At 68.9% G+C, this 113,697-nt stretch carries 104 protein-coding genes and 11 pseudogenes (2 of these 115 only partly in view); 43 read left to right on the top strand and 72 right to left on the bottom strand.

All coding sequences use genetic code 11. The features are described 5' to 3' along the window. From BN971_RS12325 to BN971_RS12300, 5 genes and pseudogenes are all read right to left on the bottom strand, one after another. A pseudogene (locus tag BN971_RS12325) lies at positions 1-134 on the bottom strand (PPE family protein); its annotated part reaches 1,015 nt to the left of the window's first position; the annotation flags it as partial. 814 nt (positions 135-948) lie between these two features. Continuing rightward, positions 949-1,459 (bottom strand): annotated as a pseudogene (locus tag BN971_RS12315) (PPE family protein); the annotation flags it as partial. Positions 1,460-1,574: 115 nt separating this feature from the next. Next, positions 1,575-2,630, bottom strand: coding sequence for a 4-hydroxy-2-oxovalerate aldolase (gene dmpG / locus BN971_RS12310; protein ID WP_085182735.1), 1,056 nt, complete (start codon positions 2,628-2,630; stop codon positions 1,575-1,577). Continuing rightward, positions 2,627-3,547 (bottom strand): acetaldehyde dehydrogenase (acetylating), encoded by a 921-nt coding sequence (locus tag BN971_RS12305; protein ID WP_085182736.1) that lies wholly within the window; start codon positions 3,545-3,547, stop codon positions 2,627-2,629. The genes dmpG and BN971_RS12305 overlap by 4 nt, the downstream gene beginning before the upstream one ends. 41 nt (positions 3,548-3,588) lie before the next feature. Next, complete coding sequence (locus tag BN971_RS12300) at positions 3,589-4,374, bottom strand: 2-keto-4-pentenoate hydratase (RefSeq protein ID WP_085182737.1); 786 nt, start codon at positions 4,372-4,374, stop codon at positions 3,589-3,591. A 72-nt stretch (positions 4,375-4,446) separates the two neighbouring features. Between BN971_RS12300 and kstD the strand changes: the two genes are divergently transcribed. Continuing rightward, positions 4,447-6,129: a 3-oxosteroid 1-dehydrogenase gene (kstD, locus tag BN971_RS12295; RefSeq protein ID WP_085182858.1), complete on the top strand. Its 1,683-nt coding sequence runs from the start codon at positions 4,447-4,449 to the stop codon at positions 6,127-6,129. Position 6,130: 1 nt separating this feature from the next. Continuing rightward, a complete protein-coding gene (locus BN971_RS12290) occupies positions 6,131-6,991 on the top strand; it encodes a MaoC/PaaZ C-terminal domain-containing protein (RefSeq protein ID WP_085182738.1) in 861 nt (286 codons plus the stop codon). An 83-nt stretch (positions 6,992-7,074) separates the two neighbouring features. Here the strand turns inward: BN971_RS12290 and BN971_RS12285 are convergent, their stop codons facing one another. From BN971_RS12285 to BN971_RS12255, 7 genes are all read right to left on the bottom strand, one after another. Then, on the bottom strand, positions 7,075-7,914 hold the full coding sequence (locus tag BN971_RS12285; protein WP_085182859.1) for a type IV toxin-antitoxin system AbiEi family antitoxin: 840 nt from the start codon (positions 7,912-7,914) through the stop codon (positions 7,075-7,077). A 119-nt stretch (positions 7,915-8,033) separates the two neighbouring features. Beyond that, the gene (locus BN971_RS12280; protein ID WP_085182739.1) at positions 8,034-9,203 is read right to left on the bottom strand and encodes a lipid-transfer protein; all 1,170 of its coding nucleotides are present in this window, start codon (positions 9,201-9,203) and stop codon (positions 8,034-8,036) included. Beyond that, entirely contained in the window at positions 9,204-9,605 is a 402-nt protein-coding gene (locus BN971_RS12275; RefSeq protein ID WP_085182740.1) for a MaoC family dehydratase, read from the bottom strand. After that, a complete protein-coding gene (locus BN971_RS12270) occupies positions 9,602-10,546 on the bottom strand; it encodes a bifunctional MaoC family dehydratase N-terminal/OB-fold nucleic acid binding domain-containing protein (protein WP_085182741.1) in 945 nt (314 codons plus the stop codon). Before BN971_RS12270 ends, BN971_RS12275 begins: the two co-directional genes overlap by 4 nt. Beyond that, positions 10,543-11,706 (bottom strand): acyl-CoA dehydrogenase FadE29, encoded by a 1,164-nt coding sequence (gene fadE29, locus BN971_RS12265; RefSeq protein ID WP_085182742.1) that lies wholly within the window; start codon positions 11,704-11,706, stop codon positions 10,543-10,545. The genes BN971_RS12270 and fadE29 overlap by 4 nt, the downstream gene beginning before the upstream one ends. Continuing rightward, a complete protein-coding gene (locus BN971_RS12260) occupies positions 11,691-12,719 on the bottom strand; it encodes an acyl-CoA dehydrogenase family protein (RefSeq protein ID WP_085182743.1) in 1,029 nt (342 codons plus the stop codon). The genes fadE29 and BN971_RS12260 overlap by 16 nt, the downstream gene beginning before the upstream one ends. Continuing rightward, complete coding sequence (locus BN971_RS12255; RefSeq protein ID WP_085182744.1) at positions 12,719-13,972, bottom strand: cytochrome P450; 1,254 nt, start codon at positions 13,970-13,972, stop codon at positions 12,719-12,721. Before BN971_RS12255 ends, BN971_RS12260 begins: the two co-directional genes overlap by 1 nt. Before the next feature lie 182 nt (positions 13,973-14,154). On the opposite strand from BN971_RS12255, the gene BN971_RS12250 reads away from it, so the two are divergent. From BN971_RS12250 to BN971_RS12240, 3 genes are read left to right on the top strand one after another with little or no spacing between them, the layout of a single operon-like run. Continuing rightward, on the top strand, positions 14,155-15,315 hold the full coding sequence (locus tag BN971_RS12250) for a steroid 3-ketoacyl-CoA thiolase (protein ID WP_085182745.1): 1,161 nt from the start codon (positions 14,155-14,157) through the stop codon (positions 15,313-15,315). 8 nt (positions 15,316-15,323) lie between these two features. Continuing rightward, the gene (locus tag BN971_RS12245; protein WP_085182860.1) at positions 15,324-15,719 is read left to right on the top strand and encodes a DUF8021 domain-containing protein; all 396 of its coding nucleotides are present in this window, start codon (positions 15,324-15,326) and stop codon (positions 15,717-15,719) included. A 9-nt stretch (positions 15,720-15,728) separates the two neighbouring features. Next, the gene (locus BN971_RS12240) at positions 15,729-16,181 is read left to right on the top strand and encodes a nitroreductase family deazaflavin-dependent oxidoreductase (RefSeq protein WP_085182746.1); all 453 of its coding nucleotides are present in this window, start codon (positions 15,729-15,731) and stop codon (positions 16,179-16,181) included. Between the two features lie 12 nt (positions 16,182-16,193). Here BN971_RS12240 and BN971_RS12235 read toward each other — a convergent pair whose 3' ends face one another. Both BN971_RS12235 and BN971_RS12230 read right to left on the bottom strand, forming a co-directional pair. Further along, positions 16,194-17,099 (bottom strand): SDR family oxidoreductase, encoded by a 906-nt coding sequence (locus BN971_RS12235; protein WP_085182747.1) that lies wholly within the window; start codon positions 17,097-17,099, stop codon positions 16,194-16,196. 14 nt (positions 17,100-17,113) lie between these two features. Beyond that, positions 17,114-17,911: an SDR family oxidoreductase gene (locus tag BN971_RS12230; RefSeq protein ID WP_170322148.1), complete on the bottom strand. Its 798-nt coding sequence runs from the start codon at positions 17,909-17,911 to the stop codon at positions 17,114-17,116. Positions 17,912-17,976: 65 nt separating this feature from the next. Here BN971_RS12230 and echA20 point away from each other — a divergent pair, with 65 nt between their 5' ends. The 6 genes and pseudogenes from echA20 to BN971_RS12200 form a co-directional block, all read left to right on the top strand. Beyond that, the gene (echA20, locus tag BN971_RS12225; protein ID WP_085182748.1) at positions 17,977-18,735 is read left to right on the top strand and encodes a (7aS)-7a-methyl-1,5-dioxo-2,3,5,6,7,7a-hexahydro-1H-indene-carboxyl-CoA hydrolase; all 759 of its coding nucleotides are present in this window, start codon (positions 17,977-17,979) and stop codon (positions 18,733-18,735) included. Beyond that, positions 18,732-19,616 (top strand): cholesterol ring-cleaving hydrolase subunit IpdA, encoded by an 885-nt coding sequence (ipdA, locus tag BN971_RS12220; RefSeq protein WP_085182749.1) that lies wholly within the window; start codon positions 18,732-18,734, stop codon positions 19,614-19,616. The genes echA20 and ipdA overlap by 4 nt, the downstream gene beginning before the upstream one ends. After that, a complete protein-coding gene (ipdB, locus tag BN971_RS12215; protein WP_085182750.1) occupies positions 19,613-20,356 on the top strand; it encodes a cholesterol ring-cleaving hydrolase subunit IpdB in 744 nt (247 codons plus the stop codon). The genes ipdA and ipdB overlap by 4 nt, the downstream gene beginning before the upstream one ends. Next, the gene (gene ipdC, locus BN971_RS12210) at positions 20,353-21,426 is read left to right on the top strand and encodes a (3aS,4S,5R,7aS)-5-hydroxy-7a-methyl-1-oxo-octahydro-1H-indene-4-carboxyl-CoA dehydrogenase (RefSeq protein ID WP_085182751.1); all 1,074 of its coding nucleotides are present in this window, start codon (positions 20,353-20,355) and stop codon (positions 21,424-21,426) included. Before ipdB ends, ipdC begins: the two co-directional genes overlap by 4 nt. Before the next feature lie 54 nt (positions 21,427-21,480). Then, entirely contained in the window at positions 21,481-21,903 is a 423-nt protein-coding gene (locus BN971_RS12205; protein WP_085182752.1) for a PNPOx family protein, read from the top strand. Between the two features lie 58 nt (positions 21,904-21,961). Further along, positions 21,962-22,081: pseudogene (locus BN971_RS12200) on the top strand (SatD family protein); the annotation flags it as partial. A 112-nt stretch (positions 22,082-22,193) separates the two neighbouring features. On the opposite strand, the gene fadA6 reads toward BN971_RS12200, so the two are convergent. The 4 genes from fadA6 to ipdE1 form a co-directional block, all read right to left on the bottom strand. Then, positions 22,194-23,354, bottom strand: a complete 1,161-nt coding sequence (gene fadA6 / locus BN971_RS12195; RefSeq protein WP_085182753.1) for a steroid 3-ketoacyl-CoA thiolase FadA6 — start codon at positions 23,352-23,354, stop codon at positions 22,194-22,196. Beyond that, positions 23,351-23,962, bottom strand: a complete 612-nt coding sequence (gene kstR2 / locus BN971_RS12190; protein ID WP_090350132.1) for a TetR family transcriptional regulator KstR2 — start codon at positions 23,960-23,962, stop codon at positions 23,351-23,353. The genes fadA6 and kstR2 overlap by 4 nt, the downstream gene beginning before the upstream one ends. 215 nt (positions 23,963-24,177) lie before the next feature. Continuing rightward, entirely contained in the window at positions 24,178-24,966 is a 789-nt protein-coding gene (gene ipdF, locus BN971_RS12185) for a (5R,7aS)-5-hydroxy-7a-methyl-1-oxo-2,3,5,6,7,7a-hexahydro-1H-indene-carboxyl-CoA reductase (RefSeq protein WP_085182755.1), read from the bottom strand. Continuing rightward, positions 24,963-26,111 (bottom strand): acyl-CoA dehydrogenase IpdE1, encoded by a 1,149-nt coding sequence (gene ipdE1 / locus BN971_RS12180; protein WP_085182756.1) that lies wholly within the window; start codon positions 26,109-26,111, stop codon positions 24,963-24,965. The genes ipdF and ipdE1 overlap by 4 nt, the downstream gene beginning before the upstream one ends. Before the next feature lie 75 nt (positions 26,112-26,186). Between ipdE1 and fadD3 the strand changes: the two genes are divergently transcribed. From fadD3 to BN971_RS12160, 4 genes and pseudogenes are all read left to right on the top strand, one after another. Next, positions 26,187-27,731, top strand: a complete 1,545-nt coding sequence (gene fadD3, locus BN971_RS12175) for a 3-((3aS,4S,7aS)-7a-methyl-1,5-dioxo-octahydro-1H-inden-4-yl)propanoate--CoA ligase FadD3 (RefSeq protein WP_085182862.1) — start codon at positions 26,187-26,189, stop codon at positions 27,729-27,731. Further along, positions 27,731-28,864, top strand: a complete 1,134-nt coding sequence (locus BN971_RS12170; protein WP_085182757.1) for an acyl-CoA dehydrogenase family protein — start codon at positions 27,731-27,733, stop codon at positions 28,862-28,864. The genes fadD3 and BN971_RS12170 overlap by 1 nt, the downstream gene beginning before the upstream one ends. A gap of 2 nt (positions 28,865-28,866) precedes the next feature. Beyond that, positions 28,867-29,811 carry an acyl-CoA dehydrogenase family protein gene (locus BN971_RS12165; protein WP_085182758.1) on the top strand — a complete coding sequence of 315 codons (945 nt, stop codon included), beginning with the start codon at positions 28,867-28,869 and terminating at the stop codon, positions 29,809-29,811. After that, positions 29,808-30,329: pseudogene (locus BN971_RS12160) on the top strand (acyl-CoA dehydrogenase family protein); the annotation flags it as partial. The gene BN971_RS12165 and the pseudogene BN971_RS12160, both read left to right, overlap by 4 nt. A 155-nt stretch (positions 30,330-30,484) precedes the next feature. On the opposite strand, the gene BN971_RS12155 reads toward BN971_RS12160, so the two are convergent. Genes BN971_RS12155 through BN971_RS12145 form a run of 3 tightly spaced genes read right to left on the bottom strand, consistent with a single transcriptional unit; the run spans position 30,485 to position 32,491 of the window. After that, the gene (locus BN971_RS12155; RefSeq protein WP_085182246.1) at positions 30,485-31,300 is read right to left on the bottom strand and encodes an SURF1 family cytochrome oxidase biogenesis protein; all 816 of its coding nucleotides are present in this window, start codon (positions 31,298-31,300) and stop codon (positions 30,485-30,487) included. Further along, positions 31,300-31,797, bottom strand: a complete 498-nt coding sequence (locus BN971_RS12150; protein WP_085182292.1) for a low molecular weight protein-tyrosine-phosphatase — start codon at positions 31,795-31,797, stop codon at positions 31,300-31,302. Before BN971_RS12150 ends, BN971_RS12155 begins: the two co-directional genes overlap by 1 nt. Continuing rightward, positions 31,790-32,491 (bottom strand): HAD-IA family hydrolase, encoded by a 702-nt coding sequence (locus tag BN971_RS12145; RefSeq protein WP_211279832.1) that lies wholly within the window; start codon positions 32,489-32,491, stop codon positions 31,790-31,792. The genes BN971_RS12150 and BN971_RS12145 overlap by 8 nt, the downstream gene beginning before the upstream one ends. A gap of 296 nt (positions 32,492-32,787) precedes the next feature. Between BN971_RS12145 and BN971_RS12140 the strand changes: the two are divergent. Beyond that, positions 32,788-33,003, top strand: a pseudogene (locus BN971_RS12140) (acyl-CoA dehydrogenase family protein); the annotation flags it as partial. Continuing rightward, entirely contained in the window at positions 33,000-34,178 is a 1,179-nt protein-coding gene (locus tag BN971_RS12135) for a pyridoxal phosphate-dependent aminotransferase (protein WP_085182759.1), read from the top strand. The pseudogene BN971_RS12140 and the gene BN971_RS12135, both read left to right, overlap by 4 nt. Here BN971_RS12135 and BN971_RS12130 read toward each other — a convergent pair. Beyond that, the gene (locus tag BN971_RS12130; protein ID WP_085182760.1) at positions 34,168-36,009 is read right to left on the bottom strand and encodes a fatty acyl-AMP ligase; all 1,842 of its coding nucleotides are present in this window, start codon (positions 36,007-36,009) and stop codon (positions 34,168-34,170) included. The two genes, BN971_RS12135 and BN971_RS12130, sit on opposite strands and share 11 nt — an antisense overlap. Before the next feature lie 212 nt (positions 36,010-36,221). Continuing rightward, positions 36,222-37,052, bottom strand: coding sequence for an arylamine N-acetyltransferase family protein (locus BN971_RS12125; RefSeq protein ID WP_085182761.1), 831 nt, complete (start codon positions 37,050-37,052; stop codon positions 36,222-36,224). 106 nt (positions 37,053-37,158) lie between these two features. Here BN971_RS12125 and BN971_RS12120 point away from each other — a divergent pair, with 106 nt between their 5' ends. From BN971_RS12120 to BN971_RS12115, 3 genes are all read left to right on the top strand, one after another. After that, positions 37,159-37,770: a mycothiol-dependent nitroreductase Rv2466c family protein gene (locus tag BN971_RS12120; RefSeq protein WP_085182762.1), complete on the top strand. Its 612-nt coding sequence runs from the start codon at positions 37,159-37,161 to the stop codon at positions 37,768-37,770. Next, the gene (locus BN971_RS26850) at positions 37,770-37,931 is read left to right on the top strand and encodes a hypothetical protein (protein WP_487348993.1); all 162 of its coding nucleotides are present in this window, start codon (positions 37,770-37,772) and stop codon (positions 37,929-37,931) included. The genes BN971_RS12120 and BN971_RS26850 overlap by 1 nt, the downstream gene beginning before the upstream one ends. An 81-nt stretch (positions 37,932-38,012) precedes the next feature. Beyond that, on the top strand, positions 38,013-38,459 hold the full coding sequence (locus BN971_RS12115; RefSeq protein ID WP_085182763.1) for a hypothetical protein: 447 nt from the start codon (positions 38,013-38,015) through the stop codon (positions 38,457-38,459). Positions 38,460-38,722: 263 nt separating this feature from the next. Here BN971_RS12115 and hsaB read toward each other — a convergent pair whose 3' ends face one another. The 4 genes from hsaB to hsaA are packed head-to-tail and all read right to left on the bottom strand — an operon-like array spanning position 38,723 to position 42,276. Then, the gene (gene hsaB, locus BN971_RS12110) at positions 38,723-39,286 is read right to left on the bottom strand and encodes a 3-hydroxy-9,10-secoandrosta-1,3,5(10)-triene-9,17-dione monooxygenase reductase subunit (protein ID WP_085182764.1); all 564 of its coding nucleotides are present in this window, start codon (positions 39,284-39,286) and stop codon (positions 38,723-38,725) included. Between the two features lie 10 nt (positions 39,287-39,296). Further along, the gene (hsaC, locus tag BN971_RS12105; protein ID WP_085182765.1) at positions 39,297-40,199 is read right to left on the bottom strand and encodes an iron-dependent extradiol dioxygenase HsaC; all 903 of its coding nucleotides are present in this window, start codon (positions 40,197-40,199) and stop codon (positions 39,297-39,299) included. Continuing rightward, positions 40,196-41,092 (bottom strand): 4,5:9,10-diseco-3-hydroxy-5,9,17-trioxoandrosta-1(10),2-diene-4-oate hydrolase, encoded by an 897-nt coding sequence (gene hsaD, locus BN971_RS12100; RefSeq protein WP_085182766.1) that lies wholly within the window; start codon positions 41,090-41,092, stop codon positions 40,196-40,198. Before hsaD ends, hsaC begins: the two co-directional genes overlap by 4 nt. After that, positions 41,092-42,276 carry a 3-hydroxy-9,10-secoandrosta-1,3,5(10)-triene-9,17-dione monooxygenase oxygenase subunit gene (gene hsaA, locus BN971_RS12095; RefSeq protein WP_085182767.1) on the bottom strand — a complete coding sequence of 395 codons (1,185 nt, stop codon included), beginning with the start codon at positions 42,274-42,276 and terminating at the stop codon, positions 41,092-41,094. The genes hsaD and hsaA overlap by 1 nt, the downstream gene beginning before the upstream one ends. A 146-nt stretch (positions 42,277-42,422) precedes the next feature. On the opposite strand from hsaA, the gene BN971_RS12090 reads away from it, so the two are divergent. Beyond that, the gene (locus BN971_RS12090; RefSeq protein WP_085182768.1) at positions 42,423-43,505 is read left to right on the top strand and encodes a ferredoxin--NADP reductase; all 1,083 of its coding nucleotides are present in this window, start codon (positions 42,423-42,425) and stop codon (positions 43,503-43,505) included. A 31-nt stretch (positions 43,506-43,536) separates the two neighbouring features. Further along, positions 43,537-44,070: a hypothetical protein gene (locus BN971_RS12085; protein WP_085182769.1), complete on the top strand. Its 534-nt coding sequence runs from the start codon at positions 43,537-43,539 to the stop codon at positions 44,068-44,070. 122 nt (positions 44,071-44,192) lie between these two features. On the opposite strand, the gene BN971_RS12080 is transcribed toward BN971_RS12085, so the two are convergent. From BN971_RS12080 to BN971_RS12050, 7 genes are all read right to left on the bottom strand, one after another. Then, on the bottom strand, positions 44,193-45,005 hold the full coding sequence (locus BN971_RS12080) for a slipin family protein (protein WP_085182770.1): 813 nt from the start codon (positions 45,003-45,005) through the stop codon (positions 44,193-44,195). 99 nt (positions 45,006-45,104) lie between these two features. Further along, a complete protein-coding gene (locus tag BN971_RS12075; protein ID WP_085182771.1) occupies positions 45,105-45,980 on the bottom strand; it encodes an ABC transporter permease in 876 nt (291 codons plus the stop codon). After that, complete coding sequence (locus BN971_RS12070) at positions 45,980-46,834, bottom strand: ABC transporter ATP-binding protein (RefSeq protein ID WP_428978056.1); 855 nt, start codon at positions 46,832-46,834, stop codon at positions 45,980-45,982. Before BN971_RS12070 ends, BN971_RS12075 begins: the two co-directional genes overlap by 1 nt. Positions 46,835-46,865: 31 nt before the next feature. Next, the gene (locus tag BN971_RS12065; RefSeq protein ID WP_085182865.1) at positions 46,866-52,388 is read right to left on the bottom strand and encodes a type I polyketide synthase; all 5,523 of its coding nucleotides are present in this window, start codon (positions 52,386-52,388) and stop codon (positions 46,866-46,868) included. Positions 52,389-52,497: 109 nt separating this feature from the next. Next, positions 52,498-54,264, bottom strand: a complete 1,767-nt coding sequence (locus BN971_RS12060; protein ID WP_085182772.1) for an NAD(P)/FAD-dependent oxidoreductase — start codon at positions 54,262-54,264, stop codon at positions 52,498-52,500. A gap of 289 nt (positions 54,265-54,553) precedes the next feature. Then, positions 54,554-55,843, bottom strand: coding sequence for a cation:proton antiporter domain-containing protein (locus BN971_RS12055; protein ID WP_085182773.1), 1,290 nt, complete (start codon positions 55,841-55,843; stop codon positions 54,554-54,556). A gap of 299 nt (positions 55,844-56,142) precedes the next feature. After that, positions 56,143-58,140: an acyl-CoA dehydrogenase family protein gene (locus BN971_RS12050; protein WP_090350130.1), complete on the bottom strand. Its 1,998-nt coding sequence runs from the start codon at positions 58,138-58,140 to the stop codon at positions 56,143-56,145. Positions 58,141-58,413: 273 nt separating this feature from the next. Between BN971_RS12050 and kstR the strand changes: the two genes are divergently transcribed. Beyond that, positions 58,414-59,022 (top strand): cholesterol catabolism transcriptional regulator KstR, encoded by a 609-nt coding sequence (gene kstR / locus BN971_RS12045; protein ID WP_169718655.1) that lies wholly within the window; start codon positions 58,414-58,416, stop codon positions 59,020-59,022. A gap of 8 nt (positions 59,023-59,030) precedes the next feature. On the opposite strand, the gene BN971_RS12040 is transcribed toward kstR, so the two are convergent. After that, positions 59,031-60,110 carry an Rv3575c family transcriptional regulator gene (locus BN971_RS12040; protein ID WP_085182776.1) on the bottom strand — a complete coding sequence of 360 codons (1,080 nt, stop codon included), beginning with the start codon at positions 60,108-60,110 and terminating at the stop codon, positions 59,031-59,033. Between the two features lie 85 nt (positions 60,111-60,195). Between BN971_RS12040 and BN971_RS12035 the strand changes: the two genes are divergently transcribed. The 7 genes and pseudogenes from BN971_RS12035 (at position 60,196) to BN971_RS12005 (ending at position 66,224) form a co-directional block, all read left to right on the top strand. After that, positions 60,196-61,146: a metal ABC transporter solute-binding protein, Zn/Mn family gene (locus BN971_RS12035; RefSeq protein WP_085182866.1), complete on the top strand. Its 951-nt coding sequence runs from the start codon at positions 60,196-60,198 to the stop codon at positions 61,144-61,146. Then, positions 61,143-61,961 (top strand): metal ABC transporter ATP-binding protein, encoded by an 819-nt coding sequence (locus BN971_RS12030; protein WP_085182777.1) that lies wholly within the window; start codon positions 61,143-61,145, stop codon positions 61,959-61,961. The genes BN971_RS12035 and BN971_RS12030 overlap by 4 nt, the downstream gene beginning before the upstream one ends. Further along, a complete protein-coding gene (locus tag BN971_RS12025; RefSeq protein ID WP_085182778.1) occupies positions 61,958-62,827 on the top strand; it encodes a metal ABC transporter permease in 870 nt (289 codons plus the stop codon). The genes BN971_RS12030 and BN971_RS12025 overlap by 4 nt, the downstream gene beginning before the upstream one ends. Positions 62,828-62,846: 19 nt before the next feature. Continuing rightward, a pseudogene (locus BN971_RS12020) lies at positions 62,847-63,595 on the top strand (LamB/YcsF family protein). Further along, on the top strand, positions 63,595-64,515 hold the full coding sequence (locus BN971_RS12015; protein ID WP_085182780.1) for an MBL fold metallo-hydrolase: 921 nt from the start codon (positions 63,595-63,597) through the stop codon (positions 64,513-64,515). The pseudogene BN971_RS12020 and the gene BN971_RS12015 overlap by 1 nt, the downstream one beginning before the upstream one ends. Before the next feature lie 12 nt (positions 64,516-64,527). Continuing rightward, a pseudogene (locus BN971_RS12010) lies at positions 64,528-65,763 on the top strand (SLC13 family permease); the annotation flags it as partial. Between the two features lie 119 nt (positions 65,764-65,882). Then, a complete protein-coding gene (locus BN971_RS12005; RefSeq protein WP_090350127.1) occupies positions 65,883-66,224 on the top strand; it encodes a tRNA-binding protein in 342 nt (113 codons plus the stop codon). Positions 66,225-66,263: 39 nt separating this feature from the next. On the opposite strand, the gene BN971_RS12000 is transcribed toward BN971_RS12005, so the two are convergent. The 7 genes from BN971_RS12000 to carD form a co-directional block, all read right to left on the bottom strand. Next, a complete protein-coding gene (locus BN971_RS12000) occupies positions 66,264-66,605 on the bottom strand; it encodes a nuclear transport factor 2 family protein (RefSeq protein ID WP_085182782.1) in 342 nt (113 codons plus the stop codon). 156 nt (positions 66,606-66,761) lie between these two features. Next, on the bottom strand, positions 66,762-67,709 hold the full coding sequence (locus BN971_RS11995; protein WP_090350126.1) for a glycerophosphodiester phosphodiesterase: 948 nt from the start codon (positions 67,707-67,709) through the stop codon (positions 66,762-66,764). A gap of 87 nt (positions 67,710-67,796) precedes the next feature. After that, positions 67,797-68,726 (bottom strand): 23S rRNA (guanosine(2251)-2'-O)-methyltransferase RlmB, encoded by a 930-nt coding sequence (gene rlmB / locus BN971_RS11990; protein ID WP_085182783.1) that lies wholly within the window; start codon positions 68,724-68,726, stop codon positions 67,797-67,799. Next, positions 68,726-70,132: a cysteine--tRNA ligase gene (gene cysS, locus BN971_RS11985; protein ID WP_085182784.1), complete on the bottom strand. Its 1,407-nt coding sequence runs from the start codon at positions 70,130-70,132 to the stop codon at positions 68,726-68,728. The genes rlmB and cysS overlap by 1 nt, the downstream gene beginning before the upstream one ends. Positions 70,133-70,222: 90 nt before the next feature. Next, the gene (gene ispF, locus BN971_RS11980; RefSeq protein WP_085182785.1) at positions 70,223-70,711 is read right to left on the bottom strand and encodes a 2-C-methyl-D-erythritol 2,4-cyclodiphosphate synthase; all 489 of its coding nucleotides are present in this window, start codon (positions 70,709-70,711) and stop codon (positions 70,223-70,225) included. Then, a complete protein-coding gene (gene ispD / locus BN971_RS11975) occupies positions 70,708-71,412 on the bottom strand; it encodes a 2-C-methyl-D-erythritol 4-phosphate cytidylyltransferase (RefSeq protein ID WP_372512052.1) in 705 nt (234 codons plus the stop codon). Before ispD ends, ispF begins: the two co-directional genes overlap by 4 nt. A 16-nt stretch (positions 71,413-71,428) precedes the next feature. Further along, positions 71,429-71,917 carry an RNA polymerase-binding transcription factor CarD gene (gene carD / locus BN971_RS11970; protein ID WP_007166539.1) on the bottom strand — a complete coding sequence of 163 codons (489 nt, stop codon included), beginning with the start codon at positions 71,915-71,917 and terminating at the stop codon, positions 71,429-71,431. 304 nt (positions 71,918-72,221) lie between these two features. On the opposite strand from carD, the gene BN971_RS11965 reads away from it, so the two are divergent. Genes BN971_RS11965 through disA form a run of 3 tightly spaced genes read left to right on the top strand, consistent with a single transcriptional unit; the run spans position 72,222 to position 75,319 of the window. Then, positions 72,222-72,740: a copper chaperone PCu(A)C domain-containing protein gene (locus tag BN971_RS11965; protein WP_085182787.1), complete on the top strand. Its 519-nt coding sequence runs from the start codon at positions 72,222-72,224 to the stop codon at positions 72,738-72,740. Positions 72,741-72,796: 56 nt separating this feature from the next. Next, the gene (radA, locus tag BN971_RS11960) at positions 72,797-74,218 is read left to right on the top strand and encodes a DNA repair protein RadA (RefSeq protein ID WP_085182788.1); all 1,422 of its coding nucleotides are present in this window, start codon (positions 72,797-72,799) and stop codon (positions 74,216-74,218) included. 27 nt (positions 74,219-74,245) lie between these two features. Then, complete coding sequence (gene disA, locus BN971_RS11955; RefSeq protein ID WP_085182789.1) at positions 74,246-75,319, top strand: DNA integrity scanning diadenylate cyclase DisA; 1,074 nt, start codon at positions 74,246-74,248, stop codon at positions 75,317-75,319. A gap of 15 nt (positions 75,320-75,334) precedes the next feature. On the opposite strand, the gene BN971_RS11950 is transcribed toward disA, so the two are convergent. Both BN971_RS11950 and BN971_RS11945 read right to left on the bottom strand, forming a co-directional pair. After that, positions 75,335-76,138: a hypothetical protein gene (locus BN971_RS11950; RefSeq protein ID WP_090350208.1), complete on the bottom strand. Its 804-nt coding sequence runs from the start codon at positions 76,136-76,138 to the stop codon at positions 75,335-75,337. Between the two features lie 147 nt (positions 76,139-76,285). Further along, positions 76,286-76,924: a carbonic anhydrase gene (locus BN971_RS11945; RefSeq protein ID WP_085182791.1), complete on the bottom strand. Its 639-nt coding sequence runs from the start codon at positions 76,922-76,924 to the stop codon at positions 76,286-76,288. Between the two features lie 30 nt (positions 76,925-76,954). Between BN971_RS11945 and BN971_RS11940 the strand changes: the two genes are divergently transcribed. Next, a complete protein-coding gene (locus tag BN971_RS11940; RefSeq protein WP_085182792.1) occupies positions 76,955-77,851 on the top strand; it encodes an HhH-GPD family protein in 897 nt (298 codons plus the stop codon). A gap of 4 nt (positions 77,852-77,855) precedes the next feature. Here BN971_RS11940 and BN971_RS11935 read toward each other — a convergent pair whose 3' ends face one another. From BN971_RS11935 to BN971_RS11905, 7 genes and pseudogenes are all read right to left on the bottom strand, one after another. After that, a complete protein-coding gene (locus tag BN971_RS11935) occupies positions 77,856-79,331 on the bottom strand; it encodes a hydrogenase large subunit (protein ID WP_085182793.1) in 1,476 nt (491 codons plus the stop codon). Next, the gene (locus BN971_RS11930; protein WP_085182794.1) at positions 79,328-80,794 is read right to left on the bottom strand and encodes a proton-conducting transporter transmembrane domain-containing protein; all 1,467 of its coding nucleotides are present in this window, start codon (positions 80,792-80,794) and stop codon (positions 79,328-79,330) included. The genes BN971_RS11935 and BN971_RS11930 overlap by 4 nt, the downstream gene beginning before the upstream one ends. Further along, entirely contained in the window at positions 80,794-81,456 is a 663-nt protein-coding gene (locus tag BN971_RS11925) for a hypothetical protein (RefSeq protein WP_085182795.1), read from the bottom strand. The genes BN971_RS11930 and BN971_RS11925 overlap by 1 nt, the downstream gene beginning before the upstream one ends. Beyond that, positions 81,453-82,412 carry a respiratory chain complex I subunit 1 family protein gene (locus tag BN971_RS11920; protein ID WP_085182796.1) on the bottom strand — a complete coding sequence of 320 codons (960 nt, stop codon included), beginning with the start codon at positions 82,410-82,412 and terminating at the stop codon, positions 81,453-81,455. Before BN971_RS11920 ends, BN971_RS11925 begins: the two co-directional genes overlap by 4 nt. Next, positions 82,409-84,222: pseudogene (locus BN971_RS11915) on the bottom strand (proton-conducting transporter transmembrane domain-containing protein). Before BN971_RS11915 ends, BN971_RS11920 begins: the two are co-directional and overlap by 4 nt. Positions 84,223-84,290: 68 nt before the next feature. Next, positions 84,291-84,770: an NADH-quinone oxidoreductase subunit B family protein gene (locus tag BN971_RS11910; RefSeq protein ID WP_085182797.1), complete on the bottom strand. Its 480-nt coding sequence runs from the start codon at positions 84,768-84,770 to the stop codon at positions 84,291-84,293. 4 nt (positions 84,771-84,774) lie between these two features. Next, a complete protein-coding gene (locus tag BN971_RS11905) occupies positions 84,775-85,110 on the bottom strand; it encodes a lsr2/espR transcriptional regulator (RefSeq protein WP_085182798.1) in 336 nt (111 codons plus the stop codon). 331 nt (positions 85,111-85,441) lie between these two features. On the opposite strand from BN971_RS11905, the gene BN971_RS11900 reads away from it, so the two are divergent. From BN971_RS11900 to BN971_RS11885, 4 genes are read left to right on the top strand one after another with little or no spacing between them, the layout of a single operon-like run. After that, positions 85,442-87,025, top strand: coding sequence for a proton-conducting transporter transmembrane domain-containing protein (locus BN971_RS11900; protein ID WP_085182799.1), 1,584 nt, complete (start codon positions 85,442-85,444; stop codon positions 87,023-87,025). After that, a complete protein-coding gene (locus tag BN971_RS11895; protein WP_085182869.1) occupies positions 87,025-89,625 on the top strand; it encodes a DUF2309 domain-containing protein in 2,601 nt (866 codons plus the stop codon). Before BN971_RS11900 ends, BN971_RS11895 begins: the two co-directional genes overlap by 1 nt. Next, on the top strand, positions 89,616-89,939 hold the full coding sequence (locus tag BN971_RS11890; protein WP_085182800.1) for a DUF190 domain-containing protein: 324 nt from the start codon (positions 89,616-89,618) through the stop codon (positions 89,937-89,939). The genes BN971_RS11895 and BN971_RS11890 overlap by 10 nt, the downstream gene beginning before the upstream one ends. Before the next feature lie 20 nt (positions 89,940-89,959). After that, positions 89,960-90,571, top strand: a complete 612-nt coding sequence (locus BN971_RS11885; protein WP_085182801.1) for a carbonic anhydrase — start codon at positions 89,960-89,962, stop codon at positions 90,569-90,571. 29 nt (positions 90,572-90,600) lie between these two features. Here the strand turns inward: BN971_RS11885 and BN971_RS11880 are convergent, their stop codons facing one another. Both BN971_RS11880 and BN971_RS11875 read right to left on the bottom strand, forming a co-directional pair. Then, positions 90,601-90,924, bottom strand: a complete 324-nt coding sequence (locus BN971_RS11880; protein ID WP_085182802.1) for a helix-turn-helix transcriptional regulator — start codon at positions 90,922-90,924, stop codon at positions 90,601-90,603. A 150-nt stretch (positions 90,925-91,074) separates the two neighbouring features. Then, entirely contained in the window at positions 91,075-91,848 is a 774-nt protein-coding gene (locus BN971_RS11875; protein WP_085182803.1) for an alpha/beta fold hydrolase, read from the bottom strand. Positions 91,849-91,911: 63 nt separating this feature from the next. Here BN971_RS11875 and mhuD point away from each other — a divergent pair, with 63 nt between their 5' ends. Together mhuD and BN971_RS11865 are read left to right on the top strand one after the other, a co-directional pair. After that, entirely contained in the window at positions 91,912-92,232 is a 321-nt protein-coding gene (mhuD, locus tag BN971_RS11870) for a mycobilin-forming heme oxygenase MhuD (RefSeq protein WP_085182870.1), read from the top strand. Beyond that, on the top strand, positions 92,207-93,568 hold the full coding sequence (locus BN971_RS11865; protein WP_085182804.1) for a serine hydrolase: 1,362 nt from the start codon (positions 92,207-92,209) through the stop codon (positions 93,566-93,568). Before mhuD ends, BN971_RS11865 begins: the two co-directional genes overlap by 26 nt. 1 nt (position 93,569) lies before the next feature. On the opposite strand, the pseudogene BN971_RS11860 reads toward BN971_RS11865, so the two are convergent. From BN971_RS11860 to BN971_RS11770, 19 genes and pseudogenes are all read right to left on the bottom strand, one after another. Further along, a pseudogene (locus BN971_RS11860) lies at positions 93,570-94,102 on the bottom strand (histidine phosphatase family protein). After that, positions 94,099-94,875: a CbtA family protein gene (locus BN971_RS11855; RefSeq protein WP_085182805.1), complete on the bottom strand. Its 777-nt coding sequence runs from the start codon at positions 94,873-94,875 to the stop codon at positions 94,099-94,101. Before BN971_RS11855 ends, BN971_RS11860 begins: the two are co-directional and overlap by 4 nt. Positions 94,876-94,878: 3 nt before the next feature. Then, positions 94,879-95,094 (bottom strand): CbtB domain-containing protein, encoded by a 216-nt coding sequence (locus BN971_RS11850; protein ID WP_085182871.1) that lies wholly within the window; start codon positions 95,092-95,094, stop codon positions 94,879-94,881. A gap of 187 nt (positions 95,095-95,281) precedes the next feature. Further along, positions 95,282-95,368 (bottom strand): annotated as a pseudogene (locus BN971_RS26655) (YbjQ family protein); the annotation flags it as partial. A gap of 77 nt (positions 95,369-95,445) precedes the next feature. Further along, positions 95,446-97,977 carry an ATP-dependent protease ATP-binding subunit ClpC gene (gene clpC1, locus BN971_RS11840; protein ID WP_085182807.1) on the bottom strand — a complete coding sequence of 844 codons (2,532 nt, stop codon included), beginning with the start codon at positions 97,975-97,977 and terminating at the stop codon, positions 95,446-95,448. Between the two features lie 295 nt (positions 97,978-98,272). Further along, complete coding sequence (gene lsr2 / locus BN971_RS11835; RefSeq protein ID WP_085182808.1) at positions 98,273-98,611, bottom strand: histone-like nucleoid-structuring protein Lsr2; 339 nt, start codon at positions 98,609-98,611, stop codon at positions 98,273-98,275. A gap of 128 nt (positions 98,612-98,739) precedes the next feature. Beyond that, positions 98,740-100,239: a lysine--tRNA ligase gene (lysS, locus tag BN971_RS11830; protein ID WP_090350123.1), complete on the bottom strand. Its 1,500-nt coding sequence runs from the start codon at positions 100,237-100,239 to the stop codon at positions 98,740-98,742. 124 nt (positions 100,240-100,363) lie between these two features. Next, entirely contained in the window at positions 100,364-101,179 is an 816-nt protein-coding gene (locus tag BN971_RS11825; protein ID WP_085182810.1) for a type III pantothenate kinase, read from the bottom strand. Positions 101,180-101,181: 2 nt separating this feature from the next. Beyond that, complete coding sequence (gene panD / locus BN971_RS11820) at positions 101,182-101,613, bottom strand: aspartate 1-decarboxylase (RefSeq protein ID WP_085182811.1); 432 nt, start codon at positions 101,611-101,613, stop codon at positions 101,182-101,184. Beyond that, positions 101,613-102,557 (bottom strand): pantoate--beta-alanine ligase, encoded by a 945-nt coding sequence (panC, locus tag BN971_RS11815; RefSeq protein ID WP_085182812.1) that lies wholly within the window; start codon positions 102,555-102,557, stop codon positions 101,613-101,615. Before panC ends, panD begins: the two co-directional genes overlap by 1 nt. Beyond that, positions 102,554-103,486 carry a Rossmann-like and DUF2520 domain-containing protein gene (locus BN971_RS11810; RefSeq protein WP_085182813.1) on the bottom strand — a complete coding sequence of 311 codons (933 nt, stop codon included), beginning with the start codon at positions 103,484-103,486 and terminating at the stop codon, positions 102,554-102,556. The genes panC and BN971_RS11810 overlap by 4 nt, the downstream gene beginning before the upstream one ends. Positions 103,487-103,593: 107 nt before the next feature. Continuing rightward, a pseudogene (locus BN971_RS11805) lies at positions 103,594-104,621 on the bottom strand (DUF6779 domain-containing protein). Positions 104,622-104,766: 145 nt separating this feature from the next. Continuing rightward, on the bottom strand, positions 104,767-105,243 hold the full coding sequence (locus BN971_RS11800) for a DUF3180 domain-containing protein (RefSeq protein ID WP_085182815.1): 477 nt from the start codon (positions 105,241-105,243) through the stop codon (positions 104,767-104,769). Further along, complete coding sequence (folK, locus tag BN971_RS11795; protein ID WP_085182816.1) at positions 105,243-105,782, bottom strand: 2-amino-4-hydroxy-6-hydroxymethyldihydropteridine diphosphokinase; 540 nt, start codon at positions 105,780-105,782, stop codon at positions 105,243-105,245. The genes BN971_RS11800 and folK overlap by 1 nt, the downstream gene beginning before the upstream one ends. Beyond that, positions 105,779-106,180 (bottom strand): dihydroneopterin aldolase, encoded by a 402-nt coding sequence (gene folB / locus BN971_RS11790; protein WP_085182817.1) that lies wholly within the window; start codon positions 106,178-106,180, stop codon positions 105,779-105,781. The genes folK and folB overlap by 4 nt, the downstream gene beginning before the upstream one ends. Next, the gene (gene folP, locus BN971_RS11785) at positions 106,173-107,027 is read right to left on the bottom strand and encodes a dihydropteroate synthase (RefSeq protein ID WP_090350122.1); all 855 of its coding nucleotides are present in this window, start codon (positions 107,025-107,027) and stop codon (positions 106,173-106,175) included. Before folP ends, folB begins: the two co-directional genes overlap by 8 nt. Beyond that, on the bottom strand, positions 107,024-107,638 hold the full coding sequence (folE, locus tag BN971_RS11780; RefSeq protein WP_085182819.1) for a GTP cyclohydrolase I FolE: 615 nt from the start codon (positions 107,636-107,638) through the stop codon (positions 107,024-107,026). Before folE ends, folP begins: the two co-directional genes overlap by 4 nt. A gap of 17 nt (positions 107,639-107,655) precedes the next feature. After that, on the bottom strand, positions 107,656-110,070 hold the full coding sequence (gene ftsH, locus BN971_RS11775; protein WP_085182820.1) for an ATP-dependent zinc metalloprotease FtsH: 2,415 nt from the start codon (positions 110,068-110,070) through the stop codon (positions 107,656-107,658). Positions 110,071-110,218: 148 nt separating this feature from the next. Next, a complete protein-coding gene (locus tag BN971_RS11770) occupies positions 110,219-110,632 on the bottom strand; it encodes a VOC family protein (RefSeq protein ID WP_085182821.1) in 414 nt (137 codons plus the stop codon). A gap of 129 nt (positions 110,633-110,761) precedes the next feature. Here BN971_RS11770 and BN971_RS11765 point away from each other — a divergent pair, with 129 nt between their 5' ends. The 3 genes in view from BN971_RS11765 to BN971_RS11755 are tightly spaced (each overlapping or abutting the next) and all read left to right on the top strand, a layout consistent with a single transcriptional unit that may run on beyond the window. Then, a complete protein-coding gene (locus tag BN971_RS11765) occupies positions 110,762-111,730 on the top strand; it encodes an alpha/beta fold hydrolase (protein WP_090350205.1) in 969 nt (322 codons plus the stop codon). Beyond that, positions 111,727-112,917 (top strand): LLM class flavin-dependent oxidoreductase, encoded by a 1,191-nt coding sequence (locus BN971_RS11760; RefSeq protein ID WP_085182823.1) that lies wholly within the window; start codon positions 111,727-111,729, stop codon positions 112,915-112,917. Before BN971_RS11765 ends, BN971_RS11760 begins: the two co-directional genes overlap by 4 nt. After that, on the top strand, positions 112,917-113,697 hold the 5' portion of the coding sequence (locus BN971_RS11755) for a zinc-binding dehydrogenase (RefSeq protein ID WP_085182824.1). Its footprint extends 233 nt past the window's final position; only the first 781 of its 1,014 coding nucleotides appear in the window; its start codon is at positions 112,917-112,919; the stop codon falls past the right edge of the window. The genes BN971_RS11760 and BN971_RS11755 overlap by 1 nt, the downstream gene beginning before the upstream one ends.

The following is a 113,697-nucleotide window of genomic DNA, read 5'->3' as shown; positions in this document are numbered from 1 at the left end:
AACGACGACGCGGCCGACCCCAGCTCCGAGGCCAGACCCTCCCAGGCGTTCGCCGCCTCCAGCAGCGGGGCAGACCCCGCCCCGGAAAACATCAGCAGAGAATTGATCTCCGGCGGCAACGTCATGAAGCTCATCGGAACGTCCTCTCGTGGTCGGAATCAGCGACAGAGAGAACGCTATGTCAAACGAAAACAGATATTTGCATTTCAGCTAACTCGCGGCGGTTGAGCCGCGATAGCCGCCGCGCATCCAAAAAATTACTGGGCTCGTCGTTGCGGCTCGGGCGATTCGGGCTTCGCATGCCTCGGCATTGGTGCCTCCATCGCGACACGCTCGCCCGGCTCCCGGCTTTCGGTCGCGGCCGCCGTCGGCTCCTCCGCCGAGGTCGCCGCCGCAGGTGCTGCCGAAGCGGACGTCGCGCCCAACGGGGTCGCGGCAGCGGGTGCCTCCTCGGTCACGGTTTCCTCGACCCCGGCAGGTTCTGCCACCGGTTCGGCAACCGGTGTCTCGGCTTCGGCGGCTATCGGGGCATCGAAAGCCGTCGGGGTGCCTCCGGACGCCGTCGAGCGCATGGCCGCCGAGGACGCCATCATCGCGCCCATCCCGACCGAGCCCACCAGCCCCGCACCGCCGATTCCGGGGTTGACCGCACCCACGCTCCCGCCACCGAGGCTGCCGGCCGTACTGGCGGCGCTGACGTCGCCGGTGCTCGCGCCGGCAACCGCGTTGCTGTCCACGTACCCGCCGGCGCCGTAGCCGCCGCCCCCGCCGCAACGCCCGCACCGCCGCCGTAGTCGCCGGCCGGGACGGCGCCCTGGTCAGCGCCGGCGGCGACGCCGCCCGCGCTCCCACCCGACATGGGTCCGGCTACCGCCGCGTTCGAGGAACCCGCCGAGGCCCCGGTGGGGATCGCCGGCATCCCCGGCATGCTCGGCAGCGACGGCAGTCCGGCCTGTCCCGACAGAAGCTGGCCGGCCGCCGCGGACGCCCCGCCGTGATAGCCGACCATCGCCGAGACGTCCTGGGCCCACATCTCCATGTAGTTGAACTCGGTCTCCGCGATCGCCGGCCAGTTCTGGCCGAACAGGTTGGTCATGACCAACTGCACCAGGCCGTTGCGGTTCAGGTCCACCTGTAGGGGGTGCACCGTGGCCGCCAGGGCGGCCTCGAAGGCACTGGCCACCGCAGCGGCCTGCGACGCCGCGGCGGACGCTTGCGACGCCGCCGCACTCAACCAGCTCGCATACGGAGCGGCCGCCGCGGCCATCGCGGAAGCCGCGGCACCCTGCCACGCCTGGCCGGTCAACCCCGAGGTCACCGACATGAACGATTCGGCCGCCGACGACAACTCAGAGGCGAGGCCATTCCACGCCGCAGACGCCTGCAGCATCGGCGCTGAACCCGCACCGGAGTACATCAACAGCGAATTGATTTCCGGCGGTAACGTAAAGAAGCTCATAGATCACCCTCGCGTCCCATCCCCGACTACGAACGTAAGCCAACCGGGCTGGAGATTCACCGCTTTCAGCCAAACTCAAATGATATGACTTCGCAACCCCGAGTGCCGCCGGGACCTAGCCACCGACGGCCGCGCCGCTTTCCTGCTCACGCTTGATTTCCAGTGCGATGTCGATGAGTTGGTCTTCCTGGCCGCCGATCAGCTTGCGCTGTCCGGCCCGGTGCAGCAGCTGGTGGGCCGGGACGCCGTAGCGCTCGGACTGGCGGACGGCGTGCTTGAGGAAGCTCGAGTAGACGCCGGAGTAGCCCATGATGAGGGCGTTGCGATCGAGGACGCATTCGGCCGGCATGGCCGGGCGCACGACGTCCTCGGCGGCGTCGGCGATGTCGAAGAAGTCGATGCCGGTCTTGACGCCGATCTTGTCGAAAACTCCGATGAGCGCCTCGACGGGCGCGTTGCCCGCGCCGGCGCCGAACCGGCGGCAGGAGCCGTCGATCTGTTTGGCGCCCGCGCGCACGGCCTCGACCGAGTTCGCCACCCCGAGGCCGAGGTTTTCGTGGCCGTGAAAGCCGACCTGGGCGTCGTCGCCGAGTTCGGCGACCAGCGCCGCCACCCGGTCGCGCACCCCCTCGAGCACCAGGGCCCCGGCCGAATCGACCACGTAGACGCACTGGCATCCCGCGTCGGCCATGATCCGGGCCTGCTGGGCCAGCTTTTCGGGGGCGATCGTGTGGGCCATCATCAGGAACCCGACGGTCTCCAGCCCCAGTTCGCGGGCCAGCCCGAAATGCTGGATCGACACGTCGGCCTCGGTGCAGTGCGTGGCGATGCGGCAGATGGACCCGCCGTTGTTCTGGGCCTCCTTGATGTCCTCCTTGGTGCCCACCCCGGGCAGCATCAGGAAGGCGATCTTGGCTTCTTTTGCGGTTTCGGCGGCGAGCTTGATCAGTTCCTGCTCGGGCGTTTTGGAGAACCCGTAGTTGAAACTCGAACCGCCCAGCCCGTCTCCGTGGGTCACCTCGATGACCGGCACCCCGGCGGTGTCCAGGGCGGCGACGATCGCCCCGACCTCCTCCTTGGTGAACTGGTGGCGCTTGTGGTGCGAGCCGTCACGCAGAGACGTGTCGGTCATCCGCACGTCCCAGATCGGGTTGAAGAAGATGTCACTCATGCCTGCGCTCCCGGCGCCGATGCGGATAGGGACTCCTTGGCGATCTCCTCGCCGACCTTGGTGGCCGCCGCGGTCATGATGTCGAGGTTGCCCGCGTACGGCGGCAGGTAGTCGCCGGCGCCTTCGACCTCGACGAAGGTGGTGACCAGGGCCTGGCCGCCGGAATTGATCGACGGCTCGTCGAACTGCGGCTCGTTGAGCAACCGGTAGCCGGGCACGTACGTCTGCACCTCGGCCACCACGTCGTGAATGGACTTGGCGATCGCGTCCCGGTCGGCGTCCTCGGGGATGGCGCAGAAGATGGTGTCGCGCATGATCATTGGCGGGTCGGCCGGGTTCAGAATGATGATCGCCTTGCCGCGCGTGGCCCCGCCGATCGTCGCGACGCCCCTGCTGGTGGTCTTGGTGAACTCGTCGATGTTCGCCCGGGTGCCCGGCCCCGCCGACACCGACGCCACCGAGGCGACGATCTCGGCGTACGGCACCTCCACCACCCGGCTCACCGCGTACACGATCGGGATCGTCGCCTGCCCGCCGCAGGTGATCATGTTGACGTTCGGCGCGTCCAGGTGCTCGCGCAGGTTGGCGGGCGGGATCACCGCCGGGCCGACCGCGGCCGGCGTCAGGTCGATGGCGCGGATCCCCGCGGCCTCATACTTCGGCGCCGCATCCCGGTGCACATAGGCGCTCGTCGCCTCGAAAACCAGGTCCGGTTTCTCGGCCTGGGCGAGCAGCCAGTCGACGCCCTCGTGCGTCGTCTCGAGGCCCAGCTTGCGCGCGCGGGCCAAACCCTCGCTCTCCGGGTCGATGCCGACCATCCAGCGCGGTTCCAGCCATTCCGATCGCAGCAGTTTGTAGAGCAGGTCGGTGCTGATATTGCCCGACCCGACAATGGCCACACTCGCCTTGGACGGCATGATGCTCCTTGTATTTGGACTAATTCAAAACTAATCCGACACTATTCAAAGGACAACCGCACGGAACCGAGTCCTTTGAAGTCGGCGACGAATTCGTCGCCGGGGTGTGCATCTATCGCTCGTGTGCACGACCCGGGTAACACGATGTCGCCCTTCTTCAGCCGAACCCCGAAGCTTTCCACCTTGCGCGCCAGCCACGCGACGGCGGTGACCGGATTGCCCAGCACCGCGTCGCTACGGCCCTCCGCGACGATCTCGCCGTTGCGGGTCAGCACCGCGTCGACGGCCTTGACGTCGACGTCGCGCGGCGACACCCGGGCCTTGCCCAGCACGAAACCCGCCGACGAGGCGTTGTCCGCGATCGTGTCGCACAGCGCGATCTTCCAGTCGGTGATCCTGGTGTCGATCAGCTCGATGGAGGGCACCAGCGCTTCGGTGGCCGCGAGCACGTCGTCCTCGGTGCAGCTCGCTCCGGGCAGGTCCTCGGAGAGGATGAACCCGACCTCCACCTCGACCCGCGGATACAGGAAGCGGCCGGCCCTGACCGGGGTGTCCTCGAACACCTCCATCTCGTCGAGCAGATGTCCGTAGTCCGGCTCGTCGACCCCCATCATCTGCTGCATCGCCAGCGAGGACAGGCCCACCTTGTGCCCGACGACGCGGGCCCCCTCGGCGACGCGCTGACGGATGTTGATCAGCTGGATCTCGTAGGCGTCGATGACGTCGATGTCCGGGTGGCCGGCGGTCAGCGGGGCGATCGGCTCACGGCTGCGTTCGGCTTGCGCCAGGTCGGCTGCGAGCTCGTCGCGGGTCGCAACACTGAGCATTTACCGAAGTCCCCTCGTTCTCGTGACCGGGCCGGTAGCGCCCAACCCGGGCAATTCTATAACGTGTTCTACATGACACCGCAGGAGTACGACGTCGTCGTGGTCGGCAGCGGCGGGGCCGGCATGGTAGCTGCCCTCACCGCCGCCCACCGGGGTCTGTCGACAATAGTCATCGAGAAGGCCGCCCACTATGGCGGCTCCACCGCGCGGTCCGGGGGCGGCGTCTGGATCCCGAACAACGAGGTGCTCAAACGCGACGGGGTGAAGGACAACCCGGAGGCCGCGCGCACGTATCTGCACGGCATCGTCGGTGACATCGTCGAACCCGAGCGCATCGACACCTACCTGGACCGCGGCCCCGAGATGCTGTCGTTCGTCCTCAAGCACACGCCGCTGAAGATGTGCTGGGTGCCGCGCTACTCCGACTACTACCCCGAGGCGCCGGGCGGGCGCGCCGACGGCCGGTCGATCGAGCCCAAGCCGTTCAATGCCCGCAAGCTCGGTGCCGACGAGGCCGGGCTGGAGCCCGCCTACGGCAAGGTTCCGCTCAATGTGGTTGTCATGCAGCAGGATTACGTGCGGCTGAACCAGCTCAAGCGACACCCGCGCGGCGTGCTGCGCAGCCTGAAGGTCGGCGCGCGCACCATGTGGGCCAAATCCACCGGCAAAAACCTGGTCGGCATGGGGCGGGCGCTCATCGGGCCGCTACGGATCGGCCTGCAGCGGGCCGGCGTCCCGGTGGTGCTCAACACCGCCCTGACCGACCTCTTCGTCGAGGACGGCAAGGTCAGCGGGGTATATGTGCGCGACACCACCGGATCGGAATCGGCTGAGCCGCAATTGATCCGGGCCCGACGGGGCGTGATCCTCGCCTCGGGCGGATTCGAGCACAACGAACAGATGCGGGTGAAGTACCAGCGGGCGCCCATCACCACGGAGTGGACCGTCGGCGCCAAGGCCAACACCGGGGACGGCATCCTCGCGGGTGAGAAGCTGGGGGCGGCGCTGGAGTTGATGGAGGACGCCTGGTGGGGCCCGACGGTGCCCCTGGTGGGCGCGCCGTGGTTCGCGCTGTCGGAGCGCAATTCGCCCGGATCGATCATCGTCAACATGTCCGGCAAGCGGTTCATGAACGAGTCGATGCCCTACGTCGAGGCCTGTCACCACATGTACGGCGGCGAGTTCGGCCAGGGGCCGGGACCGGGCGAGAACATCCCCGCCTGGCTGGTGTTCGACCAGCAGTACCGCGATCGCTACATCTTCGCCGGACTGCAACCGGGACAACGGATCCCGCGCAAGTGGCTGGACTCCGGCGTCATCGTGCAGGCGGACACCCTCGAGGAGCTGGCCGGGAAGGCCGGCCTCCCCCCGAGCGAACTCGTCGCCACGGTCAAGCGGTTCAACGGGTTCGCGCGCTCGGGCGTCGACGAGGACTACCACCGCGGCGAAAGCGCCTACGATCGCTACTACGGCGACCCGACCAACAAGCCGAATCCCAATCTCGGCGAGCTCACCCACCCGCCGTACTACGCCGCCAAGATGGTGCCCGGCGATCTCGGCACCAAGGGCGGCATCCGCACGGACGTGCACGGCCGGGCGTTGCGCGACGACGGGAGCATCATCGAAGGGCTCTACGCCGCGGGCAATGTCAGCGCGCCGGTGATGGGGCACACCTACCCCGGACCGGGCGGCACGATCGGTCCGGCGATGACGTTCGGGTACCTGGCCGCCCTGCACATCGCGGGAGGCAACTGACATGCCGATCGATGTCGATGTCGCGTTGGCCGCCGAGCTCGATCCGATTGAATTCTCCTGGACCAGTAGCGATATCCAGCTGTATCACCTGGGGCTGGGCGCCGGCGCCGACCCGTTGGACCCGCGCGAGCTGCGGTACCTGGTCGATGACACCCCGCAGGTGCTGCCGACCTTCGGCAACGTCGCCGCCACCTTCCACGCCACCAAGCCGCCGACCGTGCGGTTTCCGGGCATCGACATCGAGCTGGCCAAGGTCCTGCACGCCAGCGAGCGGGTCGAGGTGCCCGCACCACTGCCCCCGTCGGGCTCGGCGAAGGCCGTCACCCGGTTCACCGACATCTGGGACAAGGGCAAGGCCGCGGTGATCTGGAGCGAGACGACGGTGACGGCGCCCGACGGTGCGCTGCTGTGGACGCAGCGCCGGTCGATCTTCGCCCGCGGCGAGGGCGGCTTCGGCGGCGATCGGGGGCCGTCGAGTTCCGACGCCGCGCCCGAGCGCGCACCCGATCTCGAGGTGTCGATGCCGATCCTGCCGCAGCAGGCGCTGCTCTACCGGCTGTGTGGCGATCGCAACCCGCTGCATTCCGATCCCGAATTCGCCCGGGCCGCAGGCTTTCCCGCTCCCATCCTGCATGGCCTGTGCACGTATGGCATGACCTGCAAGGCCATCACCGACGCGTTGCTGGACGGCGACGCCGCGGCGGTCGCCGCCTACGGTGCGCGGTTCGCCGGCGTCGCGTACCCCGGCGAGACGCTGCAGGTCAACATCTGGAAAGAGGACGGCCGCTTCCTGGCCGGCGTCGTCGCGCCTTCGCGCGACGACGCGGTGGTGCTGAGCGGCGTGGAGCTGATCCCCGCCTAGTTGCGTGCCGGGTGCCATCGCCCCTCCCCACCTGGCCGAGCGTGAAGCTAGCTTCACGTTGGGCGACGAACGTGAAACCAGCTTCACACTCGTCGGGCCAGGGCCGCCCTCACACGCCTCACAATCTCGGCCGGCCGGTCTCCTGCCACCACCCGGACGACGATCCAGCCGAGTTGCTCGAGCATCTCCAGTCGCCGGACGTCCCTGGTGTACTGCCAACGGTCATTGCGGTGCTGCTCGCCGTCGTACTCCACGGCGACTTTGACGTCTTGCCAACCCATGTCGAGATAGGCGATCACGTCGCCATACCGGTTTGCGACCGGAATCTGAGTCTGCGGCCGCGGCAAACCCGCCTGAATCAGCACAACCCGCAGCCACGACTCCTTCGGAGACTGGGAGCCGGCGTCCAACAGGGTCACGGCCTGGCGAGCTTGGGCGATCCCCCGCCGTCCGGGATACCTCTGAGCCACCAGTTCGATGTCGGGCCCCTTGACGTCGGTCGCCCGCGCCAGCGCATCTATCGCGGCCACCGCCGTCATCGTCGGGTACCAGCAGCAGAGGTCAAGCGCCGTCCTCGCCGGCGCGGTGACTGGAACCCCCTCGACCACATCGATCTCGTCCGGTTCAAGGCGGTCTCCCCGGGTCCTGATCCCCGGCAGGCGGTGCCGATTGTCGTGGATCAGGTCGACGGCACGCATGTCGTCCACCCATTTGCTGCCGTGCAGTGCCGCCGCGGAGAACCCGGCAACGACGCCTTGCCGCCTCGCCCAGAGCCATCCGGCTTTCGCGCGCAGCGCCGGAGTTATCTCAACATGCGGATCCACGTAGACGTCCCTGAACAATCGCGTATAGCGAGTGCACAGCTGACCCTTCGTCAGCTTCCCTTCGGCCACTACCTCGCTGCCAATAAACGGCTCACGCATGGACGGCAGCGTCGCATGCAGGCGTGCGAGCGTCACTTCAGCTGTCGAACGTGAAGCTAGCTTCACGTTCGACGTCAAGCGTGAAGCTAGCTTCACGCTCGCGACCAAAGCAACAGACGCTAGCCCAGGATCAGGCCCGACGTCGGGACGCCCGTTCCGGCGGTGACCAGCACGTGCTCGACGTCGGGCACGGGGTTCACGGAGGTGCCCCGCAGCTGCCGCACACCTTCGGCGATGCCGTTCATGCCGTGGATGTAGGCCTCACCGAGCTGACCGCCGTGCGTGTTGATCGGAAGCCGCCCGCCCACCTCGATCGCGCCGTCGGCGATGAAATCCTTCGCCTCGCCGCGGCCGCAAAAACCCAACTCCTCCAACTGAATCAGGGTGAACGGCGTGAAGTGGTCGTACAGGATGGCCGTCTGAATGTCGGACGGCTGCAGGCCGGACTGCTGCCACAGCTGCCGGCCCACCACGCCCATCTCGGGCAAACCGAGTTCGGGCCGGTAGTAGCTGACCATGGTGTATTGGTCGGGGCTCGAGCCCTGCGCCGCCGCCTCGATGACCGCCGGCCGGTGCTTGAGGTCCCGCGCGCGCTCGGCCGACGTCACGACGATCGCGACCGCCCCGTCGGTCTCCTGACAGCAGTCCAGCAGCCGCAGCGGCTCGGCGATCCACCGCGAATTCTGATGATCCTCAATGGTTATCGGCTTCTCGTAGAAGTACGCCTTGGGGTTCTTCGCGGCGTGCTTGCGGTCGGCCACCGAAATCACGCCGAAGTCGCGACTCGTCGCTCCCGAGAGGTGCATGTAGCGCTGCGCGATCATCGCGACCTGCGCCGCCGGCGTCGACAGCCCGTGCGGATAGGAGAACGAATTGTCCGCCGCCGTCGAATCCGCCTCCACGGCAGCGTCTCCCACCAACCGGGTCTGTACCTGGCCGAACCGCATGCCGGAGCGCTCGTTGAACGCCCGGTACGCCACCACCACGTCGGCCACGCCGGTCGCCACCGCCACGGCCGCCTGCTGGACCGTCGCGCAGGCGGCGCCGCCGCCGTAGTGGATCTTGGAGAAGAACTTCAGGTCCCCGATGCCGACCGCCCGCGCGACCGCAGTCTCGGTGTTGCTGTCCATGGTGAAGGTGGTCAGCCCGTCCACGTCGGCAGGGCTCAAGCCGGCGTCGTCCAGCGCGTCCAACACCGCCTCGGCCGCCAACCGCAGCTCGCTGCGCCCGGAGTTCTTCGAGAAGTCGGTCGCGCCGATGCCGACGATCGCCGCCTTACCGGACAACATCTACGAGTCTCCCATTGTCAGAGTCACCGTGGCGATGACGTGGTCGCCAAGGCTGTTGCGCCCAAACACCTTGACGGTGATCAGGCCGTCGTCGACGGCGGTCACCTCGCCGGTGAACGTCACGGTGTCGTAGGCGTACCAGGGCACACCCAACCGCAGCCCGATCGACTTGACTAGGGCCGACGGCCCCGCCCAGTCGGTGACGTAGCGCTCAACCAGGCCGGTGTCGGTCAGGATGTTGACGAAGATGTCCTTGGAGCCCTTGGCCTGCGCCTTGTCGCGGTCATGGTGCACGTCCTGGAAATCCCGCGTGGCGATGGCCGTGGAGATGATGAACGTGGGATCACCGTAAAGCGTGAGCTCGGGCAGCGTCGTGCCCACTTCGACGGCCGGCGCGCTCATGCCACCGGCACCCAGGCGTAGAGCGTCCACTCCGGCCCGGAGGCGCCGGCCGGGAAGTCGATATACGTTGCGCGCACGGGCATTCCGATCTCCACCTCCGCCGGGTCGGCGTCGCGCAGCTCGCCCAGCATCCGCACGCCCTCGTCGAGTTCGACCAGGGCGATCACGAAGGGCAGTGTGCGGCCGGGAACTTTGGGCGCGTGGTGCACCACGTAACTGAACACCGTCCCTTTGCCGCTGGACACCACGTAGTCGATCGGTGCGCCCTTGTCCTGCCACACCGCCGGCACCGGCGGGTGCTGCAGGCTGCCGTCGGGCCGGCGCTGGATCCGCAGCTCGTGCGCCTTGACGCCCTCCCAGAAGAACGCGGTATCCCGTGACGACGAGGGCCGCATCATGGCGTCGGGGTCCAAGTCCTCGGGCACCGCCGGAGCCGACGTGCCGGGCTTGAACTTCAAGATGCGCCAGTTCATTTCGGCGACGTCCTCGTCGCCGACGCGCCAGATGATGTGCTGGTTGACGAAGAAGCCCTCGCCGAGCGCGGTCCGCTTGGGCCCGATCACGTCCCCCATCTCGGAGGTGACGCTGACGTGCTCGCCGGGCTGCAGGTAGCGGTGGTAGGTCTGCTCGCAGTTGGTGGCGACGACGCCGACGTAGCCGGCGTCGTCGAACAGCTGCATGATGGGGCCCAGGGGGTCGTCCTTGGGACGTTCCCCGCCCAGCCCGAACATCGTCCACACCTGAATCATGGCCGGCGGGGCCACGATTCCGGGATGGCCGGCCGCGCGGGCGGCGGCCTCGTCGACGTAGATGGGGTTGCGGTCGCCGAGTGCCTCGACCCAGTTGTTGATCGTCGGCTGGTTCACCGGATCCCGCGCCGCCCGCGGCTTGGCTCCACCGGCGGCCTTGATCTCCGCGATGGCGTCGGCGATTTCGGTCATCGAGGCACCCTCGGCACTTTCAGCCCCGCCGCCGCGATCATCTCCCGCATGACTTCGTTCACACCCCCGCCGAAGGTGATCACCAGGTTGCGCTTGGTCTGCGAGTCCAGCCAGTTGATCAGCTCGGCGGTCTCGGGGTCGGCGGCGTTGCCGTACTTGAAGACGATCTCCTCCGCGAGCCGGCCGATGTACTGGATGCGTTCTGTGCCAAAGACTTTGGTGGAGGCGGCATCGGCCACGTTGATGTCCTCGCCGGAGGCCGCGACCTGCCAGTTCAGCAGCTCGTTGATGCGCCACATCGCGTAAATCTCACCCAGCGCCCGCTTGACGTCGGCGTGGTCGATCGGGGTGACGCCGTCGGCGCCCGGCTTGGACGCCCAGGCGTGCACGCGGTCGTAGATGCCGGCGACCCGCCCCGCCGGGCCGAGCATGACGCGCTCGTTGTTGAGCTGGGTGGTGATCAGGCGCCATCCGCCATTCTCCTCACCCACCAGCATGTCGGCGGGCACCCGCACGTCGTTGTAGTAGGTGGCGTTCGTGTGGTGGGCCCCGTCGGACAGGATGACCGGCGTCCACGAGTAGCCGGGGTCCTTCGTGTCGACGATGAGGATCGAAATGCCCTTGTGCTTGACGGCGTCCGGGTCGGTGCGGCAGGCCAGCCAGACATAGTCGGCGTCGTGCCCGCCGGTGGTCCACATCTTCTGGCCGTTGACGATGTACTCGTCGCCCTGGCGCACCGCGCTGGTGCGCAGCGATGCCAGGTCGGTGCCCGCCTCGGGTTCGCTGTAGCCGATCGCGAAGTGGACCTCCCCGGCCAGGATCGCCGGCAGGAACTTCTTCTTCTGCATCTCGGTGCCGAAGACCTGCAGGGTGGGGCCCACCGTTTGCAGGGTCACGGCGGGCAGTGGCACGTCGGCCCGATGCGCCTCGTTGACGAAGATCTGCTGCTCGATCGGGCCGAAGCCGCGCCCACCGAACTCCTTGGGCCAGCCGACCCCGAGCATGCCGTCCTTGCCCATCCGCCGGATCACCGCGCGGTAGGCGCCGCCGTGCCGGTCCTTCTCCATCTCCTTCATCTCGTCGGAGGAGACGAGGTTCGAAAAGTATTGCCGTATCTCGGCCTGCAGCTGGCGCTGCTCGGGCGTCAGGTCGATGAACATTGTGCTCCCACCAGTTCGAGGCGATGAGATGGCCCGCCCACCAGCCGGGTCAGGTCTTTGATTGTGGAGTAATACCGGTGCATCGGGTAGGTGATGTCCATTCCCATGCCGCCATGTAGATGGTGGCACGTCTGCATCGCGGGCGGCGCCTCGGATGCGATCCAGTAGGCCAGGATGTCGAGATCGGCGTCCGCATCCCGGCCTTCGGACAGCCGCCACACCGCCGCCTTGGCCGCCAGGTCGATCGTGCGGGAGGCGATATAGACCTCGGACAGCTGCGCCGCGACGGTCTGGAAGGTCGACAAGGGCTTGCCGAACTGCTTCCGGTTGGCCACGTAGTCGGCGGTGAGCCGGAGCGCCCCGGCGACCAGCCCGTCGGCGTACGCACCGATGACCGCCAGCGCCAGCTGGTTGATGCGGTGCGCCCCGATATCCCCAGCACCCGCCAGCACGTCGGCGTCGTCGACCGCCACGTCGGCGAAGGTGACGGTGTACTCGTCCGAGCCGTTCGACGTCGGCGTGTGGGCCAACCGCACCCCGTCCGCCTTGGGGGACACCACGACGACGGCGCTGTCGGCGGTCACCAGCATCCAATCCGCTTGTCCCGCATACGCGACGCCGACCTTGGTGCCCGAGAGGCGTCCGCCCGTCAGGGTGGTCGCCGGCCGGTCCGGCAGGGCGGTGCCGGGCTCGTTGAGCGCCGCGGTCAGCACGCCGCCCTTGGCGACACCCGCAAGGTAGCGGTCCTGCTGCGCCTCGGACGCCACGTCGAGCAACGGCACCACGCCCAGCCCCAGCGTGGCCAGCGCCGGCGTGATCGCGCCGTGCCGGCCGATCTCGGTCAGCACGGTCGCGACCTCCGGCAGGCCCAGGCCGTCGCCGCCGAGACGTTCGGGCACCGGCAGCGCCGTCACTCCGCCGTCGACCAGGGCCGGCCACGACGGATCGCGGTCGAGAACCGAGGTGGCCACGTCGGCCACGGCCTGCTGGGTGGCGGTGAGCTCGAAATCCATCAGTGCTTCACCGGGCACTTTCCGGTGTAGTCGACCTCCCAGCGCTTGATGCCATTGAGCCAGCCCGACCGCAGCCGCTCGGGCGCCGACAGCGGCTTGAGGTCCGGCATGTGGTCGGCAACGGCGTTGAAGATCAGGTTGATCGTCATCCGCGCGAGGTTCGCACCGATGCAGTAGTGCTCCCCGGTCCCGCCAAATCCGACGTGCGGGTTGGGGTCACGCATGATGTTGAAGGTGAACGGGTCCTCGAAGACCTCTTCGTCGAAGTTGGCCGAGCGGTAGAACATCAACACCCGCTGGCCCTTCTTGATCTGCACTCCGGACAACTCGTAGTCCTGCAGCGCGGTGCGCTGGAAGGAGGTGACCGGGGTCGCCCACCGGACGATCTCGTCGGCGGCGGACTCGGGGCGCTCCTTCTTGTAGAGCTCCCACTGGTCCGGGAAGTCGGCGAACGCCATCATGCCCTGGGTGATGGAATTGCGGGTGGTCTCGTTTCCGGCCACGGCGAGCATCATCACGAAGAAGCCGAACTCGTCGTCGGAGAGCTTCTCGCCGTCGATGTCGGCGTTGATCAGGGTCGTGACGATGTCGTCGCCCGGATGCTCGGACTTCAGCGCGGCCATCTGCATCGCGTACGTCAGCACCTCCACCGACGACGACTTGGCATCGATGTCGGCGTACTCGGGATCGTCGCTGCCGGTCATCTCGTTGGACCAGCGGAAGAGCTTGTCGCGGTCCTCCTGCGGCACGCCGAGCAGGCCGGCGATCGCCTGCAGGGGCAGCTCGCAGGCCACCTGCTCGACGAAGTCACCGGAACCGTTGGCCGCGGCGGCCTTCGCGATGTTCTGGGCGCGTTCGTTGAGTTCGTCGCGCAGTCGTCCGATCGCGCGCGGGGTGAACCCGCGGGAGATGATCCTGCGCAACCGGGTGTGGTGGGGCGGGTCCATGTTCAGCATCACGTACCGCTGAAGGTCGATGTCCTCGCGCGCGATGTCGTCGTTGAAGCGCGGGATGACGCAGTTCTCGTAGCTGGAGAACACGTCGTTGCGGCGCGAGATTTCCTTGACGTCCTTGTGCTTGGTGATGGCCCAGTAGCCGCCGTCGTGGAAGCCGCCGCCCTTGCCCGGCGCCTGGGCGTTCCACCAGATCGGCGCTTTCGCCCGCAACTCGGCGAACTCTTCGATCGGAAGCCGCTCCGCGTAGATGTCGGGGTCCGTGAAATCGAAACCGGGCGGGAGATTGGGGGTGGGCACGGTGCTTCTCCTCACTGCTCGTGCATATGCTCGTCTTGCGACTGGCCGTGTCACTGGCGGTCCCAGAACACTAGCTCTCCTAGTGGAGCCTTGTTGCCAGTAAAACATGCCTCCACCGTAGAAAAAAGGCGGCCGGGCATCCTCGCTTGTCATAGTAATGAAACGTGTTCTAGCCTGACCCCATGGGTAACCCGGTAATCGTTGAAGCCACCCGCAGCCCGATCGGCAAGCGCAACGGATGGCTGTCAGGACTGCACGCCACCGAACTGCTGGGCAACGTGCAGAAGGCACTGGTGGAGAAGGCCGGTATCGACGCCGGTGACGTCGAACAGGTCATCGGCGGCTGCGTGACGCAGTACGCGGAGCAGTCCAACAACGTCACCCGGACCTCGTGGCTCACCGCGGGCCTGCCCGAGCACGTCGGCGCCACCACCGTCGACTGCCAGTGCGGCAGCAGCCAGCAGGCCAATCACCTGATCGCCGGCCTCATCGCGACCGGCGCGATCGACATCGGCATCGCGTGCGGGATCGAGGCGATGAGCCGCGTGGGCCTCGGCGCCAACGCGGGGCCGGACCGCAACTGGCGCGCGGAGTCGTGGGACATCGACATGCCCGACCAGTTCACCGCCGCCGAGCGGATCGCCCAGCGGCGCGGCATCACCCGCGAGGACATCGACGAGTGGGGCCTGGCATCCCAGCAGAAGGCCAAGCAGGCGTGGGACGAAGGCCGGTTCGACCGCGAGATCACCCCGCTGGTGGCGCCCGCCCTCGACGAGAACAAGCAGCCGACGTCGGAGCGGGTGACCATCAGCCGCGACCAGGGGCTGCGCGACACCACGCTCGCGGGGCTGAGCGCGTTGAAACCGGTCATGGAGGGCGGGATCCACACGGCGGGAACGTCATCGCAGATCTCCGACGGCGCCGCCGCCGTGCTGTGGATGGACGAGGACAAGGCCAAGGCGCTCGGGCTGCGGCCGCGCGCCCGGATCGTCAGCCAGGCCCTCGTGGGCGCCGAGACCTACTACCACCTCGACGGTCCCGTGCAGGCGACGGCGAAGGTGCTCGAGAAGGCCGGCATGAAGATCGGCGACATCGACATCGTCGAGATCAACGAGGCGTTCGCGTCGGTGGTGCTGTCATGGGCGCGCGTCCACGGCCCCGACATGGCACGGGTCAACGTCAACGGCGGAGCGATCGCGCTGGGACACCCGGTGGGCTCCACCGGCAGCCGGCTGATCACCACGGCACTGCACGAACTCGAACGCTCCGATCGGAGCACCGCGCTGATCACCATGTGCGCCGGCGGCGCCCTGTCCACCGGCACCATCATCGAGCGCATCTAGGCCCGGTGCTGGTCACGAAGCCGGTATCGGAGGGCGGCCGCATCGCCGCGGCGCAGGCCTACATCGACGCGCTGGTCAGCCACGACGGCGAAGCCGTGCCGTTCGCTGATCGGTGCACCCGCGTCGAGCAGGGCGTCAAGAACGGGTTCTCCGGGAAACACTTGCGGCGCAGCCTCACTCGCGGGCCGCAATACCGGATCATCGCCGACGCGACGCCGCCGGACTACCGCATCGAGGGCGACCGGGTCCACGCGAGCTACGACGTGCTGACCAAGGCGGCGTTCGGCGGCCGGCGACTGGGCGCGCGGGTCGACGAGACCTTCCTCATCCCCGCCGAAACACCCAGCGGCCGAGCCGAAATCCAGCACATCACGGTTCGCTTCCATCCGTTCGTCCAGCGCTAGGATCACTGCATGCCGAAAGAGAAGCCACGCTCACTGAATTCACCCTGGGTCGGCTTGATCATCAAATACATGGCCAAGGGCAACGCGTGGATCTACCGGCGCAGCAACGGAAGACTCGGCGGTACCTTCGGTAAAGCCCCGGTCGCGCTGCTCACCACGATGGGCCGCAAGACCGGTGAACCGCGGGTGAGCCCGCTGCTCTACCTGCGCGAGGGGGATCGCGTGGTGTTCGTCGCATCGAAGGGCGGCAGCGATAAGCATCCGCTGTGGTACCTGAATCTCAAGGCCAATCCCAAGGTCTCCGTGCAGATCAAGGACGAGGTCCTGCAGCTGCAGGCACGCGATGCCACCGAGGCGGAGCGCGCAGAGTACTGGCCGAAGTTGGACGCCATGTACCCGTCGTTCGGCGACTACCGATCGTGGACGGATCGGGTCATCCCCGTCGTCATCTGCGATCCCTGACCGCTTGGCCGGTCAGGCCCCGTAGACCGGGACCGGCGGGCGCGCCTTGGCCAGCAGGTCGGCGACGACGGGCCCCAGCTCGGCGGGGTCCCACTTGGCGCCCTTGTCGATCTGCGGGCCGTGCGCCCACCCCTCGGCGACGCGAATCTTGCCGCCCTCGACCTCGAACACCTTGCCGGTGACGTCGCGGGACTCCGCGCTGCCCAGCCAGACCACCAGCGGCGAGACGTTCTCCGGCGCCATGGCGTCGAAATCCTGGTCCTGCGTTGCCATCATCTCGGCGAAGACGGTCTCGGTCATGCGGGTGCGCGCCGACGGAGCGATGGCATTGACGGTGACGCCGTATCGGCCCATCTCGGCCGCGGCGACCAGCGTCAGCGCCGCGATGCCCGCCTTGGCCGCGCTGTAGTTCCCCTGCCCGACGCTGCCCTGCAGGCCCGCGCCGGAACTCGTGTTGATGATGCGCGCGTCCACCGCCTGGCCCGCCTTGGACAACCCGCGCCAGTACGACGCGGCGTGGCGCATCGTGGCGAAGTGCCCCTTGAGGTGGACGGCGATGACGGCGTCGAACTCGTCCTCACTCGTGTTGGCGATCATCCGGTCGCGCACGATGCCGGCGTTGTTCACCAAAACGTCCAGCCCACCGAAGGTTTCGACAGCTTTGTTCACCAGCGCCGCGGCCTGGTCCCAGTCCGCGATGTTGGACCCGTCGGCGACGGCCTCGCCGCCGGCGGCGGTGATCTCGTCGACCACGCCCTGGGCGGCGCTGCCGCCGCTCGCCGTGGAACCGTCCAGTCCGACCCCGATGTCGTTGACCACCACGCGCGCGCCCTCGGCCGCGAAGGCCAGCGCGTGCTCGCGGCCGATACCGCCGCCCGCTCCGGTGACGATGACGACGCGACCGTCAACCACTCCCATGTGTCTTCTCTCCTCTACTTGATGGCGCTCGCGTTCGTGGTGGCCAGATAGTGCGGAGGCTCGCCCCCGCCGTGCACCTCCAACGAGGCACCGCTGATGTAGGACGCCGCATCCGACGCCAAAAACGCCGCGGCCCAACCGATGTCCTCCGGCTTGGCCAGCCGGCCCAGCGGGACGTTCTTCGAGATCGCGGCGATCGACTCGGCGTCACCGTAGAACAGCTCGGACTGCTCGGTCTCCACCATGCCGACCACGCACGCGTTCACCCGGACCTTCGGCCCCCACTCCACCGCCAGCGTCTGCGTGAGGCTTTCCAGCCCCGCCTTGGCGGCCCCGTACGCGGCGGTGCCGGGCGAGGGCCGCCGGCCGCTGAGGCTGCAGATGTTGACGATCGACCCGCCGCGCGGCTGGTTCTGCATCACCTCGTTGGCAAACTGTGAAACCCACAGGCCGCCAATCAGATTGAGCTCGATGATCTTGCGGTTGAACTTCGCGCTGGACTCCGCGGTCAGCACGTAGGGCGAACCGCCTGCGTTGTTCACGACGACGTCGAGCCCGCCGTGCTTGTCGACGACGGAGTCGATCATCGCCTTGACGGCGTCGTCGTCGCGGATGTCGCAGGAGTGGAACTCATACGGCAAGCCGGCGACGGCCCGTCGCGCGCAGGTGATCACGGTCGCGCCCTGCCCGGCGAAGACGCTGCTGATGCCGGCGCCCACGCCGCGCACGCCGCCGGTGACGAGGACGACCCGCCCGTCCAGCCCCAGATTGATGGCTTCTCCAAATGGGGGGCCTGATTCGGCGCGAGTCACTGTGCTAGCGTACCAAGCAAGTGCTTGCTTAGGTAGCCGCCCCCTTTTTCAGAGGAAGTGCCACTTTGCCCATCACCACCACCACCATCGAGCCGGGCATCGTCGCGGTGACCGTCGACTACCCGCCCGTCAATGCCATCCCGTCGCGGGGTTGGTTCGAACTGGCCGACGCGGTGACGGCCGCCGGCGCCGCTATCGAGACCCACGCGGTGATCCTGCGCGCGGAGGGCCGCGGCTTCAACGCCGGCGTCGACATCAAGGAGATGCAGCGCACCGAGGGCTTCACCGCGCTCATCGACGCCAATCGCGGCTGCTTCGCCGCCTTCCGCGCGGTCTACGAATGCGCGGTGCCGGTGATCGCGGCGGTGAACGGATTCTGCGTCGGCGGAGGCATCGGTCTGGTCGGCAACTCCGACGTCATCGTGGCCTCCGAGGACGCCACCTTCGGGCTGCCGGAGGTGGAGCGCGGCGCGCTGGGCGCGGCCACCCACCTGTCGCGGCTGGTGCCCCAACACCTGATGCGGCGGCTGTTCTTCACCGCCGCGACCGTCGACGCCGCCACCCTGCATCACTTCGGTTCGGTGCACGAGGTGGTGCCGCGGGATCAGCTGGACGAGGCCGCGTTGCGGGTGGCCCGCGACATCGCCGCCAAGGACACCCGTGTCATCCGCGCCGCCAAGGAGGCGCTCAACCTCATCGACGTGCAGCGGGTCAACGCGAGTTACCGTATGGAACAAGGCTTTACGTTCGAGCTCAACCTGGCGGGGGTTGCCGACGAGCACCGCGACGCGTTCGCCGGCACGGCGAAGGGCAAGAAGGAATGAGCGACAAGCGGACCACCCTTGACGAAGCCGTGGCGGGATTGCGCAGCGGCATGACCATCGGCCTGGGTGGCTGGGGCTCCCGGCGCAAGCCCATGGCGTTCGTGCGGGCCATGCTGCGCACCGACGTCACCGACCTCACCGTGGTCACCTACGGCGGACCCGACCTGGGGCTGCTGTGCTCGGCCGGCAAGGTCAAGCGGGTGTACTACGGATTCGTCTCGCTGGACTCGCCGCCGTTCTACGACCCGTGGTTCGCCAAGGCCCGCACCAGCGGGGCGATCGAGGCCCGGGAAATGGACGAGGGCATGCTGCGCTGCGGGCTGCAGGCGGCCGCCGGGCGCTTGCCGTTCCTGCCCATTCGGGCCGGGCTGGGCAGCTCGGTGCCCGACTTCTGGCAAGGTGAGCTGCGCACCGTCACCAGCCCGTACCCGGCGCCCGGCGGCGGACACGAGACGCTGATCGCCATGCCCGCGCTGCGCCTGGACGCCGCCTTCGTGCACCTCAATCTCGGGGATAGCCGGGGGAACGCCGCCTACACCGGCATCGACCCGTACTTCGACGACCTGTTCTTGATGGCCGCCGAGAGGCGATACCTGTCGGTGGAACGCGTCGTCTCGACCGACGAGTTGGTCAAAGCCGTTCCGCCGCAGGCGCTGCTGGTGAACCGCATGATGGTCGACGCGGTCGTCGAGGCACCGGGCGGGGCCCACTTCACCACCGCCGCACCGGATTACGGCCGCGACGAGAAGTTCCAGCGCCACTACGCCGAGGCGGCCTCCACGGACGACGGCTGGCGCAAGTTCGTCCAGACCTATCTGTCGGGCGGCGAGGACGACTATCAGGCCGCCGTGCGCGCTTTTGCCGAGGAGGCGTCCAAATGAGCACCCGAGCCGAGATCTGCGCGGTCGCCTGCGCCGAGTTGTTCAGGGATGCGGGCGAAATCATGATCAGCCCGATGACGAACATGGCGGCCGTCGGCGCGCGCCTGGCGCGCCTCACGTTCTCGCCGGACATCCTACTGACGGACGGCGAGGCGCAACTGCTGGCCGACACCCCCCCACTCGGCAAGATGGGGACGGTCGAGGGCTGGATGCCGTTCGGCCGGGTGTTCGAGACGCTGGCCTGGGGGCGCCGGCACGTCGTGATGGGCGCCAACCAGGTTGACCGCTTCGGCAATCAGAACATCTCGGCGTTCGGCCCGCTGCAGCACCCGACCCGGCAGATGTTCGGCCTCCGGGGCGCGCCCGGCAACGCGATCAACCACGCCACCAGCTACTGGGTGGGCAATCACTCCAAGCGGGTCTTCTGCGAGGCGGTCGATGTCATCTGCGGAATCGGCTGGGACAAAATCGATCCCGACAATCCGGCGTTCAGGTTCGCCAACACCTATCGGGTGGTGTCGAATCTCGGCGTCTTCGACTTCGGCGGCCCCGAGCACACCATGCGGGCGGTGTCGCTGCATCCCGGCGTATCGCCCGACGACGTCCGCGAGAACACCTCGTTCGACGTGCACGGATTGGACGAGGCCGATGAGACGAGGCCGCCGACCGACGACGAGTTGCGGCTGATCCGCGAGGTGATCGATCCGAAGTCGCTGCGGGACAGGGAAATCCGATCATGAGGTTGCGCACGCCGCTGACCGAGCTGGTCGGCGTCGAGCACCCGGTGGTGCAGACCGGGATGGGCTGGGTGGCCGGCGCCCGGCTGGTGGCCGCCACGGCCAACGCCGGCGGCCTGGGCATCCTGGCTTCGGCCACCATGACGCTGGACGAACTCGCCACGGCCATCGGAAAAGTCAAGGCCGCCACCGACAAGCCGTTCGGGGTGAACATCCGCGCGGACGCCGCCGACGCCGGCGACCGGGTCGAGCTGATGATCCGCGAGGGCGTCAAGGTGGCGTCCTTCGCCCTGGCCCCCAAGCAGGAGCTGATCGCCCGCCTCAAGGAGGCCGGGGCCGTGGTGATCCCGTCGATCGGCGCGGCCAAGCACGCGCGCAAGGTGGCGGCGTGGGGCGCCGACGCCATGATCGTGCAGGGCGGAGAGGGTGGCGGTCACACCGGACCCGTCGCCACCACGCTGCTGCTGCCCTCGGTGCTCGACGCCGTGCGGGGCAGCGGAATCCCGGTGATCGCGGCGGGCGGATTCTTCGACGGACGCGGGCTCGCGGCCGCGTTGAGCTACGGGGCGGCGGGCGTGGCCATGGGCACGCGTTTCCTGCTCACCTCGGATTCAACCGTGCCCGACGCCGTCAAACGGCGTTATCTCGAGGCGGCGCTGGACGGCACGGTCGTCACCACCCGCGTCGACGGCATGCCGCACCGGGTGCTGCGCACCGGCCTCGTCGAGAAACTGGAAAGCGGCTCGCCGGTCAGGGGTTTCGCGGCCGCGGTGCGCAACGCCGCGAAGTTCAAGCAGATGTCGCAGATGACGTGGCGCTCGATGATCACCGATGGCCTGGCGATGCGCCACGGCAAAGACCTCACCTGGGCACAGGTGGTGATGGCGGCCAACACCCCGATGCTCCTGAAGGCCGGCCTGGTCGACGGCAACACCGACGCGGGCGTGCTGGCCTCCGGCCAGGTGGCCGGCATCCTCGAGGACCTGCCGTCGTGCGCGGACCTGATCGATTCGATCGTGCGCGACGCGATCGAACACTTGGAGGCCGCGTCGGCACTGGTCGAGTCACCCTGACGCGGGGACCAACGACCCTGGCCCGGGCTCGTGGTGCAGCGCCATTCTGGATGGATGATGTCACTGGCCCCCGCCTCCTGGCCCCCTCCCCTGTTGAACGCCGTTCGCGCCTCCAACCGGCACCTGCTCAATCCGGTGATGTTGCGGCTCGCCGGCCACAGGCACTGGTACGCGGCGGCCATCCGCCACACCGGACGGCGCTCGGGCACGCAGTACTCCACGCCGGTCGTGGCCGAGCGCGTCCCCGACGGGTTCGTCATACCGCTGGCCTACGGCACCCGGGTTGACTGGCTGAAAAACGTCCTCGCCGCGGGGCGGGCGACCATCGCCGTCGACGGCGAGAGCTATGACGTGGCGCAGCCGGAGATCGTCGACGCGCCGGCGGCCTTGCCCCTGCTGTCGGACCGGCGCCGCCGCACCTTCCAGCGGGTCGGTGTCCGGCAATTCCTGAAGGTCACGGATCGACACGCCGGTTAAGACGTGTTCTAAATCTTCGTGGTAGACGTTCGATTCGGATAGGGCTGGGGCACGGTCACCGTTGGGTTTGATGGTCGGCCGGACCAAGAAGGAGCTCGCCGCCGCCGAGGGGATCAGCGCCTCGGCGGTGTCGCAACGCGCCGGCCGCGACGGCTTGGACCTGATCGTGACGAGCTAACTCCCCGCGGCGCGGCCCCGCGTCGAGACTGAAACTACGCACACCCGAATCGGCGTGTCGTGTGCGTAGATTCAGTGTCGCGACGAAGCCCGCGACGAGGCCGCGCCGAAACCTACAGGCGCTCGATGATCGTGACGTTGGCCGTGCCGCCGCCCTCGCACATCGTCTGCAGCCCGTATCGGCCGCCGATGCGCTCGAGCTCGTTGAGCATCGTGGTGAACAGCTTTGCCCCGGTCGCGCCCAGCGGGTGACCGAGGGCGATCGCGCCGCCGTTGGGGTTGACCTTCTCCGGGTCGGCCTTGATCTCCTTGAGCCAGGCCATCACCACGGGCGCGAACGCCTCGTTGATTTCGACGGTGTCGATGTCGTCGATCGACAGCCCCGTCTTGTCGAACGCGTAGCGCGTCGCGGGGATGGGCCCGGTCAGCATGAACACCGGGTCCGCGGCGCGGGCACTGATGTGGTGGATGCGAGCGCGCGGCGTCAGCTTGTGGTCCTTGACGGCCTGCTCGGAAGCCAGCAGCACCGCGCTCGCGCCGTCGGAGATCTGGCTGGCCATGGCCGCCGTCAACCGGCCACCCTCGACCAGAGTCTTCAAGCCGGCCAGCTTCTCCAGCGACGACTCGCGCGGTCCCTCGTCGACGCGGAACGGCCCGGATTCCGTTTCCACGGTGAGGATCTCGTTGTCGAAGTGCCCGCCCCGGATGGCCGCGAACGCCCGCTCGTGACTGGCCAGCGCGTAGCGCTCCATCTCTTCGCGGGACAGGTTCCACTTCTCGGCGATCATCTCCGACCCGCGGAACTGCGAGATCTCCTGGTCCCCATAGCGGTGCAGCCACTGCTTGGACTCGCTGGTCGGGGAGGTGAACCCGAACTGCTCGCCGACGGTCATCGCCGAGGAGATCGGGATCTGGCTCATGTTCTGCACTCCGCCGGCGACGATGAGGTCGGCCGTGCCGGACATGATCGCCTGCGCGCCAAAGGAAATCGCCTGCTGGCTCGACCCGCACTGCCGGTCCACGGTCACCCCGGGAACCTCTTCCGGGTAGCCGGCTGCCAGCCACGAGAGCCGGGCGATGTTGCCCGCCTGTCCCCCGATGGCGTCCACGCAGCCGGCGATGACGTCGTCGACGGCGGCGGGGTCGACGTCGACCCGGTCGAGCAGGCCGCGCCAGGCGAACGCACCCAGGTCGACGGGGTGTATGCCGGCAAGGGCGCCGTTGCGCTTGCCCACCGCGGTACGTACAGCGTCGATGACGTACGCCTCAGTCATTTGCGTCGGACTCCTTCTTTGGTGATGCCGCCTAAAACGATGGCGAGGTATTGCTGACCCACCTGCTGGGCGGTGAGCGGTCCGCCGGGGGAATACCAGCGCACCGACACCCACGTGGTGTCACGAATGAAACGGTAGATGAGGTCGACATTGAGGTCCGGCCGGAAGTAGCCGCCGTCGATGCCCTGGTTGATCACCTCGACCCACATCTTGCGTTGCCGGCGGTTCATGTCCTCGATGTAGGAGAACCTCGGCTGGGACGACAGGCGTTGGGCCTCGTCCTGGTAGATGACGACCTGGGCGTGCCGATTTTCGATCGCCTCGAACGACGCCATGAACAGTCCCTTGAGCCGCTCCAGCGGATTGGCCTCGGCGTCCATGATTTCCCGGTAGCGGGTGAACAGCCAGTCCAGGAAGCCGCGCAGCAGCTCGTCGACCATCTCCTCCTTGGAGGCGAAGTGGTGATAGAGGCTGCCCGACAGGATTCCGGCACCGTCGGCGATGTCACGCACGGTGGTGGCGCGCAATCCGCGGTCGGCGAACATGGTCGCGGCGAGCTCCAGTAACTCGTCTCGCCGGCTGTTCGCCTGGCCGGCCACTCGGTCCACCCCGACAGGGTATCAACCAAGCGCTTGCTCGGCCAAAGGTGGCGTCGAAGGCGCTGCACGCGGGTGTGCTCGACGGCCGCAACTCGGGCTTGTTCCACGCGGCCACCGGAGGCAACACCGGCGGACGGGTTCAGCTCGGGCCTGTTCAACACCGGCATCAGCGCCGCCTTCGCCACCCTCCCGAACGCGGCCTCACCATCGGCACGGCGCGCCGGTCACGGATGCTGGCTGGAGACCGAAATCACTTCTCCGGTAAGATAACTCGAGTAGTCGCTGGCCAAAAACGCGATCGTCGACGCTATCTCCCACGGCTCGGCGGCGCGGCCGAACGCCTCGTCGGCCGACAGCCGGTCGAGCAGGTCGGCCGACGTGGTCTTGTCCAGGAACTTGTGCCGCGCGATGCTCGGGGACACCGCGTTGATCCGCACGCCGTACTCGACAGCTTCTATTGCGCTGCAGCGGGTTAGCGCCATCACGCCGGCCTTGGCGGCGGCATAGTGCGACTGCGAATGCTGGGCCCGCCAACCCAGCACGCTGGCGTTGTTGACGATCACCCCACCATGACGCGCGCCGCGAAAATACCGCAGGGCCGCCCGGGTGGCCCGGAACACCGACGTCAGCGTCACGTTCAGGACCCGGTCCCATTCGTCGTCGGTCATGTCGACCACCGGCGTCTGCCCGCCCAGTCCGGCGTTGTTGACCAGCACGTCCAACCGGCCCATGCGCGCGGTGGTCGAATCGATCAGGGCGTCGACCTGGACGCTGGACGTCACGTCGCACACCGCCTTCTCCACCCGGCCCAGGCCCAGCGCGGACAGTTCGTCGGCGGTCTCCCCCAGCCGTCGTTCGTGGTGATCGGAGATCATCACGTCGGCGCCCTCGGCCAACGCACGACGGGCGGTCGCCGAGCCGATGCCGGTGCCCGCGGCCGCGGTCACCACGACGACCTTCCCCTCTAAAAGCCCGTGCCCGGCAATCTCTTTCGGAGCTTCCGACAGCGTCATCCCTTTACCTCCCGGGGCAGGCCGAGCACCCGCTCGGCGATGATGTTGCGCTGGATCTCGTTCGACCCGCCGTAGATCGTGTCCGCGCGGGTGAACAGGAACAGCCGCTGCCAATCGTCGAACTCGCCGTCGGTCAACGCCATCGACGGCCTGCCGATCACGTCCATGGCCAGCTCGCCCAGAGCGCGATGCCAGTTGGCCCACAACAACTTCGACACGCTGTCCTGGCCGGGCTGCTCGACGTCCATGGTGGCCAGGGCGTACGAACGCATGGCCCGCAGCCCGGCCCAAGCCCGGGTCAGCCGCTCGCGGATGAACGGGTCGTCGGCGGCGCCGTTGCGCTGGGCGAGCTCGGCGAGGTTGGAAAGCTCTCGCGCGTAGACGATCTGCTGACCCAGCGTCGAGACGCCGCGTTCGAACGTCAGGGTGCCCATCGCGACGCGCCAGCCGTCCCCGGGCTCACCCACGACCATGCCGGCGTCGGTGCGGGCGTCGTCGAAGAACACCTCGTTGAACTCCGAGGTCCCGGTGATCTGGACGATCGGGCGGACCTGCACCCCCGGCTGGTCCAGCGGCACCAGCAGATACGACAGGCCGGCATGCCGCTTGGAACCCTTTTCGGTGCGGGCAACCACGAAGCACCACTGCGACAGGTGCGCCAGCGAGGTCCACACCTTCTGGCCGTTGATCACCCACTCGTCGCCGACGAGCTCGGCGGTGGTCGACACGTTCGCCAGGTCGCTGCCGGCCCCGGGCTCCGAATAACCTTGGCACCACAGCTCGGTCACGTCGAGGATGCGCGGCAGGAAACGCTTCTGCTGCTCGGGCGTCCCGAAAGCGATCAGCGTCGGACCCACCAGTTCCTCGCCGAAATGATTGATCTTCACCGGCGCATCGGCGCGGGCGTACTCCTCATAGAACGCCACCCGGTGCGCCGTCGGCAGCCCGCGCCCGCCGTGCTCCACCGGCCACCCCAAACACGTCAGCCCGGCGGCGGCGAGGTGCTGGTTCCACGCCCGGCGTTCCTCGAAGGCCTCGTGCTCGCGCCCGGGACCGCCGAGACCCTTCAGCGCCGCGAATTCGCCGACCAGATTGTCGGCAAGCCACTGGCGTACCTCGGCCCGGAACTCCTCGACGTCCTGCATGACCTGTAGGCTAACCTACCAAGCACTTGCTTTGTTAGGCCGCCGGTGGTGGACGGCCGCTTGGAGGAGCATTCGATGACGGACGATCCACGCACCGTGCCCGCGGCGCTGGATCGCTTCGCACGCCAACTCCCCGACCACCCGGCGCTGATCACCGACGAGCGCACGTTCACCGCCGCCGCGCTGCGGGAGGAGGTGCATCGGGCGGCCGCCGCGCTGATCGGGCTCGGCGTCGAAGCCGGGGACAGGGTGGCGATCTGGTCGCCGAACACCTGGCACTGGGTGGTGGCATGCCTGGCGATCCACCACGCGGGCGCGGCCATGGTGCCGCTCAACACCCGCTACACCGCCGAGGAGGCCGCCGACATCCTCGACCGCACCGGCGCGCCGGTGCTGTTCGCGATGGGCGAGTTCCTCGGCGCCGACCGGGTCGCCGGGCTGGACCGCGCCGCGCTCCCGGCGCTGCGCCAGGTCATCCGCATCCCGATCGAGACCCCGGAGACCGGCGCCGGAACCTGGGACGACTTCATCGCCCACGGCACGGACCTCGGGGCGGTCGCCGCGCGTGCGGCCGCCGTCGCGCCCGACGACGTCAGCGACATCCTGTTCACCTCGGGCACGACCGGCCGGAGCAAGGGCGTGCTGTGCGCCCACCGACAGTCGCTGTCGGCGTCGGCGTCGTGGGCCGCCAACGGCAAGATCACCAGCGACGACCGGTACCTGTGCATCAACCCGTTCTTCCACAACTTCGGCTACAAGGCCGGGATCCTGGCTTGTCTGCAGACCGGCGCAACGTTGATCCCGCACCTGACCTTCGACCCGCTGCGGACGCTGCAGGCGATCGAGCGCGAGCGCATCACCGTGCTGCCCGGCCCGCCCACGATCTACCAGACGCTGCTGGACCACCCGGCCCGCGGCGACTACGACCTGAGCTCCCTGCGGTTCGCGGTGACGGGGGCGGCGACGGTCCCGGTGGTGTTGGTCGAACGCATGCAATCCGAACTCGACATCGACATCGTGCTCACCGCCTACGGCTTGACCGAAGCCAACGGCATGGGCACGATGTGCCGCGCCGACGACGACGCCGTCACCGTGGCCACCACCTGCGGTCGCCCCTTCGCCGGTTTCGAACTGCGCATCGCCGGCGCCGACGGGTCGGAAACGGGCGAGGTGCTGTTGCGCGGCCCGAACGTGATGCTGGGCTACCTCGACGACCCCGAAGCAACCGCCGCCGCAATCGATTCCGACGGCTGGCTGCACACCGGCGATATCGGCGCGGTGGACGAGGCGGGCAACCTGCGCATCACCGACCGGCTGAAGGACATGTACATCTGCGGTGGGTTCAACGTCTACCCCGCGGAGGTCGAGCAGGTGCTGGCGCGGATGGACGGGGTGGCCGACGCCGCGGTGATCGGGGTGCCCGACGAGCGGCTCGGCGAGGTCGGCCGCGCCTTCCTCGTCGCCCGCCCCGGCGCCGCCCTCGACGAGCAGGCGGTGATCGCGTACAGCCGAGAGCATTTGGCGAACTTCAAGGCGCCACGGTCGGTCCGGTTCGTCGAGTCGCTGCCGCGCAATGCCGGCGGCAAAGTGGTCAAGACACAACTGCGGGGGCTGGTCTGATGGATCTGCAACTGGACGACGAGACGCTGGCGTTTGCGGCCGAGGTGCGGGAGTTCTTGTCCGCCAACGCCGAATCGATCCCGACGAAGTCCTACGACAACGCCGAAGGCTTTGCCCAGCACCGGCGCTGGGACCGGGTACTGTTCGACGCCGGCCTTTCGGTGATCACGTGGCCCGAGAAGTACGGCGGCCGCGACGCGCCGCTGCTGCACTGGGTGGTGTTCGAGGAGGAGTATTTCCGCGCCGGCGCGCCCGGTCGGGCCAGCGCCAACGGCACCTCCATGCTGGCCCCGACCCTGTTCACGCACGGCACCTCCGAGCAGCTCGATAGGATCCTGCCGAAAATGGCCAGCGGGGAACAGATCTGGGCGCAGGCGTGGTCCGAGCCCGAATCCGGGAGCGACCTGGCGTCACTGCGGTCGACCGCCACCAGGACCGAGGGCGGCTGGCTGCTCAACGGCCAGAAGATCTGGAGCTCACGGGCGCCGTTCGCCGAGATGGCGTTCGGGCTGTTCCGGTCCGACCCCGCCGCCGAACGGCACAACGGCCTGACCTACCTGATGTTCGACCTGAAAGCCCAGGGCGTCACCGTGCGGCCCATCGTCCAGCTCGGCGGGGACACCGGCTTCGGCGAGATCTTCCTCGACGACGTCTTCGTCCCCGACGAGGACGTGATCGGCACCCCGAACGACGGCTGGCGCGCGGCGATGAGCACGTCGAGCAACGAGCGCGGCATGTCGCTGCGCAGCCCGGCCCGCTTCCTGGCGGCCGCGGAGCGATTGGTCGAGCTGTGGAAAGAGCGCGGCTCCCCCGCCGAATTCGCCGACCGCGTCGCCGACGGGTGGATCAAGGCGCAGGCCTACCGCCTGCAGACCTTCGGCACCGTGACCCGGCTCGCCGCGGGGGGTGAGCTGGGCGCCGAATCGTCGGTGACCAAGGTGTTCTGGTCGGACCTGGACGTCGAGTTGCACCAGACGGCGCTGGACGTCCTCGGTGCCGACGGCGAACTGGCCGGACCCTGGACCGACGGGCTGCTCTTCGCGCTGGGAGGCCCGATCTACGCCGGCACCAACGAGATTCAGCGCAACATCATCTCGGAACGGTTGCTGGGCCTGCCGAGGGAGAAGAAGTAACCGTGGACTTCGCACCAGACGAACAGCAGCGCGACTTCGCGGCCAGCATCGACGCGGCGCTCGGGGCGGCGGATGTGCCCGGGGCCGTACGCGCCTGGTCCGCCGGCGACACCGCACCCGGTCGCAAGGTCTGGGAGCAACTGGCCAACCTGGGCGTCACCGCGCTGGCCGTGCCGGAGAAATTCGACGGCGTCGGCGCCGATCCGGTCGACCTCGTGGTCGCCATTGAACGACTCGGCCGCTGGTGTGTGCCCGGCCCGGTCGCCGAATCCATTGCGGTGGCACCGATTCTGCTGGCGGACGACGACCGCTGCGCTCACCTGGCCTCCGGCGAGCTCATCGCCACCGTCGCGCACCCCCCGCGGAACCCGCGGGCCGTCGACGCCGATTCCGCCGGGCTGGCGCTGCTGGTCACCGACGACGGCGTCACCGAAGCCATGGTGGGCCAGGAGCACCACTGCGTCGATCCGAGCCGGCGTGTCTTCGACGTGACGCCGACCGGCCAGCCCTGGCGGGCCGACGTCGAGCGCGCCCACGAGTTCGGGGCGCTGGCCACGGCGGCGCAGCTGATCGGCTCGGCCGAGGCGATGCTGGGCGCCGCCGTCGACTACGCCAAGCAGCGCAGCCAGTTCGGCCGGATCATCGGTTCCTACCAGGCGATCAAGCACAAGCTGGCCGACGTGCACATCGCGGTGGAGTTGGCCCGCCCACTCGTCTACGGGGCAGCCTTGTCGATGGAGCCGCGCGACGTCAGCGCCGCGAAGGCGGCCGCTTCGGAGGCGAGCCTGCTGGCGGCGCGCGCGGCGCTGCAGACCCACGGGGCGATCGGGTTCACGCAGGAACACGACCTGTCGTTGTGGCTGCTGCGGGTGCAAGCGCTGCGGTCGGCGTGGGGCACGCCGCAGTGGCATCGGCGCCGAGTCCTGGAGGTACTGGAGATACTGTGACCATCAACGAAGAACGGCAGATGCTGCGCGACACCGTCGCGGCGCTGGTCGCCAAGCACGCGAGCCCGGCGGCGGTCCGCGAGGCGATGGAGTCCGACCTCGGCTACGACGAGTCGCTGTGGCGGCTGCTGTGCGAGCAGGTCGGGGCGGCCGCGCTGGTGATACCCGAGGAGCTCGGTGGCGCCGGCGGCGAATTGGCCGATGCCGCAACGGTTCTGCAAGAGCTGGGCCGCGCGCTGGTGCCCTCTCCCCTGCTGGGCACCACGCTGGCGGAGCTGGCCCTGTTGGCCGCGCCCGAGCCGGACGCCGAGAATCTGGAGGCGCTCGCCGAGGGCGGGGTGATCGGCGCGCTGGTGCTCGATCCCGACTACGTGGTCAACGGCGACATCGCCGACGTCGTCGTCGCGGTGGCCGACGGCCGGCTCAGCAGGTGGACCCGATTCACCGCGGAGCCCGTCGCCACGATGGATCCCACGCGTCGCCTGGCAAAGGTGCGGGCGCAGGAGGCGGCCGACCTGGGCCGCGCGGTGACGCTGTCGCGGCTCGTACAGGCCGGGGCCGCGCTGCTGGCCGCGCGGCTCGGTTGTCGCAGAGATCGACGGTGATCTGACGGCTTCGGGTGTGAACTGGTGGTGTTCGCCCGCGGCGCCACACGGCCGGCCGCCGGCCGAATTCATCGCCGGCGGCCGTAGCGGTCGGCGAGCTTGTCCTCGACCGTGGCCGGGGCCTCCGGCGCCGAAGCCGCCTGCCTCTCCCGGCGGCGGGCGCGAATCTCCGAGTAGGCGAAGTAGCCGAGCCCGATCGGCGCCAGAATGCCGAACGAAATCCACTGAATCCCGTAGGACAGGAACGGTCCGGCGTCCAGGTGCGGCACGCCGAGCACGCCGAGCCCGCCGGGCTGGTGATCCACCAGCTGCAGGTAGGACCCGGCCAGCGGAACCTTGGTCAGCGCCGCGACCTGCGCGGTGTTGATCGAATACACCTGCTGCACGCCGTCGGCGATGAACGGCTCCTTGCCGGGCGGGCTCGGCTCGGGGTCACGCAGCCGCGCGGTGATGGTCACCGGCTCCTGCGGCGGGCGCGGGATAGGCGGCACCCGGGAGCCCTGCTCGGGTCGCACGAAGCCGCGGTCGACCAGCACGGTGGGTCCGTTGTCGACCACGAACGGCGCCAGCACCTCGAACGCGGGATCGCCGTCGACCACCCGCAGCCGGGCCAGCACCTGGACGTCGGCGAGATAGTGCCCGGTCGCCGTCACGCGCCGCCACTGCGCGCTCGTCGCCACCGAATCCTGCTGCGGCAGCAGCTCCTGCAACGGGACGGGAGCGGTGTTGAGGGAGTACTCGATCTGCTGGTTCTCCCGGGAGGTCCGGTTGTGCTTCCCCAACTGCCAGGGGGCCAGCACCATGAAGCACAGGTAGGCGAACGCGATGACCACCAGCGCCAGGGCGATCCAGCCCGGCCGCAGCAGGAACGCGAACCGCCGCATCAACCCGACCCGTTCTCCGCAAGCCGGGCGTCGACCCACTCGTGCAGCCCGGGCAGCGCGGCCTCGATGACGGCGAAGACCCTCTCGAAGTCGTCGGCGTCGCCGTAATACGGGTCGTCCACGTCCGGGGCGTGCGCGGCCGAGCGCGGGTCGAACGACCGCAGCATCCGCACGCGGTCCTCGCCGACGCCCAGGTGCCGCAGCATCCGCAGGTGATTGCGGGCCAGGGCCACCACCAGGTCGGCGTCGAGGTGGTCGGTGTCGACCTGCGCGGCGCAGTGGTCGGTGGAGTAGCCGTGGGACTGCAGGACCCGGGCCGCCCGCTCGTCGGCGCTGCTGCCGACGTGCCAGTTGCCGGTGCCGGCGCTGGTCACCCGCACCGCCCCGTCCAGCCCGCGTCGCTGCAGCTGGTCGGCGAACATCTTCTCGGCCATCACCGACCGGCAGATGTTGCCGGTGCAGACGAACGTCACGTGCAGCGGCTTGCGATCAGACACCCAGCGCACTCCGCAGCTCGTCGATGGTCGCGGCGTGCGTCACGCCGGTGGGGCCGAATCCGTCCGGGAAATCGGCCTGCCCGTAGCCCCAGCCGACGACGACGGTGTCGATTCCGTGGGCGGCCGCGCCGTGCACGTCGTGGCTGCGATCGCCGACCATGAGCACCCGATCGGGCAGCGGCCGTAGCTGCTCCAGCGCGTGGGCCAGCACCTCCACCTTCGTTGCGCGGGAGCCGTCGGGATCGGCCCCGGCGATGACCTCGAAGTGCTGGTCCAGCCCGAAATGGGCGAGGATGCGGCGCGCCGTGGGCTCCAGCTTGGAGGTCGCGACCGCCAGGCGCACCCCGGCCGCGCGCAGGTCGGCCAGCAGCGGCCCGACGCCGTCGAACAGCGCGTTCATCGCCCAGCCGCGGCTGCCGTACTCGGCGCGGAAGGCCGCGATCGCCCTCTCGGTGTCCTCCCCGAGCCCCATCGACCGGAAGGTGTCGTCCATCGGCGGCCCGACGATCTGCGCGGCCAGGTCGCCGTCGGGCACCGGGGCGCCGACGTGGGCCAGCGCGTGCTGGAAGGACGCGACGATGCCCTCCGCCGAATCGGTCAGCGTGCCGTCGAGGTCGAAGATGACCAGATCGGCCGGACCGGGCGGCGCGGCGCCGGGTGAGGCCGGGCAATCGGCCGACATTGTGCCTGTCACCTCACCATTGTCCTTGATCCTCCGCGCCCGGGTGCGACGGTGTCGCCGCGCGCCCCGATGGCGGCCAACTAGTGTTTCACGGATGGATGACGTCGGGTTGAGCGTGCCGGCCGCGCGATACCACGGCGATCAGGCCGTGGCGCCGGGGATGCTCGACTTCGCCGTCAACGTCCGGCACGCGCAACCCCCTCAATGGCTGATCCGGCGACTGGCGCAGCGACTTCCGGACCTTGCGCGCTATCCCGGCGCCGAGGACGTCCGGCGGGCGTGCGACGCCGTCGCCCGACGACACGGCCGCGACCGCGCCGACGGCCGCCGCCACGGCGCGCCTGGCGGCCACCGAGGCCCTGGCGGCCGTGGCCGCCGAAGGCATCCAGCTGCACGGCGGGATCGCCATCACCTGGGAACACGACATGCACCTGTACTTCAAGCGGGCACACGGCAGCGCGCACCTGCTCGACTCGCCGCAAGCGCTGCTGCGTCAACTGGAATCCGAAGTGCTGCAAGCGTGAACGACCGCGTCGCCCTGCGCGCCGGCATCCCGCCGTTCTACGTGATGGATGTCTGGCTGGCCGCCGCCGAGCGCAAGCGCAGCCATGGAGATCTGGTGAACCTCTCGGCCGGCCAGCCCAGCGTCGGCGCGCCGGAGCCCGTGCGCGCGGCCGCGGCGTCCGCGCTGCACCTCAACGAGCTCGGATACACCGTGGCCCTGGGCATCCCGGAGCTGCGGGCGGCGATCGCCGCCGACTACCAGCGCACGCACGGCATCGACGTGGAGCCCGACGCGGTGGTGGTGACCACCGGTTCCTCGGGCGGGTTCCTGCTTGCCTTTCTGGCCTGTTTCGACGTCGGGGACCGGGTGGCACTGGCCAGCCCCGGCTATCCCTGCTACCGAAACATTCTGTCGACCCTGGGGTGTGAGGTCGTCGAGATCCCCTGCGGGCCGCAGACGCGGTTCCAGCCGACCGCGCGGATGCTCGCCGAGCTCGACCCGCCGGTGCGCGGCGTGATCGTCGCCAGCCCCGCCAACCCCACGGGCACGGTGATACCGCCGGCCGAGCTGGCGGCGATCGCATCCTGGTGCGAGGAGTCCGGAGTGCGGCTGATCAGCGACGAGGTGTACCACGGCCTCGTCTACGATGGGGCGCCGCCGACCAGCTGCGCCTGGCAGACGTCGCGAGAAGCCTTGGTGGTCAACAGCTTTTCCAAGTACTACGCGATGACGGGCTGGCGGCTGGGCTGGTTGCTCGTGCCGCCGCCGTTGCGCCGGGCGGTGGATTGCCTGACCGGCAACTTCACCATCTGCCCGCCGGTGCTCTCGCAGATCGCGGCGGTCGCCGCGTTCACGCCGGAGGCCGCCGCCGAGGCCGACGGCAACCTGCGGCATTACGCGGCGAACCGCGCGCTGCTGCTCGACGGGCTTCCCAGCATCGGCATCGACCGGCTGGCGCCGACGGACGGCGCGTTCTACGTCTACGCCGACGTCTCGGACTTCACCACCGACTCGCTCGCGTTCTGCTCGAAACTGCTGGCGGAGACCGGGGTTGCCATCGCACCCGGCATCGACTTCGACACCGCTCGGGGCAACTCGTTCGTCCGGCTCTCCTTCGCCGGGCCGACGAGCGACATCGACGAGGCCCTGCGCCGGATCGGGCCGTGGCTCGAGAACCAACGGGTTACCGGTTGAACCGCCCGGCAAGGTATTCGCCCCGGCAGGCATTGCGGGCGAGTTTGCCACTCGTCGTCCGGGGAATGGTGCCGGCCGCCACCAACCTCAGATCGGCAAGCCGGATCTGATGGTGGCGCGAGATCGCCGCCCGCACGGCTTCGGTGATCGACTCGAGCTCGGGGCGGCGCGCGCCCGCGGCCCGCTCGGCGACGACGACCAACTGCTCGCCGCCCTGCCGGCCTGGCGCCTCGAGCATGTCGGCGGGCACCGAGAACGCGGCGACGTAGCCGCTGCGAATCGCGGGGGACGCTGCGCTGACCGTCATCTCGATGTCGTGCGGGTAGTGATTGCGGCCATCGATGATGACGAGGTCCTTGATCCGCCCGGTCAGGTACAGCTCACCCCCGACGTAGACGCCGAGATCCCCGGTGGCCAGCCAACATCCGTTGTCGGGGGCGCCCTCGGCGTGGCTGCCCTCCTCCAGTCGGGACTGCAGCTTGTTGGCGAAAACCCGCCTCGTTTCCTCCTCGCGGCCGAAGTAGCCGCGGCCGATGTTGTTGCCCTGTAACCAGATTTCCCCGACGGTACCGTCGGGCACCTCGGCGCCGTCGGAGTTGGCGATCACCGCCCACAGGTCCGGGATGGGCCGGCCGCACGAGACCAGGGCCACCGCGCCGGCAGTCGCCGGCGCGACGGTCACCGCGCGGCCCTCACCCAACTGCTCGCGGTCGAGGTAGATGGCGCTGGCCGCGGCGTCCTGGGCGATGCTGGCGACCGACAGCGTCGCCTCCGCCATCCCGTAGGACGGCTTGACCGCGGTGGCCGGTAACCCATAGGGGGCAAACGCCTCGGTGAACGTCTCGATGGCAGACATCGTCACGGGCTCGGACCCGTTGAGCAGGCACACGACGTTGCTGAGATCGATGGCGTCGCCCTGCGCTCCGTCCGGCCGCTGGGGCGGCAGGCCCCGCTGGGCCGTCAACTCGAAGGCGAAGTTCGGCGCGGCCGCGAACGTGCGGCCCGTGGCGGATGCGTTGCTCAGTTGCCTGATCCAGCGGAAGGGCCGTCGAAGGAAGGCCATCGGATCCATCAAGGTGATGTACGCGCCAAACAGCGCGGGGAACATGATCATCATCAAGCCCATGTCGTGATAGAGCGGTAGCCAGCTCACGCACCGGACGTTCATGTCCAGGCCGCCGGACACGACCATCTGCATCACGTTCGTGTACACGGAACGATGGGTGATCTCCACCCCCGCCGGTGTGCGCGTGGAGCCGGAGGTGTACTGCAGGTACGCGAGGTCGTCGGTGCCGAGATCGGCCGGGATCAGCATCGATCCGAGCGTGGCGGGCACCGCATCCACCGCGATCGATCGCGGCCGTTCGTTCGGCGGCAGCGCCCGGACGAACGCGCGAACCGATTCGGCCGCGGCAACGGTCGTCAGCACCGCGGCGGGTTGGGCATCGGCCAGCACCGCCGCCAATCGCTCGGCGTGGCCGGACAGGGTCGGCGCGAACAGCGGGACCGCGACGCGGCCGGCGTGGATGGCGGCGAAGAACGCCGCCACATAGTCCAGGCCCTGGGGCGCCAGGATCGCCACCCGGTCCCCGGGCTCGGTGACCTGCTGCAGGCGGGCGCCGATCGCGCACACCTGCGACCACAGCTGGTTCCAGGTGAGTTCGACGGCCCGCCCGTCCTGAACCTGCGAGTAATCGATGAACCGGTAGGAGGGATGGTCGCCGAATAACGCCGTGTTGCGCGCAAAATTCGATGTCAATGTCGCCCCCTCGGGGACGACGATTAAGCCGTCGCTGTATCCGTAAAAGTCCGCGTCGCCCAAATTGGGCATGACAATGCCATCCGACCCGTGATCCCGACTCACGATGGGACACCCTAGTCGCGAGCTGTGGTTTTCGACGGTTGGAAACGGTATGGCGGTCGTCACCATTTGAGCCGCGCCGGTACCTGCGACCGCAAAACAACGACGCACCGCCGTTTTTCCAGCCGGACGAATGAAATGAATTACGCAATTTGTGCGTCGGGCATGTCGGCGACTAACCGCTAATCGCCGAGGATTGGATCGAGCCGCGCTGCCAACTCGGCGCGGTCGCCCAAGTCGGCCACGTCGACCCCGAACCGATCGCTCAGCGCGCCGACGACGCCGTTCGCGTCGTCCAGGCGGACCTTTTCGGTGCCGTGGGCGCGGTGGACGACGAGGTTGCGGCCGGCCAGGTTCACCCGTGCGTCGTCGGTGACGATCGCGACCATCAGGCCGGTGACGAAGTGCGACGACGGATGCGTCGAGACGAACCAGCTGCCCACCCGCAGGTCGACCGGCGGCACGCTGCGGCTGGTGAATTCGTAGAGAGACTGCCACTGCCCGCCGATCTGCGCCTCCACGACCAGCCCCTCGCCGCGGTCCATCAGCCGGCAGGGCTCGTGCGGCGTCTCTTGCACGCTGCCGGTTTCCATGCGCAGCGGCGCCGTCGGCGTCTGGCCGCCGAACCCGACGTCCACCAGGTACGAGCCTTGGGAACCGGGGAACGTCACCGCGAGCACGGTATGCGTCTGCGCGGGGACGGGCGCGTCGGGCGGCTGCATCCAGACGACCCGGCCGGCCAGGCGGCGCACCCGGAAGCCGACCTCGGCCAGGGCGTAGCCCATCAACCCGTTCTGCTCGTAGCAATAGCCACCCCGGCGCCGGCGAACCAGCTTGTCGGCAAGGGCGTCCGGGCTCAGGTCGTCGACGGCCGCCCCCAGCACCGGATCGAGGTTTTCGAACGGAATGGCCCGGGTATGCGCGCTCACCAGATCCCGGAGAACGTCAAGATTCGGCTCGGCGCTGCCACGGTAGGCGATGCGGTCAAAGTACCCGTTGAGATCCAGCGTCATGAAGCCATTCTGCGGGGAGCGGCGACGCGGCCGTACGGTCGCTCCGCATATACCCATGGGGGTATCATGGTGGACGTCGCGGAGACGCTATCGAAGGGAGATCCCGATGACGGACGTCGAGCTGTACGTCGATCCCGTGTGCCCGTTTGCCTGGGTCGCCTCGCGCTGGCTGCTCGACGCGGCCGAGGCGACCCAAACGCCGGTGACGTTGCGGCAGATGAGCCTTGCGGTCCTCAACGAAGGAAAAGACCTCGACGGCAAACACCAGGCGATGATGGAGCGGTCGCGCCGCCTGGGACGGCTGTTGGGCGCGGTCGCCGACGAGCACGGTCCCGACGCGTTCGCCCGCATGTACGCGTCGATCGGCACCCGCATGCACGTGCATAAGACCGAGATGGACGCGGGCATGATCCTGGAAGCCCTCGCCGAGAACGGTCTGGACGAAGCGCTCGCCGAGACCGTCGACCGCGCCGAGTTCGACGACGCCGTCCGGCAGGCGCACGAAGCCAGCCAGAAGGTGCTGGGCGGTTCGGCCGGCAGCCCGATCATCGCGGTCGACGGCCACGCGTTCCACGGGCCGGTCCTGACCCGGATGCCGACCAGAGACGACGGCGTCCGCCTGCTCGACGCGGTCATCGACGCCGCGCGCGTCCCCGAATTCGCCGTGCTGCAACGCCCTTACCAGGGGCCGCCCGTCCTCGAAGAGGACCCCCGCTGATGTGTTATCCCGTCAAGTGCCGCACCTGCGGGAAAACGACCTGGGCCGGCTGTGGTGCGCACGTGGAGCAGGTCCGTGCGATGGTCCCGGACGCCCAGTGGTGCCCCGGTCATGCGGAGGAATCCCGCCGACGCTGGTGGCGGAAAGACCGGCTTGTTTGATGCCTGTTGAATACGGGAACCGCTAGACGGGCTGCGGACCACAGGGGCGTCTGCGCCCATCTCAGCAGGGGGGAGTGGATCATGCACACAAGCAATGTCGTCTGGATCGTGGTCGCCGTGGTGGTGGCGATCCTGGTGATCGCCGCGGCGCTGATCGTGTCGCGCAGGGCGACGCAGCGGCGCCGCCGGCAGCAGGCCGAGGAGATCCGGGAGCAGGCGCGGCTGGAGAGCGCCAGGGTCGAACGGCGCCAGGCGCTCGCCGACGAGACGGCGGCCCGGGCGCGCGCCGCGCAGGCCGAGGCCGAGGCCAAGGCCGCCGAGGCCGCGAGGCTGCAGGAGCGAGCGGCCGCGCACCACGACGAAGTGGCGCAGTCGCGCGAAAAGCTGCAGGACCAGTGGCAACGCGCCGACGAGATCGACCCGCAAACGCGCGAGCCGGCGGAAAACGGCGGTGAGCCAGAACACCTGCGCGACCCCGATCGCGCCGGGCAGGATGAAACCGCAGTACGCAGGTCGGCGTCGAGCTGATTCCCTCGGCCGGTACGTCCGATGGCCCGCCCCCTCAACGGGCCATCGGGCGTACTGACACGGCCGACCCTGAGTGACACAGAGGTTTGCCGAGCGCCGCGTTCGCCAAACCCGCGGCGTGTGTGACATACGTCACTCCATGGGAAGACGCTTGCCAGCCTGCGCTCACGGCGCCGACCCTGCGACCACGGCGCCGATTCGGCCGGAAACCGCGCCGTGGGCGCAGGCTCGACGTCCACACGGCCGCGGAAACGCGGCGAGAGCTAGAGCCAGGTGTCCTGCGTGGTGGTGGTGAGGAACGCCTCCAGGTCGTCGCGCCATTGCGCGGGCGTCGTCTTGTCGGGCTCGATGCCGGTGTACTCACCGCGATAGAACAGCAGCGGCCGGGGCTTGATCTTGGGCGCCTCGGACAGCGACTGCACCGCCCCGAAGACCACGAAGTGGTCCCCGCCGTCGTGGACGGAGGCCACCGTGCAGTCGATGTAGGCCAGCGACCCGTCGATGATGGGTGAGCCGAGCGTTGACGGGTGCCAGTCGACGCCGGCGAACTTGTCGGGCTCGCGGGAGCCGAACCGCGCGCAGACGTCCTTCTGCTTTTCCCTCAGCACGTTGACGCAGAAGCGGCCACTGGCCTCGATGGCCTGCCAGGACCGCGACACCTTGGTCGGGCAGAACAGCACCAGGGGCGGATCCAGCGACAGCGCGGCGAAGGACTGGCAGGCGAAGCCGATCGGGACGTCGTCGTGAACGGTGGTGATGATGGTGATCCCGGTGCAGAACTGGCCCAGCACCTGCCGGAAGGCACGCGGATCGATCTGAGCCGACATGTTCCCCAGGTTAGCCGCGGGCCCCGACGGTGAAGTCGTGGCCCCACAGGCTGACGGCGGTGCTTTCCCGGGCGATCCACTCGGTGTCGTCGACTTTCCTTCCCTCGCAACCGAATTCGACGTCGAATCCGCTCGGGGTCTTCATGTAGAACGACAGCATCAGGTCGTTGACGTGGCGGCCGAGCGAGGCCGACATGGGCACCTTGCGCCGCAACGCGCGGTCCAGGCACAGGCCCACGTCGTCAGCGTTCTCCACCTCGATCATCAGGTGCACGACCCCGCTCGGCGTCGGCAGTGGCAGGAACGCCAGGCTGTGGTGACGCGGGTTGCAGCCGAAGAACCGCAGCCAGGCCGGAGCCCCGTCGGCGGGCCGCCCGACGACCTGCGGCGGCATCCGCATCGAGTCACGCAGCTTGAAGCCCAGCACATCCCGGTAGAAGTGCAGCGATTCGGCGTCGTCGCGAGTGGACAACACCACATGGCCCAGGCCCTGCTCGCCGGTGACGAACTTGTGGCCGTACGGGCTGACGACCCGGCGGTGTTCCAGGGCGGCGCCGTGGAACACCTCGAGGCAGTTGCCGGACGGATCGGAGAACATGATCATCTCGTCCACCCGGCGATCGGCCAATTCGGCGGCGGTGGCCTCCTTGTACGGCGTGCCCTCGACGTCGAGCCTGTTCCGGATCTCTTGCAGCCCTTCGGCGTTCGCGCACTCCCAGCCGGCTCCTATCAGCCGGTCCTGCTCGCCGGGCACGATCACCAGCCGGGCCGGAAAATCGTCCATCCGCAGATACAGCACGCCCGCCGTGCTTCCGTGGCCCTCGACCATGCCCAGCACCTTCAGGCCGTACTCACGCCAGGCCGCCACATCGGTGGCCTCGAAGCGCAGGTAGCCCAGCGAGCGGATGCTCATCGCGCACCTCCCAGGAAATCGATTGTGAGCCTGTTGAACTCGTCGAACTTCTCCACCTGCGCCCAGTGCCCGCACTGCCCGAAGACGTGCAGTTGCGCGCGGGGAATGGTCTTGAGCGCGACGAGCGCGCCGTCGAGCGGGTTGACCCGGTCCTCGCGGCCCCAGATCAGCAGCACGGGCTGGCGGAGCCTGTACACCTCGCGCCACATCATCCCGAGCTCGGCGTCGGTCCCCGCGAACGACAGCCCCATGGCGCGGGTCGCGGTCAGCGATTCCGGCGTGCTGGCCAGTGCGAAACGCTCGTCGACCAATTCGGGGGTGATGAGCTTCTTGTCGTAGACCATCACTCGCAGGAAGGCCTCGAGGTTCTCGCGGGTCGGCGCCATGGAGAAGGCCGAGAGCCGCTTGACGCCCTCGGTCGGGTCGGGGGCGAACAGGTTGATGCTGAGTCCGCCCGGGCCCATCAGCACCAGGCGCCCGGCGAGGTCGGGGTAGTCGAGGGCGAACCGCACCGCGGTACCCCCGCCGAGCGAGTTGCCCACCAGCGGAACGCGTCCGAGGCCGAGGTGGTCGAAGAGCCCCTTCAGCGCCCGGGCCGCGTACCGGTTGAACTGCCCATGCTCCGCGCGCTTGTCGGAGAGGCCGTAGCCCGGCTGGTCGACGGCCAGCACATGAAACCGCTGCGCCAACACCGGAATGTTGCGGGCGAAGTTCGTCCAGCTCGCCGCCCCGGGGCCGCCGCCGTGCAGCAGCACGATCGTCTGCCCGTTGCCGGCGAACGACGAGCCCGCCTCGTGATAGTGCAGCTTCAGGGGTCCGTCGACGTCGACCTCCGCGAAGCGTGAGGTGGACTCGAACGTCAGCTCCTCGGTGGTGGACTGGCCGGCAGTCATCACACCATCGTGTCGCCGGGCGGCAACCCGAACTCGTTGTTCCCGAAGATCACATACGCCCGCTCGGGATCGTTCGCGGCGTGCACCCGCCCGGCGTGGGCGTCCCGCCAGAACCGTTGGATGGGAGCGTCGTTGGCGAGCGCGGTAGCGCCGGACGCCTCGAACAGCCGGTCGATCGAGGCGATTGCCCGGCCCGTGGCGCGCACCTGGTCGCGCCGCGCGCGGGCGCGCAGCTCGAACGGGATCTCCTTGCCCGCGTTCAGCAGCGCGAACTCGTCGCCGACGTTTCCGATCAACTGGCGCCAGGCGGCGTCGATGTCACTGGCGGCCTCGGCGATGCGGACCTTGGCGAACGGGTCGTCCTTGGCCTTCTCCCCGGCGAACGCGGCGCGAACCCGCTTGCCCTGGTGCTCCACGTGCGCGGCATAAGCGCCGTACGCCATGCCCACGATCGGCGCCGAGATGGTCGTGGGATGCATTGTCCCCCATGGCATTTTGTATACCGGCGCGGTGTTGGTCTGCAGCCCGCCCGCGGTGTGATCGTTCATGTCCTTGTAGGACAGGAACCGGTGGCGCGGGACGAAGACGTCCTTGACGACGACGGTGTTGCTGCCGGTCCCGCGAAGACCGACCACGTTCCAGACGTCGTCGATGCGGTACTCGGTGATCGGGATCAGGAAGCTGCCGAAATCCACCGGGCGGCCGTCCTTGATGACGGGGCCGCCGAGGAACGCCCAGGTGGCGTGGTCACAGCCCGACGACCAGTTCCAGGAGCCGTTGACCAGGTAGCCGCCGTCGGTCACCACGCCCGCGCCCATGGGGGCGTACGACGACGAGATGCGCACCGACGGGTCGTCGCCCCAGACCTCCTCCTGAGCCTGCTGATGGAACTGGGCCAGGTGCCAGTTGTGCACGCCGAGGATCGACGCCACCCAGCCCGTCGAACCGCACGCGCTGGCCACCCGGCGGACGGCCTCGAAGAACAACGTCGGATCACACTGCAGGCCGCCCCACTGCTCGGGCTGCAGGAGCGTGAAGAACCCGACATCCTTGAGGTCCTGAACGTTCTCGTCGGGCAGCCGACGCAGGTCCTCGGTCGCCTGAGCGCGCTCGGAAATCCGCGGAAGCAGATCATCGATGCCGGCTAGAACCGACTGAGCATCGCGCTGTTGAATGGACGTCACTGAAGTTGCCTCCCAGGAGTGCGGACTTACACCTGAGACTAGAACACGTTCCGATTCGTGTCGAGCAGCGTGTTCCTGCGGCTGGTAGCGGTATCAATCGGCGTTTCTGTAACATGTTCTAGTTGGGACGAGAGGGAGGGCAGGTCGTGACGGAGGCAGTTCCCGACGAGCCACTCGGCGACCACGTCCTTGAACTGCAGATCGCCGAGGTCGTCGCCGAGACCGACGACGCGCGGTCGCTGGTTTTCGCGGTGCCGGACGAGCCGGGGGATCCGGCCATCCCGGCGGAGCGGCTGCGTTACGCGCCCGGGCAGTTCCTCACGCTGCGGGTGCCCAGCGAACGCACCGGGTCGGTGGCCCGGTGCTACTCGCTGTGCAGCTCACCCTTCACCGACGACGCGCTCACCGTCACGGTCAAGCGGACCGCGGACGGGTACGCGTCCAACTGGTTGTGCGATCACGCGCACGCGGGGATGCGGATCCATGCGCTCGCGCCGTCGGGCACCTTCGTGCCCAAGACCCTCGACGCCGACTTCCTGCTCCTGGCGGCCGGCAGCGGGATCACCCCGATTTTGTCGATCTGCAAGTCGGCGCTGTCGGAGGGCAGTGGGCAGGTGACGCTGCTCTACGCCAACCGCGACGACCGTTCGGTGATCTTCGCCCAGGCGCTGCGGGACCTGTCGGCGAAGTACCCCGACCGGCTCACGGTCGTGCACTGGCTCGAGTCGGTGCAGGGACTGCCGAGTGCCACCGCGTTGGCGAAGCTGGCCGGCCCCTACACCGATCGGCACGCCTACGTCTGTGGGCCCGGGCCGTTCATGGACGCGGCCCGCGAGGCGCTCGAAGCGCTGAAAGTTCCCGCGCCGCAGATACATATCGAGGTGTTCAAGTCGCTGGAGTCCGACCCGTTCGCGGCGGTGAAGATCGCCGACACCGCCGAAGGGGACGAGCCGCCGGCCACCGCGGTGGTGGAACTCGACGGCGAAACGCACACCGTGTCGTGGCCACGCAACGCGAAGCTGCTCGACGTGCTGCTGGCCAAGGGGCTCGACGCACCGTTCTCCTGCCGGGAAGGCCACTGCGGGGCCTGCGCCTGCACGCTGCGCAAGGGCAAGATCCACATGGAGGTCAACGACGTCCTGGAGCAGCAGGATCTCGACGACGGCTTGATTTTGGCCTGTCAATCTCGCCCGGAATCTGATTCGGTAGAAGTGACCTACGACGAATAGTCGGGTCTTTGGCACCGGAAAGGGGACCGAGATGATCCGGCCGGTAACGGGAGTCGCCGTTGTGGTGGCCGTCCTCGGGTTGGCGCCCGCGGGCACCGCGTCGGCGGCCAGCAACACCGCCACCACCCTGTTCCCGCTGGACGGTCCCAACCAGCTGGAAACGCACGTCACGCTCGACTGCTTCAAGAACGGTGGATTCTGCAACTTCACCGCCGGCGCCGACATGCTGACCCCCGACGGGGTCGCCGGCTTCCCGAACGACCTGTGGGCCCGCCAGACCACCGAGATCCGTTCGTCGAACCGGCTGGCCTACCTGGACGCGCACGCCAACGGCCAGAACGAGCGGGTCAACAAGGCGATGGGCAACGACGAGGTGACCACCGTCTACTTCGGCGGCGGACCACCGGACAAATACCAGACGAACGGCCGCATCGACTCGACCGACTGGAGCACCGGCCAACCCAGGACCGACGTCAACGTCATCACCTGCACCCACATCCAGGTGGTCTACAGCGGGGTCAACATCACCTCCCCGAGCACCTGCGCGCAGACGACGTTCTCCTGATCGCCTGGGCCGCCGAGATTGCGCCCACGGCTGCCAGCGCTCGGCAATCCGCGGCCCTGACGGCAGTTTCGGCGCTACCCGCACCACGCTCGGCGCGTCGGGGCCTGCACTGCCACCTCGGGTCAGAAGTGTGACAGCTGCTGGGAGACCGGGGTTTTCGCGGCTTCCGATTCACGCGTCAGGAAGCCGGTGAGCTCCCCGATCGCACTCATCAGCGGGGCGGGAAAGACGATCGTGGTGTTCTTCTCCACGCCCAGTTCGAGCAGGGTCTGCAGATTGCGCAACTGCAGGGCCAACGGATGACTCATCATGGTGTCGGACGCCTCGCCCAGCGCGGCTGCGGCGCGCGCCTCGCCTTCTGCAGCAATGATTTTGGCGCGCTTCTCCCGCTCGGCCTCGGCCTCGCGGGCCATCGCCCGCTTCATGCTGTCGGGCAGCTGAATGTCCTTCAGCTCGACCAGCGTGACCTCCACACCCCATTCCACGGTGGTGGTGTCGAGGATCTGCCGAATGCTGCCGTTGATCTTCTCGGTCTGGGCGAGCACCTCGTCGAGAGAGTGTTGCCCGACGACGTTGCGCAGGGTGGTCTGGGCGATCTGATTGATGGCGGCGTTGACGTTTTCGATGACGACGACGGCCTTGCGGGCGTCGATGACGCGGAAGTAGGCGACCGCGGCGATGTCGACGCTGACGTTGTCGCGGGTGATGATGCCCTGCGACTGGATGGGCATCGTCACGATGCGCATCGAGACCCGCCACATCCGGTCGATGACGGGGATGATGAACCGGAGCCCGGGCTCGCGGACACCGATCACCCTGCCCAGGCGAAAGTGCACCCCGCGCTGGTACTGCTGCACGACACGGATCGAGGCACCCACCAACAGCAGGGCCACGAAAGCCGCCACTACCGCCGACACGATCGCGCTGTTGCTCATGGCACAACGTTAGGAGCGCCGCAGCAGCATGTCAGCAGCCACAAGTCCCCGTTCGGGTGGCCTAAAGGCCCTGACGCGGGCACCCCGACGTCGGCCGGCTCATCGCCTCTCCGACCAACGGAACACCCGCAGGCAGGCGATCAACCCGCCGACACTCCACGCGGCCAGCACGAGAAACGTCGTCCAGTGTTCCCAACTGCCGGCCGGTTCGAAGGCGGCCATGTCGGGCGGTAACAGCACCGACCGGAACCCCTGGGCCATCCACTTGACGGGGAACAACGAGCCCAGTATCAGCATCCAATTCGGCAACGCCATCAGCGGCACGTACGTGCCCGACACGAACTGCAGGGCGACCGCCGGGCCGTTCGTGATGACGGCGGCGGAAACCGCGTTGCTCGCCAGGTTGCTGACGAAAATGCCCAGCAGCGAACAACTGACGATTCCCAGCACGAACACCCAGGTGAGCGTGAACCAGCCGAAAGCGTCTGTGGGTAGGCGGAGTTTGAAGACGATGACACCCACCGAGAGGAGAACGACCGCCTCGGCGAGGCTGGCGACGGCAACCAGGACGATCTTCCCGATGAAATATGACGACGCCGTCGTCGGCGTGCCGCGAAGTCGCCGTAGGGCGCCGGTGTCGCGGTCGGCCGCAATGCTGATGCCGAGGTTGATGAACGACGTCGAGAGAATGCCGTAAGCCAGGATGCTCGCCGCGATGACGGCGCCGGTACTGGTACCGGTGTTGGGCAGCTTCGTCGAAAAGATCGAACCCAGCAAAATGCCGATCACGGCGGGCATCGAAAACGTCAGCACCACCTGCTCCGGGCGGCGGTAGAACATCTTCAGCTCGGGCACGACTCGCGACAACCCGATGCGCAGCGGGGTGGGGAGCGGCGACGCCGCCGCCGATTCTGACGCCGACGCCGATGCCGATGCCGATGCCGGCGTGGACCTGCGGACTTGGTCGATGCCCATCACGCGAGTCCGATCAGGTGCAGGTACGCGTCTTCAAGCGTCGGTCGGGAGACCGTCAGCTGCGCCAGTTCCGCGCCGTCCCTCGACCGCCGCCGGATCAGTTCAGTCGGGTGATCGGTCTGTTCGACATGGATCTGGTCCCCCTCCACCCAGCGGACCGTCGCGGCCGAGTTCACGTACCCGATAAGCCTTTCCGGCGAGTCGACCGCCACCACCTTGCCGTCGGCGAGGACCGCGACCCGATCCGCCAGTGCGGCGGCCTCCTCCAGGTAATGAGTGGTCAGCAGGATGGTCGTGCCGTCGTTCGCCAACTGCCTGATCAGATCCCAGAATCGTCGCCTGGCGTCTGGATCGAATCCCGTTGTGGGTTCGTCCAGAAAGAGCAACTCGGGCATGCCGATGATGCCCAGCGCCACATCGAGACGACGACGCTGCCCTCCCGACAGTGTCCTGACCTTCGATTCGGCGGCCGGGGTGAGCCCGACGAGGCCGAGCACGTCCTCGGGGGCCCGAGCCCTGCCATACGACTTGGTGAACATCCGCACGGTTTCCGACACCGTCAGCATCCCGGCGTCGCTGGCCTCCTGGAGGACTATCCCGATCTTGGCGCGCCAACTTCGACCGGCGGTCCCGGGATCTTCGCCCAGGACGCGCACGTGTCCGGAGTCGCGGTTTCGGTGGCCTTCCAGGATCTCTATGGTCGTCGACTTGCCCGCGCCGTTGGGCCCCAGGATCGCGAAGATTTCGCCATAGCCGACATCGAGGTCAAGGTCGCGCACGGCCTGGATCTGCCCGTAGGCCTTCGACAGGCCCCGAACCTGCACCGCGCCGCAACGATCGACGCTCGTCATCATCGCCGCCGCCACATCGGCGGGTGCGGGCGTTTCACGGGTGCGCCGCTCCGGAGTCCTGATCGACGGGCCCCATTTCCAGGTCCGCCAGCACTTTTCGTAGCTCGTCCTCGGACAGTTCGAGGAGCAACCGGTCGACATCATCGGCAGCCGCGGGCGCCGGCGCGGTGACGGCGGGCGGGTCGGCGCGGGCCGGTTGGAGCTCGGCGAGTATCCGAAGGGCAAGTGAATTCACGCTGACACCCCGCAGCAACTCCAGCACCGGCAGGTCGACGGCGAACAGCGCGCTGATCCTGGCCCTGAAATCCATTGCCATCATTGAATCCAGGCCGAGGTCGTCGAGGGCGTCGTCGGGCCCGATTTCGGTGACGGCGAGATCGAATACGGCGGAGACGACCTGGCGAACCTGTCGCGCGACCAGGCCGAACCTGTCGGCCTCCGGGCACGCCGCGAGCAGTTCGAGTACCGAAGACGCCGAATCGGTGGCGTCGCACGATGATTCGGCTACCCCCAGCTCGGAGAACATCTGCGGCAACTGTCCCCCGAGCCCGCGCCGGACCCGAGCCCAGTCGGCGCTGATCGCGGTGACGGTGGCGAGCTTCTGGTTGATGAGCCGGTCGAGGATCTGGGTACCCGCGGCGGGCGTGATGAGCTCGATCCCGCGCTGTTCGTAGATCGTCTCCAGGTGGAGCTGTTCGACCATGCCGACCGACCAAGGGCCCCACCCGATCGTGAGAGCCGGCAGTCCGAGTGCGCGCCGGTAGTGCGCAAAGGCGTCGAGGTACGCGTTGGCTGCGGCGTAGTTGCCTTGACCGGGCGACGCGATGATCGACCCCGCGGACCCGAACATGACGAAGAATTCGAGGTCGTGCCCCAGGAAGGTTTCGTGGAGCACGCGAGTGCCCTTGATCTTCGGGGCCATCACCGAGGAGAAGGCGGATTCGGTCATGTTCACCAGGAGTTGGTCGTCGACGGACCCGGCGGCGTGCACGATGCCGCGGACCGGCGGGCCCCCCTCACGAATGTGGTTGTCCAACCACGTCTTGACCTGATCGGCGTCGGTGACATCGACGCTCGCGATCGTCACGCGAGCGCCGAGGCGTTCGGCTTTGCGGATCGCGTTGATCGTCGGCCGATGTGGGTCGTCATCGGCAAGCGGCGCCCAGCGGCTCCTGGGGGGGATCTCGCTTCGGCACAGCAGGGCGATATGCCGCGCCCCGCGCTCGGCGAGGTAGGTCGTGACGACGCGGCCCAGCGCTCCGGCCCCGCCGGTGACGACGTAGGTCGCGTCGGGCGTGAGTTTGGTCGGGAAGGGTTTGGTGAGGCCGCTGCTCGGGCGCAGCCGCGGCACGAGCGTCGCGCTCCCCCGGATGGCGATTTGATCCTCGCCGCCGTCATCCAGAATGTGTTCGCAGGCGAGCGCGGCGGTCTCGCGATCGCCGGCGCCGTCGATGTCGATGAGCCCGCCCCAGTGCTTGACGAATTCCTGGTGGCCGACGACGCGGCCGAGTCCCCAGATGGCCGCTTGCTCGACGGCCGGCGATTCGTGCGGCAGTACCGGTTGAGCGTTGGCGGTCACCAGGTACAGGCGGGGCGAAACGGTGTCGCGTTCTGCGAGGGACTTCAGCAGGCGCAGTATCGCGAAAACGCCGATGTCCTCGTTCGTTTCGGCGTCGGCGCGGATGTCCAGCGGCCAGCAGTCGATGATCCCGTCGAGGTTGCCCTCGACGTCGAGGTGCTTTTCGATGAGCTGATGCAGCTGTTGGGGCTGGCGCGGGTTGAGCGCGTACCCTCCGTCGAGTTGGGTCAGGGCGCCGACGGCATCATGCGCAACGGTGCGGACCCGCTGGCCGTTGCGGCGCATCTCGTCGGCGAGCGTTGTCCCGAACCCGCCGGCGTCGAGGAAGACCAGCCACGAGGATTCGCCCGCGGCGGTCGCCGTGTGCAGGGTGTCGGGGCATTCGACCCATTCAACCTCGAGGAGCCCCCTGTCGACGCGTTCGGGCGACGTGCGCGACGAGGCGCTCAGGGATTGCACCGTGAAGCCGTTGAAGACAGCGAGCGGCTCGCCGTCGCGGCCGGCGATGGTGATGTCGCTTTCGATCTCGTCCTCGCCCGCGGACAGGACGCGCACGTGAACGGTCATGTCCTCTTGGGGCGGACCGTAGACGGCGCTGTTGCGGATCCGCACGGGAAGGTAGGCGCTCTCCGATGCCTCGGATCCGAGAAGAGGTGTGCCGAGGAGCGTCTGAAACGCGCCGTCGATGAGGGCCGGATGGAACCGGTACGTGTCGAGTTCGCCGGCGAGCGGCGCGGGAACGGCCAGCCGGGCGGTCGCCCAGCCGTCTCCCGCGATGACGCCGGTGACGGCCCGGAATGCGTCGCCGTACGCCAGCCCCACGGCTCGGGTGCGGCTGTAGAACTGCTCTCCGTCGATCGTCGTGACCTGCCCCGCCGCGGCGGGTGTGCCGACCCGCCGGGGCGCCCTGGACAGCGTGTTGAGCTCCGCTGTCGCCGTTATGGTCCACTTCAGGTCGCCACCGGCCGTCGCCGTGAACGCCGCGAATTCCACTGCGCCCGTTTTCTCGTCGAGGGTGGTCCGCAGCACGGGATCGCAGGTGTCATCGAGGATCAAGGCCCGGTGCAGCGTGAGCTTGTCGACGCTGTGGTCTGCCGATCCGTAGCACTCGGCCGCGGCGGCCAGGGCCATCTCGATGTACACCGCCCCGGGCAGCAGGACGCTTCCCTGCACCCGGTGATCCGCGAGGAAGGGAACGCCGGCGGCGCTCAGTTCGACTTCCCAGGTCGGGTGCACGGCGCTCACGGATTGGCCCAGCAATGGATGCACCGGGTCGTAGTGCAGGTCCTCCACGGCCTCCTGGGTTTCGTTCCAGTACCGCTTGGACTGCCATGGATACAACGGCAACTTGACCAGCCGTGCGCCCCGTCGGGGGTACAGCGCTTCCCAATCGACCGGTTGGCCGTGACAGTGCAGTGCGCCGACACAGTTCATCAACGTGCGACCATCGTCCTCGTTGCGCCGCTGGGCGGCCAGGACCACCACGTCCGCCTGCTGGGAGGCGGCTATCTCGACGATCGACGTGGCCAGCACGGGATGCGGGCCCAGTTCGACGAAATGGGTGTACCCGTCGTCCAGCATCCGGCGCATCGCGGACTCGAAAAGGACGGTGGCGCGGGTGTTCTGCCACCAGTACGCGGCGCCGGCGGCGTATCGGTCCAACCGCTCGCCGGTCACCGTCGAGTACAGCGGGATCGTCGCCGCCGACGACGACAGGCCCTCCAACGACGCGTAGAGGTCGTCTTTCACCGCGTCCATGTAGTGGGTGTGATACGGCACCTTCACGGTGAGGAATCGGTTGAAGACCTTCCGGTCGTCGAGCCGGCGGGCGATGTCGTCGAGGGCTTCCCCGTCGCCCGCGACGGTGACCGCCGTCGGGCTGTTCACCGCCGCAATGGATATCCGCCGACCCAGGTCGGCGAGCGTCGTCTCGTCGAGGGTCTGCATGAGCGCCTCGGCGTTGAGGCCGACCGCGAGCATCCGGCCCAGCCCGCTCGTGCGTTGCTGAAGCCGGCTTCGGTGATAGATCACCCGGACGGCTTGCTCGAATGTGAGGAGTCCGGCCAGGTAGTGGGCGGCGACCTCACCGGCGCTGTGTCCGACCACGGCGCCGGGGTTGATCCCGAAGTGGCCGAATTGCTCGGCAAGGGCGATCTGCACGGCAAAGTTGGCGGGCTGCGCGACATCGGTATCGTCCATCCGAGAACGGGTTTCGTCGGCGTTGAGCTCGTCGAGCAGTGACCAGTCGGTGTAGCGTGACAGCTCGCGAGCGGTGCGCTCGATGCTCTCGGTGAAGGCGGGATAGACGTCGAGCAGTCCACGGCACATCCCCCACCACTGGGGGCCCATCCCGGTACAGACGAACGCCACCTTCGGCGCCGTGGCCGGCGTGCGGCCCGCCGGACTCCGCCCGCTCTCGGCGAGGGCTTGCAGTTGTTCTCGCGCCTCGGCCATGCTGCCCGCGACTAAAGTGCGGCGATAGTTCATGTGTGAGCGGCGCCGGCTCAGGGTGTAGCCGAAATCCGGCAGTGCGAGGCCGGGGTGTTCGCTCAGGTGTCGGGCCAGCCGGTCGGCCGTCGCCACCAACGCTTCCTCGCTGCGGGCCGAGATCGGCAGTACCGCCAGCGGTGCCGGGGAATCGTTGGTGTCCGGGGCGTCAACCGGGGCGGGCGGCTCCGCGAGCACGACGTGGGCGTTGGTGCCGCCGAAGCCGAACGAGTTGACCCCCGCGATACGGCGCCCGGCGCCGGGAAAGGGGCGGCCGGTCCGGGGAATGTCGATCCTCAAGTCGTCCAGCGAGATTCGGCTGTTCGGGGTTGTGAAATGAAGGTTCGCCGGGATGTGGCCGTGCTTGACCACCAGCGCCGCCTTGATCAATCCGGCCACCCCGGCGCCGGCCTCGAGATGGCCGATGTTTGTTTTCACCGATCCGATCAGCAGCGGTTGGGCCGCCGGCCGCTCCGCGGCGAGCGCGCCGGCGAGGGCCCGGACTTCGATGGGGTCACCGACCGGCGTTCCGGTGCCGTGCGCCTCAACATAGCCGACGTCGTTGGGTCGAACGCCCGCTCGGCGCAGGGCGGTGGTGATCGCCGCCTCCTGCGCCTGCGGACTGGGGACGGTGATGCTGTCGGTGTGACCGTCCTGGGACACGGCCGTGCCGAGGATCTGTGCATAGATCTCGTCGCCGTCGTCCAGCGCCCGCTGGAGGGGCTTGATGACGACGACGGCGCCGCCTTCGCCGCGTGCATATCCGTCCGCGGAATCGTCAAAAGCCTTGCAGCGCCCCTCCGGACTGAGAAAACCGCTCTTCGATTCGGCGATGGCGGTGTTGGGGCCGACCATGATGTTGACGCCACCGGCCAGCGCGATTTCGCATTCGCCGTTCCAGATGCTCAGCGCGGCAAGGTGCACCGCGACCAGCGAACTCGAACATGCCGTGTCGACTGTCATGCTCGGGCCGCGGAAATCGAAGGCATACGAGATCCGGTTCGCCAGCATGGTCATCATCATTCCCGTGGAGGAATGGGTCTTGAACCGGTAGCGGCTGGTGCGACCTTGATTCTGCAGGAGTTGGTAGTCGAGAGTGAAGCCGCCGACGAACACGCCGACGTCGGTGCCCGCCAGACTGTCCGCCGGTATCCCGCCGTCTTCCAGGGCTTCCCACGTGGTCTGCAGCAGCAGGCGTTGCTGCGGATCGAGGAGGTTCGCCTCCCGAGGGGAGATACCGAAGAACTGGGGGTCGAATTGATCGATCTGGCTGAGGAACCCGCCGCGTCGCGTCACCATCTTGCCGACTTTCGCCGGATTCGGATCGTAGTATTTCTCGGCGTTCCAACGTGTTTCGGGGACCGTGCAGGTGGCATCGGTCCCGTCGCGTAGTAAGCTCCAGTAACTCTCCGGGGTGTTGGCGCCGCCGGGGAACTGGCACCCGATTCCGACGATCGCCAGCGGCTCGCGAATGCCTTGGTCAGCGGGCATGTTCATCCTTTCGCACCGGGACGCGCCTGCGCCCTCCGCCGGTGACGCGCGCCGCGGTGCCGCCGACGTGGTGCATCCAGATCGGGGACATGCGCAAAGGTCAGGCGGGTCAATTGAATTCGAGTGCGGGTACGGCGCCGAGAATCCAGTCTTGGCTGATCGGGTTGTGGGTCTGCTCGTGGCGGTAGACGGTTCGCAGCTCTCGCAGGAAGTCGTCGCGCTGCCAGGCCTGCGCCTGCCTCATGATGTCATCGTCGGCAAACCGACCACTCTTCTCCGAGACCACAGTCTCGGCCAGCTGGCCCGCAAGCTGGTGCAACAGCCGAGAGTTGGCCTCGAACTGAGCCAGGAAGTCGGGGGCTTCGCCCATCATCGCCGTGTGCAGCGTCACCATGAAGTTCAGGGGCGAGTACAGATCGACGAATCGCGCCGACGGACGCGCGTCCTCGACCGCGGCCCATTCCCGGAAGAACCGTTGCATGCGGTTGCTGAGATTGATGAGCCCTTCCAGGTGCGGCACGACCGCAGGATCGTCGGCGACGCTGACGAACCGACCGTTGCGGTAGAGAATGCCCACGAAACCCCAGTAGAACGCGATGTCCCAGATCACCTTCGCCGACATCACAACCGGCGAACCCATCAGCGGGTACTGGTCGCAGTACACGGCGAGCCACATGTCGGTGAGGGAGCGAAATAGTGAGTCGCTGACCGCCGACCGTGCCACGACGTCCTCACCGTCGAGTTCGCGGGTGATCATGTCGGTGATGAGGCCGTTGCCGATTGCCACGAGGTCCAGTCCCGACGAATACAGCGGATCCAGGAAGACCCCGGAGTCTCCGGTGAGACACCAGCGGTCACGGCCGTCGTAGACCTTCGTGGCGCCGTGGCTGTAGTTCTTCATCACCCTGAAGTCCTTGATCAGGTGCTCGTGCTCGGCCAGGACCGCAGCGCACTGGGGCTCGAACTCGCGCATCCACGACAGGGCTTTGGCGAGGGTGTTGAACCGGTCGAATTCATGAACCGCCGGGTCGGCCACGATGCCGACGCTGGTGGACCCGGACGGGAGCCGGATCAGCCACACCCAGTAGCCCTCGCCCATCAGGTGATTGGTGGACATGGCACGGTCACCCTCGATGAGGCGCCCCCGCCAATTCGGGTCATCGCTCCACTGGCCGACGTCTATTTCCGTTGCCACACGCAGCCACACGGCATTGCAGTTGTGGTCGTTGGCGCGCACGAGCCCCAGCTTTCTGGGCAGCGTCCGGTTCCGTCCCGACGCGTCGACCACCCAACGAGTAGAAATGCCGGTGACGGTGTCGCCGCTCTGGAGCGAAACCGTGCTCGCCCGACCGCCGGGACCGAATTCGACGGAGACGGCGCGGCCCGAAACGCTCCCGATGCCTTCCGCCGTGCAACGGCGATTGAGCTCGTTCTCCAATCTCCCGCGGTCGATTTGATAGGTCACCTGAGGGACGAATGCGGAACTCCCGAGTTCCACTCGCTGCGCAATATCGGCGTTTCCATCGTGGGTGAAAAACATTCGCAAGCCCATCTTGCGGATCTGCGAGGTTTGCAAATGGTCGGTCAGGCCGAGGCGGTCCCGCAGATAATGGGCGGAAACCTCGACCGTCGACTCGCCGACCGTGTGGGTGATCTCGGGCACCGGGTGCGCGGTGGGCGAGACGATGACGATGCGCGTTTGCGGACGTGCCTTGCGGAGTTCGAGCGCCAGAGTCAAGCCCGCGACGCCGCCCCCGATGATCGCGACGTCGTACGCCGGAGTGACGGCATCGGCCTTCAGCACGCTCCTGATTCGGTGCGCCAGCACGTCGCGCGCCTCCGGACCCAACTGCGATAGCTGCGCTCGTGCGTCCACACGCCCCACCTCCCGAGCACGATTCAGTTTCTTAATAATTAACAATCTACACCAAAGTTTGTGCCGTGCAAGGGGAGCGGTCCGCCCTTGGACAGCACGGCCGGCCCGCTCCGCCCAGTATCAAATACACTGCGCCGCAACGTTTCTGCCGGATTCCTCGGTCACCTCCGCCGGCCACTGGCGATCGGCCTGGCGGCCAGGCGAGAACTCCGGTTAAAGGTCATTTTGGCACTTCTCATGGGTGCGAAACGCAGCCAAGATGCGGCGCCTGCCCGGGCGTCGGCGACCCTCATGCGGCGGCGCTCGGACTCGGGGCGCCGTTCATGGCCGGGGCGGTAGAAGGCGCGGCTGTCGACCGGTGGCGGCCGTAAACGACGTCGAATATCGGTGTGGCCATGAGTGTGGTGACGATGGCCACCAGGACCAGGATGCTGAAGAGCGTAGGGGTGATGATGCCGGCCTGAAGCCCGATGTTGAGCAAAATGAGTTCGATCAACCCGCGGGCATTCATCAACGAACCCAGGGCTACGGATTCGCGAAAGGGAACTTTTCGCAACCACGCGGCCAACGTGCACGCAATTCCCTTCCCGGCGATGGACACGAAAAGGATGCCCGCCGTCACCGCCCACAATGCCGGGCTGTTCACCAGACCGATCTGGGTGTTCAGCCCCGAGTAGACGAAGAACAGTGGCAACAACAACGTGGTGACGAGCGGCTCGACGCCGGCCGTCAATCGTTGGGCGAAGAAGCCGGACGGCATGGCGACTCCGAGAATGAACGCCCCGAATATGGCGTAGATGCCGATGGTGTCCGTGAACCAGGCGCAGGCCATCAGCAGAATGAGAACGGTGCTGAGAACGGGTGGGCTCAGCGCGTTCTCGCGTTCCGATCTCCACCCGAGGCGGGCCAAGGCCTTTCGCCCCACGGTCAACAAAACCAGGGTGTAGACAATCCCGCCCACTATCGCGATTGCGGCCGTGCCGGGGGTGCCGCGGTGGATGGCGAGTACGACTGCCAGGATGCACCAGGAGAGCGCGTCGTCCGTCGCACCGCATAGCAAAGCGAGTGTGCCCAAAGGGGTTCCGGAGAGCCGTTGTTCGAAGATTATTCGGGCTAGCATGGGGAATGCGGTGGTCGCGATCGCGGCGCCGAGGAACATCATGGCCAGCGCGAGCGGAACGCCTTTTTCGAAGAACCTTCCGCTCGCCAGCATCGGCATGGCGATCAGCGCTCCCAGAGCGAGCGGCGTGAGGATGCCGGCCGCCGAGACCGCAACCGCGGTGCCGGCCCGGTGCCTGACGAGGTTGGCGTCGAAGTTGAGCCCGACGAGAAACATGTAAAGGACCAGGCCGATCTGCGCTGCCGCGCACAGCACGGTGTTCGCCTGTCCCGGCGGAAACAACTGGTGTTGTACGCCCGGCGCCATCCGTCCTAGCAGGGAGGGGCCGAGAAGGACGCCCGCGACCATCTCGCCCACGACTTGCGGTTGTCCGAGGCGTTGCGACACCAGGCCGACGAAACGGCACGTTGCGATGATGACGGCCAATTCGAGGAAGAAATGGACAGCAACCGTGGCCACGGGTCAGGTCCCCGGGATCGCGGCGCGGATCGGTCGGCACACCCGAGGGGCCGCGACAGGGTCGCGGAACCGGGGGTCAGCTGTCACTTCTGTCCTCGAGACGTTCGGTGGGCGGAGTCATCCAACGCCAGTGGTGGGCGACCGGGCAGCAGCAGGGGTCCGCCCCTTATTCGTTGCGAGTGCGCCCGCGGATGGGAACTACTTCTCCGCCGTTTCTTCCCGGTGGGCCCCGGCAGCCGGGCGCCGCACGGGCGCGTCAGCAGAGCGCGCGCCCGATGTCGCAGGCGACAACCGCCCGTCTAGCGTGGGAGCCCCAGCAGTCTTTCGGCGGCGACGGTGAGCAGGATCTGCTCGGTCCCACCGGCGATCGTCAGGCAGCGGGTGTTGAGGAAGTCGAACACCGCCTGGTTGTGGACCAGGCCACCGCCGTCGGCGACGTCCATCATGTACTCGGCCAGCGCCTGCCGGTAGCGGACCCCGATCAGCTTGCGGACGCTGGACTGCGGCCCGGGGTCCTGGCCGCCGACGGCCATCTGGGCGATGCGCTGGTCCAAAAGCGACCCCGTCTGCGCCAGCACGATCAGCCTTCCCAGCCGGTCTTGCTGGGCGGCGTCGAGGTCCATGCCGGCGAGCACCTCGAGCAACTCCTCCATCGGGTTGCCCAGTGCGGTGCCGGTGGCCATCGCGATCCGCTCGTTGGCCAGCGTCGTGCGCGCCAGCCGCCAGCCGTCGTTCACCGAACCGACCACCATGTCGTCGGGAACGAACACCTCGTCCAGGAAGACCTCGTTGAACAGCGAGTCGCCGGTGATCTCGCGCAGCGGCCGGATCTCGATGCCGGGCGAGGTCATGTCGACCAGGAAATAGGTGATGCCCTTGTGTTTCGGCGCGTCCGGGTCGGTGCGCGCCAGGCACACACCCCAGCGGGCCTTGTGCGCCGCCGACGTCCACACCTTCTGCCCGGTCAGCAGCCAGCCGCCGGCCGGATCATCCGACCGCACTGCTTTGGTGCGCAGCGATGCGAGGTCCGAACCGGCGCCCGGCTCGGAAAATAGCTGGCACCACAAGAATTCGCCGCGCATGGTCGCCGGCACGAAGCGTTCGATCTGCTCCGGCGTCCCGTGCTCGAGGATCGTGGGCGCCGCCCACCAGCCGACGACCAGGTCCGGACGGACCACGCCGGCCGCCGCCATCTCCTGATCGATCAGCAGCTGCTCGGCCGGTGACGCCCCGCGCCCGTGCGGCGGTGGCCAGTGCGGCGCCTGCAGCCCCGCCTCGGCCAGCGCCGCCTGCCGTTGCTGCTCGGGCAGGGCGGCGATCGTGGCGACGACCTCGGCGATCTGCGGTCGGAGCCCCTCGACGTCGGTCAGGTCGATGCCCAGTCGCCGGCGGACGCCGCCCTGGGTGAGCGCGGTGACCCGGCGCAGCCAACGCTCGGCGCCGCCGAGGAACGCGCCGATGCCGTGGGCCCGCCGCAGGTAGAGATGTGCGTCGTGCTCCCAGGTGCAGCCGATGCCACCGAGCACCTGGATGCAGTCCTTGACGTTCGCCTTTGCCGCGGCGATGGTGGTGCTGGCGGCCAGGGCCGCCGCGATCGAGAACTGGTCGGTATCCGGATCCGCGGCGGCGCGGGCGGCGTCGGCGGCGGCGACCTCGGCTTGCTCTGCGCGGCAGAGCATTTCGGCGCAGATGTGCTTGACGGCCTGGAAGCTTCCAATCGGCTTACCGAACTGTTCGCGCACCTTGGCGTAGGCGACGGCGGTGTCCAGCGACCACCGGGTCACGCCGGCCGCCTCGGCGGCCAGGACGGTCGCGGCCAGATCCTCGACCCGGCGCCCGGAGTCGACGACGCTGGCCGGCGCCGACGTCAGCGTCACCCGCGCCAGGGGCCGGGAGAAATCCGTCGCCCGGCCGTCGAACGACACGTCGCCCTCGAGGGCCAGCCCGGCGAAGCGTTCACCGGCGGCCAGGGCGGCGAGCAGGTCGGGGTCACTGACGATCAGACTGGCCAGCGCGGTGGTCGCGAGCGGTCCGGGGACCAGGGCCTTGGCCGCTTCCTCGACCATGGCGCACAGGTCCTCGATGCTCCCACCCGCCCCGCCGGCGTCTTCGGCAATCGCGACCCCGAAGATCCCGAGGTCGGCCAGGCGGGCGAAGACCGGTCGCCAGGCATCGGTGTTGCCCTGCTCGACCTCGCGGATCGCGGCCGTCCCGCCGGGTCCCGAAGTCGGATTGCGTGCCCAGTCGCGCACGAGCGCACGCGCCGCGAACTGCTCGTCGATGACGGTCGCTACCACGTGTGCGTCCTCCGAGTGCTTTTGCTTCGACAATAACTTGAGCTTGTCGCGGGCCGACTAGAACGTGTTCTAATAGTGCCAGCGATCGACCGTCAAGTCGAACGCCGTTACGGCAGGACAGGCGGGGGTCCCGGCGGTACGGAGGTGGGAAATTCACGCGCAGCATGCGTATCGTTTGCGAACGAACCGCCCGGAAGAGGAGCTACCCGTCACATGCCAGCGAACACGAACTCGGGGCACGTTCCCGACTCGCAGCCGCGCGAGGTGATGAACGTGGCGGTACTGGCCGAGTCCGAACTGGGGTCCGAGGCGCAGCGGGAACGCCGAAAGCGCATTCTGGACGCCACGATGGCGATCGCGTCCAAGGGCGGCTACGAGGCCGTCCAGATGCGGGCCGTCGCGGACCGGGCGGACGTGGCCGTCGGCACGCTGTACCGGTATTTCCCGTCGAAGGTGCACCTGCTGGTGTCGGCGCTGGGCCGGGAGTTCACCCGCATCGACGCCAAGACAGACCGCTCCAGCCTTGCCGGGGGAACCCCGTTTCAGCGGCTGAACTTCATGGTCGGCAAGCTCAACCGCGCGATGCAGCGCAACCCGTTGCTGACCGAGGCGATGACGCGCGCCTACGTGTTCGCCGACGCCTCGGCGGCCAGCGAGGTCGACCAGGTGGAAAAGCTCATCGACGGCATGTTCGCGCGCGCCATGGCCGACGGCGAACCGACCGAGGACCAGTACCACATCGCGCGGGTGATCTCGGACGTGTGGCTGTCCAACCTGCTGGCCTGGCTCACCCGCCGGGCCTCGGCGACGGACGTAAGCAAGCGGCTGGACCTGGCGGTGCGGCTGCTGATCGGCGATCAGGACGAGGCCCGCGCCCGCTAGCGCGCCGGTCAGGCGGGCGGCCCGACGGTGCGGCCCCGCACCAGCTCGGTGTCCAGCAGCTCGACCACCGGGAGGTTGGACCGCGGCGGCTTGAGCAATAGCTCGCCGGCCCGCCGCCCCTTCTGCAGACTCGGCTGCGAAACCGTGGTCAACCCGCGGCTTATCGCCTCGGGCACCCCGTCGAACCCGGTGACGCTGAGCTGGCCCGGAACGTAAATCCCATGCGCGCGAAGGTAATCCATTGCGGACAGGGCGAGCATGTCCGCCGTGCACATCAGGGCGGTGATCCGCGGATTGGCCTCCAGCGCCGCCTTGGCCGCCGCGCCCCCCGACTCCGGCAGGTGCTCGTAGCTCTCGACGACGGTCAGCGAGTCCGGGTTGATTCCGGCCGCCGTCATCGCCTCCCACACCCCGGCGATGCGTTCGCGCTGGACATCGAAGGCGGGTGACTGCAGCCGTTCGGCGTCCGCGAGGCCCTGCCGGCGGTCGCGGCCCAGCCGCATGGTCAGCAAACCGATCTCGCGGTGACCCAGGCTCAGCACGTAGTCCGCCATCTCGCGCATCGCAGCCCGGTCGTCGATGCCCACCCGGGAAACCCCGGCCAGGCCCTTGGGCTGGTCGACGACGACCACGGGCAGCCGCCGCTGCATCACCACCCCTAGATAGGGGTCGTCCTCGCAGACCGAATAGACCACGAAGCCGTCCACACCGGCCCCCAGCACGGCGGCCGTCCCGTCGTCGCGATCGCGGCTCCCGCCGACGGCGACCAGCAGCAGTCCCTGCCCGACGGCTTCGCACGACTGCGCTACCCCGGCGACGAAATCGCGCGCCGCGGGGTCGCTGAAGAAATAGGTCAGCGGTTCGGCCATCACCAGGCCGACGGCGCCGGCCTTGCGCGTTCGCAACGACCGCGCCACCGGGTCGGGTCCGGCATAACCCAGCCGCTTGGCGGTGGCGAGCACCCGCTCCCGCAGATCGGAAGACAACTGATCGGGCCGGTTGAAGGCGTTGGAGATCGTCGTGCGCGAAACCTTGAGTTCGGCGGCCAACGACGCCAGAGTCGCACGCCGGCGCGGTGTGGAACTCACGTTCGGTGACGCTACAACGCGTGCGCGCCGGGACTGAGAGCGCCGCACCTCGGACTTTGTAATGGAAACGATTTTCATTAGGATCATGGGTCGGCCTCGGGCCGGGGAAAGGACATCGGACGTGCGCATCGCGTGGACGCGGATCGGGCTGGCCGTGCTGGCCGGCTCGGGCCTGCTCGTCGGCTGCGGTCCGGTGCACCCGCAGGCGACTACCGTGGTGGCGTCCACCGACGTGTGGGGCAGCGTGGCCCGGGCCGTCACCGGCCGGCACGTCGCGGTCAAGTCGATCGTGCGCGGCGCCCAGGCCGACCCGCACTCCTACCAGGCCACCCCGTCGGACGCCGCCGCCGTCACCGACGCCACCCTGGTCGTCTACAACGGCGGAGGTTACGACCCCTGGCTGGCCCAGATCCTGGCCGGCCATCGCTCGGTCGCGTCGGTCGACGCCTACTCGTTCGTCACGACCGCCGGCAACGCCGACAAGACCGGGCAACCCCCCAACGAGCACGTCTTCTACAACCTGAGCGTCGCCAAGTCGGTCGCGACCTCGATCGCCGACCGGATGGCGGCCATCGACCCCGGCCACGCCGCCGACTACCGGGCCAACGCGGCGGAATTCTGTCGCGGCGCCGATGCCATCGCCAACTCCGAGCACGCGATCGCGAGCGCCTACCCCCACGCCGGGGTCATCGCCACCGAACCCGTCGGCTACTACCTGTTGGCGGCCTCCGGTCTCATCAATCGCACGCCGCCCGCCTTCTCCGCGGCGAACGAGAACGAGACCGACCCGTCACCGACCGACATGGCGTCGGTCCTCGACCTCATCGACCACCGTCAGGTCTCGGCGCTGATCGTCAACCCGCAGACCGCCACCGCGGCGATCGGCGGCGTGGAGGAGGCCGCGCGGCGCGCGGGCGTGCCCGTGACCGAGGTGACCGAGACGCTGCCCGACGGCACCGACTACCTCACCTGGCAGCGCAGAACCGTCGACAACTTGTTGGCGGCGCTGCGGGCCAACGGATACGCCAAGTCGTGAGTCTCGACGCGGTGCGCCCCACCGGCCGCGACGCGGTTCGTCTGAGCGGCGCCCGGCTGTCGCGGGGCGATCGCGTCCTGTGGGACCACCTGGACCTGACGGTCAAGCCGGGAGAATTCATCGCCGTGCTCGGACCCAACGGCAGCGGCAAGACGTCGCTGCTCAAGGTGCTACTCGGACAGTTGCCGCTGGACGCCGGGGTGGGGCTGGTGGACGGCCGGCCCATTGCGCGGGGCAGCGCCCGCATCGGGTACGTCCCGCAGCACCGCCCCATCGACCGGGATGTGATGCTGCGCGGACGCGACCTGGTCGGGTTGGGCGTGGACGGGCGGCGCTGGGGCGCCACCGCCCTGCGGTCTGCCGACCGCGCACACCGGCGGGCGGCGGTGCGGGAGGCGCTGCGGCAGGTCGATGGTGAGCGCCTGGCCGACGTGCGCGTCGGGGTGATGTCGGGCGGCGAGCAGCAGCGCGTGCGGATCGCCGCGGCGCTGGTCTCCGATCCGGTGTTGCTGCTGTGTGACGAGCCGCTGCTGGCGCTCGACCCGGCCAGCGCAAAGCGGGCGGCGGCGCTGATCGACGGCCGCCGACGGGATGCCGGCACGACGGTCATCGTGGTCACCCATCAACTCAACACGATCCTGCCGTACGTGGACCGCTTGCTCTATCTCGTCGACGGGCGGTTCCGGGTGGGCAGCGTCGCAGAGGTGATGAACACCGAGACGCTGTCGGCCCTCTACCGGGCCGACATCCAGGTCGTGCCGGTCAAGGGCGGCTACGTCGTGGTCGGCGAGGCGGACGACGGTGGCGTCGGATGAATCAGCGACTCACCGAGGTGCTGGGCAATCTCTTCTCCTTCGACGTCACCGCGCAGCTGCTCCGCCATGACTTCGTCCAGCAGGCGCTGCTGGCGGCCGCGCTGCTGGGGCTGGTCGCCGGGCTGATCGGGCCGTTCATCGTGATGCGCCAGATGTCGTTCGCCGTCCACGGGTCGAGCGAGCTGTCGCTGACCGGTGCGGCGTTCGCGCTGCTCATCGGCTTGAACGTGGGAGCGGGCGCGTTGATCGGCAGCGCGCTGGCGGCGGCACTGTTCGGGGTCCTGGGCCAACGCAGCCGCGAGCGCGATTCGGCGATCGGCGTGGTCCTGGCCTTCGGGCTGGGCCTGGCGGTGCTGTTCATCTACCTCTACCCCGGGCGGACGGGAACAAGTTTCGCGTTGCTCACCGGGCAGATCGTCGGCGTCGGTTACACCGGGCTGGCCATGCTGGCGCTGGTCTGCCTGCTCGTCGTGGTCGTGGTCGTGGCGTGCTATCGGCCCCTGCTGTTCGCCAGCGTCGACCCCGAGGTGGCGGCGGCCCGCGGCGTGCCCGTGCGGGCGCTGGGCATCGTGTTCGCCGCGTTGGTCGGCGTGGTGGCGGCGCAGGCCGTGCAGATCGTCGGCGCCCTTTTGGTGATGTCGTTGCTGATCACCCCGGCGGCCGCGGCCGCCCGGGTGGTGGCCTCGCCGGCGGCGGCGATGGTGGCCTCCGTGCTGTTCGCTGAGGTGTCCGCCGTCGGGGGGATCGTGCTGTCCCTGGCCCCCGGCGTCCCCGTGTCGGTCTTCGTCGCGACCATTTCCTTTGTCATCTACCTGATTTGCCGGCTGGTCGGGCGCCGGCGGGACGCCGTGGGGGCGGGCGCGTAGCGCCCAATAGGGTGGGTGGGTGCCCGCTATCGACCTCAACGCAGACCTGGGCGAGGGCTTCGGCGTCTGGCGCCTCGGCGACGACGACGCCATGCTCGGCATCGTCACGAGCGCCAACGTGGCGTGCGGCTTCCACGCGGGCGACCCCGCCGGACTGCTGCGGGTCTGCCGCTCGGCCGCCGACCGCGGCGTCCGGATCGGCGCGCAGGTGAGCTATCGCGACCTGGCCGGCTTCGGCAGGCGATTCATCGACGTCGCCGCCGAAGACCTCATCGCCGACGTGGTGTATCAGATCGGGGCGTTGCAGGCTATCGCCCACGCAGCGGGGTCCGAGGTTTCATATGTGAAACCCCATGGCGCCCTGTACAACACGATCGTCACCGACTCCGGGCAGGCCGCAGCGGTCGCCGAGGCGGTGCGATCGGTGGACCCCACGCTGCCGGTGCTGGGCATGGCGGGATCGGCGTTCTTCGACGAGGCCGGCCGCCGGCGGTGGCCGAGGCGTTCGCCGACCGCGCCTACCAGCCGGACGGCCGGTTGGTCTCGCGCCGCGAACCGGGCTCGGTGCTCAACGACCCGGCGGCGATCGCCGAGCGGGTGCGCACCCTGGTGACGACGGGACGGGTCACCGCGGTCGACGGCTCCGAGATCTCGGTACGCGCGGAATCGGTTTGCGTGCATGGTGATTCACCCGGCGCGGTGCGGATCGCCCGCGCGGTTCGCGATCGCCTCGAGGCTGTGGGCACCGAGATCAGGGCGTTCTGCTGATGCGCGCGCGGCTCGGTCGCCCCGATATCAACCGCTACGCGGATCGCTTCGACGTGCCCGCCGCCGGTGCCGATGCGCCACTGTCGGTGACGTGGCTGGGGGTGACAACGCTGCTGATCGACGACGGCTCGTCCGCCTTGATGACCGACGGCTTCTTCTCCAGGCCGGGCCTGGCGCAGGTGGCGGCCGGGAAGCTGTCGCCCGCACCGGCGCGCGTCGACGGCTGCCTGGCCCGGGCGCGAGTGAACCGGCTGGAGGCCGTGATTCCCGTGCACACCCACTTCGATCATGTGCTGGACTCGGCGCTGGTCGCCGACCGCACCGGCGCGCGATTGGTCGGAGGCGAATCCGCGGCCAATGTCGGGCGGGGATACGGGTTGACCCAGGACCGCCTGACGGTGGCGGTCGACGGTGAGCCGATTCGGTTGGGGCCCTTCGAGGTAACGTTGGTGGAGTCCCACCACTGCCCGCCCGACCGGTTCCCCGGCGCGATCGACGCGCCGGTCGTTCCGCCGGCGCGGGCGTCGGCCTACCGCTGTGGTGAGGCGTGGTCGGCGCTGGTGCATCACCTCCCGTCGGGCCGGCGGCTGCTGATTCAGGGCAGCGCCGGTTTCGTCACGGGCGCGCTGGCCGGCCGCCGCGCCGACGTCGTGTATCTCGGCGTCGGCCAGCTCGGCTTGCGGCCACGGTCCTACCTCGTCGACTACTGGGACGAGACCGTGCGCGAGCTGGGTGCGCGCCGGGTGGTCCTCACCCATTGGGACGACTTCTTCCGGCCGTTGTCAAAGCCATTGCGGGCGTTGCCCTACGCGGGCGACGACTTGGACAGGTCCATCCGTGTGCTCGACGAGCTGGCCGCTCGGGACGGTGTCGCGTTGCACCTGCCGACGGTGTGGCGGCGCGAGGACCCCTGGGCGTAAAGCGGCCGAACCTTGATGCTGACCCTCGCGTTGTCGTTGCTTGCCGTCGTGCTCGCGTTCGCCGTCATCAGGCCGCGCGGGTTGCCGGAGGCGGTGGCGGCGGTACCGGCGGCGCTCATCCTGCTCGCCGCGGGCGCGATCTCGGTGCGTCAGGCCACCCAGGAGGTCTCCGGGCTCGCGGGGGTCGTCGGATTTCTGGGCGCGGTGCTGGTGCTGGCCAAGCTGTGCGACGACGAGGGACTGTTCGAGGCGGCGGGCGCGGCGATCGCGCGGGGCCGGGTCGGCTCCGGTGGGCTGCTGGCAAGGGTTTTCGTGATCGCCTCGCTCATCACCGCCGTGCTCAGCCTGGACGCCGCCGTCGTGCTGCTGACGCCCGTGGTCCTGATTGCCGTCGGCCGGCTGCGCACCCCGGTGCGGCCCTACGCCTACGCCACGGCCCACCTGGCCAACGGGGCCTCGCTGTTGCTGCCGGTGTCGAACCTGACCAACCTGCTGGCCTTTCACACGGCCAACATCTCGTTCACCCGGTTCACCCTGCTGATGGGGCTGCCCTGGCTCGCCACCATCGCGACGCTGTACGTGGTGTTTCGCCTGTTCTTCGCGCGGGATCTGCGTGCCCAGCCCGAATCCGGGCAACCCGGGCCACCGCCCCGCCCGCCGATCTTCGTGCTGGTGGTGGTGGGGCTGACGCTGGCGGGGTTCACGGTCGCGCAGTCCGTGGGCGTGGCTCCCGCCTGGGTCGCGCTGGCCGGCGCCGGCGTGTTGGCCGTGCGCAGCCTGAACCGCGGGCACACCTCTGTGGCCGACATCGTGCGTTCGGTGCATCCGTCGTTTCTGCTGTTCGTGCTCGCCCTCGGCGTGGTGGTGCAGGCGGTCATGGCCAACGGGATGGACAGGGCGATGTCGCAGGTGCTGCCGTCGGGCTCCGGGCTGCCGTCGCTTCTGGCGATTGCGGCCATTGCCGCCGTGCTGTCAAACATCGTCAACAATCTTCCCGCGACGCTGGTGTTGCTGCCCCTGGTCGCCTCCGCCGGGCCGGTGGTGATCCTGGCCGTGCTCATCGGGGTCAACATCGGCCCCAACCTGACCTACGTCGGTTCGCTGTCAAACCTGTTGTGGCGGCGCGTGCTACGGCAGAACGACGTGGACGCCGGCGTCGGGGAGTACACCCGTCTGGGGGTCTGCACGGTGCCGGTCTCGCTGACGGTTGCGGTGGTGGCGCTGTGGGCGTCCGCGCGGCTCCTGGGTGCCCAGTGGCGATCGCGAGCGCGGCGCAGCCGGGCGACGCGGGTCGCCACCATCAACCCAGTGGCGACCGCGAGCGCGGCGCAGCCGGGCGACGGCACGCACGTTGGAAAAGGAGAGAGATGTCCGCCACGACGACGATCGAAACGTTCCTCGAGCTCGATATCCGCGTTGGCCGTGTGATGAGAGCCGAGACGTTCCCGCAGGCCCGCAAGCCCGCCTACAAGTTGTTGATCGATTTCGGCGAATTAGGCACCCGCAGGTCCAGCGCCCAGATCACCGACCTCTACTCCACCGATGAGCTGGTAGGCCGATTGGTGCTGGGAGTGGTCAACCTGCCGCCGCGTCAAATTGCCGATTTCACCTCAGAAGTCCTGGTGCTTGGAGTGCCGACCCGCGGTGGCGGGAATGTGGCACTGATTGGCCCGGACCGCGAGGTACCCCTTGGCTTGAGACTGCTCTGAACCGCATCCGTTCGATCTCACGTGAATGGCGCACAGTTGTTATGCCGCAACAATGTACGTTCCATGCCCTTCGATCACCACGTCGCCTCGGAATCGCAGAATTTCGCTGACCAAGTCATCGTCTTGATTGCGGTAGACGATGACCAGGGTGTCAATGCCCTGATACACCGCATCGACGACAAACCGAAGATCTCCGATGCGTCGCAATGCCTCAGTCCAATATCGGCGCAGCGCCGGCTTACCGCGAACGACGCCGCCCGACTCCGGTAGCAACCTCGCGGCTACCGGCGAGCTGAACACCACGTCGTCATGAAAGCGGGCAAGGACCGACTCCACATCATGGGCATTCCACGCGTCTACCCATTGTTTACTGAATGCCATGGGGTCAGGCGTCACGACGACACTGTAGCGGTTCCGACGCTTCTCGGCCGCGCGGTCCGGACCGTCTCGACCATGCTGCGATTCACGCATTGCATCTGCTGTTTCAGCTGCCAGCATCCTGACATGATCACCGATGCTTGAGCGCCGATGGCCTGATCAGCCTCGGTGATAGGCCGGGGGTAGCGGCATCCCGAGGCCGGCCAACACGCGACGCAACAGGGTCGGGAAGTCGGTGATGAGCCCGTCGACGCCGTCGGCGATCTGCTCGCGCATGGCTCCTTCGTCGTTGACCGTCCACGGAATGATCTTGAGCCCCAGCCAATGCGCGTGGTCGACATAGGGTTTGCCGCCAACCAGTGTGTAGTGGGGGGAGACGATGTCCGCACCAATGAGCTTGGCCCCCAACATCGGATCGCCGATGGCGGCGGCGTCCTCACCCGCGAGCCACGGCGAGCCCGGCGCCCAAGTCTGCTCGTCGTACAACGCCACCAACGGAATTGACGGCTCCTCGCGGCGCGCCATCGGCAGGGTCCGCCAGTCGAAGCTCTGAATCTCCACGCGGTCGACCTTGGCCGCCGACCTGACCGCCGCCAAGATCACGTCGACGAACTCCTGCGGCTGCGCCGAGTCGCCCGGACGGTCGGCCTCCACCTTCGTCTCGACGTTGAAGCGCACACCGGAGTGATACGAGTCCGCCAGCGCAAAGACTTCCGGCAGCGTGGCAATCTTGTTGCCGTGCAAAACTTCCGCGTCGGGAAACTCGGCGAGCCGCTTCCCGCAGTCCAGGGTGTGGATTTGCGCCAGGGTGAGCTCGTGCACGAGCTTGCCGACGTAGGGATACTGCGGGTCGCCCGGATATGCGGGCGCCGTGTCGGAGCATTTGTCGGCCTGGATCGTCGGGTCGTGCCACACCAGGGGTTGGACGTCCCTGGTGATGACGACATCGAGTTCCAGCGTGCTGACGCCCAATTCGAGCGACTTGGCGAACGCCCGCAGGGATTCCTCGGTGGTCTCCCCTCGCCCGCCGCGGTGGGCTTGCAGGTCGAAGCCGGCGGTGTCGGCCGACGCCGGAGGCGCGATGAGAACCCCGGCCAGCGTCACCAACGCGCCCGCCCACCGCGAGCAGACACAAAATCGCCCAAATCCTCGGCGTGCCGCGCGATTTTGCGTCTGCTCGGCCAAAGAAGTCGACTATCCCCTGCGCTGGCGGGAGATTTCGGCGAGCACCACCCCTGCCGCCACCGAGGCGTTCAGCGATTCCGCATGCCCGGCCATCGGGATGGACACCACCTCGTCGCAGGTTTCGCGCACCAACCGCGACAGGCCCTTACCCTCCGAGCCGACGACGACCACCAGCGGGTCGCCGCCGTCCAGGTCGTCGAGCAGGGTGTCGCCGTCGGCGTCCAGACCGATCACCCGCAGCCCGCGATCGGCCCAATCCTTGAGCGTCCTGGTCAAATTCGTCGCCCGCGCCACCGGGAGGCGGGCGGCCGCGCCGGCGCTGGTGCGCCAGGCCACGGCCGTCACCGAGGCCGAGCGCCGTTGCGGGATCAGCACACCGTGTCCCCCGAACGCGGCGACCGAGCGCACGATGGCGCCGAGGTTGCGCGGGTCGGAGATGTTGTCCAGCGCGACCAGCAACGCGGGCGGTGCGTCGAATGCGGCGGCGAGCAGGTCGTCGGGGTGGGCGTAGTCGTACGGCGGAACCTGCAGCGCGATGCCCTGGTGCAGATGGTTGTTGGTCATCCGGTCGAGGTCGGTGCGCGGCACCTCGAGGATGGCGATGCCGGAATCGGCTGCGCGAGAGACGGATTCGGTGACGCGTTCATCGGCCTCGGTGCCGAGTGCGACATACAGCGCGGTCGCCGGGACGCCGGCCCGCAGGCACTCCAGCACCGGGTTGCGGCCGAGCACCGTTTCGGTCTCGTCGGTGCGCCGCGCGGGCCGGCGCGGCGGGGCCTGAGCGCGCCGGGCGGCGGGGTGGTTGGGCCGCAGGTGCGCCGGCGGGGTGGGACCGCGCCCCTCCAGCGCGCGGCGCCGCTGCCCGCCGGAGCCGACGGTCGGGCCCTTCTTGGTGCCGGACTTGCGCACCGCGCCGCGGCGCTTCGAGTTACCGGCCACTACTTGCCGTCTCCGCCCAGGGTCCACTGCGGCCCGTCGGCGGTGTCGGTGACCTCGATGCCGGCGTTCTTGAGTCGATCCCGGATTTCGTCGGCCAGCGCCCAGTTGCGCTGCTGGCGCGCCTTGTCCCGGTCCGCCAACTGGGCGCGCACCAGCACGTCGACGGCGGCCAGCGCCGCCGAGGTCTCGTCGCGGGTCTCCCACCGCTCGTCCAGCGGGTCACAGCCGAGGATCCCCATCATCGCGCGGATCTCGCCGGCGTGCCGCAGCGCCGCCTCATGGTCGCCGGTGTCCAGCGCCCGGTTGCCTTCGGCGCGGACGCGGTGCACCTCGGCCAGCGCGGCCGGCACGGCCAGGTCGTCGTCGAGCGCTTCGGCGAAACGCGGGGTCCACTCGCCGGGCACGACGGCGCCGACCCGGCCGCGCACGCGATGCAGGAACTCCTCGACCCCGACGTAGGCCTTCACCGCGTCCTGCAAAGCGGTCTCGGAGAACTCCAGCATCGACCGGTAGTGCGCGCTGCCCAGGTAATAGCGCAGCTCCGCCGGCCGCACGCGCTCCAGCAGCGCCGGGATCGACAGCACGTTGCCCAGCGATTTGCTCATCTTCTCGCCGCCCATCGTCACCCAGCCGTTGTGCAGCCAGTAGCGGGCGAAGCCGTGCCCGGCGGCCCGGCTCTGGGCGATCTCGTTCTCGTGGTGCGGGAACACCAAGTCCATTCCGCCGCAATGGATGTCGAATTCCGGACCGAGGTAGGCCTCGGCCATGGCCGAGCATTCCAGGTGCCAGCCGGGCCGGCCGCGGCCCCACGGCGTGGGCCACGACGGCTCACCGGGCTTGGCGGCCTTCCACAGGGTGAAGTCGCGCTGATCGCGCTTGCACGTCGCCGCGCCCTCGCCCTGATGCACGTCGTCGATCTTGTGGCCGGAGAGCTGCCCGTATTCCGGGTAGCTGAGCACGTCGAAGTAGACGTCGCCGCCGGCGGCGTACGCGTGCCCGGTTTCGATCAGCCGGTCCATTAACTCGACCATCTGGGTGATGTGCCCGGTGGCGCGCGGCTCGGCCGAAGGTGGAAGGACGTCCAGGTCGTCGTAGGCCGCGGAGAAAGCCCGCTCGTAGGTCGCCGCCCACTCCCACCACGGCCGGCCCGCGGCGGCGGCCTTGTTGAGGATCTTGTCGTCGATGTCGGTCACGTTTCGGATGAACGCGACGTCGCAGCCACGGGCGATCAGCCAGCGGCGCAGGATGTCGAAGGCCACTCCGCTGCGGACATGGCCGATGTGCGGCAGCCCCTGCACCGTGGCGCCGCACAGGTAGATGGAGACGTGGCCGTCGCGCAGCGGCACGAAATCGCGCACGGCACCGGCTGCCGTGTCGTGTAGCCGCAAGCGGGCGCGATCGGTCACGACGTGCCAGCTTACCTGCCCAATTACCGCGCCCGGCCACCGCGAGCGACCCGTCGTCGCGGGCGGCACAACGGCATCACAACCGCGTATCTAGTCGGCGGGCACCACGAGCGCCGTCGCGACCGCCGCGATGCCCTCGCCGCGGCCCGTCAGGCCCAACCCGTCGGTGGTGGTTCCCGACACCGACACCGGCGCCCGCAGCAGCTCCGACAGCACGCGCTGCGCCTCGTCGCGGCGGGGCCCGACCTTGGGGCGATTGCCGATCACCTGCACCGCGGCGTTGCCGACCCGCAAGCCGTGCCGCTGCGCGAGGTCGACGACGTGGCGCAGCATGTCGGCGCCGCTCACGCCCTTCCACCGCGGGTCGTCGACACCGAACACCCCACCGATGTCGCCGAGGCCCGCGGCCGACAGCACGGCGTCGCACAGCGCGTGCGCCGCCACGTCGCCGTCGGAGTGGCCGGAGCAGCCGTCTGCGCCGTCGAACAGCAACCCCACCAGCCAGCAGGGGCGGCCGGGTTCGATCGGGTGGACGTCGGTGCCTATCCCGACCCTGGGAAGGGGAGGCGGCGCGGTCACGCGCGCACCACCGCTCGGGCCAGCAGCAGGTCGAGCTGGGTGGTGATCTTGAAGGCCAGCGGGTCGCCGTCGACCACCTGAACCTGCCCGCCGATGTGCTCCACCAGCGACGCGTCGTCGGTGAAGCCGGCGCCCCGGGAGTAGCTGCGGTAGGCGCGCAACAGCAGCTCGGTGGCGAAACCCTGCGGGGTCTGCACCGCGCGCAGACCGGCGCGTTCCGGGGTGCCCAGGACCACCCCGTTGGCGTCGACGGCCTTGATGGTGTCCGAAACCGGCAGTGCCGGAACGACGGCATCGTGACCGGCGCGCAGCGCGTCGACGACCCGGGCGATCAGGGTCGGCGGTGTCAAGGCACGGGCGGCGTCGTGGACGAGGACGAACTGCGGCTCGACGGACGCCGGCAGGGCGGCCAGGGCCAGCTGCACGGATTCGGTGCGGTCCGAACCGCCGGCGACGACGGCCGCCCGGTCACCCAGGATCCGCTCGGCCTGGCCGGTGCGGTCCCCGGGAACGGCGACGACGACACGGTCGACGACCTTGGCAGCCAACACACCGGCGACGGCGCGTTCGAGCAGGGTGCGACCCTCGAGTTCACAGAATGCCTTGGGAATCCCGGCGGCGAGCCGCTCCCCCGAGCCGGCTGCCGGGACGATTGCTACTACCGCGCCTGAAGCGCCTGAGGTGCCTTTCTGTGGGTGCACCGAAGCTTCAGGGAGTTCAAGAAGCGGCGGCCAGGACCTCGTCGAGGATGGTTTCCGCCTTGGCGTCATCGGTGCTCTCCGCCAGGGCCAGCTCGCCGACAAGAATCTGGCGGGCCTTGGCCAGCATCCGCTTCTCACCGGCGGACAGACCGCGCTCCTGGTCGCGGCGCCACAGATCGCGTACGACCTCGGCGACCTTGTTGACGTCACCGGAAGCGAGCTTCTCCAGGTTGGCTTTGTAGCGGCGCGACCAGTTGGTCGGCTCTTCGGTGTGCGGGGCGCGCAGTACCTGGAAGACCTTGTCGAGACCTTCCTGGCCGACGACGTCGCGGACACCGACATACTCGGCGTTGTCGGCGGGCACTCGAACGGTCAGGTCACCCTGCGCAACTTTCAAGACGAGATACTCTTTTTGCTCCCCTTTGATGGTGCGGGTTTCAATCGCCTCGACTAACGCAGCACCGTGGTGTGGGTAAACAACGGTGTCGCCGACCTTGAAGATCATCTGGTTCGAGCCCCTTTCGTTACTTCATTCTAACACGGCAACCCGACGCGTGGGGAACAACGGTGCAGGTCAGGGGCACAACGCACGCGAACTAGGGGTTGACAGACGGAGCAAGACATGCAAGCAGACACCTTACCAATGCCCTCACCACCGGCCGCGGGCACCCGGGCAAACAACTGCCGCGCTGGTCTGGTGCCCTGAGCTACCGCCGCTGAGGCGTTCCTACTACTGTGCATAGTTGCGTATTTGATCCGCTGTCCGATCCATTTCCGCGACGGCGCACGGCCCAGCAGGAGGCATCCGAGTGAACCGCTTCAAGATCGGCCTGGTTGCGTTGGTGGCCACGTTGCTCAGCGGTTGCGGAGCCGGTCAGGTCTCCCAGATGGCCGTGCAGGAGCCCGCGGTCAACGGCAACCGGGTGAACCTGAACAACGTCGCGCTGCGCGACATCCGGATGCAGGTGGTGCAAACCGATGACTTCGTGCAACCCGGGACCAACGTCGATCTGATCGCGGTGGCGGTCAACCAGTCGCCGGACACCCCGGACCGGCTGGTCGGCATCACCAGTGACATCGGCCCGGTGACGATCAGCGGCGACAGTCGCCTGCCGGCGGCCGGGACGCTGTTCATCGGCGCCCCGCAGGGCCAGGACGTCCCGCCCGGCCCCATCGGCTCCAACAACGCGGTCAGGGCGACCGTCAACCTGACCAAGCCCATCAGCAACGGCCTGGCGTACAACTTCACCTTCACCTTCGAGAAGGCCGGGCAGGCGACCGTGGCGGTGCCGATCTCGGCCGGTCTCGCGCAGTCGCAGCAGAGCTGACCCGCCGGACGGCCTGTCACGCCCGGTTTGTCGGACCGCGCCGATACCGTCATGTCGTGGCAACTGCGCGCTTGCAATACCGCTGCTCGGAATGCCGGCACGTCACGGCCAAATGGGTGGGCCGCTGCATGGAGTGCGGCACCTGGGGCAGCGTCGACGAGGTGGCGGCGCTCAGCGCCGTCGGGGTCGGCCGTCGCGCAGCTTCGGCGTCGCGGGCCGTTCCGATCACCTCCATCGAGCCCAACGCCAGCCGGCACCGCTCGACTGGCATCGGGGAACTCGACCGGGTGCTGGGGGGCGGTGTCGTCCCCGGCTCGGTGACGCTGCTGGCGGGCGACCCTGGCGTGGGCAAGTCCACACTGCTGCTCAAGGTCGCCCATTGCTGGGCGCAGTCGGGCCGGCGGGCGCTGTATGTGTCCGGCGAGGAGTCCGCGGGCCAGATCCGGTTGCGCGCCGACCGGACGGGGTGCGCGGGCGACCAGGCTCGCGAGGTGTTCCTGGCTGCGGAATCCGACCTGCACACCGTTCTGGAACAGATCGACACCGTGCGGCCGGCGCTGGTGATCGTGGACTCCGTACAGACCATGTCCACCACCGAGGCCGACGGCGTCGCGGGCGGCGTCACGCAGGTCCGCGCGGTGACCGCCGCGCTGACGGCGGCGGCGAAGGCCAATGGGTTCGCGCTGATCCTGGTCGGCCACGTCACCAAGGACGGCGCCATCGCCGGGCCCCGCTCCCTGGAGCATCTCGTCGACGTGGTGCTGCATTTCGAGGGCGACCGCAACGGCTCGGTGCGGATGGTCCGCGGCATCAAGAACCGCTTCGGCGCGGCCGACGAAGTCGGCTGTTTCATGTTGCACGACAACGGCATCGAGGGCGTGGCCGATCCGTCCAACCTCTTCCTGGACCAGCGGCCCGCGCCGGTCGCGGGCACCGCGATCACGGTGACCCTCGACGGGAAGCGGCCGTTGATCGGCGAGGTGCAGGCGCTGCTGGCCACGCCGACGGGGGGCTCGCCGCGCCGCGCCGTCAGCGGCATCGACCATTCCCGCGCGGCGATGATCACCGCGGTGCTGGAGAAGCACGCCGCGCTGAACATCGCCGCCAACGACATCTACCTGTCCACTGTCGGGGGCATGCGGTTGACCGATCCGTCGTCGGATCTCGCCGTCGCGATCGGATTGGCCTCGGCATTCGCCGATCTCCCGCTCCCGACCACGGCGGTGATGATCGGCGAGGTTGGGCTGGCGGGTGACCTGCGACAGGTCAGCGGCATGCAACGACGGCTCAGCGAGGCCGCCCGCCAGGGCTTCAACATCGCGCTGATCCCCGCAGGCAGCGCCACCAAGTCCGGCGTCGTACCGCCGGGCATGCGAGCACTGACCGCGCCGACCATCGTCGCGGCATTGCAGCACATGCTCAACATCGCCGACCACCGGTCCGCCGCGCCCCCGAGACCCCATCGGCTGGACGCGTAGAGCGGTGGGGCCGCACAATGACACGCTGTGACCCGTCCGACGCTGCGTGAGACCGTCGCCCGCCTGGCCCCGGGAACCGGGCTGCGCGACGGGCTCGAGCGCATCCTGCGCGGCCGCACCGGGGCGCTGATCGTGCTGGGCAACGACGAGAACGTCGAGGCGATCTGCGACGGCGGCTTCACCCTCGACATCCGCTACGCCCCGACCCGGCTGCGCGAGCTGGCCAAGATGGACGGCGCCGTCGTGCTGTCCACCGACGGCAGCCGCATCGTGCGGGCCAACGTGCAATTGGTCCCCGACCCGTCGATACCCACCGACGAGTCGGGCACCCGGCATCGTTCCGCGGAAAGGGCGGCCATCCAGACCGGCTACCCGGTGATCTCGGTCAGCCACTCGATGAACACCGTCACCGTCTACGTCGGCGGCGACCGCCACGTGGTGGCGGATTCGGCGACCATCCTGTCCCGCGCGAATCAGGCCATCGCCACCCTGGAGCGGTACAAGGCCCGGTTGGACGAGGTCAGCCGACAGCTGTCGCGCGCCGAGATCGAGGATTTCGTCACGCTGCGCGACGTCATGACGGTGGTGCAGCGGCTGGAGCTGGTCCGCCGGATCGGCCTGGTGATCGACAACGACGTCGTCGAACTCGGCACGGACGGGCGCCAGCTACGGCTGCAGCTCGAGGAGCTGCTGGGGGACAACGACACCGCGCGAGACCTGATCGTGCGCGACTACCACGCCAGCCCCGAGCCGCTGTCCGAGGCGCAGCTGTTCGCGACCCTCGACGAGCTGGACGCCCTGTCGGACACCGAGCTGCTCGACTTCACCGCCCTGGCAAAGGTTTTCGGTTACCCGACGACCACCGAGGCGCAGGACTCGGCGCTCAGCCCGCGCGGCTACCGCGCGATGGCCGGCATCCCCCGGCTGCAGTTCGCGCACGTGGACCTGCTGGTGCGGACCTTCGGAACGCTGCAGGGCCTGCTCGCCGCCAGCGCCAGCGATCTGCAATCGGTCGACGGCATCGGCGCGATGTGGGCACGCCACGTGCGCGAGGGGCTGTCGCAGCTGGCGGAGTCGACGATCGCCGATCCCCTGAGTTAGCTTCGGCGCCGCGGCTCAGCCCGCGGGAACCGGAGCGGCCGGCGGCGCCTCCGGCGGTGGCGCCATCGCCGGCTGACCCGGCTGCTGCACGGGTCCCGGCGGGGGAGGCGGCTGGTTCAGGATGAACGGAACCGGCATCGAGCGCAGGTTGCCCAACTGCACGACCAGGTTGTAGGTGCCCGGACCGATCGCGGGCCGGGGCAGCGGGCAGTGCGGAGCCGAACCCATCCCCGTCCAGGTCACCGCCGTCGTCACCTGCTCGCCCGGGGTGAACGTCTTGATCAGCGTCTCATTGGACGGCGCGCAGTCCAGGTTGGACCACAGCCGCTTGTTGTCCAGCGAGTACACGTAGGCCGCGAGAACCGCGGCACCGACGTCGCGCTTGCAGGACACGAGCCCGATGTTGGTGACGACCATCGTGAATTTCGGCTGGTCACCGATGAAGTACTGCGGCGCGTTGGTCAGGCCTTTGACCGCCAGGGTGGAGTCGGGGCAGTCGTCGCCCTCCTTGAGCACCGGCGGCGGCTGCACCGCGGCGGTCGGGGTGGGCGACTCCGGGTTCTGGCCCTGCGGGCCCGGCACCGGGGTGACGCCCTCTTGCCCCGGCGGGGCCGGGGCCTGGGGCGCGGGCGCGGCGGCGCTCGGGGCGGAGTTGGGTTTGGTGACATTGGCGGGGTTGGCGCCGCCGCTGTGACTCATGAAGGCGATTGCTATGGCGGCCACGATCCCGACGACGACCACCGCGATGCCCAGGGCCAGGCCCCTGCGCCGCCAGTAGATCTCGGTAGGTAGCGGGCCCCGCGGTTCCAGATCCAGCACATTCACACCGTAGGGCCAGGTCACGCGGATTTGCTCGACCGGGCCCGGCGTGTCGCTAGGTTTGCTGGGCGCCGACCGTGTTAAGCGCCGCGCCCGGGCCGTCGGATCGCCGCCCGCCGCCCGGGCCGGGCACGGGCTTCACCGGCCTCAGGCGGTGGCGGGCGTAACCGCCTCGCCGATGTCGCCGAAGTGCTCGACCAGCACCGCGCGCCCGTCGGCGAGGTGGTAGGTCACGCCCGCCACCGCCAGGGACCCGTCGCCGACCCGCTGGCTGATCGCGGACGATCGCGCCATCAGCTGCGCCACCGTTTCGCGCACGTGCCTTTCCTCGAACTCGTCGATGCGGGTCGAGCCGTCGCGGCGGGCCATCAGGATGGACGGCGCGACCCGTTCCACCACGTCCCGAACGAATCCACCCGGTATCGCGCCGTCTTCGATGGCCGCCAGGGCCGCCTTGACGGCGCCGCAGCTGTCGTGGCCGAGGACGACGATCAGGGGGACGTCGAGCACCGTCACCGCGAACTCGATCGAGCCCAGCACGGCAGTGTCGATGGCCTGCCCGGCGGTGCGCACCACGAACATGTCACCCAGGCCTTGGTCGAAGATGAGCTCGGCCGCGACCCGGCTGTCCGCGCAGCCGAACACCACCGCGGTCGGCTTCTGCCCGCCGGCCAGGCTGGCCCGGTGCTCGACGCTTTGGCTCGGATGCTGTTGGTGGCCGGCAACGAATCGCTCGTTACCCTCTTTGAGTGCTTTCCACGCGGTCAATGGACTGGTATTCGGCATGACTCCCATTGTGCTGTGCCGTGGCCGCCGATGACTAGTTCAGCGGACGGCTCAGGCCACATTCCGGAAGATGAACTCTTGGTGTGGTACCGGCGGGCGCGACGCGACCTGCCCTGGCGCGAGCCCGGCGTCGACGCGTGGCAGATCCTGGTCAGCGAGTTCATGCTGCAGCAGACGCCGGTGGCGCGCGTGTTGTCGGTGTGGCCCGACTGGGTCGCACGCTGGCCCAGCGCGTCGGCGACCGCGGCCGCCACCGCAGCCGACGTGTTGCGGGCCTGGGGCAAGCTGGGCTACCCGCGGCGTGCGAAGCGGCTCCACGAATGCGCCACCGTCGTCGCGCGCGACCACGGTGACGTGGTGCCCGACGACGTCGACACCCTGCTGACGCTGCCCGGCGTCGGCAGCTACACCGCGCGGGCGATCGCGTGCTTCGCCTACCGCAAGCGGGTGCCGGTGGTGGACACCAACGTGCGCCGTGTCGTGGCCCGCGCGGTGCACGGCCTGGCCGACGCCGGCGCCCCGTCGGCGGCGCGCGACCACGCCGACGTCGCGGCCATGCTGCCACCCGGAGCGACGGCCCCCGATTTTTCGGTGGCCCTCATGGAATTGGGCGCGATCGTGTGCACCGCCCGCGCGCCGAAGTGCGGGCTGTGCCCGCTGCGCGAATGCGCATGGAAGCGCGCGGGGTGCCCGCCGCCCCAAGGACCGCCCCGTCGGGTGCAGAGCTACGCCGGGACGGATCGACAGGTCCGCGGCCGGCTGCTGGATGTGTTGCGCGCCAACGACTCCCCGGTCACCCGCGCCGACCTGGACGTGGCCTGGCTGACCGATACCCCGCAGCGCGACCGGGCGCTGGAATCGCTGCTGGCCGACGGCTTGGTGACCCGCACCGCCGACGGCCGGTTCGCGCTGGCCGGCGAGGGCTAGCCGATCACAGGTCGTTGCCAGCGTAGGACTGGTTGAAGCTTTTGTTGGCCAGGGGAAAATCCGGGACGATGGTGTCGGCCATCGCGACCGGCAGCGCCGGCCAGTTGAACCAGGACGGGTCGACGATCTTCGCGCGAACGATCCGATCGGCGTCGTCGATCTCGACGCGGTGCACGACGGTGCCGCGCCATCCTTCCACGATGCCGACGCCGCCACGGACCGCCCGGCGCGAAGCCTCGGTTTCGTATTGCCTTGGTCCGGAATGGGTTTCGATGAGGTGACAGGCCAGCTCGGTGGACGCCGCGTACTCGTCTCGCCGCACCGTGTAGCGGGCCAGCACGTCGCCGGCGGTGGCGCCGACCTCGGTGACCGGCAGCCCGGCGGCGGGATGGTCGAGCCGGGCGTCGGTGCGCACTCCGCTCGCCCGTGCGACGTAGCCGAGGCAGCCCAGCGCGTGGGCGTCTTCCGGCGGGAGGATCGCCGTCCCGGCCAGCCGGTCGTACACGCCGGTGTTGCGCAGCGTCAGGTCGGCGACTTCGGCGACGTCGTCCGCGATCGACCGCAGCCGACCGGCGTCGGGCAGGCCGCGCAGCGCCACACCGCCCGGGTGGATGGCGCCGCGCAGCAGTCGGTGCCCGGTGACGGCGGCGTTCATTCGCAACAGTTGCTCGCGGATGCGTTGGGCGTGGGTGTTGGCGAGGCCGAACCCGACGTCGTTGGCCAGCGCACCCAGATCCGCGACGTGGTTGTAGAGCCGTTCGAGCTCGACGAGCAGCGCCCGCAGCCGGTGCACCTCGTCCGGGAGTTGCACGCCGAGGGCGTCTTCGACGGCCAGGCTGTGGGCGAGTGCGTGCGCGACCGAGGTGTCGCCGCTGACGCGCTCGGCCAGCTCCACCGCCGCGCCCGAGGGCCTGCCCTCGAAGAGCTTCTCCAGCCCGCGGTGGACGAACCACAGCCGGGCCTTGAGCCGGAGCACGGTTTCACCGGCGACCGAGAAACGGAAGTGTCCCGGTTCGATCAGCCCGGCGTGGACGGGGCCGACCGGGATCTCGTAGACCCCGGGCCCCTCGACGGTGACGAACGGGAAGTGCTCCTTGCCGTTGAACTCGGGTGCGCGCCCGGCATCGCCGCGCATCGGATACCAGTCCTCGGGCCAGTGGGCGTGGCGCACCAGGCGTCGCGCCTTCGGGTGTCCGACGGGCCGAATCCCGTAGAGATCGGCCATTTCCCGCTCGAATCGACCCGCCGGGAAGCACAGGTTGGCCAGCGAGCGCAGCTCCGGATTGTCTTTGCCCACACGGCATTCCACCTCGACGCGGCGATCGGGCCGCCCGGCGAGGAACAGATAGACGACGCAGAACGCGTCGTCGCGCTCGCGGGCTGAGACCAGGCCGAGGCGAAACCCGTTTTCCAGCAGTTCTTTCGCCTTTTCGCCCACCCCGTCCTGCGGTACTCGGTGGCGGGTCCGGTCGCAGCTCACCCCAGGGCCCCGATGTCGGCGGCCGCGGCGGTGAACAGGCCGGTCAGCGGCCCGGCGGTGACCCCGAGCGCGACGGATGCCGCCACACCGAGCAGCAGGGCCGCGGCGATCGTGGGCGGTGCGCCGATTTCGGTTGCCTCAGTTGGGCTCCCGAACAGGATGCGGCCCAAGTTGCGTGCCAGCGCGGCGAAAGCGATCGCGATGAGCAGCACGCCCGCGACCAGCACCCAGGTGAGCCGGGCGTCGGCGAGCGAGCGCACGATGGCCAGCTCGCTGGCGAACATCGCGAACGGCGGCAGCCCGAGCAGCACTATGGTGCCCACTGCCAGCGACGCACCGATCAGGCGTGAGCGCCGCAGGACGCCGGTGAGGTCGGCGATCGCGGTGGAACCGTGCGCCGCCTGCAGCTGACCGCTGGCCAGGAACAGCACCGTCTTGCCGATGCCGTGCGCGAGGACGTGCAGCAGCAGCGCCGCGACCGCCAGCGTGGTTCCCGCGGCCGCGGCGATGGCGATCAGCCCCATGTTCTCCATCGACGAATAGGCGAGCATGCGTTTGATGTCGGGCGTGACGGTGAGCATGAGCGCCGCGATCACCAGCGTGGCGAGACCGACCACCAGCAGTCCCGTCCGCAGGAAAGTCGGTCCGGTCGCCGCGTCGATGATCGGCTTGATCCGGATGACCACAGAGAAGGCGACCGACAACAGCACCCCGCTCATCAACGCCGAAACCGGCGCGGGCGCCTGGCTGTGGGCGTCGGCCAGCCAGGTATGGAAGGGGAACAGTCCGGCCTTGGCGCCGTAACCGATGAGCAGCAGCCCGCCGGCCAGCCGGGCGATGTCGGGATTCAGGCGGGCCGCATGCGCGCCGAGCACGTTCAGGTCGAGGGCGTCCGTGGCCGAGGCTCCCGCGTGCTCGGCGGCGTAGTACAACAGCACCGTGCCCAGGAACGCGATCGCGATGCCGACCGAGCAGATGATGACGTACTTCCAGGTCGCTTCCAGCGCGCCGCGGGTGCGCCGGTGCCCGACGAGGAAGGCGGTGATCACCGTGGTGGCCTCGATCGCCACCCACGTCACACCGAGGTTGTTCGCGCACACCGCGACGACCATCGCCGAGAGGAACGCCGCTGTCAGCGCCCCGCATTCGCGGGCGCCGCGAAGGTCGGTGTGCCCCTTGGCCACTGAGGCATCGAGGTAGCCCACGGTGGCCCAGGTGGCCAGCGTGGCGACGACGCCGATGACGATCAGCATGGTGACGGTGAGCGCATCCACCCGCAGCAGACCGGCCAGCGCCAATCCGGGGGCCGGCGCGACTCGGAACCCGAGCGCCACGCCGCACCCCAGCACCGTCAGCGCGGAGAGCACGACCAGCGTGGCGGTCCCCCGGCGCCAGCCGAGGAACACCGTGGAGAGGGACGCGCCGATCGGCGTCAGGATCGCGGCGAGCAATAGTGCGGTCATCAGTCGTGCAACTCCTGCAGGGCGTCCAGGTCCGCGCCGCCGAAGGTGCGGGACAGCCGACCGGTCAGCACGCCGATCACGATGACGGCGAACAGCACGTCGAGGGAGGCGCCCAGTTCGACGATCAGCGGGACCCCGGCCGTCAGCAGGAACGCGGTGGCCGCAATCCCGTTGTCCAGCATCAGAAATCCCGCCGCCTGGGATACCGCGTGCCGCCGGGTGACCATGACCAGCAGCGCGATCAGCACGACGGCGGTCGCGGCCGGGACGGCGGTGGTCGTGGCCGCCGGTTGCAGGTTCACCAGCGGCTGCGTGGCGGCGAACGCCGCCAGCGTCAGCACGGCGGTGATCAGCAGCGAAGAGGCGGTGTTGATCAGCGGGGTGGACTCGCGGTGGGCCTGCGGCCCCGCGCCGACCACGCGGGCCAGCAGCCGGGGCAGCACCCCGGCGCGCAACACCAGCACGGCGAGGCCGACGCCGATCAGGGCGGCGTCGCCGTCATGCGCTCCCCGCAGCACCGGGATCGCCGCCAATGCCACGCCCTGCCACGCCAGCAGGTGCACGATCGCGAGCAGATCCCTGCGCCACACGATCAGCACCGCGGCCAGGATCAGCCCGCCCGCCGCGAGGTCGACCAACACCGCGAAGTTGTTGTACGTCATGCCGGCACCATGAAGAAGTTGGCGGCAACGACCGCCAGCAGTGCCAGCAGAAATGATCCGGCCAGCAGTTCGGGGACGCGGAACAGCCGCAGCTTGGCGACGAACACCTCGACGGTCGCCAGCAAGCCGGCCAGGACGGCGACCTTCGCCGACACCACGGCCAGGCCGACGAGGATGTCGGGCGCGCCCGGCCGGCCGCCGGCAATCCCCCACGGCGCGAACAGGTTTGCCAGCAGCGCGAGCAGGACGGTCAGCCGCATGCCGGACGCCCACTCGATCAGGGCCAGCCGGGGGCCGGCGTATTCGAGGACCATCGCTTCGTGCACCATCGTCAATTCGAGATGGGTCGCCGGGTTGTCGACCGGCAGCCGGCCCGTCTCGGCGACGATGACGATCACGAGCGCGGCGAAGGCGAGCACCGCGGTCAGGGACACCACCTGGCTGGGATGAGTCACGGTATTGGAAACCAGGGCACTGAGATTGGCCGATCCCGCCGGTATCGACAGCGCGAACACCGCGAGCAGGATCGTCGGCTCCACCAGCGCCGCGATGGTGATCTCCCGGCTGGCTCCCATGCCGCCGAACGATGTGCCCGTATCGATGCCCGCCAGGGTCAGCGCGACGGTGCCCAGGAACAACAGGCCGACGACCGCGAACAGGTCCGCGCTGAAATCCAGCGCCGACCCGGTGGAGACCAGCGGCGCGATCGCGGCGATCAGCAGCGCCGATCCGGCGACGAGCGCGGGTGCGGCGGCGAACACGGCCGTCGTTCCCGACGGTGTGATCTGTTGCTTCCCAAGCTGTTTGATGATGTCACGCCACGGCTGCAGGACGCCGGCGCCGACGCGGCCCTCCCAGCGCGCCCGGACCTGCCGGGTGAGGCCGACCACCAGCGGTGCCCCCGCCATCACGGCACCGACCTGAACCGCGCCGGCGACCCCGGACCACAGGTTCATCGGGCGATCACCAGGACGATCAGCACACCGAGCGCACCGTACGCCAAATACAGGTGCACGCTGCCCGTGTGGGCCCGCCGCACCAGTGCCGCCGCCGACAGCACCAGCGCGATGACCGGGGGGTAGAGGCGGTCCTCGATCGCATCCGAGATTGCGGTGCGGTAGGTGATCCTGTCGGCCAGATACTGCGACTCGCCGGCGCGCGTGACCTCGATGTCGGTGTCGGGGCGGAGCACCTCGTTGAACACCCGCTGCAGCGGCTCGCCGAACGAGGTGGCCGTGTACTGCATGCGCTCGGTGAGATCCTCAGCGCCACAAGCCCACAGCGGCGAAACGGTGGGCTCCGGGCGCCTTCGTTTGCGCCACTGCGCCAGGGTCGCCGCGATCAGGGCTGCCACCACCAGGCCGGCCGCGATCACCGCGGGTGCGATCGATCCCTGCACGCCGGGCAGCCGCACCACCGCGCCACCGCGCACGCCGCGGCCGCGATTGTCATGCCGGCCAGCATGCTGACTGGCGCCTCGCCGGCCCCGGCGGCCTCCTCGGAGCGCGGCCGCGCCAGGAAGCCGATGCCGAACGCCTTGACCATCGCCGCCACGCCCAGGCCCGTGGTCAGCGCGACCGCGCCGACCGCCAGCGGTGTGGTCAACGAGAGCACGGTGGCGTGGCCGGGGGCCGTGTGGATCAGCGACTGCACCAGCAGCCATTCGCTGACGAAACCTGCGCCGAGGGGCAGGCCGCACGCGCCCAGCGCGGCGACACCGAAAAGCACCGTGGTGTAGGGCATTCGGCGGGCCAATCCGCCGAGCCGGTCCAAGTCGCGCAGCCCGGTGGCGGCCAGCACCGACCCCGCGGCAAGGAAGCCGAGTCCCTTGAAGGCCGCATGCGCGATCAGATGCAGCATGGCAGCGGCCGCCGCGATGGTGGCCGGTCCGGCCGCACCGCAGGCGGCGAACAGGGTCGACGCGCCCAGCGCCAGCGTGATCAGGCCGAGGTTCTCCGTGGTCGAATAGGCAAGGAGCCGTTTGAGATCGGTGGCCACCGAGGCCTGCACCACGCCGTAAAGCGCCGACACCCCCCCGACCGCCATCAGGGTCATTCCCCACCAGCGCGGACCCGGGCCGAGCAGTTGCAGATCGACGCGGCAGATGCCATAGACGCCCATGTTCACCATCGCCGCGCTCATCAGTGCCGAAACCGGGCTCGGCGCCTCCGGGTGGGCCCGTGGCAACCAGGCATGCAGGGGCACCAGCCCGGCCTTGGACCCGAATCCCACCACGGTCAACCCGAAGGCGGCGGTGCGGACTCCCTCCGGTATCGGGCCGAAGTCGGCGAACCGGTCGGCATGACCGGCCGCCGAGAGAACGACCAGCCCGATCAGGATCGCCGCAAACCCCAGCTGTGTCATCACCGCATACACCAGCGCCGCGGAGCGGACGTCAGGACGGGTGTGCTCGGTCAGCACCAGCGCCACCGAGGAGATCGCCATCAATTCCCACGCCAGGACGAAGGTGGTGACGGACCCGGCCGCCGGCACCAGCAGCATGGCCGCGACGAACGCGGGCAGCACCGCCAGGGATACCGCGCCCACGCGCTCGCGGCGGGCATAGCCGATCACATACGGTCCGACGGCGACGGCCACCGCGCCCGCGAGCGCCATGAAGAAGCCCCCCAGCGGATCGAGTTCCAGCCGGACGCCCGCCAGGGGGAGCAACCACCCGATATGTATCGAGCGCACGGCGCCGAACATGCCCAGCCCGCCCGCGGCCACCCCGCAGGCGCCGACCACCGATGTCAATGCCCCCGCGATCTCGGGGCCGAAGTTATTGCGAGACGGCGCAATCGGCGGGTGGGACGTCCCGGCGGTGAGTACCGCGGTCACTTTCCGGTCACCGATCGCAAGGCGGCGATGATCTGTCCCGGTTCCGGCGGGCACCCCGCGATCTCCACGTCGACGGGCACCACGTCGCCAACGGCGCCCACCACACCGTACGCCCCTTCGAACACGCCCTGGTTCAAAGCGCAGTCCCCGCAGGCGATCACCCACCGCGGCCGCGGGGTGGCCTCGAGTGTGGCCAGCAGGGGACCGGCCATGTTGCGCGTCACGACCCCGGTCACCAGCAGCGCGTCGGCGTGCCGCGGAGAGGCGACCAGCCGGACACCGAACCGCTCCGCGTCGTACACGGGGCCGAACGCGGCCGCGATCTCCACCTCGCACCCGTTGCACGATCCCGCATCGACGTGCCGGATCTGAAGCGAACCACGCACTGCGGCAGCCGATTTCGACTGCTGTGGGGGTCGCGGTGGGGCAGGTTCGGTGACCCGACCCACCCGGAGTATTTTGCCGATCCAGCCCATGGCGCTAGTTCCCGCCGTCCGCGCGCAGGTCTTCGAGCACCGCGACCCGGTCGCTGAGCACGCCGGTGAGCACCTTGCGCGCGACCAGCAGCAGTTCGGCGATGTCCGGCGACGCGATCGAGTAGATCACCGTGTTGCCGTCCCGCAGAGCCCGAACCACCCCGGCCCGGCGCAGCACGCCGAGCTGTTGCGACAGATTCGACGATTCCAGCCCCACCTCTGGCAACAGCTCGGCGACCGACTTGTCCCCGTCCACCAGCAACTCGAGAACCCTGATGCGCGCGGGATGTCCCAGCGTCTTGAAAAACTCCGCCTTGAGCTTGTACAGCGGCTCCGACACGACGCATCTCCTGGAAAGTGCAACCTTCGACCGGTTGAATAGTTGAAGAAATTATCAGATCGTGCTTTGCCTCGCGCGCCGGCGAGTAACCGCCCGGCGGCCCGCGCGCTTCTGCCACAACCGCTGTGTACCCGATGAGCAGGGACGATTCCGTGCAGCCACCGGCCGCCGCCGCGGGCTATGACGTTGAACACACCGTCTCGGTCACAACCGATACCGATTTCGTTACATGAATAACATTTCATGATGATTGACACACGTATTAGACATCGCGTAGTTTCCTTCGCATGCGAGTGGCTCGAACAACGACGGCACCCGGTGGTGATCCGCGGTGAGCGCCGTCCTGGTCGGGGTTGTCACATTGCCCTTGCTCGCTCCGCTGGGCGCGATGGTGGCGGGTCCACGACGAGCAGGCCTGGTCGGCCGCCTGGGCGCCGGGGCCGCCGGCGCCGGATTCCTCGGGGCGTGCCTCCTGATGGTCCGCGTACTGATCTACGGGCCGCTGTCCGCGAGGCTCGAATCCGCTACGGGCGCAACGCTCGTCGGGCTCGAAGCGAACCGGCTCAGCACGCTGCTGCTTCTCCTGGTGTACGGCGTCAGCGCGGTGGCGCAGGTCTTCGCCCTGCGCTACCTTGCCCGCGAGAGTCGCTCGTCATGGTTCACCGGCGGCGCCGGGCTGCTCACCGCCGCCTCCGCCGGGCTGATGACCTCTGCGACTCTCATCGGGCTGGCGTTCTGCTGGACCCTGGCCGGCACCGCGATGTGCCTGCTGCTGGCGACCTACTGGGCGCTGCCCGCCGCGCGTGACGGCGTGCGGCGCACGGCGATCGCATTCGCGGTGGGCGATCTGGCCTTGTGGTCGGCGGTCAGCCTGCTCACCGCGCGGTGGGGCAACGTCGACCTGTCCGCTCTGGGCACCAAGGGAATTGGCAAAGCGTCACCGATCCTGCTGGCGGCCGCCGCCCTGACTGTGGTGGCGGCGCTCTCGCGGTCGGCGCAAATCCCGTTTCACCGCTGGCTGCCGGCCACCCTGGCCGCGCCGACGCCGGTCTCCGCGCTGCTGCACGCCGGTGTGGTCAACGCCGGCGGAGTGCTGCTGGTACGGATGAGCCCGGTCGTCAGCGAATCGGGTTTGGCGATGGGCCTCGCTTTCGCGGCGGGAACCCTCAGCATGGTCTACGGCGCCGTCGTGATGCTCACCAAATCCGATATCAAGGGCTCGCTGGTGTTTTCCACGATGGCCCAGATGGGTTTCATGATCTTGACCTGCGGGCTGGGTCTTTCGGCGGCGGCGGTTTTCCACCTGGTGGGTCACGGGTTCTACAAGGCCACGCTGTTCTTGTCGTCCGGGTCGGCGATCGCCCGGCAGCGACGCGAGGCCGCGAGGCCGCCCGCGGCGCCGCGCAGCGCCGCCGGGCGCCTCACGGTCCACCTCACCGCGATGGCAGCCGCCGCCGCCGCTCTTTACCTGGCCTGCAACGTGATCCGGCCGTCCGACGCCGAACACGGCTCGGCAACCGCGCTGCTGGTGTTCGCCTGGGCCACCGGCGCGTCGGCGCTGGCGGGCTGGCTGGGACGCAACCCCGGGCCCAGGAGCGCCCTCGCCGGGGTGGGCGCACTGCTGGTTGCGGCCCTGGGCTACGTGGCGCTGGTGAGCGCCGTGACCCGGTTCCTGGACCCCGACATTCCGCCGGTCGCCGTACCGACCGCGTCCTCGGCTGGCGTCGCGGCGGTAGCGGTCGTGCTCGCCCTGCTGACGCTGCTGCGCCAACCCCCTCCGGGCGGCTTCGTCGCCCGGCTGCACCGGGCCCTCTACAGCCGGGCCCTGGCGGCGGGACACGTTCCCGCAGTCCGCCCGCGGCCGCTGCCGACAACCGATCCCCGGACCCTGCAACCGACGGGAGCGCCCCAGTGATGCCGATGGCGATGGTGCTGGACGCGTCGGTCGACACCGACCGAGCGCAGCTGCGGAGCGAGGTGAACCTGGCGGCCCGTGTGATACCGACGCACTACCCGCTGGAGACCTTCATCGCGGTCAACCCGCTGGCCGGACTGGAGCCCATGCCCTTCGAGCAGGCGGTCCGCCGCGGCGGCGACCTGTACGGCGTCGCGGGGCTGCTCCACGAAACGGCCTACCGCGAGCTGTACCGCCGCGGGCGGATCACCGACTCCGACCTGGAGTCGGCGCTGCGACTGCGCTACCCGGCCTTGCTGGACGGGCCGACCGTGCGGATGGCAACCCGCGAGTGCACGCCCGCCGAATTGCTGCTCGCCGACCTTTTGCACGGCAGTCCCGCGCCGGAACCCCTGCGGCGCAACGTGACCCGGGCCGAGGCCACCGCACCCGAGGTGGCGGAGCGGGTCGACGCGCAAGCCGCCAAGTGGTGCGCGGCCTACTTCGGTGCCCCCGCCGCGGACTGGGCAATGCCCGGACGCGGCAACGGGTTCTACCACGCCTGGCGGGCACTGGCCCCCGGCGACCACACGCTGAGCCGAAGGGTGCGCCGCGCACTGCGCGCGGTGCCCCACCGGGCGGACGACGCCGCGCTGCTGGCACTGCAACGGCTGGGCGTGACGGCAGACGAACGCATCGCCTATCTGCAAGCACACCTGACCCGGCTGCCGGGTTGGGCGGCACACGTCCGGTGGCGCGTCGGCCGCGAAGCCGGGATCGACCTGCTGGACTACCTGGCCATGCGGCTGACATACGAAGCGGTGTTGTTGTCGCACAACGCCGGTGACCGACAGACGCCGGCGAAGCCGAATGCCCGCCCGAGTATCCCGTTGGCACGCGAACGGGCCGCCTCGGTGGCACGAATCTGGGGTCTGACCAATGTCAGCGAGAGCGAGTGGTCCAGTGCCGCAAGGGTCTTGTCGGCCCTTCCGGTGACCTCCAGGCAAATCGTTTGGCAGCAAGCCTACGAGGCCCATTATCGGGACGCGCTGCTGCGATCCATTGCCCAGAGCGCGCCGGCGCGTGACCACCAGCACCCGCGGGCCCAGCTGGTCTGCTGCATCGACACCCGCTCCGAGGGCCTGCGCCGACACATGGAATCCCTCGGCGGATACGAAACACTGGGCTTCGCAGGGTTTTTCGCCGTATCCATCCGGTTCACCGACCTGCTCGGCGGCGCGCCCAGCGACCTGTGCCCCGTGCTCATCCACCCCGAGTACGACATCCGCGAAAACCCCGCACCGGCCGCCGACCGCGCGGTGCGCCGCCTGCAAAACGGCACCGCGCTCTTCGCCGGCGCGGAGGAGGCCTTTCATTCGGCCAAGCGAGAGCCCATCGCCCCGTTCGCATTGGCCGAAGCGGCGGGCTGGGCGGCCGCGCCCTGGGCGGCGGCCAAAACCTTGATCCCCGGTGGCAGCGGCTCGTTGAGGCGGCGGCTGCGAGACCGGCTGGCGCCCCCCGCACCCACCGTGTTGTCGGTCAACGAGGCCGTCGACCTGGCCCACCGCACGCTGTACGCGCAAGTCGCACTGACCATGATGGGCCTTACCGGCGAGTTCGCGCGCCTCGTCGTCCTCTGCGGGCACGGCAGCACCACCGAGAACAATCCGTACCTCGCGGCGCTGGACTGCGGCGCTTGCGGCGGGCAGGCCGGTGGTCCCAACGCCCGCACCGCCGCGGCAATACTCAACGACCGCGCCGTGCGCGCGGAATTGCGCGACCTGGGCATCGCGATACCGCAAGACACCTGGTTCCTTCCGGCTCAACACGACACCGCCACGGACCAGGTCACGGTCCTGGACCAGCACCTGGTTCCGCTCAGTCATCGCCGCGACGTGAGCCGGCTCATCGAGGACCTCGCGCGCGCCGGAGCCGAACTCGCCGCGGAGCGCTGCCCGGCGCTTCCGGGCGCACCGGCCGACGCCTCGCCAGTGCGCGCCTCGCGGCACGTCGCGGCCAGGTCCGTCGACTGGGCGCAGGTTTTCCCCGAGTGGGGGCTGGCCGGCAACGCGGCCTTCATCATCGCGCCGCGCGAGATCACCGCCGGGATCGACCTGCAGCGCCGCGTCTTCCTGCACTCCTACGACGCCGCCGTCGACGCCGACGGTACCGCGCTGGAAACGATCCTCACCGCGCCGATGGTGGTCGCTCAGTGGATCAACTGCCAGTACTACTTCTCGGCGGTGGCACCCGAGATGTTCGGCGCGGGAACCAAGACCATCCACAACGTCCTGGGACGGGTGGGCGTGCTCGCCGGACACGGCGGCGACCTTCAGCTCGGCCTGCCCGCGCAGTCGATCTCCGACGGTGGCTCCTTCGGGCACGAACCCATGCGGCTGCTGACCGTGGTGCAGGCACCGCTGCACCGCATCGACCTGATCATCGAGCGAAATCCCATCCTGCAGCAGCTGTTCGGGAATGACTGGGTGAGCCTGGCCGCGCGGGAACACCCCGGCCACGACTGGCAGCGCTGGACCCGCAACGACTGGCGGCAATGGGAGACCACAACGCCGGCCGACGACACCGACCCGACGAACCAGGAGGAAATCCCATGCCGCTGAACGGTCTCACCAAGATGACCAAGATCGAGGTCGTGGTCGCCGGGGAACACGCCCCCGCCGTGCGCGAACAATTCCAAAGCGCGGGCGCCACCGGTTTCACCAGTGTCTCCGGAGTATCCGGATTCGGCCACCATGGCTACCACCAGGGCCGGCTGCTGTTCAACCAACAGGCGGCGCTCGAGATGCTCATCACCGTCGTCCCCGAGGCCAAAGTCGAGGCGCTGACCGCCGGACTCCGCCGCCTGCTTGAGGATTCACCCGGGGTCATGTTCGTGACCGACACCTACGTCAGCCGACCCGAGTACTTCAGTTAACCAAAAGAAAGGAAATCGTCATGTCCAACCCCTCAACCGCCTGGAGCCTCCTGCGGGCCGGCAACCGGCGCTTCTGTGCCACCAAGCCGTCGGGCTCCCCTTCCGCGGACGTGCACGCGCCCTTCGCGGCGGTGTTCCGTTGCGCGGACGCGTGCACCCCGAGCGAGGCGCTGCTCGGCCAGGACCGGGGCTCACTCATCGACGTCAGCACCTGGGGCCACGTCATCGACAGCGGCGCGCTGGCCACAATGGAGTATGCCGTCGGTACGCTCAAGACACCGCTGATTGTCGTTGTCGGCCACGAGAACTGCGCGGCGATGGAGATGGCGCTCACTGCCTGGAAGAACGTCAGCTTCCCCGACGGTGCCGCCAGGATGGTGGTCGAGCAGGCCATATCCTCGCTCACCCGGGTCGGCGGGAGCATCGACACCGCCGACGAGCTGGCCGCCGCCCACGCCGTCAGCACCGGTGCGTCGCTGCTGCACAAGTCGCCGATCATCGCCGGCGCCGTCGACAGGGGACAGTCGGCGATCGTCTGCCTCATGAGCGGTGACGGCGCCGCCCCGATCCGGGCCTGCGCGACCTTCGGCGACGTTTCGGTAAGCGACGCAACGCTCTTGGAGTGCGTGTAAGCGGTGGCCTTTCGCGAGCGATCACAAAATCACGAGAGCGCAGCGACGAGTTCACCGACGGTATGGCTGGATTCCAGCGGATGGCGCAGCCTGCCCCGCGGGTTGAGCTTGTACACGTTTCGCCGGCCCACCTTCGATTTCGAGAGGTAGCCCTCTTCGGTGAGGTCCGTCAGAATCGCCTGCACGGAGCGCTCGGTGATGCCGATTCGCAGCGCCAGTTCGCGAGCGGTCAACGACTCGTTCGTGGACACGCATAACAAGACATGCGCGTGGTTGGTGAGGAAGGTCCACGTGCGGCCGGCCGCGTCGGTATCGGGCTTCACTGCGGGCCGGAGTTTCTGAGCAGCGTCCACGACGAAATGGTACTACACCGTGATTCGCGTAAAACGCTTCGCGAATCGAGGACGGCCGCCGCGCGCAGTCGATTGGCGGGGCCTCGCCGAGACTGCGCTCACGGCGACACAATCGCGCGAAGACGCACCCTGGGCGCAGGCTCGGCGCCGTCAGCGCGGGCTCGAACCCAGCCCCGCCAGGAACGACTCGACAGCGTCCCGGTAGGCCTGGGGCGCCTCGTCGTGGATCAGGTGCCCGGCCCGGTCGGCGCGCAGATACGTGGTCGGCGCGGACCTCTCGGCCATCGCGCGCATCTGCCCCGGCGGCGTGACCGAGTTGCCCGCCTCCAGGAGCAGGGCGGGCGCCCCCACCGCCCGCCACTGCTCCCAGTAGTCGCGTCCGCCCCATTCGGCCGCGATCTCGATCCAGCGCGAGGTGTGACCGTGCAGCCGCCAGCCGGTGGCGGTGCGGTCGAAGGCGTCCAGGAAGTACTGCCCGGCGACGGCCCCGAACTCGGCGAGGACCCGGTCGGCGGTCTCGAATTCGACCGGGAGGGCGTGCAGCCAGGGCTCCCAGGGACCGGTGGTGCGCCCGCGGAAATCGGGCGCCATGTCCTCGATCACCAGCGCCGAAACCAGGTCGGGGCGCTCGGCGGCCAGGCACCACGCGTGCAGGGCGCCCATCGAATGCCCCACCAGCCGGACGGGCACGCCCAACGCCCCGACCGCCTCGGCCAGGTCGGCGACGAACCGTTCGGTGCTGACGGGATGCGGGTCGTCGACGTCGCGACCGCGGTGCCACGGGGCGTCGTAGGTGTACACCGCGCCCAGCCGAGTCAGCCACGGCGTTTGACGCGACCACGTGGTTCCGCGGCCCATCAGGCCGTGCACCAGTACCAATGGCTCGCCTTCCCCGCCGCGGCAGGTCAACAAATCGGTGGCCATGGCACTATCTTGCGCGGCCCGCCCGGCGGTCGGACGGGCGGTGGAACGCGGTAACCTGGCGGCATGTCGCCAGTGGTGAAGATCAATGCCATCGAGGTACCCGCGGACGCAGGCCCGGAGCTGGAGAAGCGGTTCGCCCACCGAGCGCACGCGGTCGACAACCAGCCCGGTTTCCTCGGGTTTCAGCTGCTGCGCCCGGTCAAGGGCGAGAACCGCTACTTCGTGGTGACGCAGTGGGAGTCCGAAGAGGCGTTCCAGGCGTGGGCGAAGGGTCCCGCCGTGCACGCCCACGCCGGCGAGCGGGCCAACCCGGTGGCCACCGGGGCGTCCCTGCTGGAGTTCGAGGTTGTGATGGACGTTGCCGGTAAAAAGCAGGAGGGCTAGCGGGCGGTCCGCTCGGCGCCTGGTCGCGCTCGGCGCCGTCGCCGCGCTGGCGGCGACCTTGACGCCCGGATGCGCGCCGCCGCCTTCCCCGGAAGCGAAGGCGGCCAATCCGGGCCGGGCGATCGACACCCGCACTCCCCCGGGGCTGCGGGCCCAGCAGACGGTGGACATGCTCAACTCGGACTGGCCCATCGGGCCGGTCGGAGTGGGCACACTCGCCGCGCCCGACAAGGTGGACTCCGTCGACAACACCATGGAGCGGCTGTGGTGGGACCGTCCGTTCACCCTCTCCGGCGTGGACATCGGCGCCAGCGTGGCGACCCTGCACCTCATCTCCTCCTACGGCGCCCAACAAGACATCCGCATCCACACCGACGACGACGGCCGGGTCGACAGGTTCGACGTGGACACCCAGCCACCGAAGGTCTCCTCGTGGCATGACGTCGACGCGGTGCTGGCCAAGACCGGTGCCCGCTACTCCTACCAGGTCGCCAAGGTCGACCAGGGCCGGTGCGACCCGGTCGCCGGCACCAACACCGGTGAATCCCTGCCGCTGGCATCGATTTTCAAGTTGTATGTGCTGCACGCCCTGGCGGTTGCGGTCAAGAATGGAACGGTGTCGTGGGACGACCAGCTCACGGTCACCGACAAGAGCAGGGCGGTCGGATCGTCGGGCCTCCAATTGCCCACGGGGGCACAGGTTTCGGTTCGCACGGCAGCCGAGAAGATGATCGCAACCAGCGACAACATGGCGACTGACCTGCTCATCAACAGGATGGGCACGCACGCGATCGAGCAGGCGCTGGTCACCGCCGGTCATCACGACCCGGCCAGCATGACGCCCTTCCCCACGATGTACGAACTGTTCTCCGTCGGCTGGGGTCAACCGGATCTGCGTGACCAGTGGAAGCAGGGATCGCCGCAAACGCGGGCCCGGCTGCTGGCGCAGGCCAATTCGACTCCCTATCAGCCGGATCCGTTTCGGGCGCACTCCCCCGCGTCGTCCTATGGCGCCGAATGGTACGGCACCGCCGGGGACATCTGCCGGGTGCACGCGGCGCTGCAGGCCGACGCCGTGGGCGCCGCCGCACCGGTTCGACAGATTCTCTCCGCGGTTTCGGGGATCCAGTTGGATCGCGAAATCTGGCCGTACATCGGGGCCAAAGCCGGCGGCCTGCCGGGCGATTTGACCTTCAGCTGGTACGCCGTCGACAAGACCCAACAGCCCTGGGTGGTCAGCTTCCAGCTGAACTGGCCACGCGATCACGGCCCGATCGTGACCGGGTGGATGCTTCAGGTAGCCAGGCAGGTATTTGCGCTCATCGCGCCGCGATGACTCACAGCCGCAGCGTCCAGCGGTCGCTGCGAAAATGCAGCACCGTTCGACTGACGGGTGCAACATCGATGCGCCAGAACGCGTTTGGTGGCGCTCCGAGCGCGTGCAGGATCGCCGCGCGGATCACCGCCGGATGGGTCACCGCCACCGTGGACTCGTTGAGGGACTCCAGCCAGTTCGCCACACGCTCGATCAGGTCCACGATCGACTCGCCGCCGTGCGGTGCCCGGTCAGGTTCGGTCAACCACACCTGGAGTTCGGCGGCACAGACGGCCGAAAGCGGTTCGCCGCGCCACCGTCCGCAGTCGAGATCGGCAAGGCGGGGCTCGGTGATCGCCTGCAGCCCGAGCAAATCGGCGGTCTGGCCGGTGCGCCGCTCCCGCCCGGTGAGGTGACGGCGGTCCCGCCGGCCATCAAGGGGTTTCACCTGGCGAAGCCCGACGGAATTCAGCGGTTCGTCGGCGGGGAAGCGCCCGGCGGCCATGCGTCGGTCAAGGCGTGCGCCACCAGCGTCAGGCGGCCGACCTCACTCACGCGCGAGCGCTGACGGCCCGTTCCTCCAACACCCGCCCGGCGAGGGTCGCGAAGACCAGCCCGATGGCGGCCCAGAGCACCAATTGCGTAGCCAGCGAAACCAGTCTGAACTCATAGAGCACATCGGCGGGAAAGCCGGGATAGGTGATCGCGCCCGTCGTATCGCGCATCGGCGGGGGCGTCTCGTCCACCGCCGGAAGCGCGGCCATGACAAGGACGATCGCGACGACGTACCCACCCGCCGCGACTAGCCGCGCGTTCCATGCGCCGAGCCGGACGCTCAGCCGCCGCGCCAGCCACACCGCCGCAACCGCACACACCACCGACGCCAGAACCGTCACCAGGTACCAGCCGGTGCGGGCGCCGATCGTATCGGCCTGACCGACCGCCGGCGGATTCGGCGGATACTTGACAAACGGCACCACATACACCGCGCCGAAGGTCCCCGCCGCCAGAAGCAGCGAGAGACCCCGGGGCGCAACGCCTTTGAAGCGCGAAGCGACCACGCAGAACAGCACGGCCAGCAGCGCTCCCATCGCCACACCGAAGATCAGCATGCCGAAACCCAGCCCCGCGGTGGCCTGCACCCCACGGGAGTACAACTCGGCGCCATGCTCGTGCACGCCGTGCGCATTCTCGGCGTCGAGCCGGCCGTCCTCGTAGGCGATGGCGCGGCCGATGGCGGGCTCGGCGCACAGGCGGGCGAACACGAACGCCGCCACCGCGCCGATCACGCCCGCGAGTACTCCGCGCCCGATCAGGCGTTTCTCCACGTGTCAGTGGCAGGGGAAGCCGAGCAGATGCCGTGCGTCGTGGACGAATTCGTGGACGTGGGAGTCGCTGCCGAACAGCGACACCGCGCCCTGGTCGACGCCGACGAAGTACAACGCCAGCAGCGCCAGGAAGGCGGTCGCCGCGAGCCAGACGACGGCGGAGGCCGCCGACACATCGACGGATCGGATGCGTGAAGAGGACTGCTGAGGGTGAGACACCATCGCTCCTTCCGGGGATATCGCGTCCCCGCTGGAAGAGACGGGCGTCGGGTCTGACTGTAGACAGTGGCGCGACCGTTCTGGAGTTTCACCAGATTCCGTTGCCCGTCAGGACTTGGTCAGTGTAGACCCCGGGTCATTGCTGCGGCGGCGGTGCCCCGTAGCCCAGCTGGCTCGCGGTGTATTTCTCCGCGAGGTTCTTCGTCATCCCGGCCAGCTCGCCGCCGAACATGGCCTTGAAGCCCGCGCCCATCTGGGAGAAGGCGTCCTGACTTCCTTGAAGAGCAAACGAAAACGGGCGGTCAATCCCGACAGAGATCAACCGCCCGTTCCGGGCTTCCGTTATCCGGGCTATTGCGGGTCTGCGCTGTGCGCCCCGGCCTTCGCCAGATCCGGTTCGGCCGGCGGCTTGCGGGTACCGGTGAAGGTGAAGACGGCGTCCTCGCCGGCGCCCTCACCGTCCCAGTTGTCCACGTCGACCGTGACCACCTGGCCGGGACCGACCTCCTCGAACAGGATCTTCTCCGAGAGCTGGTCCTCGATCTCGCGCTGGATGGTGCGCCGCAGCGGGCGAGCACCCAGCACGGGGTCGAACCCGCGCTTGGCCAGCAACGACTTCGCCTTGTCGGTCAGCTCCATGGCCATGTCCTTGGCCTTGAGCTGGTTGCCGACCCGGGTGATCATCAGGTCGACCATCTGGATGATCTCGTCGCGAGTCAGCTGGTGGAAGACGATGATGTCGTCGATGCGGTTGAGGAACTCCGGCCGGAAGTGCTTCTTCAGCTCGTCGTTGACCTTCTGCTTCATCCGCTCGTAGTTGTTGTCACCGCCACTCTGCGTGAAGCCCAGCCCGACCGGCTTGGAGATGTCGGACGTGCCGAGGTTGGACGTGAAGATCAGCACGGTGTTCTTGAAGTCCACCGTGCGGCCCTGGCCGTCGGTGAGCCGGCCGTCCTCGAGGACCTGCAACAGGCTGTTGTAGATCTCCTGGTGAGCCTTCTCGATCTCGTCGAACAGCACCACCGAGAACGGCTTGCGCCGAACCTTTTCGGTGAGCTGGCCGCCCTCCTCGTAACCGACGTACCCGGGCGGGGCGCCGAACAGCCGCGACGCGGTGAAGCGGTCGTGGAACTCGCCCATGTCGATCTGGATGAGGGCGTCGTCGTCGCCGAACAAGAAGTTCGCCAGCGCCTTGGACAGCTCGGTCTTACCGACGCCGGACGGGCCGGCGAAGATGAACGAACCCGACGGACGCTTGGGGTCCTTCAACCCGGCGCGCGTGCGGCGGATCGCCTTGGAGACCGCCTTGACGGCGTCCTCCTGGCCGATGATCCGCTTGTGCAGCTCGTCCTCCATCCGCAACAGGCGGGTCGTCTCGGCCTCGGTGAGCTTGAACACCGGGATGCCGGTCCAGTTGCCCAGCACCTCGGCGATCTGCTCGTCGTCGACCTCGGCGACCACGTCGAGATCACCGGAGCGCCACTGCTTCTCGCGCTCGGCCCGCTGCGCCACCAGTTGCTTCTCCCGGTCGCGCAGGCTGGCCGCCTTCTCGAAGTCCTGGGCGTCGATCGCCGACTCCTTCTCCCGGCGCGCCTCGGCGATCTTCTCGTCGAACTCGCGCAGGTCTGGCGGAGCGGTCATCCGGCGGATCCGCATCCGTGCACCGGCCTCGTCGATGAGGTCGATCGCCTTGTCCGGCAGGAAGCGGTCGTTGATGTACCGGTCGGCCAGGGTGGCGGCGGCCACCAGCGCCGAGTCGGTGATCGAGACCCGGTGGTGCGCCTCGTAGCGGTCGCGCAGGCCCTTGAGGATCTCGATGGTGTGCTCGACCGTCGGCTCGCCCACCTGCACCGGCTGGAACCGGCGCTCCAGGGCGGCGTCCTTCTCGATGTACTTGCGGTACTCGTCGAGCGTGGTGGCGCCGATCGTCTGCAGCTCGCCGCGGGCCAGCTTGGGCTTGAGGATCGACGCTGCGTCGATCGCGCCCTCGGCGGCACCGGCACCCACCAGGGTGTGCAGCTCGTCGATGAACAGGATGATGTCGCCGCGGGTGTTGATCTCCTTGAGCACCTTCTTCAGGCGTTCCTCGAAGTCACCGCGGTAGCGCGAGCCGGCGACCAGCGAACCGAGGTCCAGCGTGTAGAGCTGCTTGTCCTTCAGCGTCTCGGGAACCTGGCCGTGGACGATGGCCTGCGCCAGTCCCTCGACGACCGCGGTCTTTCCGACGCCGGGCTCGCCGATCAGCACCGGGTTGTTCTTGGTGCGCCGGCTCAGCACCTGCATCACCCGCTCGATTTCCTTCTCACGGCCGATGACCGGGTCCAGCTTGCCCTCCATCGCGGCGGCCGTCAGGTTGCGACCGAACTGGTCGAGCACCAGCGACGTCGACGGGCTGCCGGACTCGCCGCCGCGGCCACCGGTGCCGGCCTCCGCGGCCTCCTTGCCCTGGTAGCCGCTCAGCAGCTGGATCACCTGCTGGCGCACGCGGGTCAGCTCGGCGCCGAGCTTCACCAGCACCTGGGCCGCCACGCCCTCACCCTCGCGGATGAGGCCGAGCAGGATGTGCTCGGTGCCGATGTAGTTGTGGCCCAGCTGCAGCGCCTCACGCAGGCTGAGCTCAAGCACCTTCTTGGCGCGGGGCGTGAACGGAATGTGGCCCGACGGCGCCTGCTGGCCCTGGCCGATGATCTCCTCGACCTGGCTGCGAACCCCCTCGAGCGAGATGCCCAGCGACTCCAGCGACTTCGCCGCGACGCCTTCGCCCTCGTGAATCAAACCCAACAGGATGTGCTCGGTGCCGATGTAATTGTGGTTGAGCATCCGGGCCTCTTCCTGCGCCAGGACGACGACCCTGCGGGCACGGTCGGTGAATCTTTCAAACATCGGTGGTTACCTGCTCTCCCTCACCATCGGTACACCCTCATCGCCGGCGCATGGGCCGACACGCATACCCGGCTTCCACTGTAATGGTCGGCTTGCCAGGGGGCCTAACTCACGGTTCCTGCCGTTGCGGGATCCGCTTGGCCGTACCGGGAAAATTCCCCCTGCGACAGCGCCGTACTTGAAGAAACGTGGCAAACCACCGATTCGTTTCACCGCCGGCCCCGCGATCTTTACGCTCGCGGCGAAAAGGCACCGGCGCCCGGCCTGGGTGGCCCGGGCGCCGGTGAACCGTTTGTCAGGTTGCGGCGTGGAATGCGTCGATGACGTCGGCCGGGATGCGGCCGCGGGTGGACACGTTGTGCCCGTTACGGCGCGCCCACTCCCTGATCGCGGCGCTCTGCTCGCGGTCGATCGCGCCACGGCCCCGGCCGGTGCCCGAACGCCCACGGCGCCTGCCGCCTACCCGGCGGCCGGCCGCGACCCATTGCTTCAAATCGTTGCGCAGTTTCGCGGCATTCTTCGACGTAAGATCAATCTCATAGGTGACCCCGTCAAGCCCGAATTCGACCGTTTCGTCGGCTGCGCCCGCACCGTCAAAATCATCGACCAAGGTGACGGTCACTTTTTTTGCCATTGGCTTACCCTCGCGTTTCGTCCTGTGCAGTTGCTGAGCAGTCTGAGGACAGACCTCCCCGGTAACTAATCTGCCATAAGTACGCAGCATACTCAATCCAGCGCGGTCACGCACAGTTCAAGTTTGCGCTACGAGTGCGGCCGAACAATCGGGAACAAAACTGTCTCCCGAATTGACAGTCCGGTCAATGACATCAACAACCGATCGATACCCATTCCGGTTCCGGTGCATGGCGGCATCCCGTACTCGAGCGCGGCCAGAAAGTCTTCATCGAGCAGCATAGCCTCGTCATCGCCGGCCGCGGCGGCGCGGGCCTGCGCGGCAAACCTCTCCCGCTGGACGACCGGATCGTTCAACTCCGAGTACCCGGTCGCCAGTTCGACGCCGCGCACATAGAGGTCCCACTTTTCGGTGACCCCCGCGACGCTCCGGTGCTGACGGGTCAAAGGCGTTGTCTCGACAGGGAAGTCCTTGACGAAGGTCGGGGCGCTCAGCTTGTCTCCGACGGCGTGCTCCCATAGTTCTTCCACCAGCTTGCCGTGCCCGTAACCGCGGTCGGAGGGAATCTCCACGCCCAGCCGGTCCGCGATGGCCCACAGCCGCTCCACCGACGTCTCCGGCGTGATCTCTTCGCCGAGCGCCGCCGACAGCGACGGATACATTTGTATGGAGGCCCATTCCCCGTCTATGTCGTAGACACTGCCGTCGGGCAGCGGCAGTTGTCGGGTTCCGATCGCCTCGTCGGCGACCTCTTGAATAAGCTCGCGAGTCATGGCAGCGGAATCGTCATAGGTTCCGTAGCTCTGGTACGTCTCGAGCATGGAGAATTCCGGAGAATGGGTAGAATCGGCGCCCTCGTTTCGGAACACCCGATTTAGTTCGAAAACCCGGTCGAAACCGCCGACGACGCAGCGCTTGAGGAACAGTTCCGGCGCGATCCGTAGGTACAGATCGATGTCGAGAGCATTGGAATGCGTGACGAACGGCCGGGCCGCCGCGCCACCGGCGAGGGTCTGCAACATTGGGGTTTCGACTTCCAGAAAGCCGCGTCGCTCGAGCGCGTTGCGGATAGCGCGGATAACGGCGATTCGCTGACGGGCCACCGTCCGCGCCTGGGGCCGGACGATCAGGTCGACGTAACGCTGGCGCACCCGGGACTCTTCGCTCATCTCCTTGTGCGCGACGGGCAGCGGCCGCAGCGACTTGGAGGCCATCCGCCAGGAATCGGCGAGCACGGACAATTCGCCCCGTCGCGAGCTGATCACGGTGCCGTGCACGTAGACGATGTCACCCAGGTCGACGTCGGTTTTCCACGCGTCGAGGGCGTCCCTGCCGACCTTGTCCAGGCTGATCATCACCTGCAGGGTGGTGCCGTCGCCCTCCTGGAGGGTCGCGAAGCACAATTTCCCGGAATTGCGCGCGAAGACCCCCCGGCCCGCCACTCCGACGACGTCGTCGGTCGCGGTGTCGACCGGCAGGTCGGCGTGGGCGGCGCGGACCTCGGCCAGGGTGTGGGTGCGCTCGACGGCGACCGGGTACGGCTCGATTCCCTCGGCCAACAGGCGAGCGCGCTTGTCCCGGCGGATCTGAAACTGCTCGGGAAGGTCGGTCGGATCGGCGGCGCTCACGACGTGCCAGCTTAAATGACAGGCGGCCGGGCCTGCGCTGACGGCGCCGAGCCTGCGCCCACGGCGGTCAGACCGCCGCGACGGCCGCCCCGTACGCAGAGTCGGGGTGGAACAAACGCCCGGCTCAGCGTGCCGTCTTCAGGCGGCCGCGCTGGACGTCGCGGTTGCGCTCGAAGACCAGCCCCAGGCCGTGCAGGGTCAGGTGCTGGTCATAGTGGTTGGCGGTGCGCAGCTCGGGCAGCAGCAGCGGCGCGGTGTGTCCGGTCGTCACGACCGCGACGTCGTCGCCCGAGAAACCATCCACGTCCTCGCGGATGCGCTGCACCAACCCGTCGACCAACCCGGCGAACCCGAACACCGCACCCGCCTGCATGCATTCGACGGTGTTCTTGCCGACAACTGACCGGGGCCGTGCGAGTTCGACATGGAGCAGGGCCGCGGAGCGGGCGGCGGCGGCGTCCGAGGAAATCTGCACCCCGGGCGCGATCGCACCGCCCAGAAATTCCCCTTTCGCCGACACCAGGTCCACGCAGATCGAGGATCCGAAGTCGACGACGATCGCAGCCCCACCAAACTTGTGAAACGCCGCCAGGCAGTTGACGATCCGGTCGGCGCCCACTTGTTTGGGATTGTCGACGAGCAGCGGGATGCCGGTTCGCACTCCCGGCTCGATCAGCACATGCGGCATCGACGGCCAGTACTGGTCGAGCATGACCCGCACCTCGTGCAGCACCGACGGGACGGTCGACAGGGCGGACGCGCCGGTGAGCCGGTCGGAATCGTCCCCGATCAGCCCGTCGATGGTGAGCGCCAATTCGTCGGCGGTGACCTCCGATTCGGTGCGAATCCGCCACTGCTGCACGACCTTCGCGTGCTCCTTGGATCCGGATATCAGTCCGACGACGGTGTGGGTGTTGCGGACGTCGATGGCCAGCAGCACGTCTATCCCACGCCGATCCGGGGATCGAGCAGACCCGAAGCCCCTGGTATTTCCAAGGCCGGCACGAACGCCGGGTCGTGCCCCAGGTCCACCGGCTTGTTGTCGGCGTCGACGAACACGATGCTCGGCTCGTAGGCGCGCGCTTCCGCGTCCTCCATGGTGCCGTAGGCGATGAGGATGACCAGGTCGCCGGGGTGGACGAGATGGGCTGCGGCGCCGTTGATCCCGATGACGCCGGAACCGCGCTCGCCGGTGATGGCGTAGGTGACCAGCCGGGCGCCGTTGTCGATGTCGACGATGGTGACCTGTTCGCCTTCGAGCAGGTCCGCGGCGTCCATCAGGTCGGCGTCGATGGTCACCGAGCCGACGTAGTGCAGGTCCGCCTGGGTGACGGTGGCGCGATGGATCTTCGACTTCAACATGGTCCGTAACATCAATTCCTCCCAGGTGATTCGAGGGTGTGCCGATATCCGTCCGGCCCCACGGGTGCCGGCGAAGTTCCGATGGTGATCGCGACGTTGTCCAACAGCCGGGTCGCGCCGAGGCGGGCGGCGACCAGCAGCCGGCCGGGCCGGTCGGGCTGTAGCGGACCGAGGTCGGGGTCGCGCAGCTCCAGGTAGTCGACCGTCAGGCCGGGCACGGCCTCGAGCACGGCGCGCGCCGCCGCCACCGCGGCCTGCGGTCCGTCGTGCGCGGCGTGTGCCCCCGCCGTCAGCGCCGCCGACAGCGCCACCGACGCCTCCCGCTGCGCCGGGTCCAGGTAGCGGTTGCGCGACGACATCGCCAGCCCGTCCGATTCCCGGACGGTGGGCACCGCGATCACGTCGACGTCGACGTTGAGGTCGGCGACCATCTGCCGGATCAGCACCAGCTGCTGGTAGTCCTTCTCGCCGAAGAACACCCGGTCGGGGCGCACGATCTGCAGCAGCTTGCACACCACGGTCAGCACGCCGGAGAAGTGTGTGGGCCGGACGCCGCCCTCCAGCTCGGCCGCCAGCGGTCCCGGCTGCACGGTGGTGCGCAGGCCGTCGGGATACATCGCCGCGGCGGTCGGCGCGAAGACGATCTCCACGCCCTCGGCGCGCAGCAGCGCGAGGTCGTCGTCGAGGGTGCGGGGGTAGGCGTCGAGGTCTTCCCCGGCTCCGAACTGCAGCGGGTTGACGAATATCGAGACCACGACCACCGAGCCCTGGACCCGCTTGGCGGCGCGGACCAGCGCGAGGTGCCCGTCGTGCAGCGCCCCCATGGTGGGCACCAGCATCACCCGGCGGCCGGTGTGGCGCAGCGCGCGAGCGACGTCGCTGACGTAGCGCGGCCGCGCGTACACGTTGAGTTCGCCGGCCTTGAAGGCGGGCGGCTTGGCGCCCGAGGGACTCATCGCGCCAGCACCTCGAGGACGTCGTCGGGGGCGTGGGCACGCCTGGCGGTGCGCAGGGCGTTCACCCGATACGCCTGCGCCAGTTGGGGATCCACCCGCTCGAGCGCCCTGAGGTGCCCGGCGACCGCGGCCGCGTCACCGCGGGCCACCGGGCCGGTGAGCGCGGCCTGGCCGCGCTGGAGCGTGTTCTCCAGCGCCGCGCGGGCCAGCGGGCCGACGATGCGTTCGGCGAGCCCGCCGGGCTGATCGTCCACGAGTTGCTGGCCGAGCAGTTCGTCTCCGCGCAGGGCGGTCCGCAACGCCTCGAGCGCGTCGGCCAGGACCGTGACGAGGTGGTTGCTCGCGTGGGCCAGGGCGGCGTGGTAGAGCACCCGGGCTTCCTCCCGGACGCAGAACGGTTCCCCGCCCATCTCCAGGACGAGCGACTGCCCGATGGCGTACCCGACGTCGTCGGCCGCGGTGATCCCGAAGCAGGTGTCCGGCAGCCGGCTGACGTCCTCGTCGGATCCGGTGAAGGTCATCGCGGGGTGGATCGCCAACGGTATGCAGTCGGGCGTCAGGGGCTCGAGGATGCCCACCCCGTTCGCACCGGAGGTGTGGACGACGATCGTGCCCGGCCGCACCGAGGACGTCGCGGCCAGGCCCGCCACCAGGCCGGGCAGTTCGCTGTCCGGGACCGACAGGACGAGCAGCTCGGCGTTGGCCGCCACTTCCTGCGGCGCGGTCACCGGGGTGTCGGGCAGCCAGCGCTGCGCCCGCCGGCGGGAGGCGCGGGAGATCGCGCTGCACGCCACCACGACGTGATCGGCGCGCTCCAGCGCCACACCGAGCGCGGTTCCCACGCGACCGGCGGAGATGATCCCGACCTGAAGTCTGGCCGGTCGCAGCCCGTCGAGCCTGGCCGGGCGCGAACCGTCGAACTGCACCATCGCAGACGACCTCACCTGTATTTCGTGCGTTCCGGTCCCTGGATGTCCTTGATGGGGTACCGGACGGTCACTGAAAACTGTAGTCGATCGGTCCCTGAAGAGGGGCGTCAGCTCTCGCGGCGACGCCGCCGTCCGCCCCCGGAAGGCTGCACCTGAAGCCGCGCCAATAGCTCAGCCACCGACTGCCCACCGGTTTCCGACGCCCCCTCCGAGCCTTCCGCGCCGTCGGCGCCGCGGTGCCGGGGCGCAGGTGGTGGGGCCGCGCCCAGTTGCTGTCGGGCGCACCCGGCGGCAACCAGAGGCCGGTCGTGGGCGCCGGCTGCCAGCCCTGCATCTGCGGTTGCCGTTCCGGCGCGGGCGGGGGCGGCTCGTGGCGCGGTTCGAATCTCGGCTCGGGCTCGGGCGGGGCAACGTATGCGGCGGGCTCCTGAGGCCAGCCCGGCGCATAGCGGACACGCTCCCGGGCCGGTGGCTGCTGGCGGGGCGGCAGCAGCGGTTCCTCGGGCACGTCGATGATGGCCGTTTCGTCGCTGCGGCCCGGCGCGTTGTCCCGGTGCACCGACTCGGCGGACGAGGTGACCCGGTCGCTGGACACCCAGTCGGCGGGCGCCGTGTGGGGGCGCTCGCCGTTTCGTTCCCATTCGCTGTACGCGCGCTCGGCCGGTGGTTCGGTGTCGAAGGTCTCCAGCGCGGGGCGTTCCTGCAGATCGGTGTCGAACAGAATCTCCAGGCTGGTCCGCAACGAGTTCAGCTCCGCCCGCAGCGCGGCCAGGTCGTCGGCGGCCTGGGCGCGCAGTTCGGAGGCCAGCTCGCGGCGCAGCTGCGACTCGACGGTGAGCTCGTACTCCCTGCGGGCCGAGATCTCCCGGTCCAGCTGCAGGTCGTAGACGAGCTTGAGGTCGCGGACGCGGGCCTGGTCCGCGTCGCTCTGCCGGCGGTAGAGGACCGACACGAAGGCGCCGGCAACCGCGGCCCACAGCGCCAGGATCACGGCGAGCTTGAGAAGTTCCACCCGATCGGTGAAAACCAGCGCGGAACTGGCGCAGATTGCGAGCACCAGCAACGCCGTCAAGAGCACCCAGCCCGGCCTGCGGCCGCCGCGCCGAACCCGGGCGCCGCGGGACAGAACGGTCATGGCCTGACTGTACCTGTGCGAGGTCAATCCGCGTGTCGCGCCGGTTCGGCGATTCTCGCAGCACTCCCCGGAAACGCCGCACGCCTCCGAGGGGCCTCGAAAACCGTCGGGCCCGCGCCCGCGCCCGCAACGCCCCCGGGGGCCGCTAGGTTTCTGCGCCCTCGGGGTGCTCGGTGGGGTCCGGCGGGGATTTGCAGCAGTGTTGCAGCCACAGCGCGGCGACGACCAGCGCCAGCGCGCTCACGGCCGCCACCGTCGTGCCGCCCGTGTCCTCGGCCGCGGCGCGCAGCCAGGACCGCCGCGGCAGGAAGTACACCAGCAACCCCACCCACCAACCGAGCATCAGCGCACCCACCCAGGCCGAGGCCTTGGCGACCACGAGGCTGCGCGCCACCGCGAGCGGGTGCAGCCAGCCGGGACCGAGGCCGATTTCGCCGTCGCTGATCTTGGCCCGCACGTGACGTGCCCACAGGGCCTCCCCGACGGCCACCGCCAGCAGCGACAGCCCCGTCCAGAACGTGATCGGCGGAAACCAGCGGTACAGCGCGGTCACCAGCAGGTAGCCGATCACCGCCGCCGCGACCACCGCGGCCGTCAGGTCGCGCTTCCTGGTCGGCCCCATCAGTCGTCCGGTTTCAGTGCCAACGTGAGTTTTGCGGGGCGGACACCGTCGCGGTCGGCGGGGTCCAGCTCGGCGAGCAGGCCGGCGACCGGGCGCGGACCGCCGGCGACGGTCAGCCGGGCGTCGGGGTCGATGTCAAGCCACGGCACCAACACGAAGGCGCGCAGGTGGGCCAGCGGGTGCGGCAACGTGAGGTTGTTCTCGCGTGACGTGACTTCGACCTCGCCGGCCGGGCCGGTCTCGTAACAGGCGATCAGGTCGACGTCGAGCGTGCGCGGCCCCCACTTCTGGCCGCGCACCCGCCCCGCGGCGCGCTCGAACGCCTGCGCCCGGCGCAACCAACCCTGCCCGTCGCACGCCGGGTCGTCGGCGATGAGCACCGCGTTGAGGAACGGCGCCTGGTCCACCCGGCCCCACGGGTCCGTCTCGTACACCGGCGAGACTTTGAGCACCGCGCCACCGAGGCCGTCGACCACCGACTGCAGGCGGGTCAGCCGGTCGCCGAGGTTGGACCCGATCGACAGCACCACGCGCGTCATAGCGCCCCGCCCGCGGGGATGACCGACCCGCGCCCGCCGCGGCGCGACCGCCGGGTCACCACCGCGACGTCGTCGAATCGGTGCGGTATCGGGGCCTGTGGCTTGTGCACGGTCACCTCGACCGCGTGCACGCGGCGGTCGGCCATGACCTTGTCGGCGATTTCCCCGCCGACCCCCTCGATCAGGTTGCGCGCGGGCCCGGCGACGACGTCGGCCGCCAGCTGGGCCAGGGCGGCGTAGTCGTAGGTGTCGGCAAGGTCGTCGCTCGCGGCGGCGTCGGCCAGGTCGATCCACACGGTGATATCGACGACGAAGTCCTGCCCGTCGACGCGCTCGTGCTCGAACACCCCGTGCCGGCCGCGCATCGTCAAGCCGCGCAGCTCGATTCGATCAGCCATCGTCGCCGGCCGTTTCGGTCCGGGTCTCGGGCCGGGTCCAGGCCCCGACGACCTTGAGGGCGTCGACCGACGCCCGCACGTCGTGCACGCGCACCCCCCAAGCCCCGTGCAGGGCGGCCAGCGCCGAGATCACCGCCGTCGCCGTCTCCCGTCCGTCGGGCGGGCGGGGCGATCCGTCGGGCCCGGCCAGCAGCGTGCCGAGGAACCGCTTGCGCGACGCACCCAGCAGCACCGGGATCCCGGTCTCGACCAGCTGCGGCAGGGCGTGCAGCAGCGCCCAGTTGTCGCGGCCCGTCTTGGCGAATCCGAGCCCGGGGTCGATCACCAGGTTGGCCGGGTCGACACCGGCGGCCACCGCGTCGTCGACGCCCGCCAGCAGCTCGGCGCGGACTTCGGCCACCACGTCGTGGTAGCGGGGCGCCCGGTGCGGCCGGTCGGAAAGCACCGGGCGCCAGTGCATGAGGACCCACCCGACGCCGGCCTCGGCCACCAGCGGCGCCATCGCCGGGTCGGCGCGGCCGCCGGACACGTCGTTGACGATCCCCGCCCCGCTCTCCAGCGCCGCCCGCGCCACATCGGCGTGCATGGTGTCGATACTCACGGTAATGCCTTGGGCGGCAAGGTCTTTGACGACGGGAACGACGCGCGACGCCTCCACCCGGGCGTCGATCCGCGCGGCACCGGGCCGGGTGGACTCCCCGCCGACGTCGACGATTCCCGCGCCCTCGGCCGCCAGCGCCAGGCCGTGCGCGACGGCGTCGTCGGCATCGAGATAGCGGCCGCCGTCGGAGAACGAGTCGTTCGTGACGTTCAGAACACCCATTACCTGCACAGGCGCCGGACTCACTTACGCAGGATGAGATCGAGCGCTTCGGCTCGGGACGCGGCGCTGGTCTTGAACTGACCGCGCACCGCCGACGTCGTGGTGGTGGCGCCGGGTTTGCGGACGCCGCGCATCGCCATGCACAGGTGCTCGGCCTCGATCACGACGATGACGCCGCGCGGATCGAGCTTCTTCACCAGGGCATCCGCGATCTGGCTGGTGAGGCGCTCCTGCACCTGAGGCCGCTTGGCGTACAGGTCGACCAGCCGGGCGATCTTCGACAGTCCGGTCACCCTGCCGTCCGTGCCGGGGATGTAGCCGACGTGCGCCACCCCGTGGAACGAAACCAGGTGATGCTCGCAGGTCGAATACAGCGGGATCTCCTTGACCAGCACCAACTCGTCGTGCTGCTCGTCGAACATGGTGTTCAGCACGGCGTCGGGATCGGTGTACAAACCGGCGAACACCTCCCGGTAGGCGCGCGCGACGCGGGCCGGGGTCTCCCGCAGGCCGTCCCGGTTTGGATCCTCGCCGATCGCCTCGAGCAGCTCGCGGACCGCGGCCTCGGCGCGGTCCTGGTCGAACACCCTGGCCGGCGGGGTCGCGGTGTCCGGCTCCCAACTCGGTAAGGCCATCGAATCCTCCAGTTCGGTCAGCCGTGGGCCGGCGGGTTGGACCGGCTCACGTCTTCGTCCTGCTGATCGGAAGATTTTCCGGCATTCGGCGCGGGCTGGCCAGGTGGCGGATACGGCGGATAGGGCGGATACGACGGCTGAGCCGGACCCGGGTAGCCCGGCTGCGGCCACGGGGGCTGCTGCTGGTAGGGACCCTGCTGCCGGTGCGGCTGTTGCCCCGGCTGCGGCGAATATTGCGGTGGGTATTGCGGCGCATAGTGCGGCGGGCGCCAACCGGGCTCTTGCTCCTGGGGCGGCCATCCCGGCGCCCGCCAGCCGGCGGGGGCGCCGTAGTCCGGCTGCGTCGCGCCGTGCGGAACGCCCTGGCGAGCTTCTTGGTGATTCCCGTGGCCGTGGGAACCGTTGCCGCCGTTGGAGTTTCGTTCGGCTTCGGCCCGCGCGGCCTCGGCGGCCTGGCTCGCGCGCGCGATGGCCGCCTTGAAGGCCGGCTCCTGGACGGGCGGGGGCCACGGCTCGCCGCGCTCCATGGCCAGCTCGCCCGGGGTCTTGATGGGGGGCTTGTCGGAGGGGATGCGGCCGCCGAAGTCGTCGAACATGGTGAGCCGGGGCCGCTTCTCGACGTCGGCGAAGATGCCTACCAGCTCGGGGCGGTGCAGGGTTTCCTTCTCCAGCAGCTCACCGGCCAGGGTGTCGAGGACGTCGCGGTATTCGGTGAGGATCTCCCAGGCCTCGGTGTGCGCCGCCTCGATCAGCTTGCGCACCTCGTCGTCGATGTCGCGGGCGACCTCGTGCGAGTAGTCCGCCTGCGTGCCCATGGTCCGGCCCAGGAACGGGTCGCCGTGCTCGGTGCCGTACTTCACGGCGCCGAGCTTGGAGCTCATGCCGAACTCGGTGACCATCGCCCGCGCGATCTTGGTCGCCTGTTCGATGTCCGACACCGCGCCCGTGGTGGGCTCGCGGAAGACCAGTTCCTCGGCGGCGCGCCCGCCCATCGCGAACACCAGCTGGGCGATCATCTCCGAACGGGTGCGCAGGCCCTTGTCCTCCTCGGGCACCGCGACGGCGTGGCCGCCCGTGCGGCCGCGGGCCAGGATCGTCACCTTGTAGATCGGCTCGATGTCCGGCATCGCCCACGCCGCCAGGGTGTGGCCACCCTCGTGGTAGGCGGTGATCTTCTTCTCCTGCTCGCTGATGATCCGGCCCTTGCGGCGCGGGCCGCCGATCACCCGGTCCACCGCCTCCTCCAGCGCGGCGCTGGTGATGACGGTGCCGTTCTCGCGGGCGGTCAGCAGCGCCGCCTCGTTGATCACGTTGGCCAGGTCGGCTCCGGTCATGCCGACCGTGCGCTTGGCCAGCCCGTCCAGGTCGGCGTCCGGCGCGATCGGCTTGCCCTTGGAGTGCACCGCCAGGACCGCGCGCCGGCCCGCCAGGTCCGGGTTGGACACAGGGATCTGCCGGTCGAATCGGCCGGGCCGCAGCAGCGCCGGGTCCAGGATGTCGGGCCGGTTGGTGGCGGCGATGAGGATGACGCCGGCCCGCGGGTCGAAGCCGTCCATCTCGACCAGCAGCTGGTTCAGCGTCTGCTCGCGCTCGTCGTGGCCGCCGCCCAGGCCCGCGCCGCGCTGGCGGCCGACCGCGTCGATCTCGTCGACGAAGATGATGCACGGGTTGTTCTGCTTGGCCTGCTCGAAGAGGTCCCGCACGCGGGAGGCGCCGACGCCGACGAACATCTCGACGAAGTCCGAGCCTGAAATCGTGAAGAACGGAACCCCGGCCTCACCGGCGACGGCGCGGGCCAGCAACGTCTTGCCCGTTCCGGGCGGCCCGTAGAGCAGCACGCCCTTGGGGATCTTGGCGCCCAGCGCCTGGTAGCGGCCCGGGTTCTGCAGGAAGTCCTTGATCTCGTAGAGCTCCTCGACCGCCTCGTCCACACCCGCGACGTCGGCGAACGTGGTCTTGGGCATGTCCTTGGACAGCTGCTTGGCCCGCGACTTGCCGAACCCGAAGCCCATCCGGGCGCCGCCCTGCATCCGGGAGAACATGACGAAAAGGCCGACCAGCAACAGCAGCGGCAACACGTACACCAGCAGCTCGCCCAGGATGCTGCCCTGGTTGACGACGGTGTTGACCTTGGCGTTCTTTGCGCTCAGCGCGTTGAACAGGTCGACGGCGTACCCGCTGGGGAACTTGGTGATGACCTTGTCGGAGTTGTCGGTGTCGTTGTTGGGCTTCTTCAGGGTCAACCGCAGCTGCTGCTCGCGGTCGTCGATCTGCGCGCTCTTGACGTTGTCGCCGTTGATCTGGGCCATCGCCACGGAGGTGTCCACGGGCTTGAAGCCCCGGGTGTCATCGCTGAAGTAGAAGAACGACCAGCCGAGCACCACCACCACGGCGATCGCCGTCAGCGTGCGGATCAAGTTTTTTCGGTTCATCGATCATCGGCCGTGCAGGCCAGGTTCCTTCCCGATACACAGCTGGAAAAGTCCAGGCTACCGCCTGCTCCGGGAGAGCCGGAGCGCAGCGGGTCGCCACCTGCCTAACGACCGACGGTTCCCATGCCGCGCCGGCGATCGGGCCGGCTCATTCGTAATAGCGCGCTTCGAGCACGTTGCCGTCGGGATCGGCGAAATAGAAGGCCTCCGGCGCCCACCCCCGGGCGCCGAAGCTGCTGTTCCTCCGGGCGCCGGTATCGACGCCTTCGGCCCGCAGACGCCGATCCAGCGCGTCGAACTCGGCTTTGGACAGCGCCAGACACAGGTGGTTGACCCGGTTGCCCGCGACGCCTTCGCCGTCGGCGAACGTCCCCGCACCGTGGGCCGTCTTCATGGGCATCAGGTCGATGATGGATTCCTCGCACACCCGCACGCTCGGGAACGGCGCCTCGCCGGCCTCGAACTCTTTGAGGCGCAGCGGGGTCAGGCCGACCACCCGGGAGTAGAAATCGACGGCCGCCCTCGCGTCCTTCGTCCACAGGACGACGTGGTCCATCCGCATCCTTGCACCACCTCGCCTTCACCGCCGTTTCCATGATGCGCGGCAACGACCACGATATCGCCGAAATCCACGCCATTGCGATCTCGCCGGACCCTTCTCAGCCGGGGCCCGTTGTGATTTGGTGTGACGGTGCCCCCTTCAACCGAACGGTTAGTCGACACCAATGGCGTGCGGCTGCGGGTGACCGAAGCCGGAGAGCGCGGCGCCCCCGTCGTCGTCCTCGCCCACGGCTTTCCCGAATTGGCCTACTCGTGGCGACACCAGATCCCCGTCCTGGCCGAGGCCGGATACCACGTCCTCGCGCCCGACCAACGCGGCTACGGCGGCTCGTCGCGCCCGGATGCGATCGAGGCGTACAACATCCACGAGCTGACGGCCGATCTGGTGGGGCTGCTCGACGACGTCGGCGCCGAGCGGGCCGTCTGGATCGGGCACGACTGGGGGGCGCCCGTGGTGTGGCACGCCCCGCTCCTGCACCCCGACCGGGTCGCGGCGGTCGCCGCGCTCAGCGTGCCGGCGCTGCCCCGCGCGAAAGTGCCTCCGACGCAGGCATTCCAGAAGTTGTTCGGGGAGAACTTTTTTTACATGCTCTATTTCCAGGAGCCCGGCGTTGCCGACGCGGAGCTCAATGCCGATCCCGCCCGCACCCTGCGTCTGATGATGGGCGGCCTGCGGTTGTCCGGCGACGGGGCCGCGGCGATGCGCATGGTTGCGCCCGGTCCCGAGGGATTCCTCGATCGCCTGTCGGAGCCCGACGAGCTGCCCGAGTGGATCAGCCAGGCCGAGCTCGAACACTACGTCGACGAATTCAGCCGCACGGGTTTCACGGGTGGGCTCAACTGGTATCGCAACCTCGACCGCAACTGGGAGACCACCGCCGAGCTCACCGACGCCAAAATTGCTGTGCCGTCGCTCTTTATGGCCGGGACCGCCGACCCGGTGTCGGGCTTCACCCGCGCCGACCGCGCCGCGGAGGTGATCTCCGGCCCGTATCGGCAGGTGATGATCGACGGCGCCGGACACTGGCTGCAGCAGGAGCGCCCGGACGAGGTGAATGCGCTCTTGCTGGAGTTCCTCAACGGATTGGAGCTGCGATGACCCCGCCCCTGCGTTTCGGCGTCTTCGTCACGCCGTTTCATCCGACCGGTCAATCCCCCACCGTCGCCTTGGAATACGACCTGGAGCGGGTTGTCGCGCTGGATCGCCTCGGTTTCGACGAGGCCTGGTTCGGCGAGCACCACTCGGGTGGCTACGAACTGATCGCCTGCCCGGAGGTCTTCATCGCCGTCGCCGCGGAGCGAACCAAGCACATCCGGTTGGGCACCGGTGTGGTCTCGCTGCCCTACCACCATCCGCTCATGGTGGCCGACCGCTGGGTGCTGCTGGACCACCTGACCCGCGGTCGGGTCATGTTCGGCACGGGCCCCGGGGCCCTGCCGTCCGACGCGTACATGATGGGCATCGACCCGGTCGAGCAGCGGCGGATGATGCAGGAGTCGCTCGAGGCGATCCTGGCGCTGTTCCGCGCCGCGCCCAGCGAGCGGATCGACCGGCACTCCGACTGGTTCACCCTGCGGGACGCGCAGCTGCACATCCGCCCGTATACCTGGCCATACCCCGAAATATCCACCGCGGCAATGATTTCCCCGTCGGGACCGCGGCTGGCCGGGTCGCTGGGCACCTCGCTGCTGTCGCTGTCGATGTCGGTCCCCGGCGGGTACGCCGCCCTGGAGACCACCTGGGACGTGGTGCGCGAGCAGGCCGCCAAGGTCGGCCGCGACGAACCCGACCGTGCCGACTGGCGGGTGCTGAGCATCATGCACATCGCCGACACCCGCGAGCAGGCGATCAACGACTGCACCTACGGCCTGCAGGATTTTGCCGACTACTTCGGGGCGGCAGGCTTCGTCCCGCTGTCGAATTCCGTCGACGGCGCCACCCAAACTCCCTACGAATTCGTCGAAGACTATGCGGCCAAGGGTAATTGCTGCATCGGCACGCCCGACGACGCGATCGCGCACATCGAAGACCTGCTCGAACGCTCCGGCGGCTTCGGCACGCTGTTGATGCTCGGGCACGACTGGGCCTCGCCCGAAGCGACACACCATTGCTATGAGCTGATGGCGCGCAAGGTCATTCCACACTTCAAGGGTCAGCTCGAGGCGTCGCGCGCGTCGCACGACTGGGCCAAGGGCCGGCGCGACCAGTTGATCGGCCGCGCCGGAGAGGCCGTGATCAAAGCCATCACCGAACACGTCGCCGAACAGTCCGGCGGGAGCAACTGATGCGCGCCGCGGTCCTGCGCGACGGCCGCATGGTGTATCGCGATGACGTGCCCGAGCCGGTGCCCGGACCGGGCCAGGTTCTGGTCGACGTGCGCGCGTGCGGAATCTGCGGTTCCGACCTGCATTTCGCCGCCCACGGCGACGAGGTGATGTCGATGACGGCCCGGGTCGCCGGCGGCGGCGGGGGCATGACCGTCGATCTGGGCAGCGACGTCTTCATGGGTCACGAGTTCAGCGCCGCAGTGCTCGAGGCCGGACCCGATACGCAGGCCCCGGCGCCGGGAACACTGGTCACGTCGATTCCGGTGTTGCTGTCCGCCAAGGGTGTCGAGCCGATCGTCTACAGCAACAGCACGATGGGCGGCTACGCCGAACGGATGCTGCTCGCGGCGCCGCTGCTGCTGCCCATCCCGAACGGGCTCGACTTCAGGCATGCCGCCCTGACCGAACCCATGGCGGTGGGCTTGCATGCCGTCAACAAGTCCAACGTTGCACCGGGCGAGACCGCCCTGGTGTTGGGGTGCGGCCCGATCGGCATCGCGATCATCGCCGCCCTGAAGCTTCGTGGCGTGGAAACCATTGTGGCCGCTGACTTCTCACCCAAGCGCCGCGAGCTGGCCGCAACCATGGGCGCTCATCGGACACTGGATGCCGCCCAGGGCTCGCCGTTCGACAGCGTCAAACCCGCGGTGGTGTTCGAGGCGGTCGGGGTGCCCGGCATCATCGACGACGTGCTGTTGCGGGCGCGGCCGGGCACCCGGCTGGTGGTCGCCGGGGTGT

The organism is Mycobacterium bohemicum DSM 44277 (assembly GCF_001053185.1).
In the GTDB taxonomy this organism is placed as follows: Bacteria; Actinomycetota; Actinomycetes; order Mycobacteriales; family Mycobacteriaceae; genus Mycobacterium; species Mycobacterium bohemicum.
Note: the sequence above shows the minus strand (reverse complement) of the source record. Positions and strands in the feature narration are given on the sequence as shown.

Excerpts from the sequence above, each read along its gene's own strand:
- BN971_RS12260 (WP_085182743.1), bottom strand. The coding sequence starts at position 12,719 with ATGGATTTCGAGCTCACCGCCACCCAGCAGGCCGTGGCCGACGTGGCC.
- ipdB (WP_085182750.1), top strand. The coding sequence starts at position 19,613 with ATGAGCACCCGAGCCGAGATCTGCGCGGTCGCCTGCGCCGAGTTGTTC.
- folK (WP_085182816.1), bottom strand. The coding sequence starts at position 105,782 with ATGACGCGCGTGGTGCTGTCGATCGGGTCCAACCTCGGCGACCGGCTG.
- BN971_RS12205 (WP_085182752.1), top strand. The coding sequence starts at position 21,481 with ATGATGTCACTGGCCCCCGCCTCCTGGCCCCCTCCCCTGTTGAACGCC.
- hsaB (WP_085182764.1), bottom strand. The coding sequence starts at position 39,286 with ATGTCGGCTCAGATCGATCCGCGTGCCTTCCGGCAGGTGCTGGGCCAG.
- BN971_RS11895 (WP_085182869.1), top strand. The coding sequence starts at position 87,025 with ATGCCGATGGCGATGGTGCTGGACGCGTCGGTCGACACCGACCGAGCG.
- BN971_RS12070 (WP_428978056.1), bottom strand. The coding sequence starts at position 46,834 with ATGATGACGAGCGTCGATCGTTGCGGCGCGGTGCAGGTTCGGGGCCTG.
- BN971_RS12005 (WP_090350127.1), top strand. The coding sequence starts at position 65,883 with ATGTCCGCCACGACGACGATCGAAACGTTCCTCGAGCTCGATATCCGC.
- panC (WP_085182812.1), bottom strand. The coding sequence starts at position 102,557 with ATGAGTCCCTCGGGCGCCAAGCCGCCCGCCTTCAAGGCCGGCGAACTC.
- BN971_RS12290 (WP_085182738.1), top strand. The coding sequence starts at position 6,131 with ATGCCGATCGATGTCGATGTCGCGTTGGCCGCCGAGCTCGATCCGATT.
- carD (WP_007166539.1), bottom strand. The coding sequence starts at position 71,917 with ATGATCTTCAAGGTCGGCGACACCGTTGTTTACCCACACCACGGTGCT.
- BN971_RS12240 (WP_085182746.1), top strand. The coding sequence starts at position 15,729 with ATGCCGAAAGAGAAGCCACGCTCACTGAATTCACCCTGGGTCGGCTTG.
- BN971_RS12235 (WP_085182747.1), bottom strand. The coding sequence starts at position 17,099 with ATGGGAGTGGTTGACGGTCGCGTCGTCATCGTCACCGGAGCGGGCGGC.
- ftsH (WP_085182820.1), bottom strand. The coding sequence starts at position 110,070 with ATGAACCGAAAAAACTTGATCCGCACGCTGACGGCGATCGCCGTGGTG.
- BN971_RS11920 (WP_085182796.1), bottom strand. The coding sequence starts at position 82,412 with ATGAACCTGTGGTCCGGGGTCGCCGGCGCGGTTCAGGTCGGTGCCGTG.
- BN971_RS12120 (WP_085182762.1), top strand. The coding sequence starts at position 37,159 with ATGACGGACGTCGAGCTGTACGTCGATCCCGTGTGCCCGTTTGCCTGG.
- lsr2 (WP_085182808.1), bottom strand. The coding sequence starts at position 98,611 with ATGGCAAAAAAAGTGACCGTCACCTTGGTCGATGATTTTGACGGTGCG.
- BN971_RS11800 (WP_085182815.1), bottom strand. The coding sequence starts at position 105,243 with ATGGGGCCGACCAGGAAGCGCGACCTGACGGCCGCGGTGGTCGCGGCG.
- BN971_RS12275 (WP_085182740.1), bottom strand. The coding sequence starts at position 9,605 with ATGAGCGCGCCGGCCGTCGAAGTGGGCACGACGCTGCCCGAGCTCACG.
- hsaD (WP_085182766.1), bottom strand. The coding sequence starts at position 41,092 with ATGACTGCCGGCCAGTCCACCACCGAGGAGCTGACGTTCGAGTCCACC.
- folB (WP_085182817.1), bottom strand. The coding sequence starts at position 106,180 with ATGGCTGATCGAATCGAGCTGCGCGGCTTGACGATGCGCGGCCGGCAC.
- BN971_RS12085 (WP_085182769.1), top strand. The coding sequence starts at position 43,537 with ATGATCCGGCCGGTAACGGGAGTCGCCGTTGTGGTGGCCGTCCTCGGG.
- BN971_RS11770 (WP_085182821.1), bottom strand. The coding sequence starts at position 110,632 with ATGCGGATGGACCACGTCGTCCTGTGGACGAAGGACGCGAGGGCGGCC.
- BN971_RS26850 (WP_487348993.1), top strand. The coding sequence starts at position 37,770 with ATGTGTTATCCCGTCAAGTGCCGCACCTGCGGGAAAACGACCTGGGCC.
- BN971_RS12015 (WP_085182780.1), top strand. The coding sequence starts at position 63,595 with ATGCGCGCGCGGCTCGGTCGCCCCGATATCAACCGCTACGCGGATCGC.
- clpC1 (WP_085182807.1), bottom strand. The coding sequence starts at position 97,977 with ATGTTTGAAAGATTCACCGACCGTGCCCGCAGGGTCGTCGTCCTGGCG.
- ipdA (WP_085182749.1), top strand. The coding sequence starts at position 18,732 with ATGAGCGACAAGCGGACCACCCTTGACGAAGCCGTGGCGGGATTGCGC.
- BN971_RS12075 (WP_085182771.1), bottom strand. The coding sequence starts at position 45,980 with ATGGGCATCGACCAAGTCCGCAGGTCCACGCCGGCATCGGCATCGGCA.
- BN971_RS11945 (WP_085182791.1), bottom strand. The coding sequence starts at position 76,924 with ATGCCGAATACCAGTCCATTGACCGCGTGGAAAGCACTCAAAGAGGGT.
- BN971_RS11760 (WP_085182823.1), top strand. The coding sequence starts at position 111,727 with ATGACCCCGCCCCTGCGTTTCGGCGTCTTCGTCACGCCGTTTCATCCG.
- ipdC (WP_085182751.1), top strand. The coding sequence starts at position 20,353 with ATGAGGTTGCGCACGCCGCTGACCGAGCTGGTCGGCGTCGAGCACCCG.
- BN971_RS12000 (WP_085182782.1), bottom strand. The coding sequence starts at position 66,605 with ATGGCATTCAGTAAACAATGGGTAGACGCGTGGAATGCCCATGATGTG.
- BN971_RS12025 (WP_085182778.1), top strand. The coding sequence starts at position 61,958 with ATGAATCAGCGACTCACCGAGGTGCTGGGCAATCTCTTCTCCTTCGAC.
- BN971_RS11890 (WP_085182800.1), top strand. The coding sequence starts at position 89,616 with ATGCCGCTGAACGGTCTCACCAAGATGACCAAGATCGAGGTCGTGGTC.
- BN971_RS12115 (WP_085182763.1), top strand. The coding sequence starts at position 38,013 with ATGCACACAAGCAATGTCGTCTGGATCGTGGTCGCCGTGGTGGTGGCG.
- BN971_RS11910 (WP_085182797.1), bottom strand. The coding sequence starts at position 84,770 with ATGGGCTGGATCGGCAAAATACTCCGGGTGGGTCGGGTCACCGAACCT.
- BN971_RS11925 (WP_085182795.1), bottom strand. The coding sequence starts at position 81,456 with ATGACGTACAACAACTTCGCGGTGTTGGTCGACCTCGCGGCGGGCGGG.
- ipdE1 (WP_085182756.1), bottom strand. The coding sequence starts at position 26,111 with ATGCAGGACGTCGAGGAGTTCCGGGCCGAGGTACGCCAGTGGCTTGCC.
- fadE29 (WP_085182742.1), bottom strand. The coding sequence starts at position 11,706 with ATGTTCATCGACCTGACGCCCGAGCAGCGCCAGCTGCAGGCCGAGATA.
- BN971_RS12125 (WP_085182761.1), bottom strand. The coding sequence starts at position 37,052 with ATGACGCTGGATCTCAACGGGTACTTTGACCGCATCGCCTACCGTGGC.
- mhuD (WP_085182870.1), top strand. The coding sequence starts at position 91,912 with ATGTCGCCAGTGGTGAAGATCAATGCCATCGAGGTACCCGCGGACGCA.
- kstD (WP_085182858.1), top strand. The coding sequence starts at position 4,447 with ATGACACCGCAGGAGTACGACGTCGTCGTGGTCGGCAGCGGCGGGGCC.
- hsaC (WP_085182765.1), bottom strand. The coding sequence starts at position 40,199 with ATGAGCATCCGCTCGCTGGGCTACCTGCGCTTCGAGGCCACCGATGTG.
- BN971_RS11810 (WP_085182813.1), bottom strand. The coding sequence starts at position 103,486 with ATGGTGCAGTTCGACGGTTCGCGCCCGGCCAGGCTCGACGGGCTGCGA.
- BN971_RS11940 (WP_085182792.1), top strand. The coding sequence starts at position 76,955 with ATGACTAGTTCAGCGGACGGCTCAGGCCACATTCCGGAAGATGAACTC.
- BN971_RS12155 (WP_085182246.1), bottom strand. The coding sequence starts at position 31,300 with ATGCGGCGGTTCGCGTTCCTGCTGCGGCCGGGCTGGATCGCCCTGGCG.
- BN971_RS12270 (WP_085182741.1), bottom strand. The coding sequence starts at position 10,546 with ATGACCGAAATCGCCGACGCCATCGCGGAGATCAAGGCCGCCGGTGGA.
- folE (WP_085182819.1), bottom strand. The coding sequence starts at position 107,638 with ATGGCCTTACCGAGTTGGGAGCCGGACACCGCGACCCCGCCGGCCAGG.
- BN971_RS11885 (WP_085182801.1), top strand. The coding sequence starts at position 89,960 with ATGTCCAACCCCTCAACCGCCTGGAGCCTCCTGCGGGCCGGCAACCGG.
- BN971_RS11930 (WP_085182794.1), bottom strand. The coding sequence starts at position 80,794 with ATGACCGCACTATTGCTCGCCGCGATCCTGACGCCGATCGGCGCGTCC.
- BN971_RS12305 (WP_085182736.1), bottom strand. The coding sequence starts at position 3,547 with ATGCCGTCCAAGGCGAGTGTGGCCATTGTCGGGTCGGGCAATATCAGC.
- panD (WP_085182811.1), bottom strand. The coding sequence starts at position 101,613 with ATGTTACGGACCATGTTGAAGTCGAAGATCCATCGCGCCACCGTCACC.
- BN971_RS12170 (WP_085182757.1), top strand. The coding sequence starts at position 27,731 with ATGGATCTGCAACTGGACGACGAGACGCTGGCGTTTGCGGCCGAGGTG.
- BN971_RS12300 (WP_085182737.1), bottom strand. The coding sequence starts at position 4,374 with ATGCTCAGTGTTGCGACCCGCGACGAGCTCGCAGCCGACCTGGCGCAA.
- BN971_RS12280 (WP_085182739.1), bottom strand. The coding sequence starts at position 9,203 with ATGTTGTCCGGTAAGGCGGCGATCGTCGGCATCGGCGCGACCGACTTC.
- BN971_RS11875 (WP_085182803.1), bottom strand. The coding sequence starts at position 91,848 with ATGGCCACCGATTTGTTGACCTGCCGCGGCGGGGAAGGCGAGCCATTG.
- dmpG (WP_085182735.1), bottom strand. The coding sequence starts at position 2,630 with ATGAGTGACATCTTCTTCAACCCGATCTGGGACGTGCGGATGACCGAC.
- fadD3 (WP_085182862.1), top strand. The coding sequence starts at position 26,187 with ATGACGGACGATCCACGCACCGTGCCCGCGGCGCTGGATCGCTTCGCA.
- BN971_RS12035 (WP_085182866.1), top strand. The coding sequence starts at position 60,196 with ATGGGTCGGCCTCGGGCCGGGGAAAGGACATCGGACGTGCGCATCGCG.
- BN971_RS12080 (WP_085182770.1), bottom strand. The coding sequence starts at position 45,005 with ATGAGCAACAGCGCGATCGTGTCGGCGGTAGTGGCGGCTTTCGTGGCC.
- BN971_RS12250 (WP_085182745.1), top strand. The coding sequence starts at position 14,155 with ATGGGTAACCCGGTAATCGTTGAAGCCACCCGCAGCCCGATCGGCAAG.
- BN971_RS12065 (WP_085182865.1), bottom strand. The coding sequence starts at position 52,388 with ATGCCCGCTGACCAAGGCATTCGCGAGCCGCTGGCGATCGTCGGAATC.
- BN971_RS12130 (WP_085182760.1), bottom strand. The coding sequence starts at position 36,009 with ATGCCCAATTTGGGCGACGCGGACTTTTACGGATACAGCGACGGCTTA.
- BN971_RS12285 (WP_085182859.1), bottom strand. The coding sequence starts at position 7,914 with ATGCGTGAGCCGTTTATTGGCAGCGAGGTAGTGGCCGAAGGGAAGCTG.
- ipdF (WP_085182755.1), bottom strand. The coding sequence starts at position 24,966 with ATGACGCTGTCGGAAGCTCCGAAAGAGATTGCCGGGCACGGGCTTTTA.
- fadA6 (WP_085182753.1), bottom strand. The coding sequence starts at position 23,354 with ATGACTGAGGCGTACGTCATCGACGCTGTACGTACCGCGGTGGGCAAG.